The organism is Hamadaea flava (assembly GCF_024172085.1).
Classification (GTDB): domain Bacteria; phylum Actinomycetota; class Actinomycetes; order Mycobacteriales; family Micromonosporaceae; genus Hamadaea; species Hamadaea flava.
On record NZ_JAMZDZ010000001.1, the window covers coordinates 2,453,550 to 2,568,892 of the forward strand.

Genomic DNA, 115,343 nt, shown 5'->3' on the forward strand with positions numbered 1-115,343 from the left:
CTCGGGCGGCGTACGCCCTCGGCGAGGGACACGGCGGGATCGGGCTCGACGTCACCGACGAAGAGGCCGTGGCCCGCGCGGTCGACCGCATCGAGGACGAACTCGGACCGATCGGGATCTGGTGCTCGAACGCGGGCGTGGCCACGCCGCCCGGGCTCGGCACCGACTCCGACTGGGAACTGGCCTGGGGCGTCCACGTCCTCGCCCACCTGTACGCCGCGCGTACCGTGCTGCCGCGGATGGTCGAACGGGGCCGCGGGCACTTCCTCGTCACCGCCTCCGCCGCCGGGCTGCTGACCGAACTCGACGTCGCGGCGTACGCCGTCAGCAAGCACGGCGCGGTCGCGCTCGCCGAATGGCTCGCCATCCGCTACGGCGGCGACACCGGCGTCACCTTCTCCTGCCTGTGCCCGCAAGGCGTGCGTACGCCGTTGCTCGACGGCGCGCCCGCGGACTCCGCGACGCTCGCCGCCGCCCCGCTGCTGGAGCCGGCCGAGGTCGCCGACCGGGTCGTGGAGGCCATCGACGAGGGGCGGTTCCTGATCCTGCCGCATCCCGAGGTCGCCCAGTACTCGCTGAACCGGGTCACCGACACCGATCGCTGGCTCGGCGGGATGCGCAAGCTCTACCGCCGCCTCCACCCCTGACCCCCCACCCGCCCCCTTGCCCACCGCCCCCTTGCCCACCCGCCCCCTTGCCCCCTTGCCCCCTTGCCCACCCGCCCCCTTGCCCACCCGCCCCCTTGCCCCCGCCCACAGTAACCGATTACCATCGCCTCCGATCTGCTGCAGATCACGGATACGCATGCTTCCGGCCGCCAAGATCGCATGCATATCCGTGATCTGCCGCTAACGGGAGCGCCGCTAACGGGAGCGCCGCTAACGGGAGCGCCGCTAACGGGAGCGCCGCTAACGAGAGCGCCGCTGACGGGAACGCCGCTGACGGGAACGCCGCTGACGGGAACGTCGCCGGTCGGGCAAGGGACGAGGAGCCGAGTGCCGCACGTGATCGTCTTCGGGGTGGACGGCGTACGCCTCGACACCCTCGCCGCCGCGCACACCCCGCGCATCGACGCCGTCGCCGAGGCCGGGTTCTTCAGCTCCTTCGAGGTCAGCACGTCCGCGCCGGTGTTGTCCGGCCCGTGCTGGACGACGGTGGCCACCGGCATGTGGCCGGAGGCGCACGGGGTCTTCGGCAACAAGTTCGCCGGGAATCGGCTGGCCGTCTTCCCGGATTTCCTGACGCTGGCCAAGCGCGCGGGACTCCGCACGTACGCCGCCCTGACCTGGGCGCCGCTGGCGACCGGCACGTCCGGCGGACCGCTGTTCACCGACCCGACCCGGCTCTCGTACGCCGACGGCGAAGCGCTCGGGCACGCCGAGGCCGATCAGCTCGTCGTCGACGACGCCACCCGTACGCTCAGCACCGGCGCGTACGACGCCGCGTTCGTCTACATCGGAGCGCCCGACGAGGTCGCGCACGCCGTCGGCACGGGCCCCGAGTACCTCGCCGCCGTCGAGCGGGCGGACGCCCAGATCGGCCAGGTCCTCGACGCCGTCGCCCACCTCGACGACCTGACCGTCATCGTGGTCACCGATCACGGCCATCGGGACGAAGGCGGCCACGGTGGGCGTACCACTTGGGAGAAGCAGGCCTGGATCGCGGCGAGTGGGCCCAGTGTCCCAGCCGACGCGGCGCGGGTGTGCCACGCGGACGTCGCACCGCACGTCCTGGCGGTGCTCGGCCAGGACGTGAGCACGATGGCCGGCGTTCCGTTCGGCCGGCGCTGATGCCGCCCACCGCGCTCGCGCTCGTCGCCGCCTCGGTCCTCTGCCACGCCAGCTGGAACCTGCTCGCCAAGCGCGCGGGCAGCGCCAGCGGGCCGGTCTTCGTCGGGCTGTGGTCGGCGGTCGCCGCCATCCTCTGGGCGCCGCTGGGCATCTGGACCTTGTGGACCGCGTGGACCTCGCTCGACTGGCGCACGCCGCTGTTCATCGGGGGTGCCCTGGTCCTGCACACCGGCTACTTCCTCACCCTGCAACGGGGCTACCGCGTCGGTGACCTGTCCGTCGTCTACCCCGTCGCGCGGGGCACCGGCCCGCTGCTGGCCAGCAGCGTCGCCGTGCTGGCCTGGCACGAACAGCCCGGGCTGCTCGGCTGGGCCGGCATCCTGGCGCTCTCGGTCAGCGTGGCGCTGCTCGGCCTTCGCAAAGCGAGCAGCGGCATCGGATACGGCCTGCTCGTCGGCGTGTTCATCGCGGCCTACACACTGCTGGACAAGCAGGCGGTGACGGCCGCCGCCATCCCGCCGATCCTCGTCAACTGGGGCACCGACACCCTGCGTGCGCTGGCCCTTTCTCCCGTACTCGTCCGCCGCCGAGCCCAACTCCGCGACGTCTGGCGCGACCACTGGAAGAGCGCACTCGGCACGGCGATCTTCTCCCCCGCCTCCTACATGCTCATCCTGACCGCGCTCACCCTCGCGCCGGTGACGGTCATCGCCCCGTTGCGCGAGGTCAGCGTGGTCCTCGTGGTCTTCCTCGGCGCGCGACTGCTCGGCGAGCGCGACATGTGGCGGCGGCTGGTCTGCGCGTTCGGCGTCGTGCTCGGCGCCGCCGGCACACTGCTCGGCCGCTCCTGACACGCTTGACGGCGCTCGCTTTCGGTGCTCGCTTCGCTTTTGGCGCTCGCTTCGCTTTTTGGCGCTGGATCAGGGTTATGGGTCGAATCTTGGACCAAGATTCGACACGGATCCCTGATCCAGTGGAGGAGCAGCCAGCGGCCGAGCGGCGAGCGGGCAAGCGGTCAGCGGGGCGTGACAGCGATCGGGTCGTGTTTGGCGAAGAAGTCCAGCAGGAACGGATCCAGTTCGATCGCGTGCTGCTGCGGCAGCGTGTGGTGGGTCGCGTCGGGCAGCATCACGACGCTGACCTCCCGGAGCACGTGTTCGGCGTGCTCGCGTACGGCGGTGACGTCGTGCACCTGGCTCTGCCCGCCCAGCACCAGCAGCACCGGCGCGTCCAGGGCACGAAGCTCCTCATCGGACGGTCGCTTCGGCAGCACGACCTTCGCGCGGTTGCGCCCCTGCGCCCGCGTCGCCACCAAGGTCAGCCAGGCCGGGTCCAGCGCGCGGCCGCCGGTCTCCCATTCCAAGAACCGCCGCCACCGCCGCTCGCCGCCGAAGACCACGGCCGGCAGGCTGCGCCGCACGTACCCACGCGCCATCGGCGCGAAGCAGGTCGTCGGGTCGATCAACGCGAGCCGCCGCACGCGCCGCGTCTCCACCGCCGCCGCGAGCGCCACCCACGCTCCGTAGGAATGCCCGGCCACATCGGCTCGTTCCACGCCCAATCCGTCCAGCACCGTGGCGAACCAGCCCGCGACATCCCTTCTGGTACGCACAGCGCCCCGCCGGGGTCGGCTACGTCCGGCGTCGCAGATGAGGTCGACGGCGTACACCCGGCGCTCCCGCGCCAGCGACTCGACATCGGCGAACCACACCGACGACGTAGCGCCACCCCCATGGAGCAGCACCAACGGCTCTCCGACCGCAGGACCGGCCGCCAGGACCCGGGTCGTGCCGAACCGCGACTCCAGATCGAGCGTCTCGACTTCGACGGGCCACTGCGCCACCACGGCGTCGTACGCGTCCATGACTGTCACTCTGCCAGACTTTGGGAAGTGCCGGCTTGCTCGGCGAGCCGGTCCCGAAGCCGCGTGATCTCCGCCATCCCCCGGGCCTGCTCCTCCGGCGAGGTCACCTCGTAGTACCTCCGGTGGGAGGCCAGACTGCGTTCCGCAGCGACCAGCGCCTCCGCCGGGCGCCCACGTTTCTGCAGATTCTCGGCTCGGACTCCCAGCAGGTTCAGCCGCAGATAGTGAGCCGCCCGGCTCTCGTCTTCCGGCGGCAATATCGCGTCCGCCTGGTCCAGAAGGGCCGCCGCCTCGTCCAACCGCACATCGCATTCGTCCAGCGCGTTGGCATAGTCGGTGTAAGCCTCGGCGAGATCGTGTGGCCGGCCCAGGTATTCGCTGGTCTGCTTCGCGACCGGGAGCAGCTGTTCCCAGATCTCCAGCGTCTCCGCATGACGTTGTTGAGCGTGCAACGCCAGACAATACAGCCGCTGGGCGTTCAGGTACGCCTTCAGCACGACCAGCGACGATTCACGGACATCTCCCAGCAGGTCAACGGCCTGCCTAGCGTTCGCTTCCATCTCGGGCGCCAAGCCCAGGCGATACAGGATGCCCGCGCGGTCGGAGTGGCAGATCGCCAGCGTGATGGCGTCCGGCTCGGCGATTGCGACCGCGGCGTCAAGGTACGCCAACGCCGCTTCCAGCCGTTCCGACATCCGCTCGATCTCGGCGCGAAGAATCAGACAACTCGCGCGCGCGTAGCGGAGCTGCGGATCGCTCAGATCGGCGGACTCCAGGAGCTTCGACGCGCACTCGGTCGCCGCCAGGCTCTCCTGCGGACGGTGCAGCCGAATCCGCGTCTGGGCCAGGCCAAGGAAGAAGATGACGAGGCGCGGTTGAGCGATGCCGCCAGGGCGCTCCGCCAACTCCTCCGTCGCGGCCGACAGGAGCGGCTCGGCCTCGGCGTACCGCTCCAGCGCGGCGAGCGCGAGACCCTCTTCCGCGTCGGCCAGCGCCTCGGCGATCGCGCTAGACCGCACATCGGTGCCGAAGAAGCCGGCGAACCGGCCGCGCGCTTCGCCGACCAGATCAAGAGCAACGTGGTAGTCGGCCCGCTCGTTGGATCGCGCGGCACTCATGAGCTCGTGCGGCGGCTGGACGATGTCGTCTTTGCGGCGGAACAGGCGCATCATCGGGTGCGCTCGTTGTCGCTGCTCGCGAGGTCGGCCATCGTCGTCTCGCGGGCGGCGAGGGCGGATCGATAGCGGTCGGGGAGTTCCTCGGCGAGCTTGCGGGTCAGTTCGACGGACTCGGTGATCGCGGCGAGGCCCTCGGCTGGGCGGTCGAGCGCGCCGAGGACGCGGGCGTGGATCGTGAGCGCCTCGGCCAGCGCGGCACGGTGTGCCGCTGGGGCGGCCGACAGCATCCGGCTGTGTGCGACGGCTTCTTCGGCGACCGGCAGTGCGAGTTCGGGGCGGTCGTTCGCGACGGCGATCTCGGCGGTGAGGGCGAGGCACAACGCGACGATCACGTCCGGATCGCTGGTCGTGGCCCGCCGAGCTTCCAACGCCGTACGCGCGGCCCGGGCGGCCTCGGTGACCTGCGCGCTCCGCAGCAGTTCCCGGCCGTGGAGGTAGAGCGCGGCGTGGTACGACGGCATCGAATGACGGCGGCGGCCGTGGCGTACGTGCCAGTGGAGGGCGCGCTCGGTCGCCGCCAGCGCCTCAGCTCGATCGTCCAATTCGGATAGTGATTCGGCGAGGGCGAGCACCCCGGCCCCGTACGCGCCCCGCACGATTCCGCCGTCGTACTCTCGCGCTTTCGCGAGCGTCGCCTCGGCGGGCCGCAGGTAGACGAGGGCCTCCTCGTGGCGGCCGGCTTCCTGCAGCGCGGTGCCGAGCAGCACTTCGCAGCAGGCCAGCGCATTCCGGCGACGGCCCGCCGTCAGTTCTCGGCACTCCTCGTACGCCCGCCAGGCGAGGTCCAGCCCTTCGGCGTACTCACCACGGGACAGCGCCCGCCAGGCGAGGGCGTACTCGGGGATCTTGGCGAGCGTCCGCCGCGTGGGAGCCAATCGGCGTACGCGGAGCACGAGATTCGCGAGGATCGTCGCCCCGAACACGTAGACGCCGATCAGCGCGAGATACCGCAGGAAGTCGACCCATTTGTCGCTCACTGCCGGAGGGTACCGGGCGGGCTGCCGCGCCGCAGCCCGCCCGGACCTCCCATTCCCCGCTAGGGGTCTAGGGGATCGGCGCCACCGCCGTCGGCACGTTGTACCCGCGTAGTCGCAGGTAGGGCGCTTGCCCGCCGAGGTCGGCCGTGGCGTACGCGGCCGTGATCGTGGTGGACTCGCCGGGCCACAGCGACACGTAGTTCTCGGTGTAGGTGACGGGCAGGACTTCGGTTCCGCCGCTGCCCGCGATGATCTCCGGGCGGAGGAAGAACGCGAGGTTGGCCGTGCTGGTGTTGGTCAGCGTGACGGTGACCGTCTCCTGACCGCCGCTCACCGTTCGCGTCGCCGACGAGGCGACCGACGGGTTCGCCGGCAGGCTGTTCAGGCCGGTCAGGTTGGCGAAGGTCTTCGTCGTCGTCGAGTACCAGTTGCTCTTGTTCCCGAGCGCGTCCGGTGTCGTCGAGTACCAGTAGAGGTTGTTGCTCACCACCGTGCCGGCGCCGTCCTTCAGTTGGAGACGCAGGAAGTACGTCGAGGTCAGACCGTTCGGGGTGGGCACTGTCAGCGCCTGTGTCGAGGCGTTCGCCGCCGCGGTGACCGGGGCCGTCGTCGTCGACACGGTCGCCAGGTTCGGGATCGTGTGCAGGGTCGCGGTGGCGGTGAGCCCCGCACGGGCGGTCAGCGTCGAGTTCACCACGAAGACCTTCTTGGTGGCGTAGTCGTACGCGATGTGCACCGGCTCGTCGGCCTTCTTGGCGCCGAAGAAGCCGCCGCCCGGTTTGAAGTAGTAGTCGTAGAGGTTCCAGTGCACCGAGGGCCAGGCGCTGTTGAGCATCCAGAAGATGGTGCCGAAGGACTGGCTGTACTCGTGGGAGTTCCACGCCTCGAAGAACGCCCGCGTGTTCTCGTAGTTCATCAGCTCGGCCTTGAGCGCGTAGTCGGCCGCGCTCGTGGCGGTGCCGTACCGGCGGTTCAGGCCGTTGGAGTACATGCCGATGTCCGCGAAGACACTGCCGGCCTTGCCCGCGTGATAGTTCCAGGTCGCGCCGATCGGCCACAGTTCACCGGCCGGGATGAACTTCTGCAGGCTCTCCAGCGGCGGCGGGGCCTCGGTGCCCTCCTCCCCGGTGGTCCCGAAGGCGCTGCCGGCCTTGGTCGTGTCCCACCAGAGCACCGGCGGCGCCCACTTGTACGGGCCGTCCATCTTCACGCCCGCGTTCGCGTTCGACCAGGTCGCGACGTTGTCCAGCGTCGGGTTCTGCCAGTGCAGGCGGGTGGCGATCGACTTGTACGCCGTCAGGTGTGCCGCGGTCGGCGGCTGGTCGCTGCCGTACGCCCAGACGAAGACGCTCGGGTGTGCGCGCAGTGATCGGAGCTGGGTCTCCAGCGACGCCTGGGCGACCTGGGTCTGCTCGGTGCTCCAGCCGGAGTCGTTCTCCCAGGCGCTGCAACAGGTGAAACCGGGCATGATCAGTACGCCGGCCGCGTCCGCCAGGTCGTACAGCTCCTCGTTGCCGAGGGTGCCTTCGAGGCGGATCGTGTTGAGCCCCATCTCCTTGACGTAGCGGACGTGGGCCGCGTTCGTCTTGGTGTCCCAGCGCTGGAGCATGTCCCACATGTAGCCGCCGCCCCGGAACAGGATGTTCTGGCCGTTGATCCGGTAGCCGGCGAAGGCGGTCCCGTTGACCGTCGTCCGGTAGTCCGTCACCTGGCGTACGCCGAAGTCGACGCTCTTGGTGTCCGATGTGGATCCGGCGACGGCGGCGGACAGGCTGAGCTGGTAGCGCTCGGGCGAGCCGAACTGGTAGGGCCACCACAGCACGGGGTTGGCCAGGTGGAGCTGCGGGTACGCCGCCGGGTCGAAGGCGATCTCCCGGCGCTCCCCCGCCGCCAGGGTCACCGTCTGGCTGACCGTCACGGTCGGCTGGCCGGGTTTGCTGATCGTCCCGGTGACAGTGGTGGTGACGGGCGCGCTCGTCGCGTTGACGGCGTCGGCGTACACGGTCAGGTCGGCCGCGTTCGTCGCGGGCAACGGCAGCACCGTCTTCACGTACGGGTCGCGCAGCGCCACCGGGCCGGTGGTCTCCAGCCTGGTCTTGCCCCAGAGCCCGGCGTTCATGTCGGGCACCTCGGGATTCCAGTCGACCGTGCAGAACGACAGGTCGGCGCAGCCCGGTTTGGCCGGGGTGACCCGGATGGCCAGCGCGTTCGCCTGGCCGGGCCGGATCGTCGAGGTCACGTTGTACTCGTGGGCGGCCAGCGACCCGACCGCGTTCGCGTCGAGCTGCACCCCGTTGAGCCAGATCTGCGCCCGATAGGTGATGCCTCCGAAGCGCAGCCAGTATGCCTGGTCGGCGGCGGCCGCGGCGGCGGTGAACTCGCCCCGGTACCACCAGTCCTGCCCGGTCAGGGCCGGCACGTTCTTCAGATTCTGGCCGACGTAGATGTTCTGGTAGACGTTGTTCGCCACGAGCCCGGCCAGCACGGTCGAGGGCAGCGTGACCGGGTTCCAGCCGGCGGTCGAGTAGCCGACCTGGGAGATCGTCGCGCCGGTGTCGGCCAGGCCGGTCGCCGAGCGCAGGGCCCAGCCCGACTTCAGCTCGGTCGAGCCGACCGTCGCGCCGTCGGCCGCCGTCGGGCCGACCGGCACCAACGCGATCAGCAGCACGGCCACGGCGAAGATTCGCAACGCGGACTTCATGAGTTTCCTCCTCACGATCCGGTGGGCCAGGTGATCTTCGGGGAGTGGTAGTAGTTCACGCCCATCACCTTCCAGCGCGGGCCTTGCGCGCCGAGGCGCCCGGCGAACGCCGTCCAGTTGTGCGTACTCCAGGGGGACCAGCCCAGCTCGGCCAGCGCGGGCAGGCGGGGGAAGGCCATATAGTCGATGTCGGCGGCCGTGCGGATCGTCTCCGTCCACAACGGACCTTCGACGCCGAGCACCGACGCCTCGCCCACCCCGGTGAGATATGCCCCGGGATTCCAGCTGTACGCCTTGTCGACCTCGATCAGTCCGGCCCAGGTCTGGCCGAGCTTGGTCTTGCGGACGTACTTCATGTCCAGGTATGCGAGGTTCGCCGGGGACATCAGCACCTTGGTGCCGTTGGCGGCCGCCGCCGCGACGTTGCTGTCGGAGCTGGTCGTACCCCAGAACTGGGCGACGGTCGACGGCAGTTCGTCGGACTTGACGATGTCGTGCCAGCCGATCGCCGTCTTGCCGTGCGCGGCGACGATGTTCTGCGCCCGGTTCATGAAGTAGGTGTAGTCGGCCGCCGGGGTCGACGCCGCCTCGTCCCCGCCGATGTGGGCGTACGGGCCGGGGGTGATCGCCGAGAGTTCCCGGATCACGTCGTCGACGAAGGTGTAGGTCAGTTCCAGCGGGACACACAGCGAGCTGAATCCGACGCTGGTGCCCGTGTAGAGCTTGGGCGCGACGCCGTTGCAGTTGAGCTGGGCGTACGAGGCGAGTGCGGCGTTGGTGTGGCCGGGCATGTCGATCTCGGGCACCACCGTGATGTACCGGGCCGCCGCGTACGCGACGATGGCCTGGTAGTCGGCCTTCGTGTAGGAGCCGCCGGGGTCGCCGCCGACCGCCGTGCTGCCCCCGTACGCCGCCAGGTTCGGCCAGGAGTCGATGGCGATCCGCCAGCCCTGGTCGTCCGACAGGTGCAGATGCAGCGTATTGATCTTGTACAGCGCGATCTGGTCGATGAGCCGCTGGACGGTCGCCACGGGGAAGAAGTGCCGCGCGACGTCGAGCATCATCCCCCGGTACGCGAACCGTGGATAGTCGACGATCGTGCCGCCCGGCACCGGCCATGGTCCCGCCTGGACGGTCGTGGCGTCGGCCTCCGGCGGCAGCAGTTGCCGCAGCGTTTGCAGGCCACGGAAGAGCCCGGCCGGTTGCAGGGCACGGATCGCGACGGTGTTGGCGGCCACGGTGAGCTGGTATCCCTCCGGGCCGACCGTCGCGGGCGCGCCGGACAGCAGCAGCGAGATGCCGTCGCCGGGAGTCGAGCTGGGCGCGTCGGCCACGGGGAGGGCGTACCCGGTCGAGCGGCGCAGCTGCGTCGCCAGGAAGGTCGCCACCGCTTGGGCGGTGGCCGATCCGGGTTCGGCGTACACCGTGGTCGCCGAGGTGATCTGGTAGGTGACGCCGGCGGCGGGAACCGCGCTCACCGGGACGGGCACCACTGCGGCGAAGGAGGCGGCCGTAGCGGCCGGTACGACTGAGGCCGTCAGGACGACCGGCGACGACGGGATCGCCAGCACGATTGCGAGTACTGCGCCAAGCCTGGTCATAGATAGGTAACCTATCTAACAGATAGACCCAGCGCAAGACGTCGATGCCCCACCGAAGGGTGGAACCCTGGTCACGGGCCGAGGACGTCCTTCGACGCGCGACCCATGATCGAGATCGCCGTACGCCGAGGCAGCCGGCTGAGAATCGCCGACGACACCTTCATCAGCGCGCCCGGCACCACCCGCGGCCGCTTGCCCAACGCTTCCAGCGCTGCCGTGACCACCTCGGCCGGAGCGACCGTCCCGGGCGCGGGCTTCGCCGTCGACGCCGCCAGCCCCGGAGTGCTGACCGCCCCGGCCACACACGCGACGGCGTCCACACCCGACGTACGCAACTCGGCCCACAGCCCCTCGGCGAACACTGCGCCGAACGCCTTCGTCCCGGCGTACAAGCTGAGATTGGGCGAACCCTGCGCCCCCGCGAGCGAGGACATCACGACGAATCCGCCGCGACCGCGGTCCTGCATCGCGGGCAGGAAGTGCCGCGCGAGCAGCATGGGCGCGCGAACGTTGAGGTCGATCGCGCGGGTGAGCTCGGCGGGGTCGCTCGTGGTGAACGGGCCGATCGGCGACAGCGCCGCGTTCGCGACGAGCAGGCCGATCTCCAGGCCGGACACCGTGGCGAGGACGGTCTCGATCCCCTCCGGCGTGGCCAGGTCGGCGGCGACCTCGATCTTGGGCCCGGGCAGGTCGAGCGCGGGATGCCGGGCGACCAGCACGACCCCCAGCCCACGCGCCGACAACTCCCGGGCGAACGCCGCCCCGATGCCCTGCGACGCGCCCGCCACCAGCGCCCACGGCCCATATCTCTCGGCGAACGTCACCACGGCTCCTTCCGCATCCGGATGATCATCGCGACCGGCATGAGCAGCCACGGCAGGTTCACCGCGAGCACGAACCCGAAGTCCGGCGTCGCGTGCGGACCGTAGCGCTCCTCCATCAGGATGATCAGCACGTTCGACAACATCATCCCGGACCAGACCAACGCGGGCACGCGGATCCAGGTACGGCGGCGGACGAAAGCGTAGACGGCGGCGAGATAGAACGGCCCGAACAGCAGCACGTCGATCCAGATCGTCGCCTTCCACCACGGCGGACGGGCCATCAGCAGCGGGTCGTAGGTGTCGCCGTACCAGTGAATCAGGTCGAGCAGCGGCGCCGGGGGCCACAGCGGCTGGGTGAAGTGCGCCGGATCGGCGATGATGAGCTGCTCGATGTCCACGATGTAGGTCACGAAGCACAGGTTGATCAAGAAGAAGACCACGAACAGCAGGTCCACCGGGCGCCGTCGGAGGGGCATGCCGACACTGTAGGCCGTCCTGCCGCTACGCTCAGCCCTGTGAGCTGGCTCGACGCCGTCGGCTGGATCGGTTCGGCGTTGCTGGTCTGGTCCCTGCTGCAATCCCGCATCCTCCGCCTGCGCGCCATCAACCTGGTGGGCTGCGTCGTCCTGATCGGCTTCAACTGGGCGCTCGGCGTATGGCCGATGGTCGGCCTCAACACCGCGCTCGCGGTGATCAACATCTACTTCCTCGTCAAGCTGCTGCGGACCCGGCACTCCGACGAGGTCTACTCGGTGGTCCAGGTCGCGACGGACGACGACTACCTCGCGCACGTCCTGACCGTCCACGGCGCGGACATCGCCCGCTTCAACCCCGGGTTCCAGCTCCCCGGCTCCCGTGCGGCGTTCCTAGTGGTACGCGGAGACGAAACCGTCGGCGTGGTACTCCTGCACGACGGCGGAAACGGCGTCGCCGTCGTCGACCTCGACTACGTCACGCCGAGATACCGCGACTTCACCCCGGGCGAATTCGTCTACCGGCAAAGCCACATGTTCACCGATCGGGGCTTCCACACCGTGGTCGCCCCCGCTCGGCCGGCGCTCTCGGGATACTTCACGCGATTGGGGTTCACGCGGGTCGGCGACACCTACTCGCTCACCCTCCCCCCTTCTTCCTGACCGGCTGCGGCTCCGGCCGGATTCCATGATCAGCGGAAGTTCTGCGGGGTTATAGCCCCACATTTACTCCGTTGATCATGGAGCAGCGTGCGTCGGATGCGCCCGACGACGGCTGGCCGTCGCCGGGCGCTGCGCTGGGCGTACCCGTTAGTGGAGGGTGACCGCCCACGCGCGCGTGATCGTCTGGTCGAGCTGGTTGCCCGCCTGGTCGGTGATCGTGACCTGGACCGACGTGAAGCCTTCGACGGCCGGCACGAGCAGGGTGACCGTGCCGTCGGCCGCGCGGCGGCCGGTGAGCGTGTGCCAGGTGTGGCCGTCGTCGGAGGAGATCGCGACGCGGACGTCGAGCCGGCCGCGGAGCGTGACCCCGGGCTGGTAGCCGGGCCGGATCACCAGCGGGTACGCGTGCCGCGCGTGGACCGTGTTGCGCAGGTCGGTGCCGACCGAGTACGCCGCCTGCAGCAAGGGAAGCACGGCGATCCCGTCGGGGCGACCGGAGCGGAACGTCCACTTGCTGCTGGTGGCGGTCGAGGTGGTCCACCATGGCTGGTCGCGCCGGACGTCGAGCCCCAGCTCGTAGGCGGCCACCCCAGACGGCACGGTGACCTGCGCGTTCGCCGCACTGGTGGACAGCAGCGGGACGCCGTCGCGCTTCAGCGTGAGCAGTGCGCTGTCGGTGCCTTCGAGCCAGCCGTACTGGTCGCCGGAGCCGTTCGCCCACTGTGGCATCGCGATCCGCAGCGCGTCGTGCGAGCGGTTGGCCGGCGCGCCGAAGGCGTACTCCGCGGCGACGGCGGGCATGGCCGGGCGGGACACCGCGCCGAACCAGTCCTCCGCCGTACGCTCACCGGCCTGGTAGGTGCGGGCGAGCCCGGTGACCGTGCCTTGGGCGTACCAGCTGGAGATGTCGGCCGACGCCTCGTGCCGCCAGGTGACCTGGGCGTCCCGGGAGCCGACGGTCAGGTGATCGACGCGCTCGGACGGCGTCGGCACCACCCGGAACGCCGAGTACGCCGCCAACGCTGTGGGCGTGATCGCAAAGCGACCCTCGCTGGCCTGACTCTCCCGTACGCCGTGGAAGGAGCTGCGTACGGTGGCCATTAGGAGACGGCGCGTGTCGTAGGTCAGGTTCGCCGGGATGCGCCCCCGTTCCGGGAGCAGCACCTGATACGAGTACGGGCTTTCCGGCGTGCCGGTGACGCGGAGCGTCCGGCCGAGCCGCGCGACGTCCTCCTCTTGCAGGGCGTAGGCCGGAACCGTCGAGCCTTCGGTGAACGGCTCGTAGTAGGACGAGTCGCCGGAGTGCAGCAGCACCAACGCCGCCCCGGCCCGCTCGGCCGCGCTGAGATCGACGGGCTCGCCCATGGGCGCCTTCAGCAGCAGCGCCTTTCCACGCGCCTGAGCCACTTCGGACGTGATCGCCAGCGTGCGGGAGCCGTCGAGCGTCGGCGTGTTGGGAACGGGTGCGGGAGTCACCTCCTTCTTCTGGGTGGCGAGGGTCAGCGGCGGTTCGCCCAGCTCGAAGTGGGTGGTGAACTCGAACGTCCCGCTGGTCACCCGGGCGGTCGGGGTCGCCGAGAACTTCGTGGTGATCCGGGGGTTCAGCCCGAACCCGGTGATGATCGACTTCTCGCCGACGACGCGCTGCCAGGCCACGGTCACGTCGCGTACCTGGGCGTTCTCGGGGGTCTGGACGGTGATCGGGACCGCCTGCCGGGCGTCGAAGCTCAGCGTGGTGTCCTTCGTGACGGTCAGCTCCGGCCGGCCCAGCACGGTCAGCTCACGCGGCCAGTCGCCGTCGTCCACGGTGAAGGCGAACACCATCAGCGCGTACCGGCCCGGCGGGACGTCGAGCGTCGCGGGCTCCGCGCCGAGGATGCCGCGCATCAGGTCACCCGTGTCGAGGTTCCACAGCTGCGCCTGGCTGAACGCGCCGACCGGCTTGCCGTTGCGCCCGACCGCGCTCAGCGTCAGCTTGTGGGTGGGGCCGGCCACTTCGAATCCCACTGGTACGCGTAAAGCAGTGCCACTGGTCCGGGCGACGAGCTGTCCGGTGTAGACGCCGCCCGCCGTGTGATCCGGGTCGAGCCGCAGCGTCGCCGTGGCGGTGCTGGTCGGCGCGATCGTCAACCGTGCTGGGCTGACGCTGAGGGCGGCCGATTTCCCTCCGTCAGCGGCGGCAGCGGCGGTCAGGTCGAGGGTGATCGGGCGGCTGGACGTGTTGCGGTAGCTCACCGTGCTGGTCCGGGGCGACCGGGCCGAGCCGGTCCAGTCGACGTGCCCGAGGACGATCGAACCGGTGCTGACCACAATCGGCTGGCGGATCGCGGCCGCCAGGTCGATCCGGCCCGTCCCCATCGCGATCGCCGGACCGGCAAGCGGCTGCGCGGTGTTCACCAGCGCCGCCTTGAGCTGGGCGGCCCGCCAGTCCGGATGCTGCTGCGCGAGCAGCGCCGCCGCACCCGCCACATGCGGCGTCGCCATCGACGTCCCGGACAGCGAGGTGTACTTGTCGTCGATCAGTTCACCGGCCGAGGTCCCGGCCGCCCGAGCCGCGATGATGCCGACGCCAGGGGCGGTGACCTCGGGCTTCACGGCGGCGTCGCCGGTCCGGGGACCGCGTCCGGAGAACGCTGCGAGCTGTCCGGCCTTGTCCACGGCGCCGACCGTGAGCGCCTGCGCGGCCGCGCCCGGAGCCTGCACGGACGCGACGCCCGGACCGGCGTTCCCGGCCGCCACCACGAAGAGCGTGCCGGACTTCACGGTGAGACTGTCGACCGCCTCGCTGACCGGGTCGGTGCCGTCGCTCTCCCCGGCGCCGAGGCTCAGGTTCACGACCCGAGCGCCTTGGGCGACGGCCCATTCCATCCCCGCGATGACCCAGGAGAGGTCGCCTGAACCACTGCCGTCGAGGACCCGCCCGATGATCAGCCGGGTTTCCGGCGCGACCCCGTTGAGACGGCCCCCGGGATTGCGGGCGCTGCCGCCGACCGTCGCCGCCACGTGGGTGCCGTGGCCGTTGGTGTCCACTGCGGATCCCTCGCCGGTGAAGTCCTGCGCCGCCGCCACCCGGCCCGCCAGGTCCGGATGCGTCGGGTCGTACCCCGTGTCGAGGACGGCGACGGTCACACCCTTCCCGGTGTATCCGGCGGCCCACGCCTGCGGCGCGCCGATCTGCGGGACGCTGTCGGCTAGCGCCGCGCGTACCTTCCGGTCGAGGAAGACCCGGCCGACGTCGCCGGACCGGGTCAGCGTCCCGGGTTGGGCGAGCCGAGCCGTCAGGCCACGCCAGAACTCGCGGGCCCGCGCTTTGTCCTCGGTGACGGCGGCGGCGTTGATACTCGGCAGGAGAGCCCGGCGGGCGGCGCCTGGCGGATTGGCCGGCACGGCCGGCGTCACGCCCGCCGGGGGCTTCGTTTCGCCCACTGGGGGCATCAGGATCAGCGGCAGCGACGACCGGGACCGGTCGTCGTAGCCGGCCGCGATCAACTGCGTGACGTTGAAGAGCTGCTCGTCCAGCCGACCCGCTTGCACATGCGGCAGGGCGTCGACCGGGACGACGTAGGTGTCGCCGTCGCGGGTGGTGAGCTGGTAGCCCTTGCCCTCGGACTCCACCCCGACCACGGGTCTGCCTTGGACGGTCGACAGGCGTACGCGGTCGCCCGTGATCAGGGTGACGGTCTTCGTCTGCTGTGGACCCGCCGCCGTGCTTCCTGCGGTCGTGGCGCTTCCCACAGAACTCTGGCCGGCGGCTGCGGCCGCGCCCGGCCAGCCGAGAGATGCCACCGCGACGGCGATTGCGACTACAGCGCGTAGTGACCTCACGACGACGCTCCTCCCCAGGCTGCGATAACGGAACGTGAGTGTTACACCTCGTAATCGCGGGGGAAAGATCATTCAGCGGCGCAACCGCGCCGTGGCGCAACTGCGCCACCGTCCCCTCGGGAACCCTCCTCCCCCTTCCCGCGTCTCACCCCCCGTCCCTTCCCGTTGATCATGGAGTTGACTGAGGTCTCGGCGGCGCGTCGGCACCGGAACCTCATGATCAACGGCCCGGCCGCGACGAAGGAGGTCGCATGCTGGAACCCGCCGGGCTCACCGCCGCCGAGGAGTCGGCGTACCTGGCGTTGCTGCGGCAAGGCAGCGCCACGCTGGACCAGCTCGCAGCCCGAGCCGGTCGCACGACAGCGCAGATCACCCGGGCCGTCACCGGCTTGCACCGCAAAGGTTTGGTACACCGGACTCCCCCACCACACGGGCTCGTCGTCCCGGTGCCGCCGGACGAGGCGATCGACCAGCTCATCCAGCGGCAGCACGCCGAACTCGACCGCACTCGGGAGGCGGCCCAGCAACTCGCCGCACAGACCCGCGAAGCCACCGCGTCCAAGAGCACCGCCGAGCTGATCGAGATCGTGCAAGGGCGTACGCGGGTGCAGCGCGCCTTCGAACGGGTGCAGGCACAGGCGCGTACGCAGATGCGGGTGCTCGTGACACCCCCGTACGCCGCGACGAGCCAGGTCAACGACGTCCAGCTGACCCGGGGACCCGACGTGGTCTACCGGGCCGTGTACACGGTGGAGGCGTTGTCCGAACCCGGATTCCTGGCCGCCATCGGCGACCACGTACGCGTCGGCGAGCAAGCCCGGCTGGCCCCGGCGGTGCCGACGAAACTGGCCATCGCCGACCACTCGCTGGCCCTGTTGCCGCTCGTGTGGACCGACGCCGCCCAGGACTCGGCCGTCCTCGTGCATCCATGCGCGCTGCTGGACGCGCTCGTCGCCCTCTTCGAGACGGTATGGGCGGCGGCGAGCCCGCTGGCGCTTACCGGCACCGGCGAAGTGACGCCACTCGGCGAACTGACCGACGAAGACCGCCGGCTCCTCTCGCTGCTGATCGCCGGAATGACCGACGACGCCGCCGGAGCGCGGCTGGGCCTGAGCCGGCGCACAGTCGTACGCCGAGTGCAGCACCTGATGGCGGTGGCCGGGGCACAGTCACGGCTCCAGTTGGGCTGGCGCGCGCGGGAACTCGGCTGGCTCACCCCCGACGCGTAGGCGCGCGCCTGACGCGTAGGCGGCGCGCCCTGCGCCGCCCCGCCCCGCGCCGCCAGCCGGCAGCCGCCAGCGAGGGGCAAGTTGATCTAGGCGAGAAAGTGTCGCCCCAGCAACCGAAACTCGCCAAGATCACCCCGGCCCTCCCGCGAAGGCCGCGATATCCCGGATATCGCGGCAACGCACCCGGCAACGCACCGGCAACGCACCGGCAACGCACCCGGCGACGCCCCGCGGAGAGCCGCGGAGAGCCGCGCTAGATGAGTCCCTGGCGAGCGGCAGCGAGCCCAGCCTGAAATCGCGTACGCGCCCCAAGCCGGTCCATCAGCTCACTGGTCCGCCGATGCACCGTACGCACACTGATGCCGAGCTGCCGCGCCACGGCTTCGTCCTTGAGCCCGGCGGCCAGCAGCATCAGCAGTTCCCCCTCCGGAGTCGACGAGTCGGTGGAGTCGGAGTCGAAGACGGGCACCGCGACGTTCCAGAGCAGGTCGAACAGCCGGATGAGCGCATCGAGCAATGTGGACGCGTACACCACGAGGGCGCTGTCGACCATGGCGTCCCGGTCGGCGGTGAACGGCAGGATCGCGGCGGATCGGTCGGAGATGGCTAGTTTCAGCGGAACGTCGTCGCAGACGCGCGCCTCCTCGCCGGCCTCGACCGCCGCCCGTATCAAACGCAGTGCTCCAGGGAGTTCCAACGCTTCCGGCGCGTAGATGCCGCGGAGGCGTACGCCTCGGCTCAGCAGGTCGTTCTCGCCCGGGTTCGGTTCGCTCGGGTTCTGGGCGTACGGGGGCCGGTCGAGGACCAGCAGTTCCCGCCGGGTGGACTGTTGCAGCTGCTGGAATCGGGTGGCCACCGCCTCCCGGCCGAACACGATCTCCAGTTCTTCCTCGGGCCGGTGCCGCCGGTCGGCGGGCAAATCGGCCAGCAGCAGTTCCGCGGCTTGTCGCGTCGCGGCCAACTCCTGCTGCCGTCGCGCGATCAGCGCCTCCACCGCCGTGTCCGGCCGGGCCGCCACATAGCGGATCGGCCGCCCGGCCAACCGGCTCACCAAACCGCACTCCGCCAGGCGATGCAGCGATTGGCGGACCGCCCGCGCGCCCCGCCCCGCTCGTTCGGTCAGCTCCGCCGGCGTGAGCCCACGCTCCCGCAGCAGCACCCGATAGAGCGCCTCGTCCTCTTCCAGAACCCCCAGGGCCTCCAGCATCGTGCACCTCCCACTGTGGCCTCTTGCCGCCACGGCAGGATCCTGCCACCGGTTCGCCTTTACGCGCCAGGCCCAGACCGGATATCAAGATCCAGTGGTACGCAGAAAGAACGCAATTCTCACGGGCGCGGTTGGCGCCCTCATCCTGATGAGCACCGTCGTCGGCGGTACTCCGGCGCAGGCCGCGCCCACCTGGACGCCCCCGAAGTGCGGGCAGGTGACCGGTGGCGACGGCGCGCTCACCTACACCTGGAACGATGGCCGCCACCTGACTCAGACGGCGGCGGAGCTGCGGCCGATCTCGGTGGTGTCCGACATCGAGGCGCTGGCCGCGCCGAACACGCTGCTGGCGGTGGACGACTTCGGCAAGCTGTCGCAGAGTCTGGACGCGGGCTGCAGTTGGACGCCGATCGCCACGCTCGCGGGCCAGCCCCCGTACGCCATCACCGCCGCGGGTGGAGCGAGCGCGTACGTCTGGTCGCGGGCGAACGACGAGCTGCTCTACCGCGTCGACGGGACCACGGTGACCGAGCTGCCCCGGATTCCGGTGGCCGACGTCGGCAACCTGCTCGCGCTGGCCGTCGACGGTACGCATCTGCGCGCGGTGACCTCCACCGGCGTGGTGCTGGACTCCGTGGACGGTGGCCAGTCCTTCCAGCGTCGCGGGGTGACCCCGCAGCCCGTGCTCGGCTGGTGGATCTGGGGCTACGAAGGCTCGATCGGCCGGAACCTCGACCACATCGTGCTCGGCACCAGCACCGACGGCGTGTACACCACCTTCGACGGCGGGCTCACCTGGACTTCGTCCAGGCTGTCGGCCGAGCCGAAGCATCGGATCAACGTGTTCAGCGTGGCGGTCTCGCCCGCCGACGAGAACGTGGTCTGGGCCGAGGGGCTCGACACGACCGAGCTGGACGCGGGCGGCACCCGCGCGCAGGGCCGCCACCTCTGGCGGTCGACCGACGGCGGCCGGACGTTCGCCGTCGCGGTGGATCACGACCCCGACACGGTGACGCTGACGAACGGGGTGCCACTGGCGCCGCATCCCACCGATCCGGACGTCGTGTACTTCGAGTTCGGCACGTGGTTCGCGAACTACGGCACCGACCTGTTCGCGTACGACGCGGGCACCGGGCGGTTGACCGTCGGCCACAACGGCCACGACGGCATCAACGCGATCGCCTTCAACCCCGCCTTCCCCCAGGTGCTCTATCTGGGATTGACCGAGGTCCGCTGACCTCCGCCATGGCGGCGGCCTCACGGCCCGGCCGGGTGCTCCTCGTCGAGCGCCCGGCCGGGCTTTCTCAAGCGGCCGGCGGATCGACGTACGCGACCTCTTCGCGGACGATCCGCCCGCCGCTGACCGTGTAGAGCGTCACCTTGCGAGCGGTCCGGCGTACGCCGGAAGGCCGATGGGTCTGGTCGAAGGTGAACTTGACCGCGAACTGTCCGTCGCCGAGCAGCGGCCCGTCCGCCGTCACCTCGTGGATGTCGTAGTCGGCGGTGAGCCGGTGCGCGTTGGCCATGATGGCTTCCAGGCCGACGGTCTCCGCTACCCCTTCCAAGGGGGCGACTCGGACCATCGTCGGGGACAGCAGGGGCGTGGCCTCAGCCAACGCGCCTCGGCGGAGCGCCTCCACGTATGCGTCGGCGACGTCGCGGGTCGAGCGGAAGTGGGCGGCGTGATCGGCGGCCCAGTCGGCGAACGTCCGGGCGGGACGCCCGGTGAGCCGCTCCACCGTGTCGACCACCGGTTCCGGCGCGGTGACGATCGACGCCCAGTGCCCCAGCGCCTTGTCGACGAACGCCTCGTCACCCCAGTTCGCCACCATCTGGGCGCGGGCCTCCTCCGGCGGCTGCTCGTCGAATCGCAGCGGGCGGCCGATCGTCTCGCCGATGATGCGTACCTGGTCGGCTTGGCTCACCGTGGCCGGCCCGGTCAGCACGTGACTCCGGCCGGCGTGGCCGTCCCCGGTCAGCACCGCGACGGCGGCGGCAGCGATGTCCGCCTCATGGATCAGCGACCGCTGTGCCCCGCCGTACGGCGCCCGGACCACGTCGCCGGAGCGGATCTGCTGCGCCCAGCCCAGGGTGTTCGTCGCGAACCCACCGGCCCGGAGGAACGTCCACTCCACGCCGGATCGGCGGATCAGGTCCTCGACCTCGCCCCAGACGCCGTTCTCCGGCGGGCTCACGTCGTCGCGGACGGAGAAGGCCGACAGGTAGACCACCCGGCGGGCGTACTTGGCGATCGTCTCGATCGCGGGAGCGGCCCCGTCTGCCGAGTGGAACGGCCACAGCAGGAAGACCGAGTCCACCCCGTCGAGTGCTGTACGCAGTGATTCGGTGTCGGTGAGGTCGCCGGCGACGACCTGCACACCGTCGGGAAGCCCAGCCGAGTCGGGATTGCGAGTCAGTGCCCGGACGGGCAGGCCGGAGCCGGCCAGGGATGCGGTCACGTGCCGGCCGACGTTGCCCGTCGCGCCGATGATGAGTGTCGTCATGCGTTCAGCCTTGAACCTCAACCATGGTTGAGATCAAACTTTTCGCCTGTCAGCGTACGCGGGAATTTTCAGGTGATTGCGGTTAACGCGGACGGCGCAGTCTACTAACGCCCATGAATAGATGGAAAAGTCTGATAGCTGTGACAGCGTTGACCGCCGGCGTCCTCACCGCGCCGCCGGCCGCGCTGGCCGCACCGGTGACGAGCGCGGTCTTCAACGATCCGACCGGCACCACCGCCGAGAAGACGCAGCTACAGAACAAGATCGTCGAGTTGATCAGCACCGCCCCGACCGGGTCGCGGATCCGGATGGCGATGTACTACGCCGACGACGCGACCATCCCGAACGCCTTGATCACGGCACACCAGCGCGGGGTGAACGTTCAGGTCGTCTTCGACGGGCGGGAGACCGCCGAAACGCTGTGGCCCTCGTTGACCGCCGAACTGGGCGTGTCGCTGAGCGCGGCGAGCTGGGCGCTGGCCTGCCCGGCCGGGCGCGGCTGCATCGGCAGTCGCGTACTCGGGAACGTGGACTCCATCAACCACAACAAGTTCTTCCTCTTCTCCAGCACCGGCGGGGCGTCGAACGTCGTCGTGCAGTCGTCGGCGAATCTCCACAACGGACGTGACGGGCTGGGCGGCTGGAACAACGCGCTGATCCTGGTCGGCAACACCGCGGCGTACAACTACTACAGCGCGTACTTCGACGACCTGAAGGGGCGGGTCGTCAACAACAACTACTACGACACGCGTACGCCGCTCCAGGCCGGCAATTCCAAGATCTTCTTCTATCCGCGTCAGGAGCAGTCGGGGACGAGCCCCTATCAGAATCCGGCCGAGGACACGATCTACACCATCCTGTCCAATGTGGATTGCTTCGGGAACTCCGTCGTCGGTACGCAGGACGGCACCCACCGGACGATCATCCGGGTCGCCATGAGCATGTTCTCCCGGGACTACCTGGCGAAGAAGCTCTGGGACCTGGACGCGGCGGGCTGCTACGTCGAGGTCGTGGAGACCTACCACCCGGGCTCCGACCTGGAGGTCAGCGCGATGAAGAAGCTGCTGGCCGCCGCGGGCGGCTACCACGGGCCGGCGGTCAAGTACTACTGCGACACCGACTCGATCTGGATCCACTCGAAGTACTTCGAGGTCGAGGGCGTCTACTACGGCAAGGCCGACCGCAAGATCGTGTGGACGGGCAGCCACAACTGGACCACGAACTCCCTGCGGCAGGCCGACGAGGCCATCCTGCAGCTGGAGGACGCCACGGTGTTCGACGCGTACACGGCGAACTTCCGGCAGATCCGGGACAGCGCGACGATCCGGTCCGTCGCCAACGGCGGCGCAGCCGGCTGCTGACCGCGTTGATCATGGAGTTTCCGGTCCCGACACACCGTCGAGACCATGGTCAACTCCATGATCAACGCCCAAGCGGGGGTTAGGAGCGGATGCGGGTGTGGGTGGGGTCGTAGAGCGGGCGGAGGGAGACACGGGCGGGCTGGATCGAGCCCGCGATCTCCACGCTCCACTCGGCGTCGTCCAGGTACGCGGCGGTGACCGGACGGTCGGCTTCGACCATCGCGAGGCCGACCGCGCCGCCGACGGTGAACCCGTAGGAGGCGGCGCGCACATACCCGACCGGTACGCCGTCCCGCCGCAGCACCTCGCCGTGGAAGAGCAGCGGCTTGGGGTCGCTGAGGAGCACCTGGACGAGCCGTCGGTGCGGCGTACCGGCCTCCTTCAGCGCCAGCGCAGCGGAACGGCCGACGAACGAGGGCTTGTCCAGGGCCACGGCGAAGCCGAGTCCCGCCTCGTACACGTTGTCGGTGTTGTCGATGTCGTGGCCGTAGTCCCGGTAGCCCTTCTCCATCCGCAGGCTGGACAGCGCCTTCAGGCCCGCGTGCACGAGGCCGTGCCGCTCCCCCGCCGCGACGAGCCGGTCGTAGACGTGCAGCGCCTGTTCGGCCGGAATGTACAGCTCGTAGCCGAGTTCGCCGAGGTAGGTGATCCGGATGCAGAGGACCCGGGCGAAGCCGAGGTCGATCTCCTGCGCGGCCCGATAGGGAAACGCCTCGTTCGACATGTCCGCCGACGTCACGTCGGCCAACAGCGCGCGGGACAGCGGTCCCTGGATGTTGATCTGCGCGTACGCCCCGGTGACGTCGGTGACGAAGGCGTGCGAGTCGGAGCAGAACCGCTGCAACCGGGTCAGCACGTGCCGATGCGCGGTGTCGCTGGCGACCACCCAGAACCGGTCTTCGGCGAGGCGGGTCACCGTGAGGTCGGCTTCGAGGGTCGCGCCCTCGTTGAGCCACTGCGTATAGGTCAGCAGGCCGTCCTCAGTGGAGACACGGTTGGCCGACAGCTCTTCGAGCACGGCTCCGGCGTCGCGCCCCTGCACGAGGAACTTCGCCATGAAGCTCATGTCCATGAGGATCACGCCCTCGCGGGCCGCCTTGTGCTCGGCTTCCCAATAGGGGAACCAGTTCTGCCGCCCCCAGGACAGCTCTTCGACGACCGGCTCGACGCCGGGCGGGGCGTACCAGTCGGGGCTCTCCCACCCGCTGACGTCCTTGAAGTACGCACCCTTCGCCGCCAGTCGCGAGTGGAACGGCGACACCTTGGCACCCCGGGCGGTCTGCATCGAGCGACCCGGATAGTGCGTCTGATACACCATGCCCAGCGATTCGACCGTACGCGTCGCCCGGTACTCCGGGTTCCGCTGGTAGGGGTGCAGCCGATCGATGTTGACGCCGGTGACGTCCCAGTCGGGGCGGCCGTCGACGATCCACTGCGCGACCGCCCGGCCGAGCCCGCCGCCGGTCAGGATGCCGATCGAGTTCAGCCCGGCGGCCACGAAGTAGTTCCGCAGTTCCGGGGCCTCGCCGATGATGGGCGCGAGGTCGGGCGTGAACGATTCGGGCCCGCAGAAGAACTTCTTGACGCCCCGGTCGAGGGTGATCGGCACCCGCCGCATCGCCTTCTCCAGGTACGGCCCCATCCGCTCCCAGTCCGGGGGCAGTTCGCCGAAGGAGAAGCCGTCCGGGATGCGCCCGACGTTCCACGGCGCGCACTCGGTCTCGAACAGGCCGACCATCAGGCCGGCGCCCTCCTCGCGGTAGTACCCGTAGGACGACGGGTCCTCCAGCACGGGCAGGTCGCCGTGCACCTCCGCGATCGGCTCGGTGATCAGGTAGTAGTGCTCGGCCGCCTGGAGCGGGATGTTCACCCCGGCCAGTTCGCCCAGTTGGCGGGCCCACATGCCGGCCGCGTTCACCACGTACTCGGCTTCGATGTCGCCTTCCGGTGTGCGTACCCCTTGAATTCGACCATGGGACGTGCGAAAGCCGGTGACCGGAAGTCCCTCGATGATCTTGACTCCGCGCTGGCGCGCGCCCTTGGCGAGCGACATGGTCACGTCGACCGGATTGACCCGCCCGTCGTCGGCGACGTAGAACCCCGCGAGCAGGTCCTCCGTGCGCGCGAGCGGGAACAGCTCGTGGATCTCGCGCGGCGAGATCTCCTGGACGTCGACCCCGAGCAGGCGGTTGAAGGCCGCGACCCGGCGGTACTCCTCCAGCCGCCCCTCGTCCGCCGCGACCTCGATGAACCCGACCTGCTTGAGGCCCGTGGCCAGCCCGGTCTCCGCCTCCAGGTCGCGGTAGAGGTCCCGGCTGTACTGCCGCCAGCGGGTCGACGTCTCCGACATCGACCCGAACGTCACCATCAGGCCCGCGGCGTGCCACGTCGTCCCGGACGTCAGTTTGTCGCGCTCCACCAGCACCACGTCGGTCCAGCCGAGCTTCGCCAAGTGGTACGCGATACTGGTGCCGACGACGCCGCCACCCACGACGACGACCTGGGCCCTGTCCGGAATGCGCGACATGGACGCAGAGTGTAGCCGGGGATTCTCTCGGGCGAGCCGCAAGGAGTGCAGTCAGCCCGCACACAGGCAGTCGGGATATCTTCATCGACATGGACGAGAACCGAGCCCGGCGCGTCGTCGACGCGCTCCGCGATCGAGGCGTCCCCGCCCACCTGTCCCTCGGCGGCGGCTTCCGCAAGGTCGGCGTACGCATCGCGCTGCCGGACGGCCGCGAGGCGCTCTGGGACACCGACGGCACCGCCGGACTGGAGGCGCAAGTGCTCCGGGACGGGATGCTGGTCGGCTTCGTGCCGCACATCGACGGCTCCGAGGACTTCACCGAGGAGCAGGTCGTCGACGCGATCGCCCGCACCGACTACGACCAGCCGGTGGCGCGGCAGCGCAAGGAGGCGCCACCGCCGGACCGGCCGCTGCCGATGGAAGGCGGCTTCTTCCGCCGCTTCCGCGACGGTTTCCGCTGAGGCCCCGGCTGCGTCAGTCGCCGAACGCTTTGGCGGAGACGACGCGCAGCCTGCCGTCCTGACCCGGCATCCGGGGAGCGCGGTACTCGACGTACAGCTGAGCGCCGACGCCCACGGTGACCGCGGCTTCGGCGGGGGCGTACTCCTTGGTGGGGGCGCCGGTGCCGGCTCGGGGGACGACGGCGACCCGGACACGGTGGGGACCGGCCGGGACCGGCACCGCCTCAGGCGCCCAGCTCACGACGGTACGCCGGACGCCGTCGACGACGAGGACCGGAACTGTGTCCTTGTAGGAGCGTGCGACCGCCCAGGAGGGCCTGGTGAAGGTCATCCGCAGGACACCCTGACCTAGCGACATGCCAATACTGTCCCACTTTGATGCAGTACGCGCAGGGCAAGCGCGCAAAGCATGTCGCGCCCTACAGTGGCGCCCATGCGAATGCCGATCTCGGTCGCGCGCTGGGCGGCACTGCTGACGCTGCTCGGCGGATGCGCCTGTTGCTGCGGAAACTGGGCGCCGATCGGCCCCTCTCCGGACATCGAGGCGGCCGACGTCGTCGGGACGTGGGTCAGCGATGAAGGCGCACGTATCACCCTTAACGGTGACATGACGTTTCGGACCGAGGGCCTCGCGAAATGCCTGGAAGGCGAGGAAGGCAGCGGAAGCAGCGCGGGCGGCGGCGGGGCGGGCACCTGGTCGCTGGGCGATCCGGAGACCCTCGACCCCTATCAGGACCTCCTGCTCAAGTACGCCCCCTACGGCGAGCATCTGCAGACGTGGCGGGCCCAGGAGGACGAGATCGTCTATCTGTGGGGCGACACCGACAACAGCGAGATCTGTTTCTTCGAACGCGGCGAATGATCGGGTGATCGAAATCACGCGATCTGTCCGGATTAGATGATCGCCGATCCTGCCTCGGCGGGCCGGTCGATCACGACGGCCACGCAGCGGCAGGTGGTGGCCCGTATTCCGGCGGCCCGCCGACAGGCGCCCGACCGCGCTTCACCGGTTCGGCGGACAAAAGGGTACGCATCGGCAGCGTGATCGACGGCGAGTCCACTGGCGGACCCTTCTGAGCTGCACAACGATGAGAGGGGTGGAGCAAGCCAGCACAGAAGATCACGATCATCAACCCGTCGACCTCGACCGGCTTCGGCGTACCGCTGAAACGGTTCTGCGAGGCAACTGGTCCGGCGACCACATGGTCCCCTCCCGGACCCTCTACCCCCATCAATGGAGCTGGGACGCGGCGTTCATCAGCATCGGACTCGCCCACGTCGCCCCCGACCGAGCCTGGCGCGACCTGCGCAGCCTCTTCACGGCGCAGTGGCCGGACGGTCGCGTACCGCACATCGTCTTCGACCCGGGCGTGAACGAGAAGGACTATTTCCCCGGCCCCGCCTTCTGGGACGTGCCGCCGCTACCCGGCGGGCCGAGCCACATCCGCACGACCGGCATCGTCCAGCCGCCGGTGCACGCGCTCGCCGCCCGGATGATCCACCGGGTCGCTCCGGACGCGGAGGAGCTGCGCTGGCTCTATCCGCGCCTGGTGGCCCAGCAGGAGTACCTGCTCAAGCACCGCGACGCGGGCGGAGCAGGGCTGGCCAGCATCGTGCACCCCTGGGAGTCCGGTCTGGACAACAGCCCGTCCTGGGACGACGCCCTGGCCCAGCTGCCCGCCGACGTCCGGGTGCTCGACCGGTATCAGCGCCGCGACGTGCAGGTCTCGGTCGCCACCCACCGGCCGACGAATGCCGACTATGCCCGGTACATCGCGTTGGCGGCGTCCTATCGCGACAACGGCTACCAGGACTTCGATCTGCTCGAACGGCACGGTTTCGTGGTCGAGTGCCCAGCCTTCAACGCGCTGACCGCCGACGCGGAACTGGCGCTGGCCGAGATCGCCGCGGTCGTCGGGGCCGACCCGGGCCCCCATCGGGAACGGGCCGCCGGCATCACCCAGGCCATGATCGAGCGCCTCTACGATCCCGAGACCGGCTTGTTCCACACGCTCGATGTGCGTACCGGCAAGCGATCGAAAGCCCGCTGTGTCAACGGCTTGATGCCGCTGATCCTGCCGGGACTGCCCGCGAGGGTCGCGGCGTCGCTGGCCGATCAGGCCGCCTCCGCGCGCTTCGGGCTCAGCCCCGTGCCGGTCCCGAGCTATGACCGCACGGCGCCGGACTTCGACCCGCTGCGCTACTGGCGCGGCCCGGTCTGGATCAACGTGAACTGGCTGCTGCGCCGCGGCTTCGCCGGGCACGGGTACGCGGCCGAGGCCGAGGCCCTGCGCCAGGCGATGCTGTCGGTGGTGGACCGCTCGGGATGCTTCGAGTACTTCCATCCCACGACCGGCGAGGGCATCGGGACGCCGGAGTTCAGCTGGACCGCCGCGCTGATCCTGGATCTCCTCGCGATACCGCGAACGCACCCCTGAGAGACGGCTACCGGCCCGACAGCACTGTCGCTGGGGTGGCGGTCAGCCACTCCAGCGCCTGCTCCGCCGACAACGGCGGGGAGAACAGGAAGCCTTGGCCGTAGCGGCAGCCGAACCGGGCGAGCATGTCGCGTTCGGACGGTCGCTCGATGCCTTCGGCGATGACCTGCAGGCCGAGCGTCTGGGCGAGCCGGATGATTCCGTCGACCAGCACCGCCTGCTGGCCGGACGAGGCGATCGTACTGGTGAACAGCCGGTCGATCTTGAGGGCGTCGAGCGGGACGTGCCGCAGGTAGCTCAGGGACGAGTAGCCGGTGCCGAAGTCGTCGATGGCCACCCTGATGCCGGCTCGCCGCAGTTCGACGAGGTCGTCCCAGATCTGGTCGTCGTCGCGCAGCAGCAGGCTCTCGGTGATCTCCAACAGGAGCCGGTCGGGAGGCACGCCGGCGTCGGCCACCGCTCGGCGTACGCCGGCGACGAAGCCGGGCGATCGGAACTGGTGGACGGAAACGTTGATGCTCACGTACGGCGCGTCCCGGGTGGCCCGCTGCCACGCCGCGGCCTCGGCGAGCGCCTGGCGCAGCACCCAGGTGCCCATCGGCACGATGAGCCCGCTCTCCTCGGCGACCTCGATGAAGTTGTCCGGCAGCAGCCGGCCGCGTTCGGGGTGCTCCCAGCGGACGAGGGCTTCGAAGCCGGCGGTCAGCCCCGAGCGCAGGTCGACGATCGGCTGGTACTCCAGGGTGAGCGCACCCGCCGCGACGGCCTCGTCCAACGCGGCTCGCAGTTCCAGCCGGCGCACCATCGCCGTGTGCAACGACGGGTCGTACCGCCGCCACTGCCCCTTCCCGGCGTTCTTGGCGACGTACAGCGCGAGGTCGGCCTGCCGCAGCAGGTCCTGCCCGTCCGGGTTGTCCGCGCTGGTCGCGACGCCGATGCTGGCCCGGCCGGAGACGACGCGCTCGTCGATGGTGAACGGCTCGGCCAGCGCTTCGATGATGCGCTCGGCGATCTGGTCGATCGCCTCGACGCTGGGCGCGTCGCCGATCAACGCCGCGAACTCGTCGCCGCCGATGCGGGCGGCGGTGTCCTGCGGCCGCAGGGTCATGGTGAGCCGCCTGCTCACCTCCAGCAGCAGCCGGTCGCCGTACTCGTGGCCGAAGGTGTCGTTGACGATCTTGAAGTCGTCGAGGTCGAGGAAGAGCACTCCGACGATGTCATCGGTGTCCTGCGCGGCGGCGACGGCCGCCCGGATGCGGTCGTTGAAGAGCACGCGGTTCGCCAGGCCGGTCAGCGCGTCGTGGAAGGCCAGGAAGGTCAGCTCGGCCTGCAACCGCCGCTGGTCGGTCACGTCGCGCATGGTCAGCACCAGGCCGCCGACGGTGGGGTCTGTGCGCAGATCCCGGCAGGACGCCTCGACCTGCACCTCGATGCCGTCCGGGCGGCGTACGGTCCAGTCCGCGGGCACGTCGCCGCCGCATTGGGCGAGCATGCGCGCCAGGTCCGCCTCGGGCACCGCCAGCCGTTCGCTCAGGCGCACGCCGGCCAGGTCCGTGCCGAACACGGTCCGCGCGGACGGGCTCGCGTACCGGATGTGGTCGCCGTCCGGTTCCAGGATCAGGATCACGTCCGTCGTGTTCTGCACCAGCGTGCGGAAGTACTCCTCGCTGGTCCGGCGGGCGACCTCCGCGCCCAGCAGGATCCGCTCCATCGCCAGCGCGGCCTGCGCCGCCACCAGCTCCATCGAGATCTGGATCTGGCCGAGGGCCATCTCGTCCGCCGCCACCAGCAGCACGCCGATGGTCGGCTCGCCGGAGAACCGCTCCGGCAGGCCCATCGGGCAGATCAACGTGATCTCGAAGTCACCCAGCGCCGCGGCCACGTCGGGCGGCAAGGTCCGCGTGTAGGCCAGCCGGGCGCCGTCCGCGGGCTGGCGCGCGAACAGATCGGGGGCACTGCCGTCATTCATCACCACGTGTACGCGGTGAGGCGTGCCCGGGGCCAGCAACTGCGCGGCGGCCAACCGGAGCGCGGACTCGACTTCGGCGGTGGAGGTGGCCGAGAGCAGTGCGCTGCCCGCCTCGCGGATCCCGCGTCCGCGCAGGGTGTTGCGCCGATAGCTGTTGATCACGCCGAACAGCCGGACCAGGGCCAGGACGAAGGTGGCGCCCAGGAAGACCACGATGACGACGTCGTACTCCGAGCTCTGCCCGGTGATCGTCTCGACCAGCAGGAGCACCAGCGGGATGAGCACCAGCAGCGACAGCCACAGCTGACGGCGTACGCCCATCTGCCTCGGGCGCACCGCCCGGGGCTCGGTCAGCTGGACCATCGAAGGGTGCAACGCGGCCGCGCCCCAGCACGCGTAGAAGACGATCCAGCCGATGTCGACCGGCCCACCGGTGGCCCAGTCCCCCTTGAGCTGGGCCAGCCCGTAGAGCACGTCGGCCGTCAGCGTCCCGCCCAGGCCGACCAGGAGCAGCACCGAACTCGGATTCGGCCGGATCGCCGTCACCAGGCGTACGCCGACCAGCAGCAGGACCAGGTCGCCGAGCGGATAGCCAATCGAGATGAACCGCTGGAGGGTGGTCAGGTCGGGGGCCGTCAGCCGGGGGCCGATCAGGTAGAGCCAGCCGAGCAGGCCGATGGCGACGGTGACGATCATCGCGTCGAGGGCGGCACTGCGGTTCTGCCCGCCGGAGCCCGACCGGGTCAGCCCGAACACTCCGATGCCCAGGAAGACGAAGGTGATCAGGTAGAGGAAGTCGGAGATCGACGGGAATGGGTTCTGCTGGCCGCCGTACCGGACGAGCATCTCGTACGCGAAGTCGCCGGCACAGAAGGTGGTCAGCGCCAGGGCCAGCCACAGCCAAGGCGCACGCCGCCGGGGCCGATTGCGCCAGACACCGAACAGGATGGCCGCTGCCGCGCCGAATCCGATCAGCGACCAGATCACGACATGCGCGGACGGCAGGGCGTAAAACGCCCCACCTAGCACGAACATGCCGACGGCGTACGCCAGCATCACCCGGTCACGCATGCGCGGCTCATTCTGCCAGGAATCCGAAATTTATCCCAATGATCCATTATCCCCGGTTGTGCGGTGATCAACCAACCTCGCTGCGAGAATCAGACCCATGAAGGTGACGAAGCCCCTGGTGGGCCGACCCTGCTACGTCGAGCTCTCGACCTCCGACACCGCCGCCGCCACCCGCTTCTACGGCGGACTATTCGGCTGGACCGCGGAAATCGATCCGCGCGCCGAGGCGGGCGGCTACGGCATGACCAAGCTCGGGGACGAAGCGATCGGCGGACTGTCCCCGCTCATGCAGCCGGATCAGCCGGTCGCCTGGACCATGTCGATCGGCGTCACCGACGTCGACGCCAGCACCGAGGCCGTCCGCCGAGCCGGCGGGAACGTGCTCATGGAGCCGGTCGACATCTTCGACTCCGGCCGGTTCTCGTTCGTCACGGATCCGAGTGGCGCGGCCTTCTCACTATGGCAGGGCCGGGCCTTCCCCGGGTCGGAACGCATCGACGAGGACGGCACCCTGGTGTGGACCGAGCTGGCGACCCGGGACGCCAAAGCCGCCCGCGACTTCTACTCCACCGTTTTCGGATGGTCGGCGACCGACGGGGACATGGGCGGCGAGACCTACACCCAGTGGGGCCTGGACGGCCAGGACTTCGGCGGCATGATGGAGATGGCCGGGCACTATCCGCCCGAGGTCGGGCCGCACTGGCTGCTGTACTTCGGCGTACCGGACGTCGACGCCACGGTCGCCCAGGCGGAGCAGCTCGGCGGCACGATCATCGTCCCGGCCAGCGACATCCCGGACACCGGCCGGTTCGCCTGCATCCGGGATCCGCAGGGAGCCGTGTTCGCGGTCTACCACTCCACCCAGGGCTGACCTTACGCTTGGCGGCGTGACCGAGGTCTTCCTGCTCGACGCCGTCCGCACCCCGTTCGGCCGCTACGGCGGCGCCCTGTCCGGCGTACGCCCCGACGACCTGGCGGCGCACGTCCTGCGTACGGTCGCCGACCGCACCGGACTCGATCCGGCGACCGTCGACGAGGTCTACCTCGGCGACGCCAACCAGGCCGGGGAGGACAACCGGAACGTCGCCCGGATGGCCGCGCTGCTGGCGGGCTGGCCGACGAGCGTACCGGGGACGACGGTCAACCGGCTGTGCGGCTCCGGGCTCGACGCGGCGATGCAGGCGTCGCGCACGATCGCGGTCGGCGACGCCGATCTGATCGTCGCCGGTGGCGTCGAGGCGATGAGCCGTGCCCCCTGGGTCATGCTCAAGCCGGGCAAGGGATTCCCGCAGGGGCACGAGACGCTGCACTCGACCACGCTCGGCTGGCGCATGGTGAACCCGGCCATGCCGCCACAGTGGACGGTGTCGCTCGGCGAGAGCACCGAGCTGCTCGCGGGCAAGTTCCAGATCGGCCGGGCCGAGCAGGACGCCTTCGCGTTGCGCAGCCACCAGGCCGCCGACCGCGCCTGGACCGCCGGGTTCTACGCCGGCCACGTGGTGCCCGTCCCCGGCACGACCCTGGACCGTGACGAGAGCATCCGCCCCGACACGACACCCGAGGCGCTGGCCAAGCTCAAGCCGGTGTTCCGCCCAGACGGGACGGTGACGGCCGGCAACGCCTCGCCGCTCAACGACGGCGCCTCCGCCGTGCTCCTGGGCTCCCAGGCGGCGGCTGACCGGCTCGGGATCACCCCGCTCGCCCGGATCGCCGGACGCGGCGCGGCCGCCGTCGACCCCGACGTGTTCGGCATCGGGCCGGTCGAGGCGGCCGAGACCGCCCTGCGCCGGGCCGGCATCGGCTGGTCCGACATCAAGGCGGTCGAGCTGAACGAGGCGTTCGCCGCCCAGTCGCTGGCCTGCCTGGCCAGTTGGCCACAGCTCGACCCGGCGATCGTCAACGTCAACGGCGGCGCGATCGCCATCGGCCATCCCCTCGGCGCGTCCGGCGGGCGCATCCTCGGGCAACTGGCATACGAGCTGCGCCGACAGGGCGGCGGCTACGGCCTGGCCGCGATCTGCATCGGCGTAGGCCAGGGCCTAGCCGTCATCCTCGAAGCCTGACCCCACGCGCTCCCCGCCCGGATGCTTTCTGCGCGATCATGAACTTATCGCCATGATCGACCGGCGTGTCGTGTCCGAAGCACCCTGATCAACTCCGCAGGGGCCTGATCAACTCCGCAGGCGGCCGGTCAACGCCGCGAGCGGAGGTGATCAGTGGGAAGGTCGGTCAGGCGCGGAGGAAGTCCTGCACCAGCGGGTTGAGGCGCTCGGGGCTTTCCAGGCTGGGCAGGTGCCCGGCCCAGTCGAGCGACACCCGCTGCGTACCCGGGACCTGCTCGGCGACGTGGTCGGCGATGTTCGCGAAGACCTCGAAGTCGTGATCGCCGGAGACGGCGAGCGTACGCGCCGTGATCGCACTGAGGTCGAACGCCTCATGACGCGGCCCCACCTCGGGGGCGTCGATCTGAACCTCGAAGGCGTTCCGCTGCATGGTCGCGACGAGAGCCTTCGTCTCGTCTGTCGCCAGCGGGCCGAGCCAGGTACGCACGTTCAGCTCGACCGCCGCGTCCAGGTCCCGCTTCTCCAGCAGGGCTTCCTCCTGCTCGTCGAACTCGTCGGCGTCCGGCGTCGAGGGGAATCCGCGCAGGGCCGAACAGAGCAGGACGAGCGAGGACACCCGGGACGGCCACCGGGCCGCGATCTCCAGCCCGACCCGGCCGCCCATCGAGGCGGCGACCAGCGAGAACCGGTCGATTCCGAGCGAGTCGACGAGGGCGACGACGTCCTCGGCGTTGTTCCATTCGCTGGTCGGCATCGGGCTTTCGCCGAAACCCCGGAAGTCGGGGCGGACCTGGGTGAAGCCGGGGGCTTCGAAGGGCTGCCACATCCGGCGGTCACAGACCGAGGAGTGCAGCAGAACGAGGGCGGGACCGTCACCGGTGACGTCGTACGCGAGAGTCATGCGTTCCTTTCAAGCGGTCGCCCGAATGCGACCAGAGTGTGCCAAAGATACTTGATCAACTGGAGGACCTCGAGGTCGGCCCCGAAGTCTGCCCAGTTCCCCGGCGTACGCACGATGGACTGGGCGGCTCGGCCGACGATCTCGGCATCGAAGCTCTCCACTCCATAGAGCGCACACACGTGGGCAGCGAACGGGGGCGCCTCCGGCCCTCGGAACTCGTCGTCCAGATCGGACGGCGAGAGCGTGAAACCGCGGTGCCACAACAGCTCGATCCCGGCGTCGGCAGCCGCCTTGGCCAAGGCGGACCCCGTGGCGGTGCCCTGGAACGAGGGGTCGGCGACGATCGCCTCCGCGTCGGTGGCGAGGTCGACCACCCCGTGCACCTGGGCCTCGATGTAGTCGTCGAGCACCCGGCCGGCCGCCGCCGGGTCGAAGCGTCGCTCGGCAAGCCCGCGGAGCAGCTCCGTCGAGCCGCCTTCCGCCAGGTACGCCGCGAGAACCGGCTCGAAGGCGGCCGTCGTCCCGATGTCGGCCGGGCCGAGGTGGCTGTCGTGGAAGGTGAACGTGCAGCGGTCGTTGACCTCCGGCCGCAGCCGGACATGGCAGGAGCCGAACCGGGGCGCGGCGCCGTCGGCGTACCCGCCGAGGTTCAGGGCACCGTATTTGGGCCGGTCGGCCGAGCGCACTCCGTCGCCGTGATACGCCGCCCCGAACAGGGTCAGCTCCCAGCCGTCGCGGTCGCCGCCGAGGAACGCGGATCGGCTGCCGTTGGAGATTCCGGTCTCGTACTGACTCCGGTAGCGGCCGTCGGCCGCGAGCGCTTCGGCGACGGTCAGCCCGCCGGTGGCGATCCGATCCGGGTGGAAGTTCAACGTCACCCGCCCGGACGCCCGGATCAGCGCGATCAGGTCGCCGGCGTCCGGCACGTCCCGCAGCCGCTCCTGGGCAGCCGATGCGGCAGCCCGGGCGACCCCGGTGACGTGGGCCAGGGCGGCGACGTTGGCCGCGGACAGATCACTCACGGGCCGAACGACATCACGCCCGGCCCGTGCGGCGCAACCAGGTTTAGCCCTGCGGCGAGCCCACGTTGACGTACTTCTTGTTCGCGGCCGCCCACGCGTCCAGCTTGTCCTGCCGCAACGCCTGGAAGTAGCTCTTCTGCGGCGCGCTCGACAGGTTCTCCCCGATGTAGCGGCTGCCGCTGTACGCCCCGCTGCCGGGCAACCCGACCTGCGTGATCGACTGCGGTGTCAGGTTGCGCAAGGCGTACGCCAAGGCCACCGGCTGCATCCCGACGACGGTGAGCATCTCGCCGAGCGCGCCCACCACCTTGTCGATGGAGGCCGGGTTGCTGAGGAAGTCGCCCTGGAGGATCTTGCCGACGGCGGCCTCGATGATCTGGCGCTGGTGCCGCTGACGCGTGTAGTCGCCGCCGTTGGTGTACCGCTGACGGGCGTAGTCGAGGGCCTGCCAGCCCACCATGTGCATGTTGCCGACGTTGTAGGTCATGCGCGGCCCCGAGTAGCCGTGCTCGCACCGCGAGCACCCGGGCCGGACCTTGCCGTCGGGCTGCCGGTGAATGGAGACGACCTTCTGGTCGACGTAGACGTCGATCCCGCCGAGCGCGTCGACCAGCTTGGTCAGGCCGCGGAAGGTGAGCACCGCACCGCCGTCGAACTTCGGGATGCCGGTGTAACCGCTGACCGTCTTGGCCATGAGCTGATAGCCCTGCTGCACGCTGGGCTTCTTCGTGCCCGGCACGCGGGAGCCGTACATCATGGCGTGGGTCAGCTTGGTGCGTTCACCGCCGAACTTCGCGGGCGGGAACGCCGGGACGTTCACGACGAGGTCCCGCGGCAGCGACGTCAGGTACGCCTTCGACAGATCGGCGTTGACGTGCAGGATCATCAGCGCGTCCGACCGCGGGATCCAGTTGGGGATGCTCTCGCGGTTGTCGATCCCGGCGATCAGGATGTTGAGCGGGCCCTTGATGTCGACCCCGGCGGGCGGCGTCGGGCTCACCTGAACCGACGGCGAGGGCGACGCCGCCGACGCCGACGGTGCGGCCTCCGGCTTCTTGTCGTCCGACGTGCAGGCCCCGACGCCGAGCATCAGCACGGCGACGGCGAGATACGCGATTCGGCGCATGAGCGGCCCTCCCCAGGTTCATGGTGGAGACACCATACGACGCGTGGCGGAGGGCTGCTCGACTCTTCCTGGCTGGATCAGGGTTCCCCGTCGAATCATGCTCCATGATCCGGCCGGGAACCCTGATCCGCCCCGAGGTCAGACCGTGACGAGGTCGCGATCGTCGTTGATCGAGGCGGCCGGCGCGAGCGCCAGCTTCAGGACGTCCGCGACGTCGGCCAGCACGTGCACCTTGAGCACGTCACGCACCTCGGTCGGCAGATCGTCCAGGTCCGGCTCGTTGCGCGCCGGGATGATCACCTCGGTCAGCCCCGCACGGTGCGCGGCGAGCAGCTTCTGCTTCACGCCGCCGATCGGCAGGACCCGCCCCGCCAGGGTGACCTCGCCGGTCATCCCGAACTCGGGGCGTACCGGGCGGCCCGCGGCGAGCGAGGCCAACGCGGTCACCATGGTGATGCCCGCGCTCGGGCCGTCCTTGGGCACCGCGCCCGCCGGAACGTGCAGATGGATCCGCTTGCCCGCCAGCACGTTCGGGTCCAGCCCCAGCTCACGGCCGTGCGAACGCAGGTAGGACAGCGCGATGTGCGCCGACTCCTTCATGACGTCGCCGAGCTGGCCGGTCAGGGTCAGGCCCGGCTCCCCGTCCATCGCGGTCGCCTCGATGAACAGCACGTCGCCGCCCGCTCCGGTCACCGCGAGACCGGTGGCCACGCCGGGCGTCGCGGTCCGCTCCGCCGACTCCGGGGTGAACCTCGGCCGGCCCAGGTAATCCTTCAGCTCGTCGGCTCCGACACTGATCGGCTCCGCGTCGGCGGCCAGCTTCACAGCAGCCTTACGCAGGATCTTCGCCAGGGCACGCTCAAGCTGTCGTACGCCTGCCTCACGGGTGTGCTCGGCGGCGACCTTGCCCAGTGCCTCGTCCGTGACGGTCACCTCGTCGGCGGTGAGCCCGGCCCGGTCGAGTTGCCGCGGCAGCAGGTGATCGCGGGCGATCGCGACCTTCTCCTGCTCGGTGTAGCCGTCCAGGGTCACCAGCTCCATCCGGTCCAGCAGCGGGCCGGGGATGCTCTCGACGACGTTGGCGGTCGCCAGGAACAGCACGTCCGACAGGTCGAGGTCGACCTCCAGGTAGTGGTCGCGGAACGTGTGGTTCTGCGCCGGGTCGAGGACCTCCAGCAGGGCCGCGGCCGGGTCGCCGGCGTACCCCGCCGACACCTTGTCCACCTCGTCCAGCAGGATCACCGGGTTCATCGAACCGGCTTCGCGCAGCGCCCGGACCAACCGGCCCGGCAGAGCGCCGACATAGGTACGCCGGTGGCCCCGGATCTCCGCCTCATCGCGTACGCCGCCGAGCGAGACGCGGACGAAGTTCCGGCCGAGCGCCCGGGCGACGGACTCACCGAGGCTGGTCTTGCCGACCCCGGGCGGCCCGGCGAGGGCAAGGACGGCGCCGGAGCCCCGTCCGCCGACGGTCTGCAGACCCTTGGCGGCCCGGCGATTGCGTACGGCGAGGTGCTCGATGATGCGGTCCTTGACGTCGGACAGCCCCGCGTGGTCGGCGTCGAGCACCGCCCGCGCCGCGGCCAGATCCGTGTTGTCCTCGGTACGCGTGTTCCACGGCAGGTCGAGGACGGTGTCGAGCCAGGTCCGGATCCAGCCCGCCTCCGGCGTGGCGTCGGAGGCCCGTTCGAGCTTGTCGACCTCGCGCAGGGCTGCCTCGCGTACCTTCTCGGGCAGGTCGGCCGCCTCCACGCGGGAGCGGTAGTCCGCCGAGCCTTCGGGCTCGTCCTCGCCCAGTTCCTTGCGGATCGCGGCGAGCTGCTGGCGCAACAGGAACTCGCGCTGGGACTTCTCGATCCCCTCGCGGACGTCGTTGCCGATCTGCTCGGCGATCTCCTGCTCGGCGAGGTGCTCGCGGGCCCAGCCGATGAGCTGCTCCAGCCGATGGGTGACGTCGGCCGACTCCAGCAGCTCCATCTTCTGCGGCAAGGTCAGCCAGGGTGCGTACCCGGCGGTGTCGGCCAGCTCGGCAAGGTCGGTGATGCGGTCGACCGCGTCGATGACCTGCCAGGCACCCCGCTGCTGAAGCAGGGAGGTCAGCAGGGCCTTGTACTCGCGGGCCAGCTCACGGGTCTTGCCGGTGACGGGGGCGTCGGTGAGGATGTCGGCTTCCACCCACAACGCCGCCCCGGGCCCCGGTACGCCGGAGCCGATCCGGGCGCGGGAGACGCCGCGGAGAACGGCGGCGGGTTCGCCACTGCCGGCCAGCCGGCCGGACTTCTCGATGATCGCGGTGACGCCGTGCGTCGCGTAGTCGCCGTCGAGGCGCGGCACCACGAGGAGGGTCTTGTCGCCGGCCGCTCGGGCCGCGTCCACGGCGGCCTGCGTACTGGGGTCGAGGGTCACGCTGATGACCATGCCGGGCAGGAGCACGGCGTCGTTCAGGGGAAGGACCGGGAGGGTCGTCATGGGAGCACCTGCCATCACGTTAGTTGAGCGTGACAGGCTCAAGTCCTCCCGGTCCGTTTCTGTTCCTGCGCCGGGTTCGCGTGTGACCCAGGCCACTCAGCTCATTTTCGCCGGCGGTCGGCGGCGGTTCACTGGAGATCAGCCGGGTCGAACTGCTTGGGCTGGACGAGGACCAGCCAGTTGCCGGAGTTGTCCCGCATGACCGCCTCGACGCCGTACGGACGGTCGGCTGGCTCCTGGAGGAACGTCACGCCCTTGTCCACCAGCTCCTCATAGGTCTTACGGCAGTCGTCCACGCGCAGGCCCAGCCCGCCCATCTCGCCCTTCTCCAACTGGCGGCGATAGAACGCGGCGGCCTCGTCGTTCAGCGGCGGACCCGGAACCATCAGCGTGACCTCCAGCTCGGGCTGGCTCGGGTGGCCGAGCGTCACCCAGCGAAAGCCCGCCATGGTGGCGTCGGTACGCGTTTCGAAGCCGAGCACGTCCACGTAGAAGTCGCGAGCCTTGTCCTGGTCGAGGCAGTACACCGTGACCAGCGAGATGTTCGTAATCATGGGTTCACCGTAAGCCGGGGCCCCGGTCGGGCCGCTTCTTTCAGATTGCTCGGCTGCGCCCCAGCGCGACCCGCCGCGCCTCAGCCCGCCCGATCGGGTCCGGCGGTCTTCGTGTGGTCGAAGACTCCGCGCATGAACAGGTAGCAGCCGGGCATGTGCGGCCCGCCGCGCTCGGCCCACCGGTTCCGGTACGCCGTCGGCGTCTCCCCCACGAGCCGGGTGAATCGGGTGCTGAACGAGCCGAGGCTGCTGAACCCGACGATCATGCAGATCTCGGTGACCGTCAGGTTGGCCACCCGGAGCAGGTCCTGCGCCCGTTCGATGCGGCGGCGGGTGAGGTAACGGATCGGCGTCTCCCCATAGGTCGCCTCGAAACAGCGCGTGAAATGGAACTTGGACACCCCGGCGACCGCCGCGATCTGCTCCAGGGCGAGCGGCTCCTGATAGTGGCGGTCGATGTGGTCGCGCGCTCGCCGCAGATGCGCCAGCAGCTCGACCGGCACCGTTCGCTCTCCCACCTCGCAACCCTCTCACACCCTGACGACATCGAACGCCATAAGATCCAGTAGGAACCTTGTGCAATTCTGCGGATCTTTCTACGGTCTTCTCATGACGCGCGACATCACCGATCCGGAGATCCTCAAAGGGCTGGCCCAGCCGATCCGGCAGAAGATCTACCGGCTGCTGGCCCAGATCGGCCCGGCCACCGGTGGTGAGCTGTCCAAACGGCTGGGCACCGACCCCGGCCAGACCAGCTACCACCTGCGAGAACTGGCCAAGCGCGGGTTCGTCGAGGACGTGCCGGAGCTGGCCCGGGATCGTCGCGAACGCTGGTGGCGGCTGGTGCCCGGCGCGGTCTCCTGGTCCAGCCTCGAACTCGCCGGCCCCGAGGGCGCGGCGGTGGCGTCGGCGGCGAAGGCCCAGATGGTGATCGACGAGTTCGAACGCGTACGCCGCTATGAGCAGTCCCGTGCCGACTGGCCGGCCGAGTGGCAGCAGGCCGCGATGAGCAGCGACTCCTTCCTCCGGCTGACCGCCGCCGAACTCGCCGAGCTGAACCGCGAGCTGCTGACCGTCGTGCAGGACTGGGCCGCGCGTACGCGGGACCTCCCGGTCGGCGGCGACCGCCAGAACGTCTTCCTCTTCCTGCACTCCTTCCCCGAAAGGCCGTGACCCCGCATGACCGCCGTGCTCGACACCCCTGCCCCCACCGTCGTCCCGGCCTATCGGGTCGCCCAGTTCCGGCGGTACGCCACCGGCCAGGCCGTCTCCGTCCTCGGCGACCAGGTCTGGTACGTCGCGCTCTCCTGGGCGGCCGTGCAGATCGCCTCCCCCGGGGTCGCCGGGGTGCTGCTGTCGGTCAGCGCGCTGCCCCGGCTGGCGCTCATGCTCTTCGGCGGCGTCCTCGTGGACCGCCGGGATCCGCGTCGCCTCATGGTCCACAGCGATGTCGTACGCGGACTGATCTGCGTCGCCGCCGCGGCCGTCGCGGTGTGGCAGCCGAGCGTACTGCTGCTGGTCGTGGTGGCCCTCGCGTTCGGCGCGGCGGACGCGGTCTTCCTTCCCGCCGCCGGAGCGCTGCAACCACGGCTGCTCGACCCCACCCAGTACGCCGGAGCCAACGCCCTGACGTCGACGGTGAACCGGCTGGCCCTGACGTTGGGCGCACCGCTGGGCGGCATCCTGGTGGCGACCGGCGGCCTGCCGACGGCGTTGGCGGTCAACGCGGTCACCTTCGGGATCTCCGTCCTCGCCCTTCGCTCGCTCCGGCCCGCTCCGGCCGCCACGAAGTCCACATCGGATGGGACGAAGGGCGCTCTGCGGGAAGGGTTGCGGTACATCGCCGGACACCGCGAACTGCGGGCGACACTGCTCGTCGGACTGCTCGGCAACCTCGGTTTCGTCGGCCCGATGAACGTCGGCCTGGCGTTGGCGTCGCAGTCGTCCGGCTGGGGCGCGACCGGCGTCGGGCTGCTGCTGTCCGGCTTCGGCGTCGGCGCCATCCTGGCCGGGCTCGTCATGCTCCGCCGCCGCCCCGTACGCCACATCGGCCCGATCGCCGCGGTGTGCTTCGCCCTACAGGGAATCGCCGTCGTCATCCCCGCCGTCACGAACAGCCTCCCGCTCGCCGTCGCCGCGACCGCCGTCGCCGGGCTCACCAGCGGACCGGCCGGCATCCTGCTCGGCTCGCTGACGCAGTCCGCCACCGATGACGCGTACCGGGGGCGGGTGTCGAGCGTCAACTCGCTGGCGAACCTGGGTCTCACGCCGCTCGTGATGGCCGCCGCGGGCTGGGCCGCTGACCTGTTCGGACTGGTGCCCGCCATGACGGTGAGCGGCGCACTCGAACTGGTCGCCGCCGTCGGCTGCGTCGCGCTCCCCGCGCTGCGAACCGCGCGCCTCCCCCGCTGAACCCTGCTCGCCCTGCTCGCCCTGCTCGCCCTGCTCGCCCTGCTCGCCCTGCTCGCCCTGCTCGCCCCGCTCGCCCCGCTCGCCCCGCTCGCCCCGCTCGCCCCGCTCGCCGCTCGCCGCTCGCCGCTCGCCGGTCGCCGCTCGCCGGTCGCCGGTCGCCGGTCGCCGGTCGCCGGTCGCCGGAGTTGATCAGTCCGTCGCGGAGTTGATCAGGGCGCGGTGGACACGACACGCCGGTTGATCACGACCGTTAGTTCATGATCGCGCGGAAACAACGGGGGGCGAGCCGGGGGTGTCAGGGGGTGTCAGCGGGATGTCAGTGGGCCGGGTCAGGGTTTGAGGCATGACAACGGACGTACTCATCGTCGGCTCCGGGCCGACCGGGCTCACCCTCGCCGTCGACCTGGCCCGGCGGGGTGTCGCCGTCCGCATCGTGGAGCGGGACACCGCCGGCCGTGGCGTGGACGCCGATCAGGCGTATCGGGCCGGTTCGCGGGGCAAGGGGTTGCAGCCACGCAGCTTGGAGGTCTTCGACGACCTCGGGGTGATCGACGAGATCCTCGCGACCGGCGCGGTCTACCCCTTGATCCGGATCTACGCCGGGCGCGTGCCGATCTGGAAGGCGCACATGCACAAGCAGCAGGAGCCGTCCGAGGCGGTGCCGTACCCGATGACGATCATGCAGCCGCAGTGGCGGGTCGAGCGCGTTCTGCGTGATCGGCTGGCCGAGTTCGGCGGCCGGGTCGAGTCCGGGGTGGAGCTGGCCGAGTTCGCGCAGGACGCCGACGGCGTGACCGCGGTGCTACTGAAGGAAAACGGCGAGACCGAGACCGTCCGAGCGCGCTATCTCGTGGGCGCGGACGGCGGCCGCAGCGTGGTCCGCAAGACCCTCGGCGTCGGCTTCGTCGGCGAGACGCGGGACGAGGAGCGGATGATCCTCGGCGACGTGCGGATCGAGGGGCTGGAGCGCGACGCCTGGCGCATCTACGTCAACCTCCTGAAGCGGCAGTTGAAGGTCGGCCTGTGCCCGTTGCCGAACACGGACACCTTCCAGCTCACCGCGCCGCTGCCGGTCGGCGTCGAGCCGGATCTGTCGTTCGCGAACTTCCAGCGGATCGTCGCCGAGGGCACCGGCCGCCGGGATGTCGAGCTCAAGGAGGTCACCTGGTCGTCGGTGTATCGGGTGAACATCCGCATGGTCGACCGGTATCGGGTCGGGCGCGTCTTCCTGGCCGGAGACGCGGCGCATGTGCACTCCCCCGCCGGCGGGCAGGGCCTCAACACGGGCGTGCAGGACGCGTACAACCTGGGGTGGAAGCTCGCCCGGGTGCTCGCGGGCGCTTCGGAGTCCCTTTTGGACACCTATGAGGCCGAGCGCAAGCCGATCGCCGAGCGCATCCTCGGCCTCAGTACCCGCCTGCTCGACCAGGCGGCCCGGGGCGGCAGCACGAAGGCGTTCAAGCGCGACGCGGAGACTAGCCAGCTCATGCTGACCTACCGGGGTGGCCCGCTGGCGCGCGGCGAGCACGGCGGCGATCGGCTGCCGAACGGCAGAATCCACCGGCCCGACGGCACGACGACGACCCGATTCGACGTCATGAGGGGCCCACATTTCACCCTGTTCACGCCGCACGAAGTACCGGCGCCTCGCGACGACGTCCGGGTCAGTCGGACGACGGCCGGCGAAGCGCCCTTCGTCCTCGTACGCCCCGACGGCTACGTCGCGATCACCGCGCGGACCTACGAAGAGGTCGTGGACTACCTAGCCCTCGTCTGAGAGCGCGCAGGCGCCGGAGACCCCTTCGAGCCACTTGCGTACGGTGGCGCGCTCTTCGGCGGAGAACCCGGCTTCGATCTCCTCTTCCCATCGAGCGGCGGCGACCCTGGCCTCGGCCAGCCGCCGCCGGCCCGCGTCGGTCAGGAACAGCTGGTGCGTACGCCGATCGGTGGGGTGCGGCCGTCGCTCGATGAGCCCGTCGCGCTCGAACGCGGTCAGCATCTCGTTCGCGGCCTGCCGCGTCGCCGCACAGGCGCGGGCGACGTCGGAGTTGGACGATCCCGGATGCGCTTCGAGGATCATGAGCGTGGCGTACTGCGGAGTGGAGAGCCCGTACGCCTTGAGCTCGGCGTTCAGCGCCCCGCGTAGGCCCAGCCACGCGGTGCGGACCTGGAAGGCCAGCGATCCCGGCTCCGAGAGGAACGTTCCCATGCCACCATCCTCCACGCCACGCAATTGACAGGGACCTGACAATCTGCCAGGCTCACCTTCGTCAGGTACCTGTCGAATGTACCCAGGGGTGCGCCATGTCCACCACCGAACCGTCAGCCACGAAGCGCAGGCTGATCCTTCTCGTCCTCGTCGGCTCCCAACTGCTCGTCTGGATCGACAACACGATCCTCGGCAACGCCCTCGAAGTTCTGGCCGATCCGACGCACGGGCTGGCCGCGTCGCCCGGCCAGCTCCAGTGGGCGATCGGCTCCTACACCCTCGTCTTCGCAACGCTGATGTTCACCGCCGGTGCGCTCGGCGACCGCTACGGGCACCGGCTCGTCCTCGGCGTCGGCATGGCCGTCTTCGGCGCCTCCTCACTCTGGGCCGCGTACGCGAGCAGTCCGGGCGAACTCATCGCAGCCCGCGCGGTCATGGGCGCCGGCAGCGCGCTCGTCATGCCCGCCACCATGGCCGTGCTCACCTGGACCTTCCAGGGCGCGGCCCGCGCTCAGGCGTTCGCCCTGCTCTCCTCGGCCGCCGGCGTCGGCATCGCCATCGGCCCGGTGCTGTCGGGGGCGCTGCTCAGCCGCTTCTGGTGGGGCTCAGTCTTCCTGATCAATCTGCCCATCGTCGCCCTGTCGCTGCTCGGCATCATCGCCCTCCTCCCGGAGTTCAAGCCGCCGGCCGCTCGGGCGCTGGACCTGCCGGGCCTGGCGCTTTCCGTGAGCGGGCTCGGGCTCTTGGCGTATGGCCTGATTCGAGCGGGACAAGTCGCGGCCTGGGACCGGCCCGAAGTCTGGGGCACCGTGGTGGCCGGGCTGGCCCTGCTGGCCGCGTTCGTGGCCGTGGAACTGAAGGCGCGGCAGCCGAGCTTCGACCCGCGCCTGCTCGCGCGGCGCGTCTTCGGCGGCGGAACCGCGGGTCTCGGCCTGCTCTTCCTCGCCATGACCGCGAACTCGTTCTACTCCGCGTTCTACCTGCAAGGCGCGCGCGGCTACAGCCCGCTGGAAGCCGGTCTGCTGGCCCTCCCGGCCGCGGTCGGCGTCATGATCGCGGCCCCTCTCGCCAATCAACTGGTACGCCGAACGTCGGTGCGAGCGGTGACGGCCACCGCCCTCACCGTCGCCGGGCTCGCGATGGGATCGTGGAGCCTGGTCGGGCTGACCACGCCGATCGGCGTGCTCGAAGTGCTGATGCTGATCCAAGGTTCCGCGATCGGCATGGTCATCGCGCCGGTGACCACGGCGGTGATGGGCACGCTGCCGCTGGAACGGGCCGGGGCCGGCTCCGCCGTGAGCAACACCGTGCGCCAAACCGGCGCGGTGCTGGGGATCGCGCTCGGCGGCACCATCATGTCCATTGTGTACCGCTCGTCGGTCACACCCTCACTCGGCGCATTGCCGGCCGACCTGCGCTCGCGGGCCCTGGTCTCAGCCGAGTACGCCCGATCGCTGGGCGACCCGGGCGTCACCACGGCCGCCAACGACGCGTTCGTCCACTCGCTTCACGTCACCACCCTGTGGACGATGGCTGCCGCGTTGGTCGGAGCGCTCGTGCTGGCCGTCTTCCTCCGTCCCAGCCCCGCTCCCGCTCCCGGCGCTACCGCTCCGGAGGCGGCCGCTTCGGGGGCTGACGCCCCCTCGCTCGCCGCCTCCTCCTCCCCCCACTCCCTATCCCGTTGATCATGAACTATCGGTCGTGATCAACCGGCGTGTCGCGTCCTTAGCACCCTGATCGACTCCACGACGGCATGATCAACGGCCGAGCATTTTGCGGAGCAGATCACGCAGCTGCTCGCGCTCGGGTTCGCTCAACGAACGCAACGGTTCGGCGGCGAACCCGAGCGAGCCGCGTAGATCGTCGACGACGTGGCGGCCGGCGTCGGTCAGGGCGACGTTCTTTACCCGCCGATCGCCGGGATCGGGCTCGCGGACGACGAGGCCCCGGCGTTCGAGCCGATCGGCGATGCCGGTCACGTTCGACGGGTCGCAGTGGAACTCGTCGGCCAGCCGCCGCATCGGCTGCGGCTCGGCCGCCACGAGCATGAGCAGCTTGGCCTGCATCGCCGTGAGCTGGTGCGTCCCGGCCGCGTCCTCGTAACCCGCGTTGAACCGGGCCGCGATCTCGGCCATGAGCTGCACCACTTCTCGCGTCACCGTCATGACCGCCAGTATAGTTGAGGCAGTTCAACTATTTATGGAGGTCAAGGATGGCTCGCCAGATCACCCTCGCGTCCCGCCCGGCCGGCTGGCCGACGGCGGAGAACTTCGCGCTGGTCGAGGGGGAGACGCCGGCGCCCACAGAGGGACAACTGGTGGTACGCAACCTGTTCATGTCGGTGGACCCCTATATGCGGGGACGGATGAACGACGTGAAGTCGTACGTCCCGCCGTTCCGGCTCGGGGAGCCGCTCGACGGGGGCGCGGTCGGCGAGGTCGTCGAGTCGCGTGCCGACGGATTCGCTCCCGGCGATCTCGTGCTGCACGGGCTGGGCTGGCGTGACATCGCGGTCCTCGACGCCCGCCACGCCCGCAAGGTCACTCCGATCGAGGGGCTGTCGCCTTCGGCGTACCTGGGCGTGCTGGGGATGACCTCCCTGACGGCGTACGCCGGACTCCTGGACGTCGCCGAGTTCAAGCCGGGCGACGCCGTCTTCGTCTCCGGCGCCGGCGCGGTCGGCAGCATCGCCGGGCAGATCGCCAAACTCAAGGGCGCCTCCCGGGTCATCGGCAGCGCGGGCTCGGCCGAGAAGGTGGCACACCTGCTGGACCTCGGGTTCGACGCCGCCTTCAACTACAAGGACGGCCCCGTCGGGCAGCAGCTGAAGCAGGCCGCGCCGGACGGCATCGACGTGTACTTCGACAACGTGGGCGCGGACCATCTGGAGGCCGCGATCAGCTCCCTCAACCAGCACGGCCGGGTCGCGCTGTGCGGGGCCATCGCGGCGTACAACGACACCACGCCGCCCGCCGCGCCCCGGAACCTGGCGCTGGCCATCGGCAAGCGGCTGACCCTGCGCGGATTCATCGTCAACGATCACGGCGCCCGGATGCCGGAGATGGTCGCCGAGATCAGCGGCTGGCTGAGCGAGGGCAAGATCTCGTTCCAGGAGACCGTCGTCGACGGGCTCGACAACGCCCCCGAGGCGTTCCTCGGGCTGCTCCGTGGCGAGAACACGGGCAAAATGGTCGTCCGCCTCTGACCCTCGCCTCGCCCGCCCCCTGCTCTACCCCACCTCACCCCACCTCACCTCGCCCGCCTGTGTTTCGCCGCACGGCGCTCGCCCCTGCGGCGCTCGCGCTGCTCTCTGCGCGATCATGAACTTATGGCCGTGATCGATTGCGTTTTCGCAGGTCGCTGAACCACAACCAGGTGATCGTCCCCCCGGCGGACTGATCCACTGCCCGACGCGGACATCCCCTGTTGATCAGGGAGTTCCGGGGTTGATCAGGGCGCTGGGGACACGACACGCCGGTTGATCACGACCGATAGTTCATGATCGCGCGGAAAGCAGCGCGAGCGCCGCAGGGGCGAGCGGGGCGAGCGGGGGCGAGCCGAGCGAGCCGAGCGAGCCGAGCGAGCGGGGCGAGCGGTTAGTCGGCGGGGGCGACGGTTTCTACGGTGGGCTTGGCGCGCCGGTCCAGGAATTTCGTCGTCAGCCAGGCCGCGGCGACGGCGAGGACCGCGGGTGGCAGGACGTCGAGGCTGGACGCGCCCACGAGCAGGCCCGCGAACAGCAGCGGCGAGAAGATCAGCCGTGTCTGCGCCGCCATGCCCGCGGCTGCCCCGCCCGCCAGGGCGAGTGTCGGGGACAGGTCGAACCAGACCACGCCCAGGGAGGCGATGGCGACGCCGAGGAAGATCGCGGGGAAGATCGGGCCGCCGCGGAAGCCGCAGCCGAGGCAGACCGCGTACGCGAGGAATTTGGCGATCAGCAGTACGAGCACGATTTTCGTCGAGTCCGCGGTGGCCACGACGCCGACGCTGGTCTGGCCGGAGAAGAGCACGTCTTGGGAGTTCGCGCCGAGGGCCCGGGCCAGGAGGGCCAGCAGTCCGACGGCGAGGCCGCCGGCTAGGAGCAGGGCCGGCATCGGCAGCTTCATTTCCGAGACTCGCGTGCCCAGCCGGTGCACCCGGGCCAGGGCGAATGAGCTGAGGACGCCGACGACCACGACGATCAGCAGGTCGCCGAGGTGCACTCCGGTGTACGCGGGCAGGTCGGGCACTTCGAGGCCGGGCGCGTCGAGTCCGCCCCAGGTGCCGAAGCCGACGAAGATCAGGTAGCCGATCGCGGCGGCGACCAGGCCGGGCAGCAGGACTGGCAGCAGCCGGGCGCCCAGGCCGATGCCGCCCTCGAGGAGCAGCATCCCGGCGACCAGTGGGCCGCCGAACAGCGCGGAGATCGCGGAGAACTGGCCGGCGTTGGAGATCACCGAGGCGCCCTGTGTGTCGAACTTCGCGTAGCGGTTCGCCACCATGCCGACCACCGAGCCGAGCGCGATGACCGGGGCCTCCGGGCCCAGCACGGCCCCGTATGACAGGGAGCCGAGGGCGGCGAGGAAGACGCCCGGAGCGTGCGAGATCGGGGTGGCGGCGGTGCTCAGTCCTTTCAGCGGGGAGTGGCCGCCGTCGCCGGGCAGGAATCGGCGCGCCAGGACGACGATGATCGCACCGAGGACGGGGAGCGAGAGGACGGCGTACCAGGGTGGTTCGCCGGGGCCCCAAAGCCAGTGTTCGAGCCCGTGCACCGACGCGATGAACAGGGCTGCCACCAGCGCGGCCGGGATGCCGATGGCCGCACCGAGCAGGATGAGCCGCAGGTACGCCCGGCCAGTGGGTGGTTCCGCCATACCTGCCCTCGTCTCTCCAAATCAGCCACATTCACCCCGAATTAGCCTCATATTAGAGCCATGACGACGGCAAGTGTTCCCAAGATGCCCGGTTCTGCGGGCATGTCCAAGACTTCCGGTGGAATGCCCTGGTGGCTGTTCCTGATCACCGGCACCGCCTGGATCATCGTGAGCTGGTTCGTCTTGGGCTTCAACAGCCGGAGCGTCGCCTCGATCGCCGCGCTCGCCGGCGCGGTGGTCCTGGTCGCGGCCATCGCAGAGCTGTTCCAGATGTTCACCGCCCCCGGCTGGAAATGGCTGCACGGCGTACTGGCCGCGCTGTTCCTCGTCACCGGAATCCTGTGCTGGGCGAATCCCGGCAAGACGGTGTTCTGGCTGGCCGCGTTCGTCGGCTGGTATCTGCTCTTCAAGGGTGTCGCCGACATCATCCTGGCGTTCCTCACCAAGGCGGAGAACGACGCGTGGTGGCTCGGCCTGATCGTCGGCATCATCGAGATGCTGCTCGGCTTCTGGGCCGCCGGGCGGTTCACCCGGTCGCTCTACACGCTGATCGTGCTGGTGGCGGCGATCTGCCTGGCTCGCGGCATCACCGACATCATCATGGCGTTCCGCGTACGCAAGCTCCAGCACGCCGAGTGAGCGCCGGATGCGGACTCTGCGGTGGACCGGGGCCGTCGTCCTCCTGGTGATCTCCAGCCTGCTGGTGGTCGCCTCGGTGACGGCCCGGTTCGCCCGCTCTGAACTGCTGAACACCGATCGCTATGTGGAGACGGTCGCTCCCTTGGCCAGCGATCCGGACGTCCAGCGGGCGATCACCACCCGGGTCACCGACGCGGTGATGAACTCGGCCGATCTGCCGGCCCTGATTCAGCAGATCGCGCAGGCGACCGGGATCAAGGGCGCCGAGCAGGCGGCGACGCTGGCCGCGCCGGCCATCACGAACTGGATCAAGGGGCAGGTTCAGCGGATTGTCGGCGAACTGGTCACCTCGCCGCAGTTCGCGACGCTGTGGACGGAGATCAACCGCTCCGCGCATACGCAGATCGACAAGTTGCTCACTGGCGAGGACGGAACGATCGTCTCCACTCAGAACGCCGACGTCGTGATCAACCTCGGTCCGGTGGTGACCGCCGCCAAGGACAACCTCGTCAACCGGGGCTGGGGCTTCCTCAGCAAGGTGCCGGACGTGTCGATCCCCTACACCGTCGCCACGATCGACAACCTCCCCGAGATCCAGCGGTACGTGAAACTGCTCGACAAGGCCGGGACCTGGCTGCCGATCCTGGCGCTGGTCGTGCTCGGGCTGGGCGTGTGGTGCGCACCCAACCATCGGCGCGGCCTGCTCGTCGGACTGCTCATCAGCGCCGTCCTGCTGCTGCTCACGCTGGGGGCGTACGCGGTCTTCCGCAACAAGTACGCCGAGAAACTGTCCGCGAAGGGCTTCAACACCGACGTGGCCCTCACGGTCTGGGACCAGCTCCTGCGGTACCTCGTCATCGCGCTGGCGACGACGACGGTCGCGGCGGCCCTGGCCGCGATCTGGGTGTACCTGGCCGGGCCGGGTCGCGGCGCCACCCTGTTCCGCCGCGGCGTGAACACGGCGATCGATCCGGTCGGCCGGGCGATCGGCCCACGGCCCGGCGTACGCACTTTCATCCGCCGGTGGCAGCCCTGGATCGCCGTCGTGCTCGCCGCCGGGGCGATGTGGTGGCTGCTCGCCAATCCGACCGTCGCGACCGCCCTCTTGATCGTCGCGGTCGTCGCACTGCTCACCGCCGTGATCACTCTGCTACGCCGGTTGCCCGCCTGACGGCGGTGATCGACGACCGCCACTGTCGGCGTACCAGCTGAGCGTCGCGGAGCTGTTGCCCCGCGGGCCTGGCCGGTATCGAGCTCCAGGCCACAGTGGATTGGTCTACACGCTGGAAAAACCACCCCAGAGTTCACTTGAGGACGACGCGCGAACGATGTCTTTGTGGAGCGTGGTAGTGCTAGGTTGTAGCCGGCCGGTCACGCTCTGGGGAGGCGGCGCATGGACCGAGAGATCCGGGTCGATCCCGCTGCGCTGCGGGATTTCACTAAGGACCTCACGTCGATCTTGAACGATGTCTTGCAGCCGGGTCTGGAACGACAGAAGTTTCTGTTCACGGACCCGGTGACGTTCGGCGAGAGCAATCCGAGCGGCGAGCTCTTCCAACGGCGGACTGAGACGTCGCAGGCGATCCGTGAGGCACACGGGAACCTGTCGCGGCAGATCGCCTCGTTGCAGTTCCTGATCGAGGCCGTCGGCAAGATCGCGGACGGCTATCAATCGTCGGACGCCCTTTCCGAGGGCGCGCTGCAGAAGGTGTTGCAGCGGACGGCCGGGGTCGTACCGGGAATCAACACACCGGCCGCGCCATCGGCCGGGCCCGCGCCGTCCGGTGTGGAGACGCCACCGCCGGCCGATGTGACGCCCGTGGACAACGCAGCCGCGCCGTCAGCCGGCGCGCCGCCCAGCGAACCGGCCGTCGTCGAACCCACCGTGGAATCGACTGTGGAACCCACTGTGGAGCCGACGGTCGACACCGCCGCGGTGGAGCCGGTCGACAGCCTGGAGCCGGCAAAGGTGGTGGAGGGCTGATGACGGCTCCTTGGCAGGTCAACTGGCAGGCGTACGACGTGCCTCGGATCGCCGACGCGGTCCAGCGCGACCCGCACGAGCGCGACGTCATCCCGGCCGCGAACGCGGTCGGCGACCTCGTGGCGCACGCCGCCGAGCTTCTGCTGACCGCGGTCGGGAAGCTGGAGAAGTCGTGGTCGGCCAAGTCCGAGGCGGCCGCCGAGACGTACGCGTACGCCCGCGCGCTGGCCGCGTCACTCAAGGGCGACGCCGACGCGTACCACCAGATCGCGGCGGACGTCGGCAAGGTCGTCGATCAGCTCGACCGCGCACGTGCCGAGATCGATCCGCTGGTCGAGGAGTGGCTGCGGCTCGGCGAGTCGGCCACCGCGACGACGGCTTCGCTGAGCGCCGCCGCCCAAGACCTCAATCGGCGTGCCCGCGGCACGATGTCCCATCTGGACCATGCCGTCGGGCCGCTGCGGATCAAGGGGCCCAAGGCGTACGCGCCGAAGATCCTGCCCGTGTCGATCGCGCCGGACGAGCCACGCAAGGACCGGCCGCATCGGGAACCGCGTACCGATCCGGACGGGCCGGGCCGCAAGGACAACCCACGCGACTTCCCCCGCGGTGGCGGAGGCGCCGGCGGTGTCATCGGCGGCGCGCTGTTCACCGCGGCCGCCGTCGTCGCGCCGCCGGTCGGCTACGCGCCCCCGCCCGGCCTGCCCGGGGTCGCCACGACCACGTCCTCCGGCCTGGGCGCCAGTTCCTCCGGTGGCAACCGGTCCGCGGCCGAGGTGCTGAGCGAGCGGGCCAGCGAGCACGTGTACGACCGTGCCTACTCCGACTACGACGGGCCCGGCCCGACGCTGACCGGTGGCGGCGGCCCGCCGACCACCGCGATGACGCCGGGCGCGCCAGTGTCGATGATGCCGCTGGGCATGAACAGCGGCATGGCGCCCGGCGGTGGGGCGTTCGTCCTGCCCGGTCCAGGCGTCGGCGGCGGCGGCGTGCTGCGCAAGGCCACGATGAGCTGGAGCGCCACCCCGGCCCCGCAGACCGGCACGGTCATCGACGGCAGCCGCGGCGGCCAGCTCGCCGACTGGGCGGCCGGCCTGCCGAAATCCACGGCTCCACCGCAGGGCACGCCCGCCTGGCAGGTAGCGCGCGGTGGGCCCGGCGTGATCACGCCCGGTGCGGCGCTCGGGCCGGGCGCGCGTCAGGGCGATGACGCTCAGGCCCTCAAGAAGTGGTACGCGGAACTCGCCGAGCCTTGGCGGTCGACTGCGTCCGAGCGTCCCTGACCCGCAACGCCGAGACGTTGATCTAGGCGAGAAATGGCTGCCCCGGCGACCATTTCTCGCCTAGATCGTTTGACGGTTGGGGGTGCCGTCAACCCCGTAGTCGCCGCATCACCGCGCGCGCGAACTGCTTCGGATGGCGGATCTTCGCGGCGTACCGGACGTATTTGAACAGGCGATGGTTGCGGATCGCCTCGTAGCGCTGGACGCTGGCCCGCATCTCGCGGATGCGCTTCTCGCGTACCTTGAGCTGCTTGTCGCGGAACCCGAGCGTGCGCTCCAGCCCGAACACGTGCCCGCGTAGCTCGGCGAGTTCATGGCGCGCCGCGGCGGCGTCCTCCAGCGCCGACCGGAGGTCCACTGTCGACTCGTCGACGACGGGGTCGGTTGCGGCCGATACCGCCGCGGCGATCTTCCGGCCGCGTTCCACAGTGGACGGCTCGGCCTCGTCGCCCGACATTCGCAGCAGCGTCGCCACCAGCTCGTCGCCCGTCATCCACGGCGGCCATGGATGCCGGCGGCGGCCGCTGACGAGCCGATCGCGCCAGCGCTGCCAGGCGGCGGCGAGCAGCTCTCCCGGCGACACCGGTTCGACGACGGCCCAGCCGTAGAAGCCTGGTGTGAACCCGGTCCCGTCATAGCCGAGGTCGTCGAAGCAGAACACGCCCGACCCCGACTGCGTACGCGCCCAGGCGCCCACCTCGGCGGCGAACGCGCGCACCCCCGGGACGTCTCCGGCGGCGGCGAGCCGGAACAGCACGTCCTCCGCCGTCGGGGCGTCCGGCAGCGTACGCGTCCCGACCCGTACGCGGAGTCCGCCGGGCACGTCGGCGGCAGCCCCCGCGGAGTCCACGATCCACCCGGCGTCCGCCCGGTCGACCGCGACGGTGACACCCTTCGCCGCGCCCTCCGCGTACGCGGCCCGGGTGGGCTTGCCCCGCATCAGTAGCCAGCTCTCGGGAACCGCGTCGAGCTGCCCGGCGAGCGCGGCGGCTTCGGCCAGCTCCCCGATCGGGGCCAGGAGCGGCAGCGACGCGGCGGCTGCGGCGAGTCCGCGTACGCCCAAGCGGCAGAGCAGGCTGCCGGGCCGGGCCTCGGCGGCGGCCGTGGTCTCGATCAGGGTGTGCGCGATGCCCGCTTCGCTGAAGTTCGCGTACGCGGTGGTGCCGGAGACTCCGGCGCGTTCGACGGCCTCGGCGAACGCCGCGACGGAGGCCGGGCGCTCGGGGTCGTCCCGCAGCGGCCACCATTCGTTGTCCCCGTGCCGTTCGTCGAGCCCGCGCCGGTCGAGCAGGCTGGTCAGGGAGAAGCCGTTCTCCAGCCCGAGGACGAGCGCCGCGTCGACGGTCGCGTGCTTCAGCAGCTGGGCCAGGCGTTCCGGCCAGCTCAGATCCGGGCTGTCCGCGCCGAGGACGCGGTCGAGTCCGTCGACCGCGACGATCACGTCGTACGGTTCGAGCGTGGCCCCGGCCAGCCCGTCGAGCGCCCCGGCGACCACCTCGAAGCGACCGTCCAGGAAGGACATCTCACCGGCCGGCGAGGTCGCGAGGTCGGTGGCGTCGCTGACTGAGCGGAGCAGCACGGTGACCTGGTCGCTGCGATCGGCGACGAGGTCCAGGACGTCTTGGCCGTGGGGGCCGACGACGAGCGTACGCCGGGCTCGGGGCAGCAGGTCCGACAGCAGACGGCAGACCACCGCTCCCCCGGCCGGTGGCCGGCCCGGCTGATTCTGGTCGCTCCAGGGCTGCATCTCGCCCCGGACGACTCGCACGGCGCTCTCGATCTCAGTCACGTTCCCTCCAGTCGAAGAGCATCCGCATCTCCTCGGGCGGCAGCAGCCACGCCCGGCCCAGTTCCTCGTCGGTGATCTCGCGGGCGGCCACCGGATCGACCTGTTTGCCGATCATCTCCGGCCACAGCCGCTCGATCCGCGCTACGCCGCCGAACAGCGGGTTCTCCCCCGCCAGATCCATCGGGTCACCGTAGACGGCCGGTTCGCAGCCCACCGAGACGCCGTAGAAGATCGCGGTGGCGAGCCGGTTCGAGGCCACCCGCTTGTGCCGCCGGAACGCCTCCAGCTGCTTGTAGAGGAAGCGCCGGTCGGTGCCCTCGTAGTTCCAGCCGCGCTGGCCGAAGCAGATGACGTCGAAGCCCGCCTTCTCGTAGTGCTGGCGGATCTCCCGGCGCTCGAACTCGGTGTAGTAGAGGCTGATCGTGACCGGGCCACGCTCGGTCTCCTTGATCTCGTCGATCAGCCGCCGGTGGTTGCCGGAGATCTTGCCCCCTTCCCAGCCGTGGAACAGGAACCAGAGAGTGCCTTCGCGCTCGTCCTCCGGGACCGCGCCCAGCTCCGGCTCCAACTCCAGCAGGTAGAGCCAGGGCGCGCCGACCACGTGGTAGTTGCGGCGGCCGAGGTAGTGCCCGCGCCGGCGGGGCCAGTCGCTCCAGACGAACCGCCAGGCGCCGTCGAAGAACTCGTGGGCGGGATTCCAGCCACAGCCGATGTTCCAGCCGTGTTGCAGGTATCCCCGCAGACGCGGCGGGAACTCGTCGTCGAGGCCGGCGTACCGGGCGAGGATGTGCGACTGCCCGTAGTAGTGGTTGTGGTGATGCATGGCTATCGCACCTCGACGGTGACGCGGTCGGCGTGCGGGCGCAGCGTCAGCTGATGCTCCCCGACGGCGAGGGTGATCGACGCGTCTGCGGCGAGGAAGGCGTCGGGCTGCACGGCGTACGGGCGGCCGGTGGCCGGCAGGGCGACCAGCTGCCAGATCGTCGCCGAGGAGTGCAGCGGCTGCGGCGACGCGGCGACGAGACGCTCCACATCGGTCAGCGCCGTCCAGCGCACGCCGACGTCCGCGAAGTCCGCCTCCGCGACGGCGTCCGCCTCCGCGAGACCACCGGGAACCGCGCCCACGGAGCAGGTCACGTCGTCGTCGCCGGTGCCGTCGCCGACCCGCCGCCAGACCAGCGGGAAGTCCAGCGCCGCCCAGGACTGGCCGGAGACGGTCACGAGACCGACGTCCTCGGCGAGCCCGATCTCGTCGGCGATCGGCCGGACCGGTCCGTCGGTGACGATCACGCAGTTGTCGGCGGCCCGGCTGATCTGCACGAGGCGGCCGTCGAAGACCTGGCTGACCGCGTGGGTGAGACCGAGGGCGAGCACCGGGTTGCCGGGGGTCGCGGTCTCCAGCCGCCACACCGTACGCCCGGTGACCGGGTCGTCCGGATCGTCTTCCGGCAGCAACTCGGACACCGGTACGCGGGCGGTGAACCGGTCCTCGGTGTCGCCGGGCACGACCTCGCAGTCGGTCAGCTCGGTCCGCGCCCAGGTCCGGATCAGCTGGAGGACGTCGGACTCGGGTGGCAGCGCGCCTTCGAGGAAGATGCAGCCGTCCTGAAGGGCGGCCGAGGTGAGCCGGGCCGGGTCGGTGATGTGCCGCAGCAGCAGCCGGTTGTCGGCCGCAGGCAAGGGCTGAAGCCACGAGCCGCCGTTGATCCAGGCGCCCGGTGGCATGCTCGGGTTGCCCGGTCCGACGTTGCGCAGCACGGTAGTGCGCTTGACGTGCCCTTGGCTGATGGTGGCTCGCAGCGTCGCCGGTTCGTTGCGCGCCGGAATGCCCGCCAGCGTCGAGTGCGGTACGCGTACCGAGTACCCGACGAGGTTCCGATCGCCGTGGCTGTCGTACGCCGGGAACCGCTCGACCGGCAACGGGACTTCGACGCCGTTGGCCTCCAGCACCATGCGCAGTTTGGAGGTGGCGTCGATCTGCAGGTGGCGGATCTCGGCGGTGCCGCGTACGACGAGGTCGGTCTCGCCACCCGCGTCGGTCTCCCAGTCGAGGTCGGTGACCGTCGTGCTGGCCGCGTAGGGCGCGCGCCCAGGAATGCGGAACAGCGACTTGGCCTGCCCGCCGCGGTTCGGCGGCACGAGTTCGTGCCGCCGCCAGGGCATTTGGGAGCGCTCGGCCCGGACCGCGTTGAGCGTGCCGTCCCGGCGGATCTCCGCCACGGCACGCAGCATCTCGATGTCGCCGGTACGCAACGCCTGGTGCTGCACGCGGCCCAGGTACGACGAGCGGGCGGCCGGCCCCTTGTCGATGCGCTCGGCGAACCGCTGGGCGACCCGAGCCAGGCGTACGCAGTCCTCGTCGGACAGTTCCCCGAAGGCGTCCACGAGCGTGACCATGTCCACCTGAGCCAGGTGCATGTGCACCGTGTCCCGCAGGTACGCGGGCAGCTCCTCGACGAGGTCGAGCACGAGGTCGGCTGAGCGGATCCGGTCGCAGAGGTTGGCGAACTCGGCCCGCCGCTGGGTGATGGAGTCGTTGGTCGTGCGCTCGCGCCAGTAGTAGTTCGGCTGGGCCACGATGTCGACGGTGACCGCGTCCAGGTACGCCTTGAGCGTCACCGGGTAGTCCTCGTAGCGGATGGCCGGGAACTCGTAGCCGAACTCGTCCCAGAAGCTGCGCCGGAAGACCTTGTTCCACACCATCCGGTCGATGGCCGCCTGGTAGTACTCCACGACGTGGGTGGCCGGCCGGTTGGCGGCGAAGATCTTGCCGTGCAGCCACGAACCCCACGAGCCGTAGTCGTCGAACCGCCGCGCGCCGGCCGCCGCGAACGACGATCCGGTCTCGTCCAGGGACTGGACCATCACCTCGAAGGCGTGCCGGGGCACGAGGTCGTCGCTGTCCACGAAGGTGAGGTACTCGCCTTCGCTGTAGCGGACCCCGGTGTTGCGGGCCGGGCCGAGGCCCTGGTTCTCCTGGACCACCAGCCGAAAACGGGGATCCGTCCGGCAGTAGTCCTCGGCGATCAGCCCGGTGGCGTCGAGCGAGCCGTCGTCGACCAGGATCACCTCGAAGTCGCCGAAGGTCTGGCGGCGCAGCGAGTCAAGGCATTCGGCGATGTAATCGGCGACGTTGTAGTACGGCACGACGACACTGAGTCGAGGCGTCACGGATCCCCCCTCCGACCCGAGGACTCTGTTAGTAAGAAGCTTACGTACCGTTTTGGCACGCTACCGGCGATTTGCGAATCGGCTAGGTTTACCCCTGTGGACCGCACCATCGACTGGGACGGCGAAGCCGTCGTCACCGTGGACCAGACCGCGCTGCCGCAGGCGTACCGGGTGCTCCGGCTGCGCGACGTGGACTCGCTCATCGACGCCATCTCCCGGCTCGCGATCAGGGGCGCGCCGGCTCTCGGTGGCGCGGGCGCCCTCGGCGTCGCGCTGCTCGCGCGGGATCACGACGCCCAAGTCGTACGCCTAGAGGCCGAACGCCTCGCCTCCGCTCGGCCGACCGCGGTGAACCTCCGATGGGGCGTGAATCGGGCGCTGAGCCGCTTGGCCGAGGGACCCGACGCCGTCCTCGCCGAAGCGCTCGCCGTGCTGGAAGCGGACATCAAGGCCAATCACGACGCTTCCGGACGCGCCGCTGAACTGGTGCGAGAGGTGTGCGAGCGGCGGCCGCTGCGGCTGCTGACGCACTGCAACGCCGGTCGGCTCGCCACCGTCGGCTGGGGTTCGGCGCTGGGCGTCGTGCGCCACCTGGCCGCCGCGGGCGAGGTCGGCGAGGTGCTCGCCGACGAGACCCGGCCGCTGCTGCAGGGGGCGCGGCTGACCGCGTACGAGCTGGCCGAGATGAACGTGCCCTATCGGATCTGCCCGGACTCCGCCGCCGCGACCGCGATGGCCCAGGGCCTGGTGGACTGCGTCGTCGTCGGGGCCGACCGGATCGCCGCCAACGGCGACGTCGCCAACAAGATCGGCACGTACGCCGTCGCGCTGGCCGCCGCCCGGCACGGCGTTCCGTTCATCGTCGTCGCGCCGGAGTCCACCGTCGACGAGGCGATCGCCGACGGCTCGGCCATCCCGATCGAACAGCGCGATCCGGCGGAGGTCACGCACTACGCCGGAGTGCCGATCGCTCCGCCCGGAGCGGGCGCGTTCAACCCGGCCTTCGACGTGACCCCGGCCGACCTGGTGACGGCGATCGTCACCGAGGATCGGGTGTGGCGTCCGCTTCCGTGACGTCTCCCCTGGCGTCCGCTTCCGTGACGTCTCCCCTGGTGTCCGCTCCCGTGACGTCTCCCCTGGCGTCCGGGACGGTCGCCCCGTAGGACGCGAGTTTCCGGCTGACGCGGTCGATCTCGGCCGCGTCCAGCACCCGGGGCTCGCCGGCGGCCTTGGCGCGCAGCCACACGTCGCAGAGCCATTCGAGATACTGCGCTTTGGCGTACGCCTTGGCCAGGGTGTCGCCGACCGCGATGGTCCCGTGGTTGCCCAGCAGGCAGCCGGTCCGCCCGGTCAGCGCCTCGGTCACCGAGTCGGCCAGGTCGTCGGTGCCGTAGGTGGCGTACCGGGCGACCCGGATCGGCCCGCCGAACAGGGCCACGAGGTAGTGCACCGACGGCAGCTCGTCGACCAGCGTCGCGACGGCCGTTGCGGCCGTCGAATGGGTGTGCACCACGGCGTTGCCGCCCGTGGCCCGGTACGCCGCCAGATGCGTCGGCAGTTCCGTGGTCGGCGGCAGCGGGGCGTCGACCGGGGTGCCGTCGAGGCGGTGCACGCCGACCAGTTCCGGCGTCAGTTCCTCGTACGCCAGCCCGCTCGGGGTCACCGCGATCAGCTCGCCCCGCCGGGCCGAGATGTTGCCCGAGGTGCCCACCACGAGCCCGTCGGCCACCATCCGTCGGCAGTACGCGACGACCGCCCGCCGCTCCTCCACGAGAAGAAGATCCACACTGGGCACCCTACCGTCGCCCCCGCTCCCCGACATCGCCGTATCCGATCGGCACATCCAAATGGTTGACAGGCGTCCAAGGGGATGGCGAATCTGTTAGGCAATCTAACTAACCGATTCCTCCTCGGGAGGCACGATGAAGGCCCTGCAGCTCCTCCGAGCCACCGCGGCGGCCATGGCGCTCACCCTGGCCGCCGCGACCCCAGCGATCGTGGCACCACCGGCCGTGGCGGTCATCACCCCGTTCAGCATCGGGACGAGCACCGTGCTGACCGGCTATCGCATACAGTCCACCGCCAAGACCTCGGACACCGGCGCGACCGTCTCCCAGCCCGGCTACCCGGCATCCGGGTGGTACGCCGCCGCGCCGAGGTCGACCGTGCTCGGCGCACTGCTCCAGAGCGGGATCTACGCCGACCCCTTCTACTCGACGAACATGAAGAACATCCCCGCCACCGACTTCACCGTGCCGTGGTGGTTCCGCTCGGAGTTCACCCTGGCCGACGAGCCGGGCGTACGCACCTATCTGGACTTCTCCGGCGTCATGTCGCGGGCCGACGTCTTCGTCAACGGCGTCCAGGTCGCCACGAACAGTCAGGTCGCCGGGGCATACCCACGCTTCGAACTGGACGTGACGGCCCAGGCCCGCGCGGGCGCCAACGCCGTCGCCTTCCGGATCTCGCCGAACAACGCGTCGAACGACCTCACGACGGGGTGGATCGACTGGCTGCAGAACCCGCCCGACCGCAACATGGGCATCTTCCGGGACGTCCGGATCAAGCGCGCGGGCTCGGTGTCGTTGCGCGGCGCACACGTACTGACCAGCGTGACCAGCGGGCTGGACGCGGCGACGCTGACCGCCAAGGTGGACGCCCGCAACGACACCGGCGCCGCGGTGACCGCCACCCTCTCGGCGACCGTGGCCGGGATGACGGTCGGCAGCTCGGTCGCGTTGGCGGCCCACGAGTCCAAGACGGTCACGTTCAGCCCGGTCACACTGACGTCACCGCGCATCTGGTGGCCCGCCGGCATGGGCGCACAACCGCTTTACGACCTGACCGTGTCGGCGTCGGCCGGCGGGGCGGTCACCGACACCGCCACCTCCCGATTCGGCGTGCGCACGGTAAGCGGGACGCTGGACGCCGGCGGGCATCGGGCGTACAAGATCAACGGTCATCCGCTGCTCATCCGGGGCGGTGGCTGGTCGCCCGACGTCTTCCTGCGCTGGGACCCGGTCTTCGTTCAGGACAAGATCCGGTACGCGCTCGACCTCGGCCTGAACACGATCCGCCTCGAGGGGCACCTCGAACCGGACGAGTTCTTCGACCTGGCCGACGAGATGGGCATGCTCGTGCTGCCGGGATGGGAGTGCTGCAACAAGTGGGAGGCCGGGTCCTGGACGTCAGCCGACTACGCCGTCGCCAAGGCGTCGATGAGCGCCGAGGCGATCCGGCTGCGTGATCACCCGAGCGTCATCTCGTTCCTGATCGGCAGCGACGCCGCGCCCCCGGCCGCCAAGGAGACGCCCTACGTGGACGCGTTGCGGGCGGCGGACTGGCCGACTCCGATCATCGCCGCCGCCGCCGATCGGTCGTCGCCGATCACCGGCGCCTCGGGGATGAAGATGCCCGGCCCGTACGAGTGGGTGCCGCCGAACTACTGGTACAACAAGCGGGAGGGCGGTGCGTTCGGGTTCAATTCCGAGACCAGCGCCGGTCCGGACGTGCCCACACTGGACACGTTACGCCGCATGATGTCGGCTTCGGAGCTGGCGACCCTCTGGCAGAACCCGACCGCGACCCAATACCACCGGTCGCCGTCGAGCACCTTCGACGACCTCGGCATCTTCAACAACGCCATGATCGGTCGCTACGGTACGCCGACCAGCCTGGACGACTACGTCCGTAAGGCCCAGCTTCAGCAGTACGAGAACGTCCGGGCGCAGTTCGAGGCGTACGGGCGGAACTTCAAGGATTCCTCGAACCCCTCGACCGGTGTCGTGTACTGGATGCTCAATAGCGGCTGGACCTCCCTGCACTGGCAGTTGTTCGACCGCTACTTCGACCAGAACGGCGCGTACTACGGGGCGAAGAAGGCCAACGAACCCCTGCATGTGCAGTACTCCTACGACACCAAGTCGGTCGTGGTGGTGAACTCCCGCGTCGCCGCCGCGAGCGGGCTGAGCGTCACCGCCGCGGTCTACAACCTCGACGGCACTCAGAAGTTCACCCAGACCGCGACATCGATAACGGTCGCTGGAGACGGCGGCCGGACCACCGCGCTCACCATCCCGGCGATCAGCGGTCTTTCCGGCACCTACCTCGTGAAACTGACACTGCGGGACGGGAGTGGAACCGAGGTCAGCCGGAACGTGTACTGGCTGTCCACCTCGGACGACGTGATCGACTGGGCGGGCAACGACTGGTACTACGTGCCGACGTCGAGCTACGCCAACCTCAAGGGGCTGACCTCGCTGGCGAGCACGACCGTGTCCGCCTCGGCGTCGACCGTCGCCGCCGGTGACGGCACCTCCACCACGACGGTCACCCTACGGAACACCGGCACCGGGCTGATCCCGGCGTTCTACCTCGACGCGCACGTCGTCGACGCGGCGGGCACGCCGGTGCTGCCGATCCGGTGGAACGACAACGCCGTCAGCCTATGGCCCGGCGAATCCACCACCCTGACCGCCGCCTACCGCACCGCCGACCTGCGCGGCAGCGCGCCGAGCGTGCGTGTCACCGGGTGGAACACCGGTACGCAGACTGTCCCGGCCGGCTCGGGCGAGCCCGACACCAGTCCCCCGACCGTTCCGGGCAACCTCCGGACGACGGCGGTCTCGGCGAGCAGCGTGACCGTGTGCTGGGACGCCAGCACCGACAACGTGGGCGTGGTGCGATACGACGTCTTCCGCGACGGGGTGAAGGCCGGCTCGGTGACGCCGCCGACGACGTGCTTCACCGACGCCCCGCTGCAACCGGAGACCACGTACGCGTACACGGTGAAGGCGTACGACGCGGCCGGGTTGAGTTCGGCGACGAGCACCGCGATCAGCGTGACGACGCCGGCGGCCCCGTCAGGTCCGACGCGCTACGAGGCGGAGAGCGCGACGATCTCCCAGGGCGTCGTCGAGGCCAACCATCTCAACTACTCCGGCACCGGGTTCGTGAACTACGACAACCTCACCGGCAGCTACGTGGAGTGGACCGTCAGCGCCGCGACGGCGACCTCCGCACGCCTGGATCTGCGGTACGCCAACGGCACCACCACGGACCGGCCGATGACGATCACGGTCGACGGAGCCACGGTGGCCGCCGGCACGTCGTTCGCGGCGACGGGGAACTGGGACACGTGGGCGACGAAGTCGTTCACGGTCAGCCTCGCGCCCGGCATCCACAAGGTACGTGCGACGGCGACCACGGCCAACGGCGGACCGAACGCCGACTATCTGGACGTGACACCGCTGGCCCCGAAGACGCGCTACGAGGCGGAGAACGCGACGATCTCCCAGGGGGTCGTCGAGGCCAACCACCTCAACTACTCCGGCACCGGCTTCGTGAACTGCGACAACGTGGTCGGCAGCTACACCCAGTGGACGATCAGCGTGCCTGCGGCAGGCAGCTACACCGTCTCGGTGCGCTACTCGAACGGCACCACCGCCAACCGGCCGGCCGACGTCTCGGTCAACGGAACGGTGGTCGCGGCCGGGCGGGCGTTCCCGGTCACGACCGACTGGGATACCTGGGCCGACGTCTCACTGACGGTGACCCTCGTGGCGGGCGCGAACACCATCCGGGTGGCCGGGACGACCTCGACCGGCCCGGCGAACCTCGACTACCTCGAAGTCGGCTGACCCCACCCTCTCCCCGTTGATCATGGAGTCAACAGTGGTTTCGACGGTGTGTCACCACCGGAAACTCCATGATCAACGGGCGGAAGGGGTGAGCGGACGCGAGAGCGGAGATGGGTCAGCGGGCGGCGAGGTAGGCGGCGAGGTAGGGGGCGGTGCGGCTGCCGGGTGCGGTGGCGACCTCGGCCGGTGGACCGGCGGCGACGATGCGGCCGCCGTCGGAGCCGCCACCGGGGCCGAGGTCGAGAACCCAGTCCGCGCCGGCGATCACGGCGAGGTCGTGCTCGACGACGATCACCGTGTGGCCCTGGTCGACCAGACCGTGCAGCTGTCGCGTGAGGACTTCGACGTCGGCCGGGTGCAGTCCGGTCGTGGGCTCGTCGAGCAGGTACAGCGTCCGGCCACGACGGCCGCGCTGGAGTTCGGCGGCGAGTTTGATCCGCTGGGCCTCGCCGCCGGACAACTCCGTCGCGGGCTGCCCCAAGTGGAGATAGCCCAGCCCCACATCCCGGAGTACGCGAAGACTCCGCGCCGCGGCGGGCACGTCGGCCAAGAACTCCGCCGCGTCGTCCACGGTGAGGTCGAGGACGTCGGCGATGGTCCGGTCGCGGTAGGTGACCTCCAGCGTCTCCGCGTTGTATCGGGCGCCACGGCAGGTCGGGCACGGCTGATAGGTCCCGGGCAGGAAGAGCAGCTCGACGGCGACGAAGCCCTCGCCCTGGCAGGTCTCGCACCGGCCCCCGGCGACGTTGAAGGAGAACCGGCCGGCGGTGTAGCCGCGTTCCTTGGCCAGCGGCGTACCGGCGAACACTTTGCGTACGGCGTCGAACAGGCCGGTGTAGGTGGCCAGGTTCGACCGGGGCGTACGCCCGATCGGCCGCTGGTCGACCCGGACGAGCCGGTCGAGCTGCTCGACGCCGGCCGCGGTGACGCCGACGGACGCGTCGACCGACTCTTCCAGCGAGTCGTCGTCCTCGGCAACGTCTGCCTCGTCGGTGTCCGAGCGCAGCGACGCGGCGACGACGTCGGCGAGCACCTGACTGACCAACGTGGACTTGCCGGAGCCGGAAACCCCGGTGACGGCGGTGAACACGCCGAGCGGGAACGCCGCGGTCAGGTCGCGCAGGTTGTGCCGGTCGACGCCGGAAAGTTCCAGCCAGCCGCTCGGCTTCCGGGGTGGAGTATCCACGACCGACTGACTGCCGAAGAGGAACCGGGCCGTGGCCGACCCCTCGACCGCAGCCAGCCCGTCGACGGGACCGCTGTAGAGAACCTCGCCGCCGTGGCCTCCGGCGCCGGGACCGACGTCGATCAGCCACGCCGCTGTGCGTATCACTTGGAGATCGTGTTCGACGAGCAGGAGCGAGTTGCCCGCGGCCCGGAGCCGCGCGAGCAGTGTGAGCAGGGGTTCGGTGTCGGCCGGGTGCAGTCCGGCGGACGGTTCGTCCAGCACGTAGACCACGCCGAACAGGCCCGAGCGCAGCTGAGTCGCGAGCCGGAGGCGTTGCAGTTCGCCGGCCGAGAGGGTGGGCGTGGCGCGGTCGACGCTGAGGTAGCCGAGGCCGAGTTCGACGAGGAGGTCGATCCGGGCGAGCAGGTCGGGGACGATCGTCGCGGCGGGTCCCTCGGTCGGCGGTCGGTCGCGCAGCACGCCGCCGAGGTCCCGCAGCGGTAGCGCTGCCATGTCGGCTATGGACAGTCCGGCGTACGCGACCGCGAGTGACGAGGGCCGCAACCGGCGGCCCTGGCAGACCGGGCACGGCGACGTACGCAGAAAGCGCCGCATCCGCTGCCGGATCGGCAGGCTCTTCGACGTCGCGAAGGTGTGCAGCACATAGCGTTCGGCGCTCTGATAGCGCCCCTGGTACGGCCGCTGGATCCGGCCCACCTCGCGTTCCGGGTGGACGGTGACGACCGGTTGCTCGTCGGTGAACAGGATCCAGTCGCGGTCCTGTTGTGACAGTTGCGACCACGGACGGTCCACGTCGTACCCGAGGGTGACGAGGATGTCGCGGAAGTTCTTGCCCAGCCACGCTCCCGGCCATGCGGCGATGGCCCGGTCGCGAATGGACAGCGAGGGGTCGGGCACGAGCGATTCCTCGGTGACCCGGTGCAGCAGGCCCTGGCCCTGACATTCGGGGCAGGCTCCGGCCGGGGTGTTCGGCGAGAACGCGTCCGAGTCGACGCGCGGCGCTTCGGGCGGATAGTCGCCGGCGCGGGAATAGAGCATGCGCAACAGGTTCGACAGGGTGGTGACCGTGCCGACCGACGACCGCGACCCCGGCACCGCCCGCTGCTGGCCGAGCGCGACCGCCGGAGGCAACCCGGTGATCTCGTCCACCTTCGGCGCGCCCACCTGGTTGAGCAGGCGGCGGGCGTACGGCGAGACCGACTCCAGGTAGCGACGCTGGGCCTCGGCGTAGACGGTGCCGAACGCCAGCGACGACTTGCCCGAGCCGGAGACTCCGGTGACGACGACCAGCTCGTCACGCGGGAACTCGACGTCGACACCGCGCAGGTTGTGCTCGCGCGCTCCCCTTACCCGGACGAACCCCACCCGGACATGATCACACTTCGCGCCGCGTCAGCGGACGTGCTCCCGGAGGATCGCCGCGAATTCCTCCGGCCGCTCGATGTGCGGGCTGTGTCCCACACCGGCGAACGTGATCTCCCGGTATTGGCCGCCGGCAGCCGCGTAGCGGTCCAGCACCTCCCGCGTCTGGCTCACCATCGGCTGTGGGGGCGCGTCCCGCTCGCCCGGCCAGCCGGGCACCACGCCGAGTTTCCCCAGGTACGCGAGATCGAAAGCGGACGTGTCCGACACGATCACGTCCTTGTCGCCGCGTACCCAGGCGATCGGGGGCTTGGCTTCGAGGGCGACCAAGGCGTCGGCGACGTTGTGGTGCCCGGGGTCCATCGCGTTCGCCACGCCCCTGGTCCCGGCGCGTACGCCCGGCCACCCCTCGGCGGGCACGGAGTCGCCCGGATAGTTGTCCTCGCCGACCGCCGTCGACAGCACCGTGTCGAGCAACGCCTCCTCGTCGTCGCCGAGGGACGCCGGGTCGGCCACATAGCAGGTACGCAACACCGCCCGGGGGCTGGTCGGGGTGTCGCCGGACCGGTCGCCGGCCGCCAGCGCGGCGACGAAGGCGGGGTTCACCGCGCCCGCCCCGCCCGCGCCGAACCCGTACGGCGACAGCGGCGACTCCAGGACGAGCGCCGTGACCCGCTCGGGGTGATCGATCAGAAGCTGAGTGGCGATGCCACCGCCCATCGAGTGACCCACCACCACCGCGGGGCCCATGCCGAGCGCGTCGAGCAGCGCCGCCAGATCGTCGGAGAAGTCACGGAGTCCCCTGGTGGCGTCCACCGGGGCGGTCTCGGTGTCGCCGTAGCCACGCAGATCCGGGGCGACGATCCGCCACTCCTCCGGAAGATGCCGCAACAGCGGCGCCCAGTACGCCGCCGACGAGCAGTTGCCGTGCACCAACAGGACGGGCAGGCCGTCGAGCGGGCCGCGTACCAGGAGGTTCTGCTCGATGCCGTGGGCGGAGACCAACATGTCAGCCATGCTCGCCCCCGCCCGGCGTCGTTAACAGTGGCTCGACCCGCCACTCCGGCGGCGGCCGAGGTGTGGGCTCGCCCCACCTCCCCCTTGTTGATCTAGGCGAGAACGGGCGGTCCTGGCCACCCTTTACCGACTAGATCAACAAGTGCGCTGGTGATCTTGAACGGAAAACGTCGCCCGGGCGACGGAAACCATTCAAGATCACCCAGACCACAACGGACTAAGCGAAGAAATCGCGCAAGATGGACGCGACCACTGCGGGCTTGCCGCGCTGAGAAGCGTTCCCGGCAGCCCCATGATCGAGCCCGTCCATCTGGACGTGCCGAGCCGACGGCAGCACCTGGGCCAGCGAGACGACCGACTCCCGCAGGTACGCCGGACTCCGCGTCCCGTTCAGCAGGAGCACGTCGGCGGTGATCCCGGCGTACTGGTCGAACGGGCCGCTGGCCTCGGCGGACAGGGTGAAGTCGTAATGCAGCAACGGGCCCAGTTCACCCATCGGCACGTAGCCGTCGACACCCGTCCGGCGAGCATCCGCACGGAGGCCCAACGCGGTGAGCCGGCGCAGCACCGGTCGCGGCAGACGTCGCAGGAAGGCAGGCCCCATCTCGGCGAAGATCATGCCCGTCACGAGCGCGTCGAGGACGTCGCCCGCCGCCAGCGAGGCATCCAGCTGGCCCAGCGCCGCCACCGGACGGGCGGACGAGGCGAACAGCGGCGGCTCGAAGATCGCCGCTTTCTTGATGGATGAGGCAGCCTGCAGGGTGAGGATCGCGCCGGAACTGACGCCGAAGACGTTCTGCGCCCCCGTCGCCGACAGCACCGCGCGGACGTCCTCCACCTCCGGCGACGAACCGTACGCGCCGCTCAGCCCCCGGCCTCGCCGGTCGAGCAGGTGCACGGTGAACCGGTCGCTCAACGCCTCGGCCAGCTCCCGGTGGCTGACCGCGGACTCCATCGCGCCGTGCAGGATGAGCAGCCCCGGGCCGGTGCCCACGGAGTACCAGCCGAGCGTCGCGCCGTCGGGCGCGGTGGTCGTGCGCGTGATCATGATTGCCCTCCAGAAACCGCCGCTGACCAGGCGGAGTGCCACTCGGCGATCTTGCCGAGGAGGTCGCGGACGAAGCGGATCTCGGTGTCGAGCAGGGCGAGGCGGTACTCCTCCTCGACGAGGAACAGCGGATGCACGTCCCCCGCGAGCGCTTTGTCGATCTCCTGGCGCGACGAAGCGTGGTGCGCCGTCAGCCGGTCGAGCCGCGTACGCAGCAACGCGGCGACCTCGTCCGGCGGCAGCGCGCCGATCAGCGACAGCGCCGTCACGAAGCGCGGGTACTCGTGCTCCGGCTCGGCCACCAGCTCCCGCAGCCAGTCGCGCAGCTCGCGCCGACCGGCGTCGGTCATCGCGTACACGGTGCGTTCGGGGCGCAGTCCCGCCCGGCCGGTCTCCACCGGCGCCACGAAACCGGCCTTCTCCAGCTGCTGAAACACCATGTAGAGCGAGCCGTGGGTGAATTTGATGCTCCGGTCGTCGCCGTGCGCGCGCAGCGTCCGCCCCAGGTCGTAGGGATGCGTCGGACCCTGCGTCAGGTAGGACAGCACCGCCAGCGCCAGCAGGTTGCCGACCTTCCGCCTCTTCGCCATGAACCTATTATTCAGTCCTGACTAATTAGAGTCAACTAATCGATTGCGATACCGATCCCCGGGGAAAGGGGACGAGATGACCGAAGATGTCGCGATCCCTCTGCCCACCGGGCAGGGCGAGGTGGCCGCCACCCTCACCGTCCCGGACGACCCCCGGGGCCTGGTCGTGTTCGCGCACGGCAGCGGCAGCTCCCGGCACAGCCCGCGCAATCGCCAGGTCGCGGACCTGCTCCAGGACCGCGGCCACGCCACGCTGCTGCTCGACCTGCTCACCGTGGCGGAGGAGATCGAGGAGCGGTCCCGCTTCGACATCCCGTTGCTGGCCGCGAGGCTCCAGACCGCTTGCCTATGGGTACGCGAAGAGCCCGCACTGGCACCCGTGCGGCTGGGCCTGTTCGGGGCCAGCACCGGGGCGGCCGCCGCTCTCATCACGGCGGCGGAACCCGGGATGGAGGTGGCCGCCGTGGTCTCCCGGGGCGGGCGGCCCGACCTGGCCGGGCCCTATCTGCCGCTCGTGCCGTCGCCGACGCTGCTCATCGTGGGCGGCGACGATCCGCAGGTACTCGACCTCAACCGGCAGGCGGCCGGGCTGCTACCGCAGTCGCGACTGGCGATCGTGCCCGGCGCGACGCACCTGTTCGAGGAGCCCGGCGCCCTCCACCAGGTCGCCGAACTCGCCGCCGACTGGTTCACCCGTCACCTCTAGGGGCGGTGGAACTCGGCGACCCAGCGGCGTACGGGTGGGTCCTCGTCGTCCAGCACCTCGTCGACGGCGGACGCGACCAGGCCGCCCGTCGCGAAGGCGGCGACCTCTGCCCGGGTCAGCGGCCAGGGCATCTGGCCGGGGTCGCCGTCGTCGTCGCGGGCGCGGGCCAGCACGAGCAGTGTGCCGCCCGCACCGGTGAGGGCGGCGCTGTTCGCGATCGCCGTACGCCGAGCCTCGCCCAGCAGCACCTGCACGGTGTAGACCTCGAGCACCACGTCGAATCCGCCGAGCCAGTCCGGCGGCAGGTCGAGCAGGTCCGCGACCCGATAGTCCACCCTGGACGACGGGAATCGGCGGCGGGCCGCCGCGACGGCGGTCGGGGCCACGTCGAAGGCGACCACGTCGTAGCCCAGCCCGGCGAGGAACTCCGCGTCGTCGCCCAGCCCGCAGCCGATGACGACCGCACGGCCCGTCGCCGTCGCCCGACCGGCCGCCCAGCGGACCAACAGCGGGTTCGGCTCCAGGTCGGCCCACGGCACGACAGCCTCGCCCTGCTCGGCGGCGGCGTACAGCGTCTCGAACCAGGCAGTCGGCTCCCCGGCGGCCACCGATTCGGCGGCCAACCGGCGGGCGGTGCTGCGGTCGGTCATGCTGCGTTCGATCATGATCGCCAGATTAGCCGCCGACGTGGATGCCCGGACGTTGGGCCGGATCGGGCTCGAGCCGACGGATGATCTCGCGGACCACCGGCGGGGTGTCGCCCCGGCCCAGGATGAGGTATCGGAACAGGTGCGCCAGCGGAGCGCCCTCCGACCACTCGAAATAGCAGTGCGGGCGTACGCCGGTCTGATCGCGCAGGGCCAGCAGGATCGCCGCGATCGCGTTGGGCGCGGCCGGGCTCTGCGCCCGCAGGATCCGGTGGCCGCCGATCTCGACACCGTGCACCCGCAGGACGTCGCTGAACTTCGACGGGTCCACGATGTCGATCTCCAGGAAGAGCACGTCGGCCCGGCCCGGCACCGGGTTCATCCCCCGCTGCTCGGACTCCTTCTCGTCGTACTCGGCGACGTCGCCCGCCTGGCGGCGGTTGGCGATCAGGTTCAGCGCCCCGTCGTGCTCCAGCGACTCGGTGACGAACCGCCGCGCGCGGTCGTCGAACTCGATACGGTCCGCCCGCAACTCCGTCGTCCGGCTCACCCGCGAGATCAGGGACACCGCGATGATTCCGGCGATGAACAGGGCGGAGATGGCGATGCCGTCCGGCTTCTGGCGGATGTTCTCGCCCAACGCGTACAAGAGGATGAGCGTGAGGACCGCGAAGCCGGCGGCGGCCCACTTCTGCCGGTAGCGCACGGCGGAGATGGTGACCGCGACCGCGCCCGAGACCATCATGGCCAAGATGCCGGTGGCGTAGGCGCCGGCCTGCGCGTTCACGTCCGCGCCGAACGCGATGGTGATGACCACGGAGATGACGGTGTAGACCATGACCACCGGGCGGACCGCACGCCCCCACTCCGGCGCCATCCCGTAGGAGGGCAGGTAGCGCGGCACGATGTTGATGAGCCCGGCCATCGCCGAGGCCCCGGCGAACCACAGGATGAGGATCGTGGAGATGTCGTAGACGGTCCCGAAGCCCTCGCCGAGATACTCGTGCGCCAAGTACGCGAGCGCACGGCCGTTGGCCTCCCCGCCGGGCTGGAACTGCTCCGCCGGGATGAGGATGGTGGTGACGAGGCTGGTCGCGATCAAATAGACCGACATGATCAGCGCGGCCGTCGTGAGCAGCTTGCGGGTGTTCTTGATCCGCGACCGCAGACGGGTCTTGGGGTCCTCGCCGGTGGCGGCGATCAGCGGCATCATGCTCACGCCCGTCTCGAATCCGGACAGGCCCAGCACCAGCAGCGGGAACGCAACCACAGCGGGGCCGATCACGCCGGTCCAGCCGCCCTGACCGGAGGTGAGCGCGTCGGTCCAGTTCGCCCAGGCGCCGCCGGTCGTGAAGATCTCGGCGAACCCGACGACGACCACGACCGCGTTCAGCCCCAGGAAGACGGCCACGAGCGGGATGGCCACCCCGACCGCCTCGCTGAACCCGAGCAGGAACACGCCACCGAGGATGAGCAGCAGGACCACCGTGATCAGGACGGCGTGGCCGTGCAGGAAACTCGGCGCGTGCGGGTTCTCCAGCAGGTGGACCGAGGCGTCGGCGGCCGACAACGTGATGGTGACGATCCACGACGTGGCCACGAACCCGAGCAGCACCAGGACGAACACCTTGCCGCGCCAGAACGGCAGCAGGTCTTCCAGCATCGCCACCGAGCCCTGCCCGTGCGGGCTCTCCTTGGCCACCCGCCGATACATGGGCAGCATGCCAAGCAGCGTCAGCGCCACGATCAGCAACGTCGCCAGCGGAGACAGCGCACCCGCGGCGAGCGCGGCGATGGCGGGCAGATAGGCCAACGTGGAGAAGTAGTCGACGCCGGTCAGGCACATGACCTTCCACCACGGCTGTGGTTCCGCGTGCCCCTCCTGCGCCTCCGGCCCGACGACGCCCTGCACCCGGTGCTGCAACAGCCATCGACCCAGCGGACCGGGCGGGCCGGACCGGGGACCGGGCGTCTCGACGACCGCGGGGACGGCGTACTGCGGCTTGCCGGGCCCAGCAGTGGGCTCGGTAGTGGGCTGGTTCTTCTTCTTGGTCTCGCGCGGCACCCGATCACGATAGGGGGTTTGACCAAATCACCGAAGGGAAGGTTGACGTTATGCGTCATCGGTCCACCTTCGCGCAGTTCGCCGACGAGAGCGGCGTCCTGCTGATCGTCGCGATCCTGGTCGCCGGGCTCGCCGCCGTACGCCTGCCCGCCGCACATCCGGGCAGGTCAACGGGTGCGTACCTGATCGCCGGGCTGATCACGTTAGCCGTCTTCGGGCTGTGCGCGGCAGCGCATGAGCTTGCTCACGCGATAGCTCCGGCATCGGGGTCGGCGTCGGCGGAGTTGGTGGCGGCGGCGGCCGGGCCGCTCGCGAGCCTCGGGCTCGGCGGTCTCTGCGGCGTCGCGACGGCGGCGTTGGCTCTGTCGGGCGCGGGCGGCCTGACCGTGTCGGTGGCCGCCTACATCGGCTTGGCCAATCTCGTGCTGGCCGCCGGAACGCTGCTCCCCGGGGCGTCGTCAGACGGCGGACGGCTGCTGCGGGCCTGGATCTGGCGGACGACCGGCGACCCTCGCCGGGCGACGCGGGGTGCGGCGCGGACCGGCCGCGCGATCGGATTCGCCCTCATCCTCGGCGGCGTCGTCGTCCTCGTCGCCGGAGCTGCGGTCGCGGGCATCTGGCTCGCCCTGACCGGCTGGTTCGTCGCCGCCCAACTGTGATCCCGCGATCTTGTCGCGCCTCGCCGCGAACCGGGTCGACGTGACAGAATCAGGCGCATGTCCAAAGTCACCTGCGTCGAGTGTGGGCATACCGAGCACGGCGACAGCTCTTACTGCATGAATCCGACGTGTGGCGAGCTATTGCCGACCGCGGTGCGTACGCAGTCGCAAGTGGACATCATCGACACGTCGGCTGTGGACTCACCAGTTGCCGAGTCACCGGAGCCGCTGGTCGAGCGGGCCGCAGAGCCGGCGTCCGTTGTGGATGATCCGGCTCCGCCCCTTATCGATGAGCCGGCTGCCTCGATCGAGCAGCCGCCGGTCGCCGCTCCCCCACTGCCCCCGCACCGCCCCGTACGCCGCAAGTCCGCGGTCGCGGCCGTCTCCAGCGCCCGCCGCTGGCTGCTGGGGTTGGGCGCGGCGGTCATCCTCTTCGCGCTCGCCGTGGCGTTCAGCCGAGGCACCACCCGGCCGACCCCCGAGATCTCCCCGGAGGCACTGCCCCGGGCGTCGGAGGTCGCGGCGATGGCGCCCCAGGTGACCTCCGTCAAGGACGAACGGGTCGCGGTGACCCTGGCCATCACCGACCACAGCGAGGGCAAGGCGGCCTTCTACGTGGTGGGCGGCCCGGTCGGCGGTGAACCGACCACATTGGCCGATGGGCAGAAGGGCGCGGCCACGATCCGGGTCAACGCCCTCAATCCCGAGGTCGAGTACTGTTTCGTCGTCGTCGCGGTGTTGTCCGTCGATGAGTTCGCCCCGTCCGCGCAGGTGTGCACGAACCGATTCGGAACGAAGAAGTCATGAGTGAAACGCTGCACGTCTCGCCGGACCTGCCGGGTGCGTACCCACGGGTCCAGGACGCCCTGTCGATGGCGCGCCCAGGTGATCAGATCGTCGTCAGCCCCGGTGAATACGCCGAGAACATCCGGCTCGACAACCGGACCGTCCTGATCAGCGCGGCCGAGCCGGGCACCGTGACCCTCTACGCCGCTGATCCACTGTGGCCGGTCATCGAGGCCCGGGGCAGTCTGATCGAACTGCGGCACCTGCGCATCGTCAGCGCGGAGGGCGCCGCGGTGGCGGCCACGCAGACGGACCTGAAGATCCTCGACTGCGAGATGTCGGCCGCCTCCGGCACGGGTGTGCACCTCGGCTCCGGCTGCCAGTTCGAACTGGACCGGTGCCGCGTCGTCGGCGCGCAGTTGGGCGTACAGCTCGACGGGTGCGCCGGGACGATGACGAACTGCACGATCTCGGAGATCGTCTCAGACGGCATCCTGATCCGCTCGGCCGACCCGGTGCTGCGCAACTGTGTGGTCAGCGACGCCGGTTACCGCGGCGTCTACATCTACGACTACTCCCGGCCCACCCTGGAGAACTGCGGCGTCTCGCGTACGGGCGACATCGGGATCGCCGTCGCCCAGCAGAGCAACCCGATCATGCGCCGCTGCCGGATCACCGAGACGGGCGGCGTCGGGATCAGCGTCGCCGCCGGCTGCGGCGGGCAGATCTCCGGGTGTGTCGCCGAGCAGACGGCCGCGCCGGGCATCCTGATCGCGCCGGGCAGCACAGTCGAGGTCGTCGAGGCCGGTCGGCCGCCGGCGGCGAAGATCGAGCCCGTCGCGGCAGCCGGCCGACAGGACGTCGCCCGCTCCGAAGACCTGCTCGGCCAGCTGGACGCCCTGGTCGGGCTGCCCGGCGTCAAGGCCGAGGTGCACGGGATCATCGACGAACTCCAGGTCAACGAGTGGCGGCGCAGCGGCGGCCTGTCCGTCGCGCAGTCCACCAACCACCTGATCTTCGCCGGATCGCCGGGTACCGGTAAGACGACGGTCGCCCGGATCTACGGCCAGTTGCTGGCCGCCCTCGGCATCCTGCCCCGGGGTGACTTCGTCGAGGTGTCCCGGCGCGACCTCGTCGGGCAGTACCTCGGGCACACCGCCGAGAAGACGTCGGCCGCGTTCGAGAAGGCTCTCGGCGGGGTGCTGTTCATCGACGAGGCGTACACCTTGTCGCGTACCTTCGGGTCGGGTGGCGACTTCGGCCAGGAGGCGATCGACACCCTGGTCAAGCTGATGGAGGACCACCGGCACGAGATCGCCGTGATCGCCGCCGGATACACCGGCGAGATGAACGACTTCCTCGACGCCAACCCCGGTCTGGCCTCCCGGTTCAACAAGACGATCGTCTTCGAGGACTACGAGGCGGACGAGCTGGTCGCCATCCTCAACACGATGGCCGAGGCCAACGAGTACACGTTGGACCCCCAGCTGCTCGCCGCGATCGGCGGTTACTTCTCCGCACTGACCCGCGACCGCAACTTCGGCAACGCCCGGGAAGCGCGCAAACTGTTCGACGGGATGCGCAAGGCGCAGGCCCAGCGGCTGCGGCAGTTGCGCCGGGTGCCGACAGCAGAGGAACTCCAGTTGCTCGTCTTCGACGACCTGGCCACCGTGCTGGCTTGACTACGCTTACGCCCGCGCTCTCGAAACTTGAGCGCGGGCGCTGCGGACTCCTCAGGCGGTTCCGTAAACGCGGGGTGCCGGCTCCTGCTCGGTCACCTCTGGCGTCGGCGGTTGCGTCCAGCCAACCGTCTCGGACGCCACGACCTTGGGCTTGTCGGCGTTGGCGTCCTTGCCACGCCCGGTGAGAGCGGCCGGTCCGTTGCCGACTCCGGGGTCCACGAGTTTGGGGCCGCCTCGGCGTACCGGACGCGGGCCGCCGCCTCCGCCGCCACCACTGGCCCCACCCCCCATGCCGCCCATCGGCGGAAGGTACGGAGTGGACTCCATCGGCGTACCGGCGCCGCCGTTGATCGGCGTGTCGGTGGTCGGAGTCGGGCCGGGCTCGATGGGCTCGATGGGCGTGACAGGCGTGCTCTTGCCACCGCCTCCGCCGCCACCGCCGTTGGGGCCGGCCGTGTTCCGGCCGTCGAGGGACACCGGGGAACGGGGGTTGTTCCACGGGTTGTCGTCCCACCAGTCTGGCCGGGCCGAGGACCCCGGATCGGTGCCGTTGCCGCTGCCCGGCGTGATCGGAATCGTCGTACCCGGGGTGCCGCCGCCGTTGTTCGGAGTCGTCGTGCCTCCCCCGGTCGTGGGAACGGTGGGGATCGTGGGAACGACCACGCCGGTACCGGTGCCGGGGGTCGTCGTCCCGGTACCGGGAAGGGTCGGAATCACCGGCGGGGTCACTCCCGTCACGCCGGAGTTACCGGGAGTCGCACCTGAGGTGGCTCCCGGAGTGGTGCCTGGCGTCGTCCCGGGAGTGTCGGTCGGCTTGGTGGTGTCGGCACCGGTGTTGCCGTTCGGGTTCGGATTCGGGTCCTGGGTGTTCGCCCCGTGAGTCTTTCCACCTTTGTTGTTGCCCGGCTTGTTCTTGTCGTCGCCCGGCTTGTTCTTGTTGTCACCGGGCTTGTTCTTGTTGTCGCCCGGCTTGTTCTCCTTGTCGTCCGGCAGGCCGCCGCCCGGCCAGGGGGCGCTGCGTTCCTGGAACCCGTTCTTCGGCTTCTGCTGAGTGTTCGGGCCCGCCCCAGGGCCGGCTCCTGGCTTCCGCTCGTCGTCCACCTCCGGCTTCGGCTTGGTCGGCTTGAGCACTGCCTCCAGCATCAATCCCTTGTACGGCTGAGGAAGCGGTCGCCAGGACGAATTGGCGACGATTCCCTCGCTCATCTCCTTGCCGATCGCCCGAAGCCGCTTCGCGAACTCGTCCTCGCGATCCTGTGCCTTATCGCGGTACTTGTCCATGAGCTGTTGTGCGGTCTTGCCCATCCAGGAGCCGTTCACCTGCGCGTACTCGATATGCGCGTTCCACATCTTCGTCAGATCGTCGATGTCGTTCCGGTACCGGGTCAATTCCTGTTCGGCCAGCTCCCGGGCCGTCCTGATGGAGTGGGCCGCCCGGCCCAGCATCTGCGTCAGATTCTGAAGCTTGACGCTCCACTCCGACATCGAGGCGGCCGCCTCGTCCGACGCGCCGTCGAATGCCTTCGCGGCATCTCCGGCCCAGACCTTCGGCCGAGTCACCTGACCCACCCGATCCTGAAGCCGGGACGAGTAGGTCAGCAGATGCGTGCCGATCACCCCGAATCCGGTGGCGAGGTGAGTCAGCGGCTCATCCTTGACGCCCCAGATGGTCCATAGCACCTGCGGATACTCGATGTGGTCCCAATCGCTGGCCGGCGGCGGATCGGTGGTAGGCAAGGTGCTCCGACCGGCGACATCCGGCTCCGCCTTCACCACGATCACCGTGCTGACGTAGTAGCCCGGATGGTCGAAGCCGACTCCTGTCTTCTTCAGGATCGACTCGTCGACCTTGTCGAACTCTTTCTGCCCGTATACCTCGTTGTTGCCGTACTCGGCCGCCGCGATCTCGACCATCTTGCGATGCGACGCCAGGCCGTCGCGTACCACGTTCAGGTATCCGACGACCCCGGCCCTGGGATTGCCCAGGTACGCCCGCGCTGTCTGGACGAGATACGTGACCTCCGGAAGGTCGGCACCACCCATCGACGCATCGTGAATCTGATCGACATACTCCGTGATCTTGCTGTTCGTCCCGTATCGAACGTGCTTGCCGCTGCCGTCGAGGATGTCGCCGGAGTCGTCCCCGAACTGCTTCTCGAGCTTGCCGAAATCGTGCGTCCACTCCAGCATCTCGCCGCCGTGGACGTGCACCTCGTCAGCCATGGCGACCTCCTCCTCCGGGCATCGATACTCGCCCCATCAGGCTGAGCCGAGGACTCGGACGACCGGCTGTTCGGCCTCCGGCTTCGGCTCGGCTGTCCACCCGTCGGAGCCGGTCGACACGACCTGTGGCTTGCTCGCCGCTTGGTCACTGCCACGGCCGCTGAGCGCCGCCGGGCCGTTCCCGACCCCGGGATCCAGCAACTTGGGACCACCCCTGCGGACCGCGCGAGGTCCGCCGCCCCCGCCTCCGCCACCGCCGCCCGTCGGGGGCATCATCGGCGGAAGATAGGGCTGGGACTCTCCGGCGGCGCTCGTGGCGTTCGACGCGATCGGCGACGCCGCGGGCGGGGCGGCCGGAACGCCATCGCCCGGTGGGATCGGAGTGACCGGCGTACCGCCCCCTCCGCCACCACCGCCGCCCGGGTTGGCCGAGTTCCGGCCGTCCAGCGACACCGGCGAACTCGGGTTGTCCCAGGGGTTGTCGTCCCACCAGTCCGGCCGATTCCCGTTGGCGGTGGGGGTCGGATTGCCTGCGCCCGGCGTAATGGGCACCGTAACGCTCGGCTTGCCGCCACCTCCGCCACCAGAGTTCGGCGTCGACCCGCTCCCGGTGCCGGGCACCGTCGGGGGAGTGACGCCACCTCCGCCACCACCGCCGTTGGTGGAACCGTTGCCGGTTCCCGGGGTGGACGGGATGGCCGGGATCGTGGGAACGACGATTCCGCCCGTGTTGCCAGCCCCCCCGGGGTTCGATCCGCCACCGATCTCGGGAATCGACGGAGAGGTCACCCCGCCCACGGGCCCGTTGTTCGCGTTCCCGTTGTTCGAATTGCCGTTGTTGGTGTTCCCGTTGTTCGAGCCACCGGTATTGGGCAAGCCGTTGGTGCCGGGGAGTCCACCGAAGTTCGTGTCACGCTGGACGCCGACATCCAGGTCGTTCGGCATGCTCTCGTTGTGCTTCTTGGGATCCTTCGCGGCGGCGGCCGCCGCTGCGGCAAGTGCCGCGGCGAGCGCGTTCGCGACCTCGTTCGGATCGATCGGCGGCCCCGGCAACCAGCCGTCGCCGGGTTCCCACTCGATTTTCGGCGGCTTCTGGTTGGTGTTCGGCGGTTTGACGCTGGGGCCGGCTCCAGGCCCGGCGCCCGGGCCTGCCCCGGGTCCCGCACCCGGCCCGGTCGGCTTGCGCTTTTCCTGCGCCGGCCTGTGCGGCTTGAGCACGGCTTCCAGCATGATGCCCGAGTACGACTGGGGCAGCGGCCGCCACACCGAGTTCGCGACGATCCCGTCGCTCATGCCTCGGCCGATCTCCCGGAGCCGCTTCGTGAAGTCGTGCTGCAGACGATCCACGAAGTAGTGATAACCGATGACCAGATCGTCCGCCGTGTAGACGTTGCCGTCGTCGTCGTACCAGACGCCGTACTGGTTCGCCTGGGCGATCCGTGCGTTGTAGGTGGCCGTCAGGTTGTCGACGTCAGTACGGAACTTCGTGAGTTCACCCTCGGCAGTCTCCTGAGCACTGCTGATCGCGTACGCCGCCCGGCCGAGCGTCTGGGACAGATTCTGGAGTTTCGCGCTCCAGTCCGCCATCGAGGCGACCGCCTTGTCCGACGCGAGGTCGAATGCCTTGGCGGCGTCCCCCGACCAGGTCTTCGGTTTGGTGACCAAGCCGACCCGATCTTGCAACCGCGACGAGTAGACGAGCAGATGCGTGCCGATCACGCCGAACCCGGTGGCGAGATGGGTCAGCGGCCCCGGGACGACGCTGAAGATCGTCCACAGCACCTGCGGATACTCGATGTGCTCCCAATCGCTGGCCGGCGGCGGATCCGCGGTGGGCAGCGTACTGCGCCCGGCGACGTCGTCCTCGGCCGCGACGCTGACAGTCGTGTCCACGTACATCCCAGGGTGCTGCAACTCGACGCCGGTCTTCTGGAAGATCCGGTCGTCGATCTTGTCGAACTCCTTCTGGCCGTATACCTCATTGTTTCCGTACTCCGCGGCGGCGACCTCGACCATCTTCCGATGCGAGGCGAGCCCGTCGGCGATCACGTTCAAGTAACCGATCACGCCGGCATCGGGACTGCCGAGGTATGCCGTCGCCGTCTGGAGGAGGAAGGTGAGCTCCGGAAGATCGGCGCCACCGGTGTACCCGTTCCTGGCCTGCAGGAGATAGTCGGTGAGCTTGTCGTTCGTCCCGAACCGGACGTGCTTGCCCGCGCCGGAGACGATGTCGCCGGCATCCTCGCTGAAGCGCTTCTCGAACTTCGTGAAGTCCTGCACCCACTCCAACATGTCGCCACCATGCACATGCACTTCGTCAGCCATGGCACCCCTCCCGTGACGCCTGAACGGTACTACGACAGTTGTCGATAGATCGGCCGGGCAGCGGGCGTACCGCCTGCGGAATCGGGAACAGGAGCGGCCGCCACTGGCTCTTCCGGGGCCAGCCAGGTGCCCGCCTCGGTCGCGACGACCTGCGGTGCTTCCTTCTCGGTGTCCCGGCCGCGTCCGGTCAAGGCGCCCGGCCCCCGACGGCCGAAGCCCGGCTCCACCACTCGTGGACTGCCTCGGCGTACCGTGCGCGGGGCACCGGATCCACCGCTGGGCGCGCCACCGCCACCGCCCATCATCGGCGGGATGAACGGCATCGACGCGTCGGCGTTCGTCACCGGTGCGCCACCGATCGCGGTGGTTCCTCCACCCCCGCCCCCCGGGCCTAGCGAGGTCAGCGCCGACGCCTCAGCGTCCTCCGGCCCGCCGAGCCGGCCGTCGAGCGACACCGGCGACGTCGGGCTGTCGGTCCAGGTGTTCCACCACGGTGGAGTCCCGTTGCTCGCGTCGTCGGTGCTCCGCGACACCGGCTTCACCACGCCCGGCACCGTCGGCGTGACGACGCCGGAGCCGGGCGTACTCGGGACGGTCGGAGTCGTGGGGATCACGGGGACCGTGGGAACGGTGACACCCGTCCCCGGGCTGTCGGTTCCGGCTCCCGGAGCTGTCACCGTCGGCAGGTCCGTGGTCAGGCCGGGGATGGCGGGCGTCGCAGTGGTGGCACCGGGCAGGTCGGCGGTGGGCACGGCACCGGTGGGCAGGGCACCGGTCGGAATCACATTGGCCAGCGGGGTGACCGGAATCTGCGTCGGCTTGACCGGGTAGACGAGCGGTCGGCACATCTCGGGCGGATCGTAGGGATCGGTCTTCGGGATCTTCGGCTTGACCGTGGTGTTGGGCGGCTTCACCGTCGACCCCGGTCCGCCGCCCGGCCCACCACCCGGCCCCCCACCGGCGCCCCCGCCTGGCGCGTTCGGACCACCCGGCGTCACGACCGCGTCAAGCATCAGCCCCTGATACGGGCTCGGCGGTTCCCACTTGGCGTTGTCACCGATGACGGCGACGCTCATCTCCCGCCCGAACATGGCCAGCATCCTGGCCGCACCCTTCTCAAGACCTCTCACCTGCTTTTCGTAGGCATCGATGAGTTTGACGGCTGCCTCATGCGACTTCGCCTGCTTGAGCTTCGGCGTCAGTAAGTCGTACTCATACCGAACGTTGACCTCGAGCGATTCGAGCTCGAGGACGGCGTTCCGCCGAGCCTCGTCGACTACCAACGCGACCGAACGAAGTTTCTGCTCGAGGCTCTTCACCCCCTGGCTCCAGCCGTACATGTTGCCCGCTGTGGTCGCCGCCTGGCTCCGCACCAGGTCTGCCACGTCCCCGATCCAGTGCGCGTGCGAATCGAGAAGATCCACGACCCCCGTCAGCTTCCGGCCGTAATCGAAGAGCTCCAGCGAGACCCAGGCCAGCGCGTCGGCGATGTGCGTGATGGCCTGATCGTCGATGCCCAAGACCGTGTAGTAGATCTCCGGGTAGGGGATCTCCTCCCATTTACTCGGCTCGGTCGGGACCGCGCCCGCGGGCGGTGTCACTCGATCCCTGCCGCTCACCGCGCCGAGGCCGGCGATGGTGACGGTGCCCTGGCTCCGGCCCGGCTCGTCCATGAAGGAGATGCCTAGTTCCTTGAAGATGCCGTCGTCGACCTTGCTGAGCTCCTTGCGGCTGTACTCCTCATGATCGCCGTACGCCGACGCGGCGATCTCGACGGCCTTGCGATACGACTTCACCCCGTCCTGTAAGACGGCGGTGTAGCCCAGAATCCCCGAGCGGCCGTCACCGACGTACGCCCGCACGGCGCTGACGAAATAGGTGAACTCCGGCAGGACTCGCCCGAATCCGTTGATCTGAATCGCGTCGAAGTAGTCTCGGATCGGTAGTTGCCTGCCCCCGAAATGGGCGTGCGTGCCCTCGACATGATCGCCGATCGCGCTGTCGAGATTCTTCTCGAACCGCTGGAAGTCCTGCGCCCAGTCGCGCATGGCGTTGGGATGGACCTCGACCTCGTCGGCCACGGGCTTCCTCTCCGAACTTGGCTGAACCGGTCAGAGGGACGACTGCCGGCGGGTTGTCGGTGAGGCCGGGCCCGTGTCTGGGCTGACCGCTGGGGTCGTCGTCTCGATCTCTGGGGTCTGGTCGGCGAGCCACGGATCGGTCATCTGCTCGATCTCGACGGTCGGCTCGGGCGCCCGGCGCTTCTTCGTCCGTCCGGAGAGGACGGACTTACCGGCCGGGCCCTGGGAATCCACCAGCTTCGGCCCGCCTCGACGCGTCGTCTTGGGCCCGCCGCCACCACCGCCACCCATGCCGCCCATGCCGGCGCCACCCATCGGCGGCATCATCGGCGGGTACATCTGGGAGTTCGGATCGCCGCCGCCCCCGCCGATCGCGGAGGTCGTCAGGCCGGCGCCTTCGACACCGGGCCGGATGGGAGTCACCGGCGTACCGGCCAGCGGACCACCGCCGGACGAACCGCCGAGCCCACCGGCGCTCCCGCCGAGACCGTTGCGCCCGTCCAGCGACACCCCAGGGGTGATCGGATCGGGCGTCCACGGTTGATTGCCCCACGAGGAACCGCCACCGGGGGTGGTTCCTGTGCCACCGCCCGGCAGGATCGGCACCGTACCCGGGTTGCCGCCGGGATTGGTGCCTGCGCCACCCGGGTTGGTGCCTGTGCCGCCGGTGCCCGTGCCGGGGATCTGCGGTGGTGTGACGACCGGCGTCGAGCCGTTGCCGCCACCGCCGCCCGGATTGGTGCCGGAGCCGGGCAAGGTCGGCACCGAGGGAACGACGACTCCGCCGTTCCCCGATCCGGAGCCTCCGGTCCCTGTTCCGCCCGTCCCTGTTCCCCCAGTGCCAGGGATGACGGGCGGGGTCACGACCGGCGTGGTGCCACCCCCGGTGCCGGGGTTGCCGCCTCCGGTATTGCCACCACCGGTGTTGCCGCCGTTGCCGGTGCCAGGAACGTCGGGAATGTTCGGCGGCGTCGTGGTCGGATTGCCGCCGTTGTTCCCGTTGCCGTTGTTCCCGTTGCCGTTGTTGCCGTTGCCGTTGTTGCCGTTGCCGTTGTTACCGGTCGGGGTGGTCGTACGGTCGGTCGGCAGGGTGGGCTTGGTCACCGGATTCTTCGCATTGTTCTTGGCACCGCCACCCGGAACCTTCGGTGCGGAGACCTTGGGGGCGCCACCGCCCCCGGCTCCGCCTCCACCACCGCCGCCGCCACCCCCGCCGAGGTTGGGCGCGCCACCGCCGGCAGTGGGCAGATTCGGGTTGCCAGGATTGCCCGTGTCCTCCAGCAGCAGCCCGGAGTATTCGCCCGGCATCTTCCACGGGGCTGCGGCATGCACCTTCTCGCTGGCGTCCTTGCCCAGCTTCTTGACCTTCTCGAGCGCTTCCTTCTTGAGCCGGGTGATCTCCGCCGCCGCGTCGTTGGCCTTGCCCTCGATCTCGTTCTTCTGCGTGTTGTATTGGACCCTCGCCACGTCGGTCTGGCCATTGGGGCCCAGCCCGTTCCACCAGCTCCACAGCGCGCTCCCGGCGAACCGCATGCCGTTGATGATGGCGTGCTGCTTACCGAGGTCCTCCTCCAGCTTGGTGGAGATCTCGTTCGCGTCGTCCTGCGCCGCCATGACGACGACGGCCACCTTGTAGAGGGCCTTGCTCCGCTCCAGCAGCGGGGTCACCCAGGCGTTCATGGAGTCGTAGGTCCGTTCCGCCTGCGTGGCGAACACCTGGGAACCCGCGCCCTTCCAGATCGGGCCGTCGCCGCCGATCTCGGCGAGCGAACCGACCTCGCCCCAGAACGCGTTCTTCGCGGCGGAGAGGTCGCCACTGAGCGCCTCCAGGCGCCGGGCGCTGTCGGCGATCGCATCCCAGTTCGCCGAGCCGAGCATCCACACGATCTGCTCGAAGGTGAGCCCGTCCCAATCCGTCTTGCCCGGATCGTCGCCTTGAACCGGTGTGTTCTTCGAGGTGTCCTGGGCGGGGTGCAAGTCGGCGACGCCGTAGTAGTCGCCGTATTTCTCGATCTTCATCCCGAACTGCCCGGCCAAGACCTTATCGACGGCGAGCAGCTGCTTCTCGGAGTCGATCTCGTGACTCTTGTACTGCTGGGCGATCGCCTCGGCGGCCGTGGCGTACGACCGGATGCCCTTGGCCGCGGTGCCGAAGAAGCCGATGACGCCGCTGCCGCCGACGTCACCGGTCTGCACCCGGATGCTGTTCGCGAGGAACCCGAGCTCGCCCCAGAAGAAGAGCATGCCCTTGCTGGGGCCAGGCGGCGGCGCGACCTCCGGCGCGATGGTGTCGCCCAGATCGTCCATCAGGTCGGTGGATCGCTTGTAGATGTTGCCGTCCCCGGCGAGGACGCCGCCGAACTCCTTCTCGAAGGTGCTGGCCCGCTTGCGGATGTTCCCGGCCGCGGCAGTCATCTCCGGGACGGTGGACTCGACCATGTCCCCGATCTCACCCATGTTGCTCGCCCGCCGGCCCGGCTCGCCGCCGCCGGTCACTCGACCCGCGACTGGACGATGCCGCTCGCGCGGTACCGCCGGAGGGCGCCGATCCCGGCTCGACCGGTTCGGCCGGCACGGGTTCGGTCCAGCGCGGGGCACCACGGTGGACGGTCCGGGATCGGAGCACGTCCGGTCCGAGCCGGGTCTCGGCCGCCTGCACGACCTGGCCGGCGAAGGCTCGCGGAGATGCCGCCCACCGGCCGTCGAGGCGTACGCCGGGCGACGGCCACAGCCCGAGCGGCATCCCGGGCGGCAGGTCCTCGTCGCCGTGTGCGGTGATCGGCGTACGCGTGCCTCGGCCGGTGACCAGCCCGGACCGGTCGACGATCGGCGCTGGGCGCAGCTGCGTGTTCGGACCGCCGATCAGGGGTGGGCCGGTCAGCCCGGAGCGGCCGGCGAGCCCGGGCATGAGCGGCAAGGCGTCGCCGTCGTCGAGCCGGTGGAGCTGGTCCGGCCGCGATTGGCCGGGCTCGAATTGGCGTACCTGTTCGGTGGGAGCGCCGGGGAGCCGGGTGATCGGCGGTCCACCTCGGCTCGTGCCCCGGCCGCCCAACGACGGCGTCAGTCCGCCGCGTGAGCCGAGGATCGGCAGGCCGCCCACGCCGGTGGAGCCGCCGCCGATCCCGGGTGGCAGGGTGGTCAGCGGGGGTCGGCCGCTCAGGACGGGCAACCCGGCCGGCGGGCCCAGGACCGGCGCGGTGACCGGCGAACCGCCGAGGCCGGGCGGCGTCACTCCGCCGGCTGCGCCGTTGACGCCGCCGCCGGGAATGCCGGGGATGTTGGGCGGGACCACTTGACCGGAACCGTTTCCGTTGTTGCCGGTCGGTCCCGTTCCGTCGCCGGGATTGGTGCCGTCGCCGTCGTCCGGTCCGGGGCCCGGGTTCGGGGGGCCAGGCGGCGTCGGCACGTTCGGTCCACCCGGGACGTCGGGGCCGCCGGGGACGTTCGGAACGTTGGGGGTGTTGAGGTTGCCGCCGCCCGGGGCGTCGAGCCCGCCGGTCGGCGGGTTCGGGTCGAGCCCGACCAGCCCCCGGTAGCGGTCGACCGGCTCCCAGGCGTCGCCGCTGGTCGCCAGATCCTCGCCGAGCTGCTTGGCGATGGCGCGCGCCGAGATCGTCGCACCCATCCAGGCCTGGTTGATCTGCTTGAGGATCACGTCCTGCTTTTCGGGCGTGGTCGCTTCGGCCAGATCGAGCTGACGATCGTCCAAGGTGGTCTTCAGATCACCGGCGATCTGCTGGATCTTGGACTTCGCGTTGGCGAGGCGGACCGCGGTCATCTCGTAATTCGAGGCCCGCTGATCGGCGCTCGCCCGCCATCGCTTGGCGGAGGCGACGGTCTTGCCGACGTTGCCGTGGAACTCGGTGCCGCCTTCGCCGTACCAGTGCAGCCCCTTGACGTCTTCGCCGAACCGCCGCTGCGCGGTGTCGATCGCGTCGGCGATCCGCCGCCAGCCCGCCGCGACGTCGGTCACCGCGGTGACGTCGACGCCGAGGATGAGGGCCTTGATCTGGTCGAGGGACAACGCGTCCCACCCGGTACGCGTGTCGCCGGGGCGGGCGTAGCCGTAGTCCTTGGGCGCGGCCGGCGGCGCGGCCGGGGCGGTGACGGTCTCGCCGTAGTCCGGGCCGGGCGCCTCACCGGCGACGAGGGCGTCCTCGATCTTCTGCAGCGTCTTCTTGCCCTGCTGCTCCACCCGCTCGTACCAGCCCGCGGCGAGGTCGGCGGCGTATCCGGTGCTGGACAGGCCGTCGCCGAAGTCGAGGCTGAACGACTTCAGGACTTTGAGGTCGGCCAGCGCGACCCGGCCGAACCGGGCGAGTTCGAGGAAGCCGGGCGGGTTGCCGATGTTCCGGGCCGCCGCTTCGATGTCGGGCAATTCCTCACCAGCGACGCCGGCGAATCCGAGGGCTGCGCGGCGGGCATCCCCGCTGAAGGCACGCAGACCCTCCAGTTCCGCCTGGAGAAGGTCACCGTCCCCCACGATCAACAGGATAACCGCCCAGGCAGCTACTAGGAAGTGCCATGTGGACTGTCCAACCAAGACGCTTGGATCAGCCGCGCGCCCTCTTTGCGGGTGACCAGCCACGCCCGGCCCGGCGGCAGCTGACTGGCCCGGACATTGCCGAGGATCGGTCCCTCGTTCTTGTCTCCCGACATGACCAGTCCCGGGGTGTTGACCTCCTTGAGGCGTACGAGGGTCTGGTCGAACGCCGACCGGCCGGAGCTGCCCCCACGCTTGGCGATCACCACGTGCAGCCCGACCTCACGGGCCGACGGCAGCAGCTCCTGCAACACGACCAGCGGGTTCTTCTCCCCCGCCACCAGGTCGAAGTCGTCGACGAGGACGAACAGCTCCGGGCCGGTCCACCAGTCCCGGGCGCGGAGCTGCTCCGGGGTGATGTCGGCCCCCGGCAGCCGCTTACGCAGCGACCCGTACGCCTCGGCCAGCATCTGTTTGCCCTGGTCGGCACTGGTGGCGTAACCGATGAGGTGGCTCTGCGGGATGGTGCCGAGCAGGCTGCGCCGGTAGTCCAGCGCGATGATGCGGGCCTGGTCCGGCGTACGCCGATCGGCGATCGACCGGCCGAGCATGCGCAGGAAGGCGGACTTGCCGCACTCCGTCTCGCCGAAGATCAGGAAGTGCGGATCGGCGTCGAGGTCGAGATAGACCGGGCGCAGGTCGGCTTCGCCGAGCCCGATCGGCACCTCGGGACGGTCGGCCGCGGCGGCCAGCACCTCGGCGTACTCGACCCGTTCGGGGAGCAGCCGGACGCGTGGCGCGATCCCGCCCGACCACGCTGTGCGTATCAGTGAAACCGCTTGATCGACCGTCGGCCCGGCCGAGCTGATCGAGGGCAGGGCCGACAGGAATTGATACGAGTCGGAGGTGATGCCGCGGCCTGGGACGTCTTGCGGCACGTTGGCCGCGGCCCGGCGCCCGATGGCCGAGTCGGACGGGTCGCCGAGCCGCAGCTCGACGCGGGAGCCGAACAGGTCACGGACCGAGGGCCGCAGGTCGAACCACCGGTTCGCCGCGGCGACCACGTGGATGCCGTAGGTGAGGCCGCGGTTGGCGAGGTCGTGGACCTTGGGTTCGAGATCCTCGAACTCGTTGCGCAGGGTGAGCCAGCCGTCCACGACGAGGAAGACGTCGGCGCAGCGCTCGTCGCCGAACTCGCCCGCGGCGGCCCGCCGCCGGAAGGCCGCGACCGAGTCCACACGATGCTCGACGAAGAACTGCTCCCGGTCGGCGAGCAACGCGACCAGCTCGGCGACGGTACGCCGGAGCAGGTCCGGCTCGCGCCGCGTCGCGACGCTGCCGACGTGCGGCAGGTCGGCGAGCGCGGACAGGCCGCCGCCGCCGAAGTCGACGCAGTAGAACTGCACCTGGTCGGGGGTGTGGGTGAGGGCGAGGCCGAGGATGACCGAGCGGACCAGGGTGCTCTTGCCGGTCTGCGGCGCGCCGATGACCACGATGTGCCCGGCCGCGCCGGACAGCTGGAAGCGCAACGCCTCCCGGCGCTGCTCGAACGGGCGGTCGACCACGCCCGCGAGGGCCTCCAGCGTGCCGCGCCGAGCCGGGTCGGCGGTGGTCAGGCCGAGCCCGGGGACGGTCGCCAGCTCGCCGATCACCGCGTCGACGGGGACCGAGTCGCTCAGCGGCGGCAGCCACACCTGGTGGGCGGGCGAGCCGTGCCCGGCCAGCCGCTCCGTCACGATGTCGAGCAGGGTGTCGCCGGTGACCGCTTCGAGGTCGTCCTCGGCGTCGGGCGACTGCGTCTCCACGGTCGCGGTCGGCTTGGCGACGTAGCCGGAGACGAAGGGCGCCACGGTGACCGCCGTCTCGGGCACGGCGGCGGCCTGCGTACGCCGGTGTACCCCGGACACGTACGCGGCGCGGAACCGGATGAACGCCTCGACACCGAACTTGAGGAACCCGTGGCCGGGCGCCCGGGGCAGCTCGTACGCGTCGGTGACACCGAGCACGGCGCGACTCTCCATCGGGGAGAACGTCCGCAGACCGATGCGATAGGACAGATGCGTGTCGAGACCCCGCAACCGGCCCTCTTCAAGCCGCTGGCTGGCCAGCAGCAGGTGTACGCCCAGCGACCGCCCGAGTCGTCCGATCTGGACGAACATGTCGATGAAATCGGGCTTGGCCGACAGCAGTTCGGAGAACTCGTCGCAGACGATCAGCAGGCTGGGCACCGGTTCCAGCGGTACGCCAGCCAGCCGGGCCCGTTCGTAGTCGCGCAGGGAGGCGTAGTTGCCCGCCCGGCGCAGCAGCTCCTGACGGCGTACGAGTTCGCCGTTGATCGCGTCGGTCATGCGGTCGACCAGCGGAAGCTCGTCGGCCAGGTTGGTGATGACCGCGCTGGTATGCGGCAGCAGGTCGAGCTTGGTGAAGGTCGCGCCGCCCTTGAAGTCGACGAGGACGAAGTTCAGGATCTCCGGAGGATGTGTCACGGCGAGCGCCAGCACCATCGTGCGTAGCAGCTCGGACTTGCCGGAGCCGGTCGCGCCGATGAGCAGCCCGTGCGGGCCCATGCCGTCCTGGGCCGACTCCTTGAGGTCCAGCTCGATCCGCTCGCCTTCGGGACCGACGCCGATCGGCACCCGCAGCCGCTGCCGGTTGGGCCGGGGCTGCCAGGTCACCTCCGGGTCGAGCGCGTACGGGTCGGGGATGTCGAGCAGGTCGGTCAGGTCGTGGGTGAACGTCATCGCCTGCTCACCCGAGCTGGCCCGGGCGAGCCGCAGCGGCGACAGCTGGTGTGCCAGGCACTCCGACACGACCAGGGGCAGGTCGTCGGCGTACCCGAGGACCTGGGAGCCGGCGTGCGTGGTGGCGGTCAACCGGCCATCCGCGCCGACCTTGAGCACCAGGGTGCTGCGGTCGGGGTGGCGGGGCGGCTCCCCGCCGATCCAGACGACCGTCGCGCCTTCCACTCCGCCGTCGGCGGCCAGATGGTCGGAACCGGCGGTCTCAGCGCCGTCCACGACGACGAGCACATGCGGGCCGTCGATGCTGACCTCGGTCGCCGCCGGGTTGAACCGCGGCCGGGTCGACAGCGTCTCCTCCAGCATCGCCTCCAGCGCCGCCAGCGACGTGGTGACCAGCCGCAGCGCGCCCAGCGCGTCGGTGTTCTCCGGATGCGCCGCGTGCGGCAGCCACTTGACCCACTCCCAGAGGAACCTCGACTTGTCCCCGGCGCAGGCCCCGATCAGCAGGTCGTCGGGCGCGTGGAAGAACGCGGCCTGGGCGACGATCGCCCGCGCCACGTGCCGGGCCTGCTCCAGATCGCCGTGCAGGTGGACCGAGGCGAACCCGTCGAGCGCCACGACGATGGGCAGCTGGTCGACCTGCCGATAGGTGCTCAGGAACCGACGCAGGGCGCCCGCACTGACCGGCTCGGCCTTCTCCACCGGCACGAACGGCGGGGGCACCAGCGGCGTGGCGAGGTCCCGCGCCCCGAGGCCGAGGCGTACCTGGCCGAAGTCGGGATCGGCCGCCCGCCGCTCCCACAGCCTCGAACTGTCCACAAGCGACCACAGCAGGCCCGGTTCGGGATGGCGGAAGTACTCCGCCGCCCGCTGCGTCCGGATCGCCGAGCGCACCGTCCGGCGTACGCCCGCCAGCTCGAAGAGGTAACCGCGCCGCAGCTTGGTCATCTCACCCTTGCTGCTGCCGGCGAAGCGGGAGAACTGCGTACCCACCATGCCCAGCATCGCCACGCCGAGCAGGCCGCCGGTGATGATGCGCAGGATGCCGCCGGAGTTGCCCGCGAACAGCAGCATCATCGCCACCGCCCCGGCCATCATCGGCAGGATCATCATCATCCGGGCGCCCATGCCGCCCTCGGGCTCAGGGATCTCGGACGGAGGTTCCAGGACGATCTCGCCGGCGGGGAAGGGAGGTGCGTTCCGCCGCGGCCGGCGCATCCGGATCGTGGTCGCCACCGGCACATGATAGTGACGAGGGGACCGATCTTGTCTATTGTGAACGCCGTTGCCGGGGAGGACGGTCCATGGTGGAACAGACAGGACTGGCGCGGATCATCGTCATCGCCCCGCATCGGCGGGTGGAGATGGCGGTCCCCGAACACGTCCCCCTTGCCGGCGTGCTCCCGGCGGTGCTCCGGCACGCGGGTCGCACCCTGGCCGAGGACGGTGTCGACCACGGCGGCTGGGTGCTGCGGCGGGTCGACGGCGGCCGGCTCGACCCGGCCCGGTCGCTGGCCGCGCAGGAGGTCTTCGACGGCGAAACCCTCGTCCTCGCGCCCCGGAACCAGCACTGGCCCGAGCCCGCCTTCGACGACGTGGCCGAGGCCATCGCCGAACGGGCCGGCCGGCTCGGTCTGGTGTGGAGCGCCGGGGCCACCGTGCGCGCCGGGTGGTGGGCCGCCGCCGTCGTGCTCGCCGCCGGCCTCATACTGACCGCGGTCACCCCGGCGAGCTGGCAGTCCGGCCTGGCCGCCCTGGCCGTGGCGGCCGTCCTGCTCGGCGCGGCGGTGATCGACGAGCGGCTCGATCCGGGTGCCTCGGCGGCCCGCCTGACCGCCCCGTTCGCCATGCTTTACGCCGCGCTCGGTGCGGTCCTGGTCAGCGCGCCCAGCCCCGACGACCTGTTGCGCCCCTGGCCGCTGACCGCCGGGCTCGCCGGGCTGCTGCTCGCCGCCGCGATCGGCCGGGCGCTGATCCGTGACGACGTCTTCTTCACCGCCGGAGCCACCTTCGGCGCCTGCCTCGGCATCGTCGCGCTGCTCAACGCGACCGAGATGGCCACTGTGGAGGGATCGGCCGCTGTCGTGGGTGGACTGACCGCGATGACGCTGATGACGGTCCCCCGGTGGGCGATGGCCGTCGGCGGTGTGCCGACCCCACCCGTGCCCACCCTGACCGGTCAGGCCGAGGCCGCCAACCCGCCCGCCGACGTGCTCAACGAAGCGGTCCGGCGCTCGGATCGCCTGCTCACCGGTCTGCTCGGCGGCGCGTGCGCCACCCTCGCCGCGTGCGTACTGCTCCTGATGGCCCACCCCAGCCCCAGCGGGGTCGCGCTGATCGGAGCGCTCGGGCTCATCTGCGCGCTGCGATCCCGGGCTTTCGCCGCTGTCCGGCATCGCGTACCGCTGCTGGCCGTGGGGCTGCTGTCTGTCGTGAGTCTCCTTTGGTACGCCTGGAGCAGCATCGGCGGCACCGCGGGCGCGACCGCGGCGGTGGTGGCCGCCGGGCTGACCTTCGCGCTCGCGGCGCTCGCGGCCGGACGGCGGTTCTCCCGGCGCACGCCGTCGCCGCATCTCGGGCGGCTGGGCGACTGGTCGGCCTTCCTGGCGACGGCCGCGGTGCCGATCCTGGCCGCGCTCGTCCTCGGTCTGTTCGGCTTCATGCGTGGACTGGGCGGCTGACGATGCTCAGCCGACGCGATCTGATCCAGTCCCGGCAGTACCTGCACCAGCGCCAGATCAAGGCGATGGTGGCGCACCGGCCCGATCCGCTCGACTGGGCGGGCCGCGCGGCGGGCGGGACTATCTTCGCCGGCATCATGCTGCTGGCGATCGCGCTCGGCGCGACCGCCGTCATCGGCCTGATCTTCCCCAGCGGCAGCAAGGCTTGGCAGAGCTGCGAGTCGGTGATCGTCGAGAAGGAATCGGGCGCGCCCTACGTGTGCGATCTGGCGTCCCGGACGCTCTACCCGGTGGCGAACTACGCCTCGGCCGCCCTGATCCTGGGTCGCAGCGACTCGGTGAAGGTCGCCCGCGCCTCATTGACCTGGCCGAAGGGCACCCTGCTCGGCCTGCCCGGAGCGCCCAGCGATCTCGTGCCCGCCAAGGCCTACCTCACCGGTTCGTGGAACCTGTGCACCGCCACCCGGAAGGACTCCGCCGGGCGGCCCGCCGCGGTGACCATCGTGCTGGCCGGTGCGCAGCCGACCGGGGCGATCGCGCTGGGTGAGAGCGCGGTGCTGCTCGCCGGGCCGGACGGGACCCGCTACGTCCTGTGGTCCGGCCGTCGTTACCCCGTACGCGAGCCGCAGTACGTCCTGCCCGCGCTGGGCTTCTCCGTCCAACAGGGACTCCCTGTGGGCGACGCGTGGCTGGCCCCGATCCCGCTCGGGGCGGCGCTCGGCCCGATCGACGTCGTGGGTCTCGGCGAACCGGCCCCGAAGCTGGACGGCGTCAAGGTCGGGCAGATCGTCCGGGTGGGCGACCGCGCGTACCTGGCCCGGCGCGAGGGCCTGCAAGAGATCACACCCCTGCAGAGCGCGCTGATCCGCGGCGTACGCGGCGAGCCGGCCACGCTGGATCCCGGTCGCCTCGCCGGCGTCGAGATCATGCAGCCCATGGCGTTCGCCGGGACCGCGCCGCCCCGGGAGATCCCGAAGTTCGCCTCCCTCGGCGACGATGGCATCGTTTGTGCCAATATCTTGGGCGACGAGCTGTCTCTGACGACCGGCGGCAGCCTCCCGCCCCGGGCGGCCATGGTCGCGCCCCGGCGGGCGTCCGGCCGCGGCGGCATGCCCCTCGCCGACGCCGTCCTGATGGAACCCGGACACGCCGTCATGGTCCGATCGATGGCCAGCTCAGGGGCGACCGGCGGGCCGCTCATGTTGATCAGCGACCTCGGAGTGCGGCACGCGGTCCCGGATGATCAGACCGCCGTGGCCCTCGGGTACGCCGGAACCCCGGTCCTCCTGCCGTCGTCCCTATTGGACCGGTTGTCCGAAGGCATCGCGCTTGACCCACAAGCCGCCCGCCAGGCAGCGGTAACGGCAATGTCACCTGTGGACACTTCTCGGCCCCGGCCGTAGCCGATATCGTTTACGCCACACCACGGGGCGCAGCGGCGGACGCGCGTTCGGGGCTCACACTCCCCACCCAGGGGGAACGCCACGATGGGAGGCAGGCATGGCAGTACAGCTCAGTATCGAGGATCTAGCGCGGGCCACGACCCAGATCAACACGACGTACGACCACCTGAACACGATCCAGACCGCGCTGGTGAACAAGCTTCAGGCCCTGTACGGCGACGGCTGGAAGGGCACGGCGTCCACCAAGTTCAACCTCGTGTACAACGCGTACGACGCGGCCGTCGAGAAGATCTACGAATCGCTCCGGCTGCTGGGTGAACTCATCCAGAAGGGCAACCAGACTTACGACACGAGCGAGCTCGACCGCGAGAAGATGATCGACCTGCCGGATGTCGGCCTGATCGGGACCACGCTGGGCTGAGGGAGCTGACATGGGTTACGAAGACGTCATTCGCTATGAGTTCGACACCATCGACACCGGCGTCGCCGCCATGCGGCAGGCGTCCGAGGACGTGCTCGACGAGCTGAACCGGCTCAGGACGCAGCTGGCCGACATCCTCTCCCGCTGGGAGGGCGACGCCGACGCCACCTACGTCGATGTCAAGCAGGACTGGGACCAGGCGCAGCAGCTGCTGAACTACGCCCACAGCGAGATCGCCACCAGCGTGTCCAAGGTGAACACCAACATGCAGGACACCGAGCAGCAGGTGGTCAGCATCCTGCGTTCGCACACGCTCTGACGCGTCCCTGCCTTATCGATTCGACCGCCGCCGTGGGTACGCCCACGGCGGCTTCGTCGTCCTGATCGACCGCCCGCACAAACCGCGATGGCGTGATCTCCGGACGCCCACGTACGCATCCGCGCCACCGATACGTGGCCCCACTGCCGAAGATCACCAGGCGCGTCAGACGGTGCGGCCCAGAACCCGGGCCAGTGCCTGATCGAAGTCGTCGCCGAGCGGCTGGACGACGTCCCCGTCGCGTCGGAAGACGCCGCCGGCGGCGTCGACGATCAGCTCAGCCTTGCCCATGCGGGCCACGACCAGGGCCGGCCGACCGTCATGCTCGAACAACCGGACCGGTTCGGTCGCCGACGGTGACGTCGGCTCGAAGGCGAGGCCGATGGCGGTCATCCGCAACGCGGCGAACTCCCGCAAAACCATCCTGATCGGATCGGGCAGCGGCGTACCGGATGGGGCGCAACGGCTCCACCACCGGTCCACTGCGGACGCCGCGTCGCGGCCGGGTCGCCAGCCCGCGAGCCGCAGGAGCGCCAGCGTCTGCGGCGAGAACCGGTCGGCCGCGCGGCGTACGGCCCGATAGGCGTCGGCGACCGCCTCGGGGGGCAGCGCCGACCACACCGTCACCGCACCCGTGTCGCCGTCGATGATCGCCCGCACGTGGGCGTCGAGGATGATGCCGTCCTCGGGCCCGTACTCCGGGGTGTCCCGGCCGACGACGTAGCCGAGTTCGAACGGGTGCAACCAGATCTGCGACTCCGGGTGATAACCCCGCGCCCAATTCTGGGCGATGTCCCGGGCCTGCTCCTCGGTGACGTTCACACCGGCCTCCGCTCGTTCCACGCCAACGCCATCCGGCGGCGCAACCGCCGCAGCACGACGACCGCGATCACCACCACCGTCCCGATCGCGCAGGCCGCCGCCACGATCGGCCCCACGCCCACCGCCGGTCGCGTCTTGGCCTGCGGCGACGGCATCCGCTCGGGGGCTACTGGAGCCACCTCGGTCAGCGGCTCGCTCAAGGCTCGCACCGGGTTGACGATCCCGTCACCGTACGCCGAACCACGGCCCATGGCCGGATCGGCAGTGGCGGCCAACCGGGCGGCCACCTGCGCCCCGGACAGGTCCGGCCGGTGCGCCCGGACCAACGCGGCCACGCCCGCCACGACCGCCGACGCCAGATCCGACCCTCCGTTGTAGATGGTGTGCCCGCGAGCCGGCGTCGACGTCGTCATCTTCTCCCCCGGCGCGGCCAGGTCGACCATCGCGCCGGTGCGGGCCTGCGTACCGGCCACGCCGGTGGCGGCGATCGCGTTCACCCCGATCACCCCGTCGTACGCCGCCGGGAAGTAGCCGTCGTCGCCCTCCCCGGTGGCGGCCACCACCACGACGTCCCGGGCGATCGCCCGCCCGACAGCGGCCCGGACGGCCGGACTGTCGCCGGTCAGGGTGAACGCGACGACGATGACGCGGGCGCCGTTCGCCACCGCCCAATCGACGCCGGCCCCGACGATCGACGGGTCGACGTCGTCCTCGACCCGCTCCATGACGCGTACAGGCAGGATGTGAGCTTGGGGGGCCACTCCGGCGAACCCGACCGAGGCATCGCGCCGCGCGGCGATCAGTCCGGCGACGCCGGTCCCGTGGCCGGTGCAGTCGACGCGACCGTCACCGCCGTCGACGAAGTCGCGGCCGGGCAGCACCGCGGACGCGAGCTGCGGATGCCGCCGGTCCACCCCGGTGTCGAGCACGGCCACCCGCACCCCGGCGCCCTCGTTGGCCAGCGGCCAAGCCTGCTCCAGGTTCAGCCAATGCTGTGCCCACGGCAACGCGGGGACGGCCTGGACACCCTCGGCCCGCCCGCGGGAGCAGGGAGCGGCCGCCTGAGCCGGCTGACCGGGCAGCGCGAGGCCGGTGAGGCCCGCGAGGAGACCGGCGAGAAACGCGTGGTACGCACGACGCACCGCACGATCTTCCCACCGATCTGGACTGTCCACCATGGTCGGCGCATGTGGACGATCAAGTATCGCTTTCGAAACGTTTCCCGGTTACCGTTGGATGCATGGCGGCCGATCGGGAAATGGTGGAGGCCATGCGGTCGCGTGCCGAGACCCTGCGGTCGCAGGTGGAGCGCGCGACGGCCGGCTTCGACTCGGTCATGGCGCAGCTGCGGTCGGTCGAGGTGACCGCGGTCTCCGCCGACCGGCTCGTCACGGTCGTGGTCGGCGCCGACGGCAAGCTCCGGTCGTTGCGGCTGGACCCGGGCATCTATCACCAGCCTGATTCGGCCGAACTGGCGGCCACGATCGAGGAGACGATCCGCGTCGCCGGCGACGCCGCCCAACAGCGCATGGTCGAACTGTGTGAACCGCTGCTGCCACCCGAGCTCGTCGGCCAGAAGGACTTCACCGGCAGCCCGGAACAGCTCCTGGAATCCATCACCGGCGGGTTCGCCGACATCCTGCGGAAGGGCTGAAGCGATGGCTGATCTGACCGACATCCCCGATCCCGAGGGTGCCAAGAACGCCGCCCACCGGCTGAACTCCGCGCTGGGAAATCTGGACGACGTGGTGTCCGAGGCGTTGAACCTCGTCCAGACGATGGAGGCGCAATCGCCGCTGTTCGGCGACGACGAGGGCGGACGGAGGTTCCGGTCGAACTACACCACCTCGGCCACCCAGATCACCGAGTCCACCCGGACGCTGGCGGAGGGCCTGAGCACGGTGGGCGCCGCGGTGAACAAGGCGATCAACGGCAGCACGACCGCCGAGGACGACAACACCCGCGCCATCCCCGCCTGACCCGGCTAGACCGGGGCGGGCGCCGTGATCGAGCTGTGGGACTTCGGCGAGCCGTGGAACGAGATCCGCGACGCCCTGATCTGGCTGGGGTCGGGCGGCAGCGGCTGGCCGCAGGCCAATGAGGACCAGATCCGCGAACTCGCCGCCGCCTGGCGTTCGGTGGGCGAACGGCTGCAGTCCGGGCTGAGCGAAGCCAACAGCGCCGCCGCCGACCTCGTGGCCGCGTGGGGCGGCGACGGCGGGGCGGCGTTCGCCAAGTCGTGGCAGAGCCTGGGTCACGACGTCCCGCAGATGCTCGTCGACATCCTCCTCAACGGCTACGACGGCAACCCTCCGCTCGTCGGTTCGCTGGAACAGTCTGCTCTCGACATCGAGTACGACAAGATCTCCACGCTGGTCGAGGTCGCCGTCGTCATCATCGAGATCTTCGTCATCCTGGTCACGGCCTGGTTGGCGTTCTGGGCCGCGTGGACGGCGGCCGGGATGCGGATCGCGATGGGCCGGGCCGCGATCTGGGCGTTCATGCGGGGCCTGATCGCGAACGCGGTCCGCTCCTTCGGCCAGCACGGCCTGAGCGAAGGGCTGAAGCAGGAACTCAAGCAGTGGGCCAAGCACGCGATCAAGTGGGAGGTCGCCAAGGAGATCGGCGCGGAGACCGGGGTCGACATCACCGCGCAACTGGCCCAATTCGCCATGGGCACGCGGACGAGTTGGGACGGGAAGAAGACCTTGGCGTCGGGGATCGGCGGCGCGGCCGGCGCGCTGTTGAGCTTCGCCACCCCGATCGGCGAGAACATCGCCGGGAAGTTCACCAGCAAGCTCGGCAAGACCGGGATCAACCTCGGCACCCGGGCGCTGGACGAGTTCATCACCGAGGTCGGCGCGGAGACCATCGCCAACGGCGTCGTCTACAAGAACTGGAACGTCAACCTCGGCAACCTCGGCAACCGGATCGGCTCCGGCATGGTCCGCGACAAGGTCAGCGAGAACGCCGACCTGTCCGGCAACGCGCTGGACGTCACGAAATCCGTCCTCGGCCTCGAGACGCGTACGCAGGCCGCCGCGAACGCGGCCCGGCAAGCGGCCCAGAACGCCGCCAATCAGGCGCAGACCGCCGCTCAGCAAGCCCGCCAGCAGGCCACCCAGGCGCAGCAGGCGGCCAATGCCGCGACTCAGCAGGCCCAAGCCGCACAGCAACGGGCGAACGAGGCGAACGCCGCCGCCCAAGCCGCCGTCGCCCGCTACGGAGCCGACTCCGTCCAGGCCCGCGAGGCCGCCACAGCCGCCCAGAACGCCACGCGCCAGGCCGAGATCGCCCAGCGCGGTGCCACCCAGGCGACCGCCGCCGCCCAGCACGCGGACACAGCCGCAGGCAACGCCGAGGACGCCGCCCGCCAGGCCCGCGAGAACGCGGACCGCATCCCCGCCCCCGCGGGTGGCACCCAGCCCGAGCCGGGTACGCAGCCCGACGACACGTCGACCCCGCCACCCGGGACGGGGCCGGACGGGAGTCCCGCCGCACCACCCGGAACCGGACCCGACGGCAGCCCCGCAGCACCACCCGGGACTAGGCCCGACGGCAGCCCCGCCGCGCCGCCTGGAACCGGGCCTGATGGGAGTCCCGCCGTGCCGCCCGGGACTGGGCCCGACGGCAGCCCCGCCGCACCACCCGGAACCGGACCCGACGGCACCCCCGCCGCACCACCCGGGACTGGGCCCGACGGCACCCCCGCCGCACCGCCCGGAACCGGGCCTGACGGCAGCCCCGCCGCGCCGCCCGGAACTGGGCCCGATGGTGCGCCGGCCACGCCTCCGGGGACCGGGCCGGATGGGACGCCTGGTGCGCCGCCGGTGGGATCCGGGGTTCCGGCCGCGCCTCCGGGAACCAGTCCGGACGGCACCTCCACCGCACCTCCGGGGACGGGACCCGACGGCGCGCCCGCTACACCCCCGCTGGGTTCCGGGGCGCTCCGTTCACCCGATGTAGATGGCCAGCCGCTCGCGTCATCCGATGGCGAGACCACGCCGCGCCCGGCGGGCATGCCGAGCACGGACTCGCCGCAGGGTGCCGACGTGGGCGGCGATCAGACCGGGCCGGACGGCGACCAGACCACCACCTCGGCTCCGACCCGGCCGACCGCCCCCGGCGCGGCACCCGTCGGCGGCGGACGCGGCACCCTGAACACTCCGCACACCGGGCCCGACTCCACCGGCGTGCTGCCGACGGCCCCAGTGGCACCGCCCGGCCGACGGCGTACGGGCGACACCGACGAGCGCACCTCGACCGACCCGGATAACGACACCGACGAGCGCACCTCGACCGACCCGGATAACGACACCGACGAGCGCACCTCGACCGACCCGGATAACGACACCGACGAACGCACCTCGACCGACCCGGAAAACGACACCGACGAGAACACCACGCCGGAGGGACAGCCCGACACCGACGAGAACACCACGCCGGAGGGACAGCCCGACACCGACGGCACGGCCAAACGCGAGGCCGGATCGAACACGGACGAGACCGGCACGACCGACCCGAACACCTCGGCCGACACCAATGACGACACCAGCGACGACAGCGACACGGACGAGACCGCTAAGCCGGACGCGAACGACGACACCGACGCCGATGGCGATCAGCGCGGTGATACCGACGGTTCGACTCGGACCGCCACCAAGGTCTCCCCACGGGTGACCATCGCGATCGCCAAGCTCGTCATGGACTCCACCGTGCAGGCGCAGATGGCAGCGCATGAGGCGACTCGGGCGAATGCCCTCGCGCAGGTGCTCGCCTCGACGGACGGGCAGGTGCAGATCACCGGGCCGACTTCGCTGACGCTGGACCCGGACGCCGGCCCGGACGACGACGCCCAGGCTCCGAGTACGCCGCCGATGGGGCCGACCCCGTTGCAGGGTCTGCTGCCGGACGACTCGACGGCCGCGGGGAGTCAGGCGGATGTGCAGCGGCTCTTCCTGATGCTCGGCATCAACCCCGGTGACGTGCCGCCTCTGCATCCGCATCCGGCCGGTCCCTGGGTCGGCGCCGCGAATGACGGTGGTCCCACGGTCGCGGGCCGCAGTGACAACTGTCTTCTTTTCGCGGCGAGCGTCCACAGCACGTACTTCGGCCATCCCTCGGTCGCGCCGGCCAATCGCACCGGACGAGGTTTCAACGCCTCCGTGTTGACGACCTGGGCGGCGGCCCCCTTCACCGCCGGCGACCGAAACCAGGGCTTCGCCGACATCGAGGAGCAGCTACGCCAGCAGCTGGGCGACGACATGGACGCCGGGCCGATGGCGTTCGTCGCCGCCCTCGACCCGCTCGACTCCAATGTGGCGCACATGTACGCCGTCTTCGCCCGTCGCGAGCCGGACCCTTCGAATCCCGGCGAGAACCACGTCGTCTTCTATTACGCCGACAACAACAGCACCGCCGCCGAAGCCACGCGTCCACAAGTCAGCCCCGGTACGCAGCTCAGCTCGATCATGTTCGACCACGCCGGCACGGCCGTCCAACCCGAGACGGCGCTGGCCGACGACGATCCGCTGTTGAGCGCGGAGATCCAAGGGCGGCCGACCAACTCGCGGGTCAGCGATCTGCTGGGCCAGATCGACACGTTGCTCACCACGACGGGAGTACCACCCGCCGACGTCCTCGACGACATCGAGCGGCGGCTCGACGAGATGGGCCTGATACCCGGCGGTACGCCGGTCCGCTGGGCACGGCTCGGCAGGCTGAGCGCCGGGTCGACGACCGACCAGGACGCCTTCGTCACCCTGATGCAGGAACCGGGCTGGCGGGCGGCGTACGAGCGGGCGGCGGCGATGCCGAACCACATCGCTGAGGGTGTCACCGGCGACCCGAACCCGTCGGCCGCCCGAACGGTCGCACTGGCCTCCGCGTTCGCCACGAACCCGGCTCCGGCGTACGCCGGACGGCCGGACACCCAGGCGATCGACCAGGTCGCCGCCATGATCAGTCGGATGTTCGGGTTCGAGCACGCGGCCGTCGTCACGCGCTCCGGCAACGACCTGCAGATCACCTTCGACTCGATCTACAGCCGCTCGCTGCGGGTGGAGTACGCCGTCCTGCCGCCTGGTCAGCAGGTGCGGCTGGACTGGAACGGGGACGACCGCTTCCGGTTGACGGTCGCACACGACGCCGACCTGACCACGCCCGCGGCGCGGGCCGAAATACAGGTACGCCTCGCCCGCGAGATCGCCCGGATTCGGCTGGGCGGTATGGATTTCCGGGCCGACGACGGCAGCGACCGGGACATGTTCGGCGACGTGCTCCAGGCGTACGCCGGCGCGGGGGTCAACGACGTCCAGCATGTGCTGATGGTCAACCGCCCGGCGGGCCAGACCGGCGACACCGCCGACGTCGCAGCCGCGGTTCGGCTGACTCAGCAGTCCCGCGCCGAGACCGCCCGCATCATGACGCTGTTGCAGGAGGCGGCCCGGGCCAATCCTCGTGCGGCGGAGGCCATCGTCCGGCTGATCGCGGCCGAGGCGAGCTGGGGAGATCAGCTGGGTTCCCGGCTCGCTCCGTTGCTCGCCGATCTCACCCTGCCGACCGGGTCCGATCGGCGGGCGCAGCGGGAACGAACCCGGACTCTGCAGCTCGTCGCGGCGACGGCGCAATTGGCGGCGGCCGGCTTCGCCCAGGAGTTCCGCAACCAGGGCCGGCAGGACAGCGCCCTGCTGCCGTCGCTCATCGAAGCGGTGGACCGCGCACGGTTCGCGCTCACCGTGGCCCGGGCTCGGCTGGCGTCGCAGAACAACGAGGTACGCGGGGTCATCCGCCCACGCGACGCGGCCTTCTCCCCGAGCATCGTGGCGACCGCCGACCGGCAACGGGCCGCGCTCCTCACCGAGCTGAACAATCGACGGGCCGACGCCAACGCCGCCCGGCCGGACCCGCAGGGAATCGTCCTGCCGCCGCTGGCCGGGAACGCCGCCCGGCTGGACTCGTCGCTGCAACGGACGCTCCGCAACGCCGCGGCCCGGCTCGGCTTCGCGGAGCCGAGCGCGGAAGCGGTCATGCTCGGCCGATGGGGCGGGCCGCTGCACGCCTTGGGCAGTCAGGACCCCACGCCGTCCACGGCGGAGATCGTGGACGGCGCGCGGACCGCGATCCGGCAGACCATCGAGGACCCGACCCGGGTCACCGTGCAGGACGGGGACACCGGCGACGCCCGGGTGCTGTTCCAGCGGACCTTCACCGACGCGCAGGGCAACCAGCACACCGTCGCGGTCACGGTGCACGTGCAGCGCTCCGTGAACGACCGGACCGCGTACGTGTCGGACGTGCGGGTGACCCCGGACACGCGGACCGACCACGGGCGGCCCATGCACGGCCAGCCGGCGCATCGGGTCCGCTCCGACACCCGGCTCGTCCCCCGCCGCCAGGTACGCGATTCGCCCGATCGGGTGCGGGCGCGCCGGTCCGCCACCCGCGACAGTGCCGTCAACGAGGCGACCCGGCAGGCGTTGCAGGCGTTGGGCGTCACCCTCGTCCAGCACGGCAACAGCACCACTTACGACCTGACCTGGCCCAATGGCGACGGGCCGGCTCGCGTACGCATCACGACCGGGCGAGTGCGCGGCGGAGCCGTCGCCGAGGTGCGGCCGCCCCGGTTCGGCGACCCCACCTGGGAGATCCGCATTCCGTCGCGGGGCGTGACGCGTACCGGCATGATGCTCGACGTCGCCGAGGCGCTGGGGCTGGCGCTCGGTCTGCACCAGGATCGGGAGTCGGGCCGGGTGACGACGCAGCTGCCGCAGGCCCTGGGGCGGGCGGCCCGGCTGGCCGCGGTCGGGCACGGGCAGGCCATCGTGGCTGCGCCGCCCGCCGGCACGACCTGGACACCCAGCACCCGGCGGTTGTCGGCCGAGGTGCACGCGCTCGTCGAAGATCTTCAGCTGCGGATGGACCAACCGCAGTACGCCGATCGCCGGTCCGCGGTGGACACGCTGCTCACCGAGACGTTCGGCGCCGCACCGGCCGCTGCCGCCACGACGGCCGTCGACCAGAACGGCGCGGCCGTCGCCGACATCGCGGACCCGGCCGCACGGCGGGACGCGGAGGCGGCGCGGCGGGCGGCCGAGGTGCGCGGGCGCGGCCGGATGGTCACGGACATCCTGCTCGGCCAGCATCAGCCGGGGATGACCTCGCAGACTCCGGTCATCGGCGATCTCCGCACCCGGGGTCCGGCGCTGACCGGAACGGATCTCGCCGACCACATCGCGAACACGCTGCCTGACATCGTGACCGAGCGCGGGCTCACCGAACTCGGCCATCGGCGCGACGGCGACGTGACCACGACGATCGTGAGCCACGACGGCCTGGCCGGCGGACCGGTGACGGTTCGGGTCGAGACGGCCACTCTGCCGGCCGGGATCGCCGCCGACACCCGAATCGACCTCACCGCGCGCACGGTCACCGTCTTCCTCGCCGAGGGGCTGACCGCCGACGCCGCGACGATCCACCTCCTCGGAGAGGTCACCCGGTCGCTGGAGACCATCGGCCGGGTCGACGCCCGGCAGACGATGCCCGCGGACCCGCGCCGGCTGCCCGGCCAGACCCGGGAGGCACGGGAGCGCATTCGCGCGCAGCGCCGCGAGAACGAGAGGATCCGCCGGCGGCCGATCGTTCCGGCCGACATCCTCGGCGACCACCCGCTGAACCGGCGTATGCACAACGACGTCTACGGAGCCAGTCCGTCCGACGCAGCGCTCGCGGCGCAGATCCAGCATCTGGCGGAGGCCCTGGCGACCCGGCAGGATCCGCGCGAGCTGCTGAACCTGGTGGTGATGCTCCACCGGGCGGGTGTCCGCAACGGTCAGCCGCACGCCGAACTTCGCCGAGCCGTCCTCAGCCGTCTGCTGACGGACACCGTCGCCCAGCAGGTGAACAATCTGCTCAACGTGGACGAGACGCTGGCGCGGGCGATCGAGGCCGGACTGCCGCCGAATCTGGAGTCCCCGGCGGCGAATCGATCGGTCGGACGGCGGCGGTTCACGGTCCACCTCCCGATCGGCATCGACTCGACGGGATCGCTCAGCACACCGCCGCACCAGCCGTTGCATCCGACCGTACGCCGCGTCGCCGGGCGGAACGCGAACCGCGTGGAGCGGTATGTCGCCGCCCGCCGTTTCAAGATCAGCCGGATGGGTGCGGACGCGATCGCCAACGCGCAGACCACATGGGGCAGCAGAACCCTGCGGACTGTGCTGTGGGCGCCGAAGTACCTGCGGGCTCGTGGCTGGGCGCTGCTCACGGGGAAGTTCCGGTACCAACGGCCGTGGCGGCTCGTCAGTTTCGGCACCAAGACCGGGTTCGCCCGCGTGCAGCTACCGGACGGCAGCCATCGCTGGGTGCCGTATGTTCAGACCTCGGGCAGCCGGGGGATCAACCGCCTGGGCGCGATCCGGTTCTCCACCTTCACCCCGTGGAAGGACAACAACGATCCCGACAAGCCGCCCGAGCATGGACCGACCATCCGGCCGCCCCGGGTTCCGTTCATCCTCACCGGCAACCACTGGCTCGACCTGATCGCTACGATCATCGATCACCTGCCGCTGGTGTCGGCCAGCGCCAAGGACGGCAGCGGGATCGGCACCCCGTTCCCGTTCGGAAACAAGGACTCCGAGACACGACCGACCACGATCCGCGCGGTCACCCGACTCGGCGACGGCATCACCGGAGTCGTCGGTGTCGTCGGTGTCGTCGGCCAGACCAACCCGTCGCCAGAGCTTCAGCACACCCACAGCTCGACCGCGTACATCTTCACCGGGACGTTCATCGACGTGAAGATCGGCGGCGTCAAGCAGTTCTACGTCTGGATCGGCGGGCAGGGCTTCGCCGTCACCGGCAGCGAGGACTACGAGCAACTCCTGGAGCGGCTGAAGCCCTTCATCGAGTCGTGGCGAGAGCATGTCGCCGCTGGGCGCAAGCTGCGCGCGGCCAAGGCGTTCGCCCGCCTGCTGAACGAGTATCGCCGGATCTTCTCCACCGACGGCGCGGAGTTCCAGCCGCTCGTCGTCGAGATCGGCTACGGCCACCGCTACACGCCCTGGCTCACGGCGCCGAGCATCACGGGCCATGACGTGTCCGACACGCATGACAACCCCGACACTCCGCAGGTCGAGCACGCCGACGATTTCCACGACCCGTTCACCCAGGCCAACGACCGGTCCGGCTGGCAGACCAACCCGAACATCGCCGTCTACTTCGGCAACTTCAACCCGTGGGCGGCCCTGCGCGGCGCCGGACGGTTCGTCCGGAGCTGGCATCACCGGCCCAGCCTCACCGAGACGCTCGGCCTGGACGACGCACGTCCCGCGCTGCCGGCCGCTCAGACGCCCGCCATCGCCGCCACGCCCGACACCCGCGCCGACATCAACATCGCGCTCACCCAGCGGTACGCCGACCTGCTCGGCCGTCAGGCCACTGGATCGTTGACCGTGGCCGAGACGACCGAGTTGCACAGTCTCGAAGCCCAGGCGGCGCAGGACCCGGAATTGGGTCCGTTGTTCGCGGCGGTCCGAGGGCAGCAGCCACCGGGCAGCGGCCCGGCCGGACCCACCGGACCGACCGGCGGGCAACCGGTCAACCCCGGCCCGCAGGGCACTGCCCCGGCGGCGCCCAGTGCGACGGCCACGCCGCCCGGCACCACGCCCACGGGCGGCACGACCACCAGCACGACGAGCACCGGTCCAACGGCCACCACCAGCACGCCCACGACCGGCCCGACGACCAGCAGCGCTACGAATACCGGCGCGACGACCGGCAACAATCCCACGGCGAGCGGCCCGAACCCGAGCGGCGGCCCGGTGAATGCCGCGCCGGTCACCGCGGCCCCACCCGCGACTGGGGTCTTGCCGGGGGCCGACCCCTCGGCCGCCCTGGTCGCCAACGGCCAGGCCGCGCCCGGCAGCCAGGCCGACGACCTGAACCTGCGGCATCACCTGGGCGTACGCCCGGGCGAGGCGGGTCCGCTGCATCCGCATCCGGCCAGCCCGTGGATGAACGCGTCGAACGACGGCGGCCTGACCGTGCCGGGCCGGTCGGACAACTGCCTGCTCTGGCTGATGAGCGTCTACCACACCTACTTCGGCCGCCCGTCGGTCGCGCCGTCGAACCTCACCGGCAAGGGATTCCTCGCGCGCCTGGTCGAGACGTGGGCGGGGACGAAGTTCCAGGCGCACCCGGACGGCACGCGAGGTCTGTCCCAGGTGGAGGAACAGCTCCGCCAGGCGCTGCCTGCCGACGCCGACGCGGGGCCCATGGCGTTCGTGATCACGGTCGACCCGCACGATCGCACGGCTGGGCACGCGTACGCCGTGTTCGCCCGGCGTGAGCCCGATCCGGCGAACCCGGGGCAGACCAGGGTCGTCTTCTACTACGCCGACCATGGGAGCACCGCCGGCGAACCGAACCGCCCGCCGATCGACCCCGACGCCCAGATCTACTCGATGATCTTCGATCAGGATGGCGTACCGGTGCAACCGGCGGCGACCGCGCCCACCGGTGGCAAGCGACTGAGCCACGCCCTCGTCGCCGGACGGCCCACCGCGACGGGTGCCGCCGATCTCACCAGCCGGATCGACACCTTACTGTCGGCCACCGGTACGCCGTCCACCAACGTCCTGGACGACCTGGAACGGCAGCTCGACGACATGGGGCTGCGCCCGGGTGGCACTCATCGGCGCTGGAACCGGCTGGCCCGGATGACGTCGGGCTCCACAGTCGACGTCGACGCGTTCGTGGCGCTGATGCAGGAACCGGACTGGCGGGCGGCGTACGTGCGGGCGGCGGAGACGCCGAACGATGTGGCGACGGTGCTGACCGGCGAGGCGAACGACACGCCGGGCCGACGGATCGCGCTGGCGACGATCTTCGCGACCAACCCCGCTCCCGCGTACGCCGGACGCACCGACCAAGAGGCGACCGCCCTGGTGACGCAGCTGATCGGCGGCGACTTCCGGTTCGAGCATCAGACCACGGCGACGGTTTCCGGCACGGACGTCCAGATCGCGTTCAGCGAGCACACCACGCGCACCGTGCGCGTCGAGTACGCCGTCCTGCCGCCTGGTCAGCAGGTGCGCCTGGATTGGGACGCCGGCACGCGGACGTTCCGGTTGGCCGTCGCGCACGATCTGGATATGTCCACTCCGGAGGCTCGGGTGCGGATCACCCGGGAGCTGGGACGAGTCCGGCTGGGCGGGGCTGATTTCCGTTCCGAGCACTCCGGCGCGCAGGACGTGTTCCTGGATGTGCTTCAGGCGTACAGCTATGTGGGAACCGCGGATGTCTCGCACGTCCTGGCGGCGAACCGCCCCCCGGGCCTGACGGGCGAGGCCGGCGACGTGGCCGCAGCGGTACGCCTGGTGCAACGGAGCCGGTCCGAGGCGGACCGGGTCTTGCGTGTGCTGCTGGCGGCGGTGGCCGTCGACCCGGCGGCTGCCGCGACGATCACGCGGTTGACGGCGGCCGAGGCGACCAACGGCGACCTGCCTGGACGGCATCTGGCCCGGCTCGTCGGCGACCTCGATCTGCCACCGGGCCGGGGGCGTCGGGTCGAGCAGCGGCGGCAGCAGATCGGGCAGCTCGTGGCGGCGACGCTGGCCGTCGCGGGTGCCGATCTCGACCAGGCCCTCGCCGGGCAGATCGTGGAGAACGAGCTGCCAAGCATCGTCATCGCGGCGGTCGACCACGCGTTGTTCGTCCGCTCGTACGCCCAGAACCGGCTCGGGACGCGGGGAGTCAGCCGCGATGCGGTGCTGCCGTCCACGGCCGCCACGTTCGACGCGACCTTCCTCGGTGCGGCAGAGGCCGCCCGGACGGAGCTGCTGGCCGAGATCGCTGCCCGGACCGACAACCCGACATCGATCATCGTGCCACGCCTGGCCGGTTCCGGCGGAAACCTGGATCTCGCGCTGCAGTCGGCGTTGCGCGGCGAGGCCGCGACGTTGGGCTTCGCCGAGCCGTCGCGGGAGGCGGCAGTGCTGGCCCGATGGGGCCAGACTCTGCACAGCCTGGGCGGCCGCAGCGCCCGTGGCGTGACTCCGTCCACGGCGGACCAGCTGGACGCCGAGCGGGATCTCGTACGGCGGACGCTCGCCGAGCCGGACCGAGTGTCCATTCAGGATGGCGACCACGGCGACGCCCATGTGCTGTTCCAGAAGCGGTTCACCGACGCCCAGGGGCGTACGCGAGTCGTCGAGGTGACCGTCCACGTGCACCGGTTCCTCGCCGACCGCGCGGCATCGATCGTGGACGTCCAAGTCGCCACGGATCTCCGGATCGACTTCGGACGGCCGATGTCCGGCGCCCCACCCCGCCGCGTCCTGGTACGCACCCTGCTGACCGACCGGTCTCGTGTGCACGACCCCGGCGACATGCTCGACATTCACAGTCCGCACGAGGCGCTGCAGGCCAACGCTCGGGCGTTGCATCAGGCGGCCGCGGCGCTGGGGGTGACCGTCCAGCAGGAAGGCCGCTCCCCCGCCTTCCGCCTCACCTGGCCGAACGGCGACGGACCCAGCCGGATCACGCTGGACTCGGGGCCGACCCGGGGATCGTCGATCGCGGAGGTACGCCCGCCCCGGCCGGGCAGCCAGACCTGGGCGATCCGGATTCCCCCGAGCCGCATGTCGCGCTCGGGTCTGCCGCTCGACTTGGCCGAGGCCCTGGGAATGGCGCTGGGGCGGCATCTCGCCCAGAACTCCGGGCTGGTCATGACCGAGCAGCCGACGGCGCTCGCCCAGGCCGCCCGGCTGGCGGCGGTGGCTGTCGGGCGGGCCACCGCAGGCCCGATGCCGTCGGCGAACGTGGCCCATTCGCGTGCCGCGCGGTTGGCGGCCGAGGCGCACGCGCTCATCGACGGGCTCGGCCTGCGTCTGGACCAGCCGGAGCACGCCGCCCGGCGGGCCGAGGTGATCCGGATGACCGCCGCGATGTTCGGATCCACCGTGGCGGCTCAGGTCGACGCCGTTCTGTCTGATGTGGGCGTGGCGATCGCGGATCTGGCTGATCCCACCGACCAGGCTCTCGCCGAGAGCGCGCGGCGCAGCACACGTGCCGCCGAACGGGGTCGCCTGATCAACGACATCCTGCTGGAGCAGCACCGGCCCGGGCTGGTGACCGAGACCCCGGCCATCGCCGAGCTGCCCGTCCGGGGTACGCCGCTCGCCGGTGAGCCGCTCGCGCGGCGGATCTTCACTGCCACAAGGGACGTGCTGCTGAGCCGGGCGCTGACCGTGTCGGCGCATCGGCGTACCGGGGCGGACACGGTCGTCACCGCGCGGCACGACGGTTTGCAGGGTCCGGTCACCATCACCGTCCGCCCCGGCCGCCTCGCTGCCGGAACGGCGACCCACGTGCGGATCGACACCGTCGACCGGACCGTCACCATCACGGTCGCGGCGGGGCTGACCGCGGACAACACGACCCTGCACCTGGCCGGTGCGCTGACGCAGGCGCTGGAGACCATCGCCCGCGCCGATCACGACCGCAAGACGGGCCCGGCCGACGTTCTCGGCGAGCACCCGCTGACCTCGCGCGTGCGGCAGGACACGGACGGGTTGAGCCCGGCCGACATGGCACTCATCGCCCAGATCCAATGGCAGGCCGACCAGCTCGCCGTAGGCCAGCGGCCGACCGCGCTCGCCGCCTTGATGATCCTGCTGCACCGGGCCGGCGTACGCGACGGGCAGCGGCACGCCAAGCTGCGCCGGGAACTGCTTCTCCGGGCGTTGCCGACGCTCGCCGCCCGGCGGATCGACAACCTGCTGGACCTGGACCGCCATCTCGCGACGGCGCTCGGCGCCATGCTTCCGACGACGATCGGCGTACCGACGCCGACCCGGTCGGTGGGCCGACGGGTGTTCACCGCCCGGGTGCCCACCCTGGGGCTCGAGTCGTCGGGATCGATGAGCACGCCGCCGCACCAGCCGCTACGGCCGAGCGTACGCCGCGTCGCGGGCCGCCGGGCGGACCGGCTTGAACGGTTCGTCGCCGCGCGGCGGTACAAGGCGGCCCGGATGGGCGCCGATCGGATCGCGCAGATGCGAAGCCCGGTCGCGGCGGCATTGACCCGAACCGTGCTGTGGCCGGTGAAGTTCGTGCGGGCCCGCCCCTGGTCGCTGCTCACCACGAAGGTCCGCTACCAGCGACCGTGGCGAGTGTTCGCGTTCAGCAACAAGACCGGGTACACCCGCCTGCGATTGCCCGACGGCAGCCACACCTGGGTGGCGTACACGAAGACGACGGCGAGCCGGACGGTCAACCGGCTCGGGGCGATCCGCTTCTCGACCTTCACCCCCTGGAAGGACAACGACGGCCCGGGCCGAGGCCACGACAATCAGTACGGTCCGACCGGGGTGCCGCCGGGCTACCTGTTCCCGCTCACCGGCCGGGCCTGGATCGACGCGATCGCCGCGCTCCTGGCACACCTGCCGATGATCACGGTCAGCGCCAAGGACGGCAGCGGCATCGGCACGCCCCTGCCGTTCGGCAACAAGGACACCGAGACGCGGCCGACGACCGTCCGGGCCTTGGCCAACCTCGGCGAAGGCGTCACCGGGATCCTGGCCCGGTCGGACCCGTCGGCCGCGCTGGACCGGACGCACTCCTTCACGACGTACGCCTTCATCGGCACGTTCCTCGACGTGAAGATCTGGGGGGTCAAGCAGTTCTACATCTGGATCGGCGGCCAGGGCCTCGCGGCCAGTGGCAGCGAGGATTACGACAAGCTGATGTCGGACCTCCGCGAGATCCGGGAGAACGCCGCAAGGGTACGCACGGACGGCAAACGCCTCGCGAAGGTGCGATCGGCGTTCCACCTGATGAAGGCGATCAACCGGTATCGCAAGATCTTCTCCGACGCCGGGATGGAGTTCCAGCCGCTCGTCTTCGAGGTCGGCTACTCCCACCGGTACTCCCCGATCATGGACGCCCCGGATCGCCTGGACTGGGACACCGACCACGTGCACCACGACAACGACATGGTGCACGGCCCGTTCACTCAGGCCAACGACCGGGCCGGTTTGCAGACCAACCCGAACGTCGCTTTCTTCGTCGGCGCCTTCTCTCCCCGCAAGCTCATCCGCTTCCTCCTGAACCCGGTCAACCCGCGAGCCTACGGGCGGGGCTTCCACCGTGTCCGCACCTGGGTCCAGCGGCCCGGTATCGACGTGACGCTCCAGCTGACCGAGGCACGGCCCATGCTGGAGTCGACTCTCCCACCGATGGCGACCTCGGCGACGCGCCTGCCGGACGCGGTCAACCGGGCGCTCCGGGACCGGTACCGGCAGCTCCTCGAACTACAGAGCCGCACGCCCGGCGAGGCCCTCGAACTCACGGACCTGGAACGGCTCGCCGAACGCAATCCCCGGCTCCGGCAGCTGTTCGGCCACGCCCGGAACCAGGTACAGCAGAACCGATCGAATCCGGGCCCGCCGCAGCTCAACCGGATCGGCTCTCGAGGCTCCGGCCCGTCCTATCCGATGACCATGCACTCGGTCCGCGCCGTCGCGGCCAAGTACGGCATCGACCTCACCGGACTGCGGATCTCGATCAACAAAGCGGTCCGCGGCTGGCACGGCGTCACCCGGCCCGACGGGTCCATCGTCTTGTTCCGGGAGGCGTTCGCGAGCGAGGAGGACCTGGCCCGGACGCTCATCCACGAGCGGTTCCACCGGGACGAGCTGGCCGTCGGCCTGCCATACCCGTCGACCGCCGACGAGGCGGAGCGGTTCGAGGACCGGGCATACGAGCACGAGGAGACCTGGTGGGAGAATCAGCCCGTCCGGCCGGAGGGATGACACGTGGCGACCTGGGAACAGTGGCAAGACGCCTACGAGGCGGCGTACGAGGCCGTCCCGGCGGACCCGCCGACGAGCTGTCCCAACTGCGGCCACGAGACCCTGCGGCTGGTCTTCACCGGCGACGTCGGCAAGGGCGTCGGCTACGGCGCGTTCTGGTGCGACACCTGCCTGCAGGGCATCTCGATCTCCCGGGCGCCCCTTCCGGAGGGCGCGGTCGTGCGGGACATCCACGCCGATCCGGCCGATCGGGAGCCGAAGATCCCCAACTACACCCTCGTCAACTGAGGACTCAGCGCCACCACAGTGGACGCGGGTCGATCCACCACAGCAGACGACGGCGGCGGCTCGCCTTTCGGCGTACTCGGTGGATCAGATCCGCGGCCTGCTCGACAGCCGGTTCGGCGGCCAGGTCCGCGGCAGGGTCGGCGAACTCCGCGCGGTTCACCGCCTGTGGCAAATCGTCGCGCGGTTCCACGGCCACCGCGTCGCTGACGGCGGCCACGACTTCCGTCGCGGTCCAATATGGTCTGATGGGTACGCCGCCCAGCCGAGCGCCGTCCCGCAGTTCGGCCCAGGCCCCGCGTACGCGGCCCGCGTCGTCGGCGACGGCGAGCCGCAGGCGGCTGCGGCGGATGCGCAGCAGGGCCACGAGGGCGAACGCGAGCGGGAAGAGAGCCGTCGTCCAGGCCAGCCAGAGCCACGATCCGCGTACGCCGCCCGGCGGTTCGGCCTCCGGCGTCATGATCTCCACGTCCGGGGCGGTCGACGGGTCCTCGCCGGCGTCCGGAGACTGCTCGGGTTCGGCCGACAGCGACGGGCGGGGCGACGCCGACGGGGCGGTCGTGCTGGTCGCCGGGGGCGCGGTGACGTCGATGCCGACCCAACCGACCGGATCGAGGTAGATCTCCGGCCAGGCTCGGGCGTCGGCGGCGGTCACCGTCACGGGCCCGTTGCCCGTCGCGGCGGTGAATCCGACTACCACCCGCGCCGGGATGCCCAGCGCGCGGGCGAGGACGGCGTACGCCGTGGCGAACTGCTCCGAGGTGCCCCGGCCGCCGCCGGCGGCCGGAGTCGCCGTGAGGAAGCGGACGATGCTCGGATAGCCGCTGCCACCCGGAGCGCGGGGGTCGTAGCGGTACGTCGTCTTGAGCCACCGCGCCAGGTTGAGCGCCTGCGCGTACGGCAGGCCGTCGCCGGCCGCCGTCAACGCCAGTTCGGGGATGCGGCCGGTGTTGCCGGTGGGCAGTTCCCGGTACCGGTCGTACTTGGCCGAGCGGGGCAACTGCGCGGTCGCCAGCTGCACCTGGGTCGGGGCCGGGACGGCCGCGTCGACGGCGTACGTGAGACCGGGGTGCAGCCCGTCGGTCACGGCGACCGCACCGGACTCCTCGTCAACGGCGATCGCGACGCCGGAGACCCGGCGCAGCCCGTCCGGTACGGGCAGCCAGCTGCCGGTCAGCTCGGCGACGGTGACCGTGGCGTGCACCTGGTCGACGGCGATCGCCGGGTTCGGCACCCCACCACGGTCGCCCCCGGCAGCACGGTAGGTGGTGGCGGGCAGCCAGCTCGTGCCGTCGAAGTCGCCGAGCACGGCCCAGCGCAACGTCACCGGCCGGTCGGCGGTGATCCGCAGGAGCGGCTGCTCGGGATGCACCCCCCAGCGGCCGACGAGGCTGAGCGGATGGGTCTGCGGCGGTGCCTGCACTGGTGCGATCACGTACGCCCGCAGGTCGGGCGGGGCCGCGGTGACCCCCGCCAGCAGCGGCGGGGCCAGGAGTAGCGTGCCACCGGCGAGCGCCACGGCGACCAGCGCCGCGGTGGCGAGCCGCAGCAGCCGGGGCCCGGCTCTCCGCGTATGAGCCGGAACGGGCCGGAGCACGACGAGCAGCAACGCGAGCGCGGCGATGAGCACCGCGGTGCGGCGATAGTTCGTGCCGGCCTGTGGACCGGCGAGCACGAGCATCGCCGTGGCCAGCGCCACCAGCGGCAACGCGGCCGCGCCCGGACGACGGCCGCGAGCCAGCGCGGAGGCCGCCGAGACCGCGAGCCAGGTGGCGACGACCGGCAGGGCCAGGGTGTCCACCCGGGACGGTACGGGCGACGCGCTGGTCAGCAGCCGTGCTCCCGCGTGGGTGACCGAGTCCATGAGGCTGATCGGGCCGGGCAGCCAGTGGTGGAGTCCGATCAGGACGGCTTCAAGCCCGGCCGCCGCGGCCAGAATGTGCCAGCGGCGGCGGGGAATCAGACCGAGCAGCGCCGCTCCCGCCGACGTCGCGGCGAGCGTGATCAGCGCCTCGCGGCCGGCGTAGAGCCCGGCGATCTGGCCGCCCGCGACGGTTCCGGCGACGGCGAGCGTCAGCGCGATGACGAGACGTTCCACAACCGGTCCTGCAGTGCGTTGACGAGTTGGCCGGCGGCCGGCGCGAACACGGCCCACTTCAGTGGATCGTCGGGCGGCGGGCCGACCACGGCGGCGGCGACGCTGCGGTATCGCGCCGACAGCGGGCCGAGCAGCGACAGGTCGGCCTTCGTCCCGGTGACGAGCAGCACGGCGTCGCCTGCGATGTGCAGGGTCAGCCGCGCCCGCAGCTCTCCCACCTCGCCGCCGCCGATGGTCAGCCGCACCGCTGCGAGCTGGTCGAGGCCGGTCTGGGTCTGGCCGATCGAGCGCTCTCCACCGGCGCCGGAGGCGAGCATCAGCCGCAGGCCGAGTCCACCTTCCACGGTGGCGACCACGACCGACGCCGCCACCTCCACCGCCTCCTCGAAGGCCGCGGAGTCCGGATAGGACGCGAGCCGGTCGTCCAGGACGAGCACCAGCCGGGCGACCGCCGCGTCGACATGCGTTCGCACCATGAGCGTGCCCGCCCGTGCCGAGGTACGCCAATGGATGTGCCGCAAGTCGTCGCCGGGAACATACTCGCGCAGGGCGTGGAAGGTGATGCTGCCCGCGTCGACCAGTTCTCGTTCGCCTTCGATCTCGGCGGCTGAACCGATGGCGCCCCGGGTGAGCGGATGCCAGGCGGGCCAGACCGTGAAGGTCTCGGCCGGACCGGCGGGGCGGGTCACGGACCAGAGCCCGAGCGGATCGTCGCGCCCGACGCTGACCGGTCCGATCTGGAACACGCCCCGGCGGCCGGTCGGCAGCGCGAAGCTCACCCGGGCTGGGATGCCGGGCTTGGCCAGCACCGCCGCCCGGCCGGACGGCAGGTCGTCGCGGTCGCTGCCCTCCTCGCGCACCGGATCGATGAACGTGAGCAGCCGCCGGAACCGGCCGAGCACCACCACGTCGGCGGTGGCGAGGGCCGGTTCACCACGGCGCACGCGGCGCGGCTCGACGAGCCGGTCGACGACGACCCGGGGTGGCGACAGGCTCCACAGGGAGCTGAGGGCGAAGGCGGTCAGCCCCGCCGCCCCCAGCATCGCCATCTCCCGGTACGCCAGCAGCAGCCCGGCGGTGAGCAGGGCGGCGGAGCAGACGGCCGTCGTCAGCCCGCGCGCGGTCGGTCTGGTCAACAGTCCGGCAGCGCTTCCACGTCGTCACCGTTGTCGAAGCGCAGCCACACCCACGAGATCCAGTTCCCGTCGGTGAGCTTGAGCCAGTGGTCGCCTTCCTTGTTGTTGTTGTACGGGCCGGCGTTCTGGTTCTCGCCGTGGACCTTGCAGACCACGGTGATGTGCGCTCCGTCGGCGACCCGGCGGACGACCGATCCGTTGTCGTTGCGGTCGCCGTAGACGGGCAGCCCCTTCGAGCAGAAGGACGGGTCGGGGTTGCTCGCCGAGTCCGTGCAGGTCACGGTCGCTCCGTTGCCGCTCGGCGCGGCGTCGGTCTTCTGCGACGCGGTGTCGGTCGCGGACCCGGCGAAGGTCGTGATCTTCGCGGTGACCGTGTACTGCGTGTCGGCGGACAGCCCGGTGATCTTCGCCGGTGAGCCGCAGTCCGACACCGTCTTCCCGCCCGCGGTGAACGTGCAGGTCGCGGCGGCCCCGTCGCCGTCGGCGGTGAAGTTCACCGTGATCTCGGTTTCGGTGGCGCTGGTCGAGGAGATGGCGATCTTCGGCGCGGCCGGCTGGGTCACCTGGTCGAAGCCGGACGGGCCCTCGCCGTCGTCGTTGAACGCGACCACTTCGACCCAGTCCAGCTTGGCCGCGCTGGTGATCGTCACGGTACGCCCACCGCCGCCGGTCTCGCCGATCTTCTTGCCGTCCTCGTCACGGATCTCGTACCCCGTGATCGGCAGGCCGTGGCCGTCGGCCGCGTTCCACGTCACGACGTAGGTGTTCGCCGCGGTCTGGCGGCCCTTGACGTTGGTCGGCGCGGCCGGCGGGTAGTGCACGGTCAGCTCGTTGCTCTGCGGGCTGGCGTCGCTCGCCGCGCCCGCCGAGTTCCGGGCCACCACGGTGAAGGTGAAGCTGTCACCCGGGGTCAGGCCGGCGAACCGAGCGTCGGTGCCGGTCACGGTCTGCGGCGGGTTGGCCCCGGCCGCGCCGCCCTT

General features: G+C 70.5%; 78 protein-coding genes and 1 pseudogene (2 of these 79 cut by a window edge). 35 read left to right on the forward strand and 44 right to left on the reverse strand.

The features are described from left to right. The 3 genes from HDA40_RS11560 to HDA40_RS11570 all read left to right on the forward strand — a co-directional run. Positions 1 to 647, forward strand: the 3' portion of a protein-coding gene (locus tag HDA40_RS11560; RefSeq protein ID WP_253754854.1) for an SDR family oxidoreductase. The gene continues 136 nt to the left of window position 1, outside the view; 647 of the gene's 783 nt are visible here — the last part of the coding sequence; its start codon lies off the left edge, out of view; the stop codon is at positions 645 to 647. Positions 648 to 995: 348 nt separating this feature from the next. Then, a complete protein-coding gene (locus tag HDA40_RS11565) occupies positions 996 to 1,790 on the forward strand; it encodes an alkaline phosphatase family protein (protein ID WP_253754856.1) in 795 nt (264 codons plus the stop codon). Further along, positions 1,790 to 2,641: a DMT family transporter gene (locus HDA40_RS11570; RefSeq protein WP_253754858.1), complete on the forward strand. Its 852-nt coding sequence runs from the start codon at positions 1,790 to 1,792 to the stop codon at positions 2,639 to 2,641. Before HDA40_RS11565 ends, HDA40_RS11570 begins: the two co-directional genes overlap by 1 nt. 164 nt (positions 2,642 to 2,805) lie before the next feature. On the opposite strand, the gene HDA40_RS11575 is transcribed toward HDA40_RS11570, so the two are convergent. The 7 genes from HDA40_RS11575 to HDA40_RS11605 form a co-directional block, all read right to left on the reverse strand. After that, positions 2,806 to 3,654 (reverse strand): alpha/beta fold hydrolase, encoded by an 849-nt coding sequence (locus HDA40_RS11575; protein WP_253754860.1) that lies wholly within the window; start codon positions 3,652 to 3,654, stop codon positions 2,806 to 2,808. Between the two features lie 5 nt (positions 3,655 to 3,659). Next, positions 3,660 to 4,826: a hypothetical protein gene (locus tag HDA40_RS11580; RefSeq protein WP_253754862.1), complete on the reverse strand. Its 1,167-nt coding sequence runs from the start codon at positions 4,824 to 4,826 to the stop codon at positions 3,660 to 3,662. Next, complete coding sequence (locus HDA40_RS11585) at positions 4,823 to 5,809, reverse strand: hypothetical protein (RefSeq protein WP_253754864.1); 987 nt, start codon at positions 5,807 to 5,809, stop codon at positions 4,823 to 4,825. Before HDA40_RS11585 ends, HDA40_RS11580 begins: the two co-directional genes overlap by 4 nt. 67 nt (positions 5,810 to 5,876) lie before the next feature. Beyond that, the gene (locus HDA40_RS11590) at positions 5,877 to 8,510 is read right to left on the reverse strand and encodes a glycoside hydrolase family 2 protein (protein WP_253754866.1); all 2,634 of its coding nucleotides are present in this window, start codon (positions 8,508 to 8,510) and stop codon (positions 5,877 to 5,879) included. An 11-nt stretch (positions 8,511 to 8,521) separates the two neighbouring features. Beyond that, complete coding sequence (locus tag HDA40_RS11595) at positions 8,522 to 10,111, reverse strand: beta-N-acetylhexosaminidase (RefSeq protein ID WP_253754868.1); 1,590 nt, start codon at positions 10,109 to 10,111, stop codon at positions 8,522 to 8,524. 71 nt (positions 10,112 to 10,182) lie between these two features. Continuing rightward, positions 10,183 to 10,935, reverse strand: coding sequence for an SDR family NAD(P)-dependent oxidoreductase (locus tag HDA40_RS11600; RefSeq protein ID WP_253754870.1), 753 nt, complete (start codon positions 10,933 to 10,935; stop codon positions 10,183 to 10,185). Continuing rightward, complete coding sequence (locus HDA40_RS11605; protein ID WP_253754872.1) at positions 10,932 to 11,411, reverse strand: EXPERA domain-containing protein; 480 nt, start codon at positions 11,409 to 11,411, stop codon at positions 10,932 to 10,934. Before HDA40_RS11605 ends, HDA40_RS11600 begins: the two co-directional genes overlap by 4 nt. Positions 11,412 to 11,450: 39 nt before the next feature. Between HDA40_RS11605 and HDA40_RS11610 the strand changes: the two genes are divergently transcribed. Then, complete coding sequence (locus tag HDA40_RS11610; protein ID WP_253754874.1) at positions 11,451 to 12,071, forward strand: GNAT family N-acetyltransferase; 621 nt, start codon at positions 11,451 to 11,453, stop codon at positions 12,069 to 12,071. Positions 12,072 to 12,218: 147 nt separating this feature from the next. Here the strand turns inward: HDA40_RS11610 and HDA40_RS11615 are convergent, their stop codons facing one another. After that, positions 12,219 to 15,896, reverse strand: a complete 3,678-nt coding sequence (locus tag HDA40_RS11615; protein ID WP_253754876.1) for a S8 family peptidase — start codon at positions 15,894 to 15,896, stop codon at positions 12,219 to 12,221. Positions 15,897 to 16,147: 251 nt separating this feature from the next. Here HDA40_RS11615 and HDA40_RS11620 point away from each other — a divergent pair, with 251 nt between their 5' ends. Then, complete coding sequence (locus HDA40_RS11620) at positions 16,148 to 17,125, forward strand: helix-turn-helix domain-containing protein (protein WP_253754879.1); 978 nt, start codon at positions 16,148 to 16,150, stop codon at positions 17,123 to 17,125. Between the two features lie 253 nt (positions 17,126 to 17,378). On the opposite strand, the gene HDA40_RS11625 is transcribed toward HDA40_RS11620, so the two are convergent. Continuing rightward, positions 17,379 to 18,332, reverse strand: a complete 954-nt coding sequence (locus tag HDA40_RS11625; protein ID WP_253754881.1) for a helix-turn-helix transcriptional regulator — start codon at positions 18,330 to 18,332, stop codon at positions 17,379 to 17,381. Positions 18,333 to 18,480: 148 nt separating this feature from the next. Here HDA40_RS11625 and HDA40_RS11630 point away from each other — a divergent pair, with 148 nt between their 5' ends. Next, a complete protein-coding gene (locus HDA40_RS11630) occupies positions 18,481 to 19,569 on the forward strand; it encodes a sialidase family protein (RefSeq protein ID WP_253754883.1) in 1,089 nt (362 codons plus the stop codon). A gap of 67 nt (positions 19,570 to 19,636) precedes the next feature. Here the strand turns inward: HDA40_RS11630 and HDA40_RS11635 are convergent, their stop codons facing one another. Together HDA40_RS11635 and HDA40_RS11640 are read right to left on the reverse strand one after the other, a co-directional pair. Continuing rightward, a complete protein-coding gene (locus HDA40_RS11635) occupies positions 19,637 to 19,972 on the reverse strand; it encodes a nuclear transport factor 2 family protein (RefSeq protein ID WP_253763610.1) in 336 nt (111 codons plus the stop codon). A 30-nt stretch (positions 19,973 to 20,002) separates the two neighbouring features. Continuing rightward, positions 20,003 to 20,836: pseudogene (locus tag HDA40_RS11640) on the reverse strand (NAD(P)H-binding protein); the annotation flags it as partial. Positions 20,837 to 20,976: 140 nt separating this feature from the next. Here HDA40_RS11640 and HDA40_RS11645 point away from each other — a divergent pair. After that, a complete protein-coding gene (locus HDA40_RS11645; protein ID WP_253754885.1) occupies positions 20,977 to 22,197 on the forward strand; it encodes a phospholipase D-like domain-containing protein in 1,221 nt (406 codons plus the stop codon). Positions 22,198 to 22,276: 79 nt separating this feature from the next. Here the strand turns inward: HDA40_RS11645 and HDA40_RS11650 are convergent, their stop codons facing one another. Then, the gene (locus HDA40_RS11650; protein WP_253754887.1) at positions 22,277 to 24,724 is read right to left on the reverse strand and encodes a GcvT family protein; all 2,448 of its coding nucleotides are present in this window, start codon (positions 24,722 to 24,724) and stop codon (positions 22,277 to 22,279) included. Positions 24,725 to 24,813: 89 nt separating this feature from the next. Here HDA40_RS11650 and HDA40_RS11655 point away from each other — a divergent pair, with 89 nt between their 5' ends. Next, positions 24,814 to 25,185 carry a hypothetical protein gene (locus HDA40_RS11655; RefSeq protein ID WP_253754889.1) on the forward strand — a complete coding sequence of 124 codons (372 nt, stop codon included), beginning with the start codon at positions 24,814 to 24,816 and terminating at the stop codon, positions 25,183 to 25,185. 13 nt (positions 25,186 to 25,198) lie between these two features. Here the strand turns inward: HDA40_RS11655 and HDA40_RS11660 are convergent, their stop codons facing one another. Next, positions 25,199 to 25,543: a hypothetical protein gene (locus tag HDA40_RS11660; protein ID WP_253754891.1), complete on the reverse strand. Its 345-nt coding sequence runs from the start codon at positions 25,541 to 25,543 to the stop codon at positions 25,199 to 25,201. 81 nt (positions 25,544 to 25,624) lie between these two features. Here HDA40_RS11660 and HDA40_RS11665 point away from each other — a divergent pair, with 81 nt between their 5' ends. Both HDA40_RS11665 and HDA40_RS11670 read left to right on the forward strand, forming a co-directional pair. Continuing rightward, a complete protein-coding gene (locus HDA40_RS11665) occupies positions 25,625 to 26,047 on the forward strand; it encodes a hypothetical protein (protein WP_253754893.1) in 423 nt (140 codons plus the stop codon). 235 nt (positions 26,048 to 26,282) lie between these two features. After that, positions 26,283 to 27,623: an MGH1-like glycoside hydrolase domain-containing protein gene (locus tag HDA40_RS11670; protein ID WP_308197692.1), complete on the forward strand. Its 1,341-nt coding sequence runs from the start codon at positions 26,283 to 26,285 to the stop codon at positions 27,621 to 27,623. Between the two features lie 7 nt (positions 27,624 to 27,630). On the opposite strand, the gene HDA40_RS11675 is transcribed toward HDA40_RS11670, so the two are convergent. Continuing rightward, positions 27,631 to 30,663, reverse strand: a complete 3,033-nt coding sequence (locus HDA40_RS11675) for a putative bifunctional diguanylate cyclase/phosphodiesterase (protein WP_253754894.1) — start codon at positions 30,661 to 30,663, stop codon at positions 27,631 to 27,633. A 97-nt stretch (positions 30,664 to 30,760) separates the two neighbouring features. Here HDA40_RS11675 and HDA40_RS11680 point away from each other — a divergent pair, with 97 nt between their 5' ends. After that, positions 30,761 to 31,534, forward strand: a complete 774-nt coding sequence (locus HDA40_RS11680; protein WP_253754896.1) for a VOC family protein — start codon at positions 30,761 to 30,763, stop codon at positions 31,532 to 31,534. Between the two features lie 16 nt (positions 31,535 to 31,550). Next, entirely contained in the window at positions 31,551 to 32,726 is a 1,176-nt protein-coding gene (locus HDA40_RS11685) for a thiolase family protein (RefSeq protein WP_253754898.1), read from the forward strand. Positions 32,727 to 32,892: 166 nt separating this feature from the next. On the opposite strand, the gene HDA40_RS11690 is transcribed toward HDA40_RS11685, so the two are convergent. The 6 genes from HDA40_RS11690 to HDA40_RS11715 form a co-directional block, all read right to left on the reverse strand. Continuing rightward, a complete protein-coding gene (locus HDA40_RS11690) occupies positions 32,893 to 33,627 on the reverse strand; it encodes an alpha/beta fold hydrolase (RefSeq protein ID WP_253754900.1) in 735 nt (244 codons plus the stop codon). Beyond that, a complete protein-coding gene (locus tag HDA40_RS11695) occupies positions 33,624 to 34,649 on the reverse strand; it encodes a DUF3626 domain-containing protein (RefSeq protein ID WP_253754902.1) in 1,026 nt (341 codons plus the stop codon). Before HDA40_RS11695 ends, HDA40_RS11690 begins: the two co-directional genes overlap by 4 nt. A 43-nt stretch (positions 34,650 to 34,692) precedes the next feature. Further along, on the reverse strand, positions 34,693 to 35,775 hold the full coding sequence (locus HDA40_RS11700) for an LCP family protein (protein WP_253754904.1): 1,083 nt from the start codon (positions 35,773 to 35,775) through the stop codon (positions 34,693 to 34,695). 138 nt (positions 35,776 to 35,913) lie between these two features. Then, positions 35,914 to 38,244 (reverse strand): endopeptidase La, encoded by a 2,331-nt coding sequence (gene lon, locus HDA40_RS11705; protein WP_253754906.1) that lies wholly within the window; start codon positions 38,242 to 38,244, stop codon positions 35,914 to 35,916. A 128-nt stretch (positions 38,245 to 38,372) separates the two neighbouring features. Further along, entirely contained in the window at positions 38,373 to 38,798 is a 426-nt protein-coding gene (locus tag HDA40_RS11710; protein WP_253754908.1) for a VOC family protein, read from the reverse strand. A gap of 80 nt (positions 38,799 to 38,878) precedes the next feature. Next, complete coding sequence (locus HDA40_RS11715) at positions 38,879 to 39,316, reverse strand: helix-turn-helix domain-containing protein (RefSeq protein ID WP_253754910.1); 438 nt, start codon at positions 39,314 to 39,316, stop codon at positions 38,879 to 38,881. 91 nt (positions 39,317 to 39,407) lie between these two features. On the opposite strand from HDA40_RS11715, the gene HDA40_RS11720 reads away from it, so the two are divergent. The 3 genes from HDA40_RS11720 (at position 39,408) to HDA40_RS11730 (ending at position 42,987) form a co-directional block, all read left to right on the forward strand. Then, on the forward strand, positions 39,408 to 39,971 hold the full coding sequence (locus HDA40_RS11720) for an ArsR/SmtB family transcription factor (RefSeq protein WP_253754912.1): 564 nt from the start codon (positions 39,408 to 39,410) through the stop codon (positions 39,969 to 39,971). A 6-nt stretch (positions 39,972 to 39,977) separates the two neighbouring features. Beyond that, entirely contained in the window at positions 39,978 to 41,210 is a 1,233-nt protein-coding gene (locus tag HDA40_RS11725; RefSeq protein ID WP_253754914.1) for an MFS transporter, read from the forward strand. A gap of 343 nt (positions 41,211 to 41,553) precedes the next feature. Then, a complete protein-coding gene (locus HDA40_RS11730; RefSeq protein ID WP_253754916.1) occupies positions 41,554 to 42,987 on the forward strand; it encodes an FAD-dependent monooxygenase in 1,434 nt (477 codons plus the stop codon). Here HDA40_RS11730 and HDA40_RS11735 read toward each other — a convergent pair. Beyond that, complete coding sequence (locus HDA40_RS11735; RefSeq protein ID WP_253754918.1) at positions 42,973 to 43,419, reverse strand: MarR family winged helix-turn-helix transcriptional regulator; 447 nt, start codon at positions 43,417 to 43,419, stop codon at positions 42,973 to 42,975. The genes HDA40_RS11730 and HDA40_RS11735 overlap by 15 nt on opposite strands. Positions 43,420 to 43,514: 95 nt before the next feature. Between HDA40_RS11735 and HDA40_RS11740 the strand changes: the two genes are divergently transcribed. After that, the gene (locus HDA40_RS11740) at positions 43,515 to 45,104 is read left to right on the forward strand and encodes an MFS transporter (RefSeq protein WP_253754920.1); all 1,590 of its coding nucleotides are present in this window, start codon (positions 43,515 to 43,517) and stop codon (positions 45,102 to 45,104) included. A 72-nt stretch (positions 45,105 to 45,176) separates the two neighbouring features. Here the strand turns inward: HDA40_RS11740 and HDA40_RS11745 are convergent, their stop codons facing one another. After that, the gene (locus tag HDA40_RS11745) at positions 45,177 to 45,584 is read right to left on the reverse strand and encodes a MarR family winged helix-turn-helix transcriptional regulator (protein WP_253754922.1); all 408 of its coding nucleotides are present in this window, start codon (positions 45,582 to 45,584) and stop codon (positions 45,177 to 45,179) included. Positions 45,585 to 45,631: 47 nt separating this feature from the next. On the opposite strand from HDA40_RS11745, the gene HDA40_RS11750 reads away from it, so the two are divergent. Then, a complete protein-coding gene (locus HDA40_RS11750) occupies positions 45,632 to 46,624 on the forward strand; it encodes an NADP-dependent oxidoreductase (protein WP_253754924.1) in 993 nt (330 codons plus the stop codon). A gap of 391 nt (positions 46,625 to 47,015) precedes the next feature. Here HDA40_RS11750 and HDA40_RS11755 read toward each other — a convergent pair whose 3' ends face one another. After that, positions 47,016 to 48,272, reverse strand: coding sequence for a chloride channel protein (locus HDA40_RS11755; RefSeq protein WP_253754926.1), 1,257 nt, complete (start codon positions 48,270 to 48,272; stop codon positions 47,016 to 47,018). A gap of 60 nt (positions 48,273 to 48,332) precedes the next feature. Between HDA40_RS11755 and HDA40_RS11760 the strand changes: the two genes are divergently transcribed. From HDA40_RS11760 to HDA40_RS11775, 4 genes are all read left to right on the forward strand, one after another. Beyond that, positions 48,333 to 48,911, forward strand: a complete 579-nt coding sequence (locus tag HDA40_RS11760; protein WP_253754928.1) for an HdeD family acid-resistance protein — start codon at positions 48,333 to 48,335, stop codon at positions 48,909 to 48,911. Positions 48,912 to 48,918: 7 nt separating this feature from the next. Then, positions 48,919 to 50,082, forward strand: coding sequence for a hypothetical protein (locus tag HDA40_RS11765; RefSeq protein ID WP_253754930.1), 1,164 nt, complete (start codon positions 48,919 to 48,921; stop codon positions 50,080 to 50,082). A 222-nt stretch (positions 50,083 to 50,304) separates the two neighbouring features. After that, a complete protein-coding gene (locus HDA40_RS11770; protein WP_253754932.1) occupies positions 50,305 to 50,895 on the forward strand; it encodes a hypothetical protein in 591 nt (196 codons plus the stop codon). After that, positions 50,895 to 52,178 (forward strand): hypothetical protein, encoded by a 1,284-nt coding sequence (locus tag HDA40_RS11775; RefSeq protein ID WP_253754934.1) that lies wholly within the window; start codon positions 50,895 to 50,897, stop codon positions 52,176 to 52,178. The genes HDA40_RS11770 and HDA40_RS11775 overlap by 1 nt, the downstream gene beginning before the upstream one ends. 88 nt (positions 52,179 to 52,266) lie before the next feature. Here the strand turns inward: HDA40_RS11775 and HDA40_RS11780 are convergent, their stop codons facing one another. From HDA40_RS11780 to HDA40_RS11790, 3 genes are read right to left on the reverse strand one after another with little or no spacing between them, the layout of a single operon-like run. After that, entirely contained in the window at positions 52,267 to 53,967 is a 1,701-nt protein-coding gene (locus HDA40_RS11780; RefSeq protein ID WP_253754936.1) for a hypothetical protein, read from the reverse strand. Next, positions 53,960 to 54,790 (reverse strand): hypothetical protein, encoded by an 831-nt coding sequence (locus tag HDA40_RS11785; protein ID WP_253754938.1) that lies wholly within the window; start codon positions 54,788 to 54,790, stop codon positions 53,960 to 53,962. Before HDA40_RS11785 ends, HDA40_RS11780 begins: the two co-directional genes overlap by 8 nt. Before the next feature lie 2 nt (positions 54,791 to 54,792). Continuing rightward, positions 54,793 to 57,138 carry a glycosyltransferase family 2 protein gene (locus HDA40_RS11790; protein ID WP_253754940.1) on the reverse strand — a complete coding sequence of 782 codons (2,346 nt, stop codon included), beginning with the start codon at positions 57,136 to 57,138 and terminating at the stop codon, positions 54,793 to 54,795. A gap of 96 nt (positions 57,139 to 57,234) precedes the next feature. Between HDA40_RS11790 and mtnA the strand changes: the two genes are divergently transcribed. Then, positions 57,235 to 58,212: an S-methyl-5-thioribose-1-phosphate isomerase gene (gene mtnA, locus HDA40_RS11795; protein ID WP_253754943.1), complete on the forward strand. Its 978-nt coding sequence runs from the start codon at positions 57,235 to 57,237 to the stop codon at positions 58,210 to 58,212. Here the strand turns inward: mtnA and HDA40_RS11800 are convergent. Further along, entirely contained in the window at positions 58,178 to 58,924 is a 747-nt protein-coding gene (locus HDA40_RS11800) for a class II aldolase/adducin family protein (RefSeq protein ID WP_253754944.1), read from the reverse strand. The two genes, mtnA and HDA40_RS11800, sit on opposite strands and share 35 nt — an antisense overlap. Positions 58,925 to 59,060: 136 nt before the next feature. Between HDA40_RS11800 and HDA40_RS11805 the strand changes: the two genes are divergently transcribed. Then, positions 59,061 to 62,777 (forward strand): carbohydrate-binding protein, encoded by a 3,717-nt coding sequence (locus tag HDA40_RS11805; protein ID WP_253754946.1) that lies wholly within the window; start codon positions 59,061 to 59,063, stop codon positions 62,775 to 62,777. Positions 62,778 to 62,892: 115 nt separating this feature from the next. Here HDA40_RS11805 and uvrA read toward each other — a convergent pair whose 3' ends face one another. The 4 genes from uvrA to HDA40_RS11825 all read right to left on the reverse strand — a co-directional run bounded on the left by uvrA (position 62,893) and on the right by HDA40_RS11825 (position 67,983). After that, complete coding sequence (gene uvrA / locus HDA40_RS11810; protein ID WP_308197693.1) at positions 62,893 to 65,331, reverse strand: excinuclease ABC subunit UvrA; 2,439 nt, start codon at positions 65,329 to 65,331, stop codon at positions 62,893 to 62,895. Positions 65,332 to 65,358: 27 nt separating this feature from the next. Further along, a complete protein-coding gene (locus HDA40_RS11815; protein WP_253754948.1) occupies positions 65,359 to 66,345 on the reverse strand; it encodes an alpha/beta fold hydrolase in 987 nt (328 codons plus the stop codon). Between the two features lie 217 nt (positions 66,346 to 66,562). Then, positions 66,563 to 67,393, reverse strand: a complete 831-nt coding sequence (locus HDA40_RS11820; protein WP_253754950.1) for an alpha/beta fold hydrolase — start codon at positions 67,391 to 67,393, stop codon at positions 66,563 to 66,565. Then, positions 67,390 to 67,983: a PadR family transcriptional regulator gene (locus HDA40_RS11825; protein WP_253754952.1), complete on the reverse strand. Its 594-nt coding sequence runs from the start codon at positions 67,981 to 67,983 to the stop codon at positions 67,390 to 67,392. The genes HDA40_RS11820 and HDA40_RS11825 overlap by 4 nt, the downstream gene beginning before the upstream one ends. A gap of 76 nt (positions 67,984 to 68,059) precedes the next feature. Between HDA40_RS11825 and HDA40_RS11830 the strand changes: the two genes are divergently transcribed. Then, the gene (locus HDA40_RS11830; RefSeq protein ID WP_253754953.1) at positions 68,060 to 68,689 is read left to right on the forward strand and encodes a dienelactone hydrolase family protein; all 630 of its coding nucleotides are present in this window, start codon (positions 68,060 to 68,062) and stop codon (positions 68,687 to 68,689) included. Here the strand turns inward: HDA40_RS11830 and HDA40_RS11835 are convergent. Beyond that, a complete protein-coding gene (locus tag HDA40_RS11835; protein WP_253754955.1) occupies positions 68,686 to 69,354 on the reverse strand; it encodes a class I SAM-dependent methyltransferase in 669 nt (222 codons plus the stop codon). The genes HDA40_RS11830 and HDA40_RS11835 overlap by 4 nt on opposite strands. 10 nt (positions 69,355 to 69,364) lie before the next feature. Beyond that, positions 69,365 to 71,275, reverse strand: a complete 1,911-nt coding sequence (locus HDA40_RS11840; RefSeq protein ID WP_253763612.1) for an APC family permease — start codon at positions 71,273 to 71,275, stop codon at positions 69,365 to 69,367. A gap of 176 nt (positions 71,276 to 71,451) precedes the next feature. On the opposite strand from HDA40_RS11840, the gene HDA40_RS11845 reads away from it, so the two are divergent. The 3 genes from HDA40_RS11845 to HDA40_RS11855 are packed head-to-tail and all read left to right on the forward strand — an operon-like array spanning position 71,452 to position 74,528. Further along, a complete protein-coding gene (locus HDA40_RS11845; protein WP_253754957.1) occupies positions 71,452 to 72,060 on the forward strand; it encodes a zinc metalloprotease in 609 nt (202 codons plus the stop codon). Between the two features lie 57 nt (positions 72,061 to 72,117). Beyond that, a complete protein-coding gene (locus HDA40_RS11850) occupies positions 72,118 to 72,867 on the forward strand; it encodes a hypothetical protein (protein ID WP_253754958.1) in 750 nt (249 codons plus the stop codon). Beyond that, positions 72,864 to 74,528 (forward strand): right-handed parallel beta-helix repeat-containing protein, encoded by a 1,665-nt coding sequence (locus HDA40_RS11855; RefSeq protein ID WP_253754960.1) that lies wholly within the window; start codon positions 72,864 to 72,866, stop codon positions 74,526 to 74,528. Before HDA40_RS11850 ends, HDA40_RS11855 begins: the two co-directional genes overlap by 4 nt. A gap of 51 nt (positions 74,529 to 74,579) precedes the next feature. Here the strand turns inward: HDA40_RS11855 and HDA40_RS41445 are convergent, their stop codons facing one another. From HDA40_RS41445 to eccCa, 6 genes are read right to left on the reverse strand one after another with little or no spacing between them, the layout of a single operon-like run. Then, a complete protein-coding gene (locus HDA40_RS41445) occupies positions 74,580 to 76,751 on the reverse strand; it encodes a WXG100 family type VII secretion target (RefSeq protein WP_275978223.1) in 2,172 nt (723 codons plus the stop codon). A gap of 36 nt (positions 76,752 to 76,787) precedes the next feature. Further along, a complete protein-coding gene (locus HDA40_RS11865; protein ID WP_253754962.1) occupies positions 76,788 to 79,076 on the reverse strand; it encodes a WXG100 family type VII secretion target in 2,289 nt (762 codons plus the stop codon). Between the two features lie 29 nt (positions 79,077 to 79,105). After that, positions 79,106 to 81,157, reverse strand: a complete 2,052-nt coding sequence (locus tag HDA40_RS11870) for a hypothetical protein (protein ID WP_253754964.1) — start codon at positions 81,155 to 81,157, stop codon at positions 79,106 to 79,108. 30 nt (positions 81,158 to 81,187) lie between these two features. Further along, the gene (locus HDA40_RS11875; protein WP_253754967.1) at positions 81,188 to 83,614 is read right to left on the reverse strand and encodes a hypothetical protein; all 2,427 of its coding nucleotides are present in this window, start codon (positions 83,612 to 83,614) and stop codon (positions 81,188 to 81,190) included. Beyond that, positions 83,607 to 85,640 carry a hypothetical protein gene (locus HDA40_RS11880; RefSeq protein ID WP_253754969.1) on the reverse strand — a complete coding sequence of 678 codons (2,034 nt, stop codon included), beginning with the start codon at positions 85,638 to 85,640 and terminating at the stop codon, positions 83,607 to 83,609. Before HDA40_RS11880 ends, HDA40_RS11875 begins: the two co-directional genes overlap by 8 nt. 29 nt (positions 85,641 to 85,669) lie before the next feature. Then, a complete protein-coding gene (eccCa, locus tag HDA40_RS11885) occupies positions 85,670 to 89,599 on the reverse strand; it encodes a type VII secretion protein EccCa (RefSeq protein WP_253763613.1) in 3,930 nt (1,309 codons plus the stop codon). 86 nt (positions 89,600 to 89,685) lie between these two features. On the opposite strand from eccCa, the gene eccD reads away from it, so the two are divergent. From eccD to HDA40_RS11905, 4 genes are all read left to right on the forward strand, one after another. Continuing rightward, positions 89,686 to 91,062, forward strand: a complete 1,377-nt coding sequence (gene eccD, locus HDA40_RS11890; RefSeq protein WP_253754971.1) for a type VII secretion integral membrane protein EccD — start codon at positions 89,686 to 89,688, stop codon at positions 91,060 to 91,062. Between the two features lie 2 nt (positions 91,063 to 91,064). Continuing rightward, a complete protein-coding gene (gene eccB / locus HDA40_RS11895) occupies positions 91,065 to 92,465 on the forward strand; it encodes a type VII secretion protein EccB (RefSeq protein WP_253754973.1) in 1,401 nt (466 codons plus the stop codon). A 97-nt stretch (positions 92,466 to 92,562) separates the two neighbouring features. Continuing rightward, the gene (locus HDA40_RS11900) at positions 92,563 to 92,886 is read left to right on the forward strand and encodes a WXG100 family type VII secretion target (protein WP_253754975.1); all 324 of its coding nucleotides are present in this window, start codon (positions 92,563 to 92,565) and stop codon (positions 92,884 to 92,886) included. A gap of 10 nt (positions 92,887 to 92,896) precedes the next feature. After that, a complete protein-coding gene (locus tag HDA40_RS11905; RefSeq protein WP_253754977.1) occupies positions 92,897 to 93,205 on the forward strand; it encodes a WXG100 family type VII secretion target in 309 nt (102 codons plus the stop codon). Positions 93,206 to 93,370: 165 nt separating this feature from the next. Here the strand turns inward: HDA40_RS11905 and HDA40_RS11910 are convergent, their stop codons facing one another. Together HDA40_RS11910 and HDA40_RS11915 are read right to left on the reverse strand one after the other, a co-directional pair. Continuing rightward, positions 93,371 to 94,048 carry an SUKH-4 family immunity protein gene (locus HDA40_RS11910; protein WP_253754979.1) on the reverse strand — a complete coding sequence of 226 codons (678 nt, stop codon included), beginning with the start codon at positions 94,046 to 94,048 and terminating at the stop codon, positions 93,371 to 93,373. Beyond that, a complete protein-coding gene (locus HDA40_RS11915) occupies positions 94,024 to 95,169 on the reverse strand; it encodes a S8 family serine peptidase (protein WP_253754981.1) in 1,146 nt (381 codons plus the stop codon). Before HDA40_RS11915 ends, HDA40_RS11910 begins: the two co-directional genes overlap by 25 nt. 98 nt (positions 95,170 to 95,267) lie before the next feature. Between HDA40_RS11915 and HDA40_RS11920 the strand changes: the two genes are divergently transcribed. From HDA40_RS11920 to HDA40_RS11935, 4 genes are read left to right on the forward strand one after another with little or no spacing between them, the layout of a single operon-like run. Beyond that, positions 95,268 to 95,681 (forward strand): YbaB/EbfC family nucleoid-associated protein, encoded by a 414-nt coding sequence (locus HDA40_RS11920; protein WP_253754983.1) that lies wholly within the window; start codon positions 95,268 to 95,270, stop codon positions 95,679 to 95,681. Positions 95,682 to 95,685: 4 nt separating this feature from the next. Further along, a complete protein-coding gene (locus HDA40_RS11925) occupies positions 95,686 to 96,006 on the forward strand; it encodes a DUF2563 family protein (RefSeq protein WP_253754985.1) in 321 nt (106 codons plus the stop codon). 24 nt (positions 96,007 to 96,030) lie between these two features. Next, on the forward strand, positions 96,031 to 110,844 hold the full coding sequence (locus HDA40_RS11930) for a WXG100-like domain-containing protein (RefSeq protein WP_253754987.1): 14,814 nt from the start codon (positions 96,031 to 96,033) through the stop codon (positions 110,842 to 110,844). Between the two features lie 3 nt (positions 110,845 to 110,847). Then, positions 110,848 to 111,132 carry a hypothetical protein gene (locus HDA40_RS11935; protein ID WP_253754989.1) on the forward strand — a complete coding sequence of 95 codons (285 nt, stop codon included), beginning with the start codon at positions 110,848 to 110,850 and terminating at the stop codon, positions 111,130 to 111,132. A gap of 4 nt (positions 111,133 to 111,136) precedes the next feature. On the opposite strand, the gene HDA40_RS11940 is transcribed toward HDA40_RS11935, so the two are convergent. The 3 genes in view from HDA40_RS11940 to HDA40_RS11950 are tightly spaced (each overlapping or abutting the next) and all read right to left on the reverse strand, a layout consistent with a single transcriptional unit that may run on beyond the window. Continuing rightward, positions 111,137 to 113,227, reverse strand: a complete 2,091-nt coding sequence (locus tag HDA40_RS11940) for a transglutaminase family protein (protein WP_253754991.1) — start codon at positions 113,225 to 113,227, stop codon at positions 111,137 to 111,139. Continuing rightward, positions 113,203 to 114,363 carry a DUF58 domain-containing protein gene (locus tag HDA40_RS11945; RefSeq protein ID WP_253754993.1) on the reverse strand — a complete coding sequence of 387 codons (1,161 nt, stop codon included), beginning with the start codon at positions 114,361 to 114,363 and terminating at the stop codon, positions 113,203 to 113,205. Before HDA40_RS11945 ends, HDA40_RS11940 begins: the two co-directional genes overlap by 25 nt. After that, on the reverse strand, positions 114,360 to 115,343 hold the end of the coding sequence (locus HDA40_RS11950) for a fibronectin type III domain-containing protein (protein WP_253754995.1). 1,719 nt of this gene lie beyond the right edge of the window; 984 of the gene's 2,703 nt are visible here — the last part of the coding sequence; the start codon falls outside the window, past its right edge — the gene reads right to left on this strand; the stop codon is at positions 114,360 to 114,362. Before HDA40_RS11950 ends, HDA40_RS11945 begins: the two co-directional genes overlap by 4 nt.

Excerpts from the sequence above, each read along its gene's own strand:
- HDA40_RS11570 (WP_253754858.1), top strand. The coding sequence starts at position 1,790 with ATGCCGCCCACCGCGCTCGCGCTCGTCGCCGCCTCGGTCCTCTGCCAC.
- HDA40_RS11575 (WP_253754860.1), bottom strand. The coding sequence starts at position 3,654 with ATGGACGCGTACGACGCCGTGGTGGCGCAGTGGCCCGTCGAAGTCGAG.
- HDA40_RS11580 (WP_253754862.1), bottom strand. The coding sequence starts at position 4,826 with ATGATGCGCCTGTTCCGCCGCAAAGACGACATCGTCCAGCCGCCGCAC.
- HDA40_RS11590 (WP_253754866.1), bottom strand. The coding sequence starts at position 8,510 with ATGAAGTCCGCGTTGCGAATCTTCGCCGTGGCCGTGCTGCTGATCGCG.
- HDA40_RS11595 (WP_253754868.1), bottom strand. The coding sequence starts at position 10,111 with ATGACCAGGCTTGGCGCAGTACTCGCAATCGTGCTGGCGATCCCGTCG.
- HDA40_RS11605 (WP_253754872.1), bottom strand. The coding sequence starts at position 11,411 with ATGCCCCTCCGACGGCGCCCGGTGGACCTGCTGTTCGTGGTCTTCTTC.
- HDA40_RS11620 (WP_253754879.1), top strand. The coding sequence starts at position 16,148 with ATGCTGGAACCCGCCGGGCTCACCGCCGCCGAGGAGTCGGCGTACCTG.
- HDA40_RS11625 (WP_253754881.1), bottom strand. The coding sequence starts at position 18,332 with ATGCTGGAGGCCCTGGGGGTTCTGGAAGAGGACGAGGCGCTCTATCGG.
- HDA40_RS11630 (WP_253754883.1), top strand. The coding sequence starts at position 18,481 with ATGAGCACCGTCGTCGGCGGTACTCCGGCGCAGGCCGCGCCCACCTGG.
- HDA40_RS11650 (WP_253754887.1), bottom strand. The coding sequence starts at position 24,724 with ATGTCGCGCATTCCGGACAGGGCCCAGGTCGTCGTCGTGGGTGGCGGC.
- HDA40_RS11655 (WP_253754889.1), top strand. The coding sequence starts at position 24,814 with ATGGACGAGAACCGAGCCCGGCGCGTCGTCGACGCGCTCCGCGATCGA.
- HDA40_RS11660 (WP_253754891.1), bottom strand. The coding sequence starts at position 25,543 with ATGTCGCTAGGTCAGGGTGTCCTGCGGATGACCTTCACCAGGCCCTCC.
- HDA40_RS11665 (WP_253754893.1), top strand. The coding sequence starts at position 25,625 with ATGCCGATCTCGGTCGCGCGCTGGGCGGCACTGCTGACGCTGCTCGGC.
- HDA40_RS11675 (WP_253754894.1), bottom strand. The coding sequence starts at position 30,663 with ATGCGTGACCGGGTGATGCTGGCGTACGCCGTCGGCATGTTCGTGCTA.
- HDA40_RS11680 (WP_253754896.1), top strand. The coding sequence starts at position 30,761 with ATGAAGGTGACGAAGCCCCTGGTGGGCCGACCCTGCTACGTCGAGCTC.
- HDA40_RS11690 (WP_253754900.1), bottom strand. The coding sequence starts at position 33,627 with ATGACTCTCGCGTACGACGTCACCGGTGACGGTCCCGCCCTCGTTCTG.
- HDA40_RS11700 (WP_253754904.1), bottom strand. The coding sequence starts at position 35,775 with ATGCGCCGAATCGCGTATCTCGCCGTCGCCGTGCTGATGCTCGGCGTC.
- lon (WP_253754906.1), bottom strand. The coding sequence starts at position 38,244 with ATGACGACCCTCCCGGTCCTTCCCCTGAACGACGCCGTGCTCCTGCCC.
- HDA40_RS11710 (WP_253754908.1), bottom strand. The coding sequence starts at position 38,798 with ATGATTACGAACATCTCGCTGGTCACGGTGTACTGCCTCGACCAGGAC.
- HDA40_RS11720 (WP_253754912.1), top strand. The coding sequence starts at position 39,408 with ATGACGCGCGACATCACCGATCCGGAGATCCTCAAAGGGCTGGCCCAG.
- HDA40_RS11725 (WP_253754914.1), top strand. The coding sequence starts at position 39,978 with ATGACCGCCGTGCTCGACACCCCTGCCCCCACCGTCGTCCCGGCCTAT.
- HDA40_RS11730 (WP_253754916.1), top strand. The coding sequence starts at position 41,554 with ATGACAACGGACGTACTCATCGTCGGCTCCGGGCCGACCGGGCTCACC.
- HDA40_RS11735 (WP_253754918.1), bottom strand. The coding sequence starts at position 43,419 with ATGGGAACGTTCCTCTCGGAGCCGGGATCGCTGGCCTTCCAGGTCCGC.
- HDA40_RS11740 (WP_253754920.1), top strand. The coding sequence starts at position 43,515 with ATGTCCACCACCGAACCGTCAGCCACGAAGCGCAGGCTGATCCTTCTC.
- HDA40_RS11745 (WP_253754922.1), bottom strand. The coding sequence starts at position 45,584 with ATGACGGTGACGCGAGAAGTGGTGCAGCTCATGGCCGAGATCGCGGCC.
- HDA40_RS11750 (WP_253754924.1), top strand. The coding sequence starts at position 45,632 with ATGGCTCGCCAGATCACCCTCGCGTCCCGCCCGGCCGGCTGGCCGACG.
- HDA40_RS11755 (WP_253754926.1), bottom strand. The coding sequence starts at position 48,272 with ATGGCGGAACCACCCACTGGCCGGGCGTACCTGCGGCTCATCCTGCTC.
- HDA40_RS11760 (WP_253754928.1), top strand. The coding sequence starts at position 48,333 with ATGACGACGGCAAGTGTTCCCAAGATGCCCGGTTCTGCGGGCATGTCC.
- HDA40_RS11765 (WP_253754930.1), top strand. The coding sequence starts at position 48,919 with ATGCGGACTCTGCGGTGGACCGGGGCCGTCGTCCTCCTGGTGATCTCC.
- HDA40_RS11770 (WP_253754932.1), top strand. The coding sequence starts at position 50,305 with ATGGACCGAGAGATCCGGGTCGATCCCGCTGCGCTGCGGGATTTCACT.
- HDA40_RS11775 (WP_253754934.1), top strand. The coding sequence starts at position 50,895 with ATGACGGCTCCTTGGCAGGTCAACTGGCAGGCGTACGACGTGCCTCGG.
- HDA40_RS11785 (WP_253754938.1), bottom strand. The coding sequence starts at position 54,790 with ATGCATCACCACAACCACTACTACGGGCAGTCGCACATCCTCGCCCGG.
- HDA40_RS11805 (WP_253754946.1), top strand. The coding sequence starts at position 59,061 with ATGAAGGCCCTGCAGCTCCTCCGAGCCACCGCGGCGGCCATGGCGCTC.
- HDA40_RS11815 (WP_253754948.1), bottom strand. The coding sequence starts at position 66,345 with ATGGCTGACATGTTGGTCTCCGCCCACGGCATCGAGCAGAACCTCCTG.
- HDA40_RS11820 (WP_253754950.1), bottom strand. The coding sequence starts at position 67,393 with ATGATCACGCGCACGACCACCGCGCCCGACGGCGCGACGCTCGGCTGG.
- HDA40_RS11825 (WP_253754952.1), bottom strand. The coding sequence starts at position 67,983 with ATGGCGAAGAGGCGGAAGGTCGGCAACCTGCTGGCGCTGGCGGTGCTG.
- HDA40_RS11830 (WP_253754953.1), top strand. The coding sequence starts at position 68,060 with ATGACCGAAGATGTCGCGATCCCTCTGCCCACCGGGCAGGGCGAGGTG.
- HDA40_RS11835 (WP_253754955.1), bottom strand. The coding sequence starts at position 69,354 with ATGATCGAACGCAGCATGACCGACCGCAGCACCGCCCGCCGGTTGGCC.
- HDA40_RS11845 (WP_253754957.1), top strand. The coding sequence starts at position 71,452 with ATGCGTCATCGGTCCACCTTCGCGCAGTTCGCCGACGAGAGCGGCGTC.
- HDA40_RS11850 (WP_253754958.1), top strand. The coding sequence starts at position 72,118 with ATGTCCAAAGTCACCTGCGTCGAGTGTGGGCATACCGAGCACGGCGAC.
- HDA40_RS11855 (WP_253754960.1), top strand. The coding sequence starts at position 72,864 with ATGAGTGAAACGCTGCACGTCTCGCCGGACCTGCCGGGTGCGTACCCA.
- HDA40_RS41445 (WP_275978223.1), bottom strand. The coding sequence starts at position 76,751 with ATGGCTGACGAGGTGCACGTCCACGGCGGCGAGATGCTGGAGTGGACG.
- HDA40_RS11865 (WP_253754962.1), bottom strand. The coding sequence starts at position 79,076 with ATGGCTGACGAAGTGCATGTGCATGGTGGCGACATGTTGGAGTGGGTG.
- HDA40_RS11875 (WP_253754967.1), bottom strand. The coding sequence starts at position 83,614 with ATGGGTGAGATCGGGGACATGGTCGAGTCCACCGTCCCGGAGATGACT.
- eccCa (WP_253763613.1), bottom strand. The coding sequence starts at position 89,599 with ATGCGCCGGCCGCGGCGGAACGCACCTCCCTTCCCCGCCGGCGAGATC.
- eccD (WP_253754971.1), top strand. The coding sequence starts at position 89,686 with ATGGTGGAACAGACAGGACTGGCGCGGATCATCGTCATCGCCCCGCAT.
- eccB (WP_253754973.1), top strand. The coding sequence starts at position 91,065 with ATGCTCAGCCGACGCGATCTGATCCAGTCCCGGCAGTACCTGCACCAG.
- HDA40_RS11900 (WP_253754975.1), top strand. The coding sequence starts at position 92,563 with ATGGCAGTACAGCTCAGTATCGAGGATCTAGCGCGGGCCACGACCCAG.
- HDA40_RS11905 (WP_253754977.1), top strand. The coding sequence starts at position 92,897 with ATGGGTTACGAAGACGTCATTCGCTATGAGTTCGACACCATCGACACC.
- HDA40_RS11920 (WP_253754983.1), top strand. The coding sequence starts at position 95,268 with ATGGCGGCCGATCGGGAAATGGTGGAGGCCATGCGGTCGCGTGCCGAG.
- HDA40_RS11925 (WP_253754985.1), top strand. The coding sequence starts at position 95,686 with ATGGCTGATCTGACCGACATCCCCGATCCCGAGGGTGCCAAGAACGCC.